General features: G+C 58.8%; 107 protein-coding genes, 1 tRNA gene and 3 pseudogenes (2 of these 111 cut by a window edge). 79 read left to right on the top strand and 32 right to left on the bottom strand.

The window, feature by feature from the left end:
- From DBR00_RS13670 to DBR00_RS13605, 14 genes are all read left to right on the top strand, one after another.
- On the top strand, positions 1-296 hold the final stretch of the coding sequence (locus tag DBR00_RS13670; protein WP_146180692.1) for a hypothetical protein. The gene continues 1,051 nt to the left of window position 1, outside the view; 296 of the gene's 1,347 nt are visible here — the last part of the coding sequence; its start codon lies beyond the left edge, outside the window; it ends in the stop codon at positions 294-296.
- Between the two features lie 8 nt (positions 297-304).
- A complete protein-coding gene (locus DBR00_RS13665; RefSeq protein ID WP_108487400.1) occupies positions 305-1,774 on the top strand; it encodes an oligosaccharide flippase family protein in 1,470 nt (489 codons plus the stop codon).
- Positions 1,775-1,797: 23 nt separating this feature from the next.
- Positions 1,798-2,658: an SDR family oxidoreductase gene (locus tag DBR00_RS13660; protein WP_108487439.1), complete on the top strand. Its 861-nt coding sequence runs from the start codon at positions 1,798-1,800 to the stop codon at positions 2,656-2,658.
- Between the two features lie 69 nt (positions 2,659-2,727).
- Complete coding sequence (locus tag DBR00_RS13655; RefSeq protein WP_108487401.1) at positions 2,728-3,738, top strand: polysaccharide biosynthesis protein; 1,011 nt, start codon at positions 2,728-2,730, stop codon at positions 3,736-3,738.
- The gene (wecB, locus tag DBR00_RS13650) at positions 3,731-4,858 is read left to right on the top strand and encodes a non-hydrolyzing UDP-N-acetylglucosamine 2-epimerase (RefSeq protein WP_108487402.1); all 1,128 of its coding nucleotides are present in this window, start codon (positions 3,731-3,733) and stop codon (positions 4,856-4,858) included. The genes DBR00_RS13655 and wecB overlap by 8 nt, the downstream gene beginning before the upstream one ends.
- A gap of 4 nt (positions 4,859-4,862) precedes the next feature.
- Positions 4,863-5,825: an SDR family oxidoreductase gene (locus DBR00_RS13645; protein WP_108487403.1), complete on the top strand. Its 963-nt coding sequence runs from the start codon at positions 4,863-4,865 to the stop codon at positions 5,823-5,825.
- Positions 5,822-6,832, top strand: a complete 1,011-nt coding sequence (locus DBR00_RS13640) for a glycosyltransferase family 4 protein (RefSeq protein ID WP_108487404.1) — start codon at positions 5,822-5,824, stop codon at positions 6,830-6,832. Before DBR00_RS13645 ends, DBR00_RS13640 begins: the two co-directional genes overlap by 4 nt.
- A 2-nt stretch (positions 6,833-6,834) precedes the next feature.
- Entirely contained in the window at positions 6,835-6,954 is a 120-nt protein-coding gene (locus DBR00_RS21510; protein ID WP_158271568.1) for a hypothetical protein, read from the top strand.
- Between the two features lie 440 nt (positions 6,955-7,394).
- Positions 7,395-9,398: a nucleoside-diphosphate sugar epimerase/dehydratase gene (locus tag DBR00_RS13630; protein WP_108487405.1), complete on the top strand. Its 2,004-nt coding sequence runs from the start codon at positions 7,395-7,397 to the stop codon at positions 9,396-9,398.
- 124 nt (positions 9,399-9,522) lie between these two features.
- Positions 9,523-9,846, top strand: coding sequence for a helix-hairpin-helix domain-containing protein (locus DBR00_RS13625; protein ID WP_108487406.1), 324 nt, complete (start codon positions 9,523-9,525; stop codon positions 9,844-9,846).
- Positions 9,847-9,936: 90 nt separating this feature from the next.
- Positions 9,937-10,308: a DUF2784 domain-containing protein gene (locus DBR00_RS13620; RefSeq protein WP_108487407.1), complete on the top strand. Its 372-nt coding sequence runs from the start codon at positions 9,937-9,939 to the stop codon at positions 10,306-10,308.
- Between the two features lie 105 nt (positions 10,309-10,413).
- A complete protein-coding gene (locus DBR00_RS13615) occupies positions 10,414-11,220 on the top strand; it encodes an SDR family oxidoreductase (RefSeq protein WP_108487408.1) in 807 nt (268 codons plus the stop codon).
- 126 nt (positions 11,221-11,346) lie between these two features.
- Positions 11,347-12,513 (top strand): CynX/NimT family MFS transporter, encoded by a 1,167-nt coding sequence (locus DBR00_RS13610; RefSeq protein ID WP_108487409.1) that lies wholly within the window; start codon positions 11,347-11,349, stop codon positions 12,511-12,513.
- Between the two features lie 98 nt (positions 12,514-12,611).
- Positions 12,612-13,040 (top strand): hypothetical protein, encoded by a 429-nt coding sequence (locus tag DBR00_RS13605; protein ID WP_108487410.1) that lies wholly within the window; start codon positions 12,612-12,614, stop codon positions 13,038-13,040.
- A 104-nt stretch (positions 13,041-13,144) separates the two neighbouring features.
- On the opposite strand, the gene DBR00_RS13600 is transcribed toward DBR00_RS13605, so the two are convergent.
- From DBR00_RS13600 to dacB, 3 genes are all read right to left on the bottom strand, one after another.
- Positions 13,145-13,384 (bottom strand): YheU family protein, encoded by a 240-nt coding sequence (locus DBR00_RS13600; protein WP_108487411.1) that lies wholly within the window; start codon positions 13,382-13,384, stop codon positions 13,145-13,147.
- Between the two features lie 69 nt (positions 13,385-13,453).
- The gene (locus tag DBR00_RS13595) at positions 13,454-16,207 is read right to left on the bottom strand and encodes a hybrid sensor histidine kinase/response regulator (protein WP_108487412.1); all 2,754 of its coding nucleotides are present in this window, start codon (positions 16,205-16,207) and stop codon (positions 13,454-13,456) included.
- A 221-nt stretch (positions 16,208-16,428) separates the two neighbouring features.
- Positions 16,429-17,877 (bottom strand): D-alanyl-D-alanine carboxypeptidase/D-alanyl-D-alanine-endopeptidase, encoded by a 1,449-nt coding sequence (gene dacB / locus DBR00_RS13590; protein WP_108487413.1) that lies wholly within the window; start codon positions 17,875-17,877, stop codon positions 16,429-16,431.
- 237 nt (positions 17,878-18,114) lie between these two features.
- Between dacB and DBR00_RS13585 the strand changes: the two genes are divergently transcribed.
- On the top strand, positions 18,115-18,456 hold the full coding sequence (locus tag DBR00_RS13585; protein ID WP_108487414.1) for a YggL family protein: 342 nt from the start codon (positions 18,115-18,117) through the stop codon (positions 18,454-18,456).
- A 61-nt stretch (positions 18,457-18,517) separates the two neighbouring features.
- Here the strand turns inward: DBR00_RS13585 and DBR00_RS13580 are convergent, their stop codons facing one another.
- The 7 genes from DBR00_RS13580 to DBR00_RS13550 form a co-directional block, all read right to left on the bottom strand.
- Positions 18,518-21,475 carry an HD domain-containing phosphohydrolase gene (locus DBR00_RS13580; protein WP_108487415.1) on the bottom strand — a complete coding sequence of 986 codons (2,958 nt, stop codon included), beginning with the start codon at positions 21,473-21,475 and terminating at the stop codon, positions 18,518-18,520.
- Positions 21,476-21,619: 144 nt separating this feature from the next.
- Entirely contained in the window at positions 21,620-22,696 is a 1,077-nt protein-coding gene (locus DBR00_RS13575; protein WP_108487416.1) for an FUSC family protein, read from the bottom strand.
- A gap of 3 nt (positions 22,697-22,699) precedes the next feature.
- Entirely contained in the window at positions 22,700-24,031 is a 1,332-nt protein-coding gene (locus DBR00_RS13570; RefSeq protein ID WP_108487417.1) for a deoxyguanosinetriphosphate triphosphohydrolase, read from the bottom strand.
- Between the two features lie 75 nt (positions 24,032-24,106).
- On the bottom strand, positions 24,107-25,270 hold the full coding sequence (locus DBR00_RS13565; protein WP_108487418.1) for an EAL domain-containing protein: 1,164 nt from the start codon (positions 25,268-25,270) through the stop codon (positions 24,107-24,109).
- Positions 25,271-25,343: 73 nt separating this feature from the next.
- A complete protein-coding gene (locus DBR00_RS13560) occupies positions 25,344-25,703 on the bottom strand; it encodes a hypothetical protein (protein ID WP_108487419.1) in 360 nt (119 codons plus the stop codon).
- Positions 25,700-26,083 carry a phage holin family protein gene (locus tag DBR00_RS13555; RefSeq protein WP_108487420.1) on the bottom strand — a complete coding sequence of 128 codons (384 nt, stop codon included), beginning with the start codon at positions 26,081-26,083 and terminating at the stop codon, positions 25,700-25,702. The genes DBR00_RS13560 and DBR00_RS13555 overlap by 4 nt, the downstream gene beginning before the upstream one ends.
- Positions 26,084-26,095: 12 nt before the next feature.
- Positions 26,096-26,413 carry a YqjD family protein gene (locus DBR00_RS13550; protein ID WP_108487421.1) on the bottom strand — a complete coding sequence of 106 codons (318 nt, stop codon included), beginning with the start codon at positions 26,411-26,413 and terminating at the stop codon, positions 26,096-26,098.
- Positions 26,414-26,790: 377 nt separating this feature from the next.
- Here DBR00_RS13550 and DBR00_RS13540 point away from each other — a divergent pair, with 377 nt between their 5' ends.
- The gene (locus DBR00_RS13540; RefSeq protein WP_108487423.1) at positions 26,791-27,999 is read left to right on the top strand and encodes an ammonium transporter; all 1,209 of its coding nucleotides are present in this window, start codon (positions 26,791-26,793) and stop codon (positions 27,997-27,999) included.
- A gap of 74 nt (positions 28,000-28,073) precedes the next feature.
- On the opposite strand, the pseudogene DBR00_RS13535 reads toward DBR00_RS13540, so the two are convergent.
- Positions 28,074-28,544, bottom strand: a pseudogene (locus DBR00_RS13535) (OprD family outer membrane porin); the annotation flags it as partial.
- A gap of 395 nt (positions 28,545-28,939) precedes the next feature.
- Here DBR00_RS13535 and DBR00_RS13530 point away from each other — a divergent pair.
- Together DBR00_RS13530 and DBR00_RS13525 are read left to right on the top strand one after the other, a co-directional pair.
- Positions 28,940-30,097, top strand: a complete 1,158-nt coding sequence (locus tag DBR00_RS13530) for a DUF5610 domain-containing protein (RefSeq protein WP_108487424.1) — start codon at positions 28,940-28,942, stop codon at positions 30,095-30,097.
- Positions 30,098-30,146: 49 nt separating this feature from the next.
- A complete protein-coding gene (locus DBR00_RS13525) occupies positions 30,147-30,389 on the top strand; it encodes a glutaredoxin family protein (RefSeq protein WP_108487425.1) in 243 nt (80 codons plus the stop codon).
- Between the two features lie 97 nt (positions 30,390-30,486).
- Here the strand turns inward: DBR00_RS13525 and DBR00_RS13520 are convergent.
- From DBR00_RS13520 to mobA, 3 genes are all read right to left on the bottom strand, one after another.
- Positions 30,487-30,563, bottom strand: a tRNA-Pro gene (locus tag DBR00_RS13520).
- 130 nt (positions 30,564-30,693) lie between these two features.
- On the bottom strand, positions 30,694-30,915 hold the full coding sequence (locus DBR00_RS13515) for a YgdI/YgdR family lipoprotein (RefSeq protein ID WP_108487426.1): 222 nt from the start codon (positions 30,913-30,915) through the stop codon (positions 30,694-30,696).
- A 26-nt stretch (positions 30,916-30,941) separates the two neighbouring features.
- Positions 30,942-31,571 (bottom strand): molybdenum cofactor guanylyltransferase MobA, encoded by a 630-nt coding sequence (gene mobA / locus DBR00_RS13510; protein ID WP_108487427.1) that lies wholly within the window; start codon positions 31,569-31,571, stop codon positions 30,942-30,944.
- A 68-nt stretch (positions 31,572-31,639) separates the two neighbouring features.
- Between mobA and moaB the strand changes: the two genes are divergently transcribed.
- Both moaB and glp read left to right on the top strand, forming a co-directional pair.
- Entirely contained in the window at positions 31,640-32,179 is a 540-nt protein-coding gene (gene moaB, locus DBR00_RS13505; RefSeq protein WP_090248092.1) for a molybdenum cofactor biosynthesis protein B, read from the top strand.
- Positions 32,176-33,390, top strand: coding sequence for a gephyrin-like molybdotransferase Glp (gene glp / locus DBR00_RS13500; protein ID WP_108487428.1), 1,215 nt, complete (start codon positions 32,176-32,178; stop codon positions 33,388-33,390). The genes moaB and glp overlap by 4 nt, the downstream gene beginning before the upstream one ends.
- Before the next feature lie 107 nt (positions 33,391-33,497).
- On the opposite strand, the gene DBR00_RS13495 is transcribed toward glp, so the two are convergent.
- Positions 33,498-34,520 carry an AraC family transcriptional regulator gene (locus tag DBR00_RS13495; protein ID WP_108487429.1) on the bottom strand — a complete coding sequence of 341 codons (1,023 nt, stop codon included), beginning with the start codon at positions 34,518-34,520 and terminating at the stop codon, positions 33,498-33,500.
- Between the two features lie 337 nt (positions 34,521-34,857).
- Here DBR00_RS13495 and DBR00_RS13490 point away from each other — a divergent pair, with 337 nt between their 5' ends.
- From DBR00_RS13490 to DBR00_RS13480, 3 genes are read left to right on the top strand one after another with little or no spacing between them, the layout of a single operon-like run.
- Positions 34,858-36,453, top strand: coding sequence for an FAD-binding oxidoreductase (locus DBR00_RS13490; RefSeq protein ID WP_108487430.1), 1,596 nt, complete (start codon positions 34,858-34,860; stop codon positions 36,451-36,453).
- A gap of 2 nt (positions 36,454-36,455) precedes the next feature.
- A complete protein-coding gene (locus tag DBR00_RS13485) occupies positions 36,456-38,063 on the top strand; it encodes a glycerol-3-phosphate dehydrogenase/oxidase (RefSeq protein ID WP_108487431.1) in 1,608 nt (535 codons plus the stop codon).
- Entirely contained in the window at positions 38,060-39,619 is a 1,560-nt protein-coding gene (locus DBR00_RS13480; RefSeq protein WP_108487432.1) for an FGGY-family carbohydrate kinase, read from the top strand. Before DBR00_RS13485 ends, DBR00_RS13480 begins: the two co-directional genes overlap by 4 nt.
- A 166-nt stretch (positions 39,620-39,785) precedes the next feature.
- Here DBR00_RS13480 and DBR00_RS13475 read toward each other — a convergent pair whose 3' ends face one another.
- Positions 39,786-40,484: a pirin family protein gene (locus DBR00_RS13475; RefSeq protein ID WP_108487440.1), complete on the bottom strand. Its 699-nt coding sequence runs from the start codon at positions 40,482-40,484 to the stop codon at positions 39,786-39,788.
- A gap of 224 nt (positions 40,485-40,708) precedes the next feature.
- Between DBR00_RS13475 and yegS the strand changes: the two are divergent.
- Both yegS and DBR00_RS13465 read left to right on the top strand, forming a co-directional pair.
- A pseudogene (gene yegS / locus DBR00_RS13470) lies at positions 40,709-41,549 on the top strand (lipid kinase YegS).
- A 150-nt stretch (positions 41,550-41,699) separates the two neighbouring features.
- Entirely contained in the window at positions 41,700-42,635 is a 936-nt protein-coding gene (locus tag DBR00_RS13465; protein WP_108487842.1) for a chemotaxis protein CheV, read from the top strand.
- Between the two features lie 17 nt (positions 42,636-42,652).
- Here DBR00_RS13465 and DBR00_RS13460 read toward each other — a convergent pair whose 3' ends face one another.
- Positions 42,653-43,132, bottom strand: coding sequence for a DUF1499 domain-containing protein (locus DBR00_RS13460; protein WP_108487843.1), 480 nt, complete (start codon positions 43,130-43,132; stop codon positions 42,653-42,655).
- Between DBR00_RS13460 and DBR00_RS13455 the strand changes: the two genes are divergently transcribed.
- Positions 43,131-43,937, top strand: coding sequence for an MOSC domain-containing protein (locus DBR00_RS13455; RefSeq protein WP_108487844.1), 807 nt, complete (start codon positions 43,131-43,133; stop codon positions 43,935-43,937). The two genes, DBR00_RS13460 and DBR00_RS13455, sit on opposite strands and share 2 nt — an antisense overlap.
- A 38-nt stretch (positions 43,938-43,975) precedes the next feature.
- On the opposite strand, the gene DBR00_RS13450 is transcribed toward DBR00_RS13455, so the two are convergent.
- Complete coding sequence (locus tag DBR00_RS13450; protein WP_108487845.1) at positions 43,976-45,901, bottom strand: transglycosylase SLT domain-containing protein; 1,926 nt, start codon at positions 45,899-45,901, stop codon at positions 43,976-43,978.
- Between the two features lie 358 nt (positions 45,902-46,259).
- Between DBR00_RS13450 and DBR00_RS13445 the strand changes: the two genes are divergently transcribed.
- Complete coding sequence (locus DBR00_RS13445; RefSeq protein ID WP_108487846.1) at positions 46,260-48,176, top strand: ATP-binding cassette domain-containing protein; 1,917 nt, start codon at positions 46,260-46,262, stop codon at positions 48,174-48,176.
- 45 nt (positions 48,177-48,221) lie between these two features.
- Positions 48,222-48,908 carry a hypothetical protein gene (locus DBR00_RS13440; RefSeq protein ID WP_108487847.1) on the top strand — a complete coding sequence of 229 codons (687 nt, stop codon included), beginning with the start codon at positions 48,222-48,224 and terminating at the stop codon, positions 48,906-48,908.
- A 28-nt stretch (positions 48,909-48,936) separates the two neighbouring features.
- On the opposite strand, the gene DBR00_RS13435 is transcribed toward DBR00_RS13440, so the two are convergent.
- A complete protein-coding gene (locus tag DBR00_RS13435) occupies positions 48,937-49,377 on the bottom strand; it encodes a universal stress protein (protein ID WP_108487848.1) in 441 nt (146 codons plus the stop codon).
- Between the two features lie 86 nt (positions 49,378-49,463).
- On the opposite strand from DBR00_RS13435, the gene DBR00_RS13430 reads away from it, so the two are divergent.
- Complete coding sequence (locus DBR00_RS13430) at positions 49,464-49,901, top strand: hypothetical protein (RefSeq protein WP_108487886.1); 438 nt, start codon at positions 49,464-49,466, stop codon at positions 49,899-49,901.
- A 120-nt stretch (positions 49,902-50,021) separates the two neighbouring features.
- Here DBR00_RS13430 and DBR00_RS13425 read toward each other — a convergent pair whose 3' ends face one another.
- Positions 50,022-50,834, bottom strand: coding sequence for a hypothetical protein (locus tag DBR00_RS13425; RefSeq protein ID WP_108487849.1), 813 nt, complete (start codon positions 50,832-50,834; stop codon positions 50,022-50,024).
- A 481-nt stretch (positions 50,835-51,315) separates the two neighbouring features.
- Between DBR00_RS13425 and fadB the strand changes: the two genes are divergently transcribed.
- The 6 genes from fadB to DBR00_RS13395 all read left to right on the top strand — a co-directional run bounded on the left by fadB (position 51,316) and on the right by DBR00_RS13395 (position 58,628).
- Complete coding sequence (gene fadB, locus DBR00_RS13420; RefSeq protein ID WP_108487850.1) at positions 51,316-53,463, top strand: fatty acid oxidation complex subunit alpha FadB; 2,148 nt, start codon at positions 51,316-51,318, stop codon at positions 53,461-53,463.
- A gap of 30 nt (positions 53,464-53,493) precedes the next feature.
- The gene (fadA, locus tag DBR00_RS13415) at positions 53,494-54,669 is read left to right on the top strand and encodes an acetyl-CoA C-acyltransferase FadA (RefSeq protein ID WP_108487851.1); all 1,176 of its coding nucleotides are present in this window, start codon (positions 53,494-53,496) and stop codon (positions 54,667-54,669) included.
- Between the two features lie 85 nt (positions 54,670-54,754).
- The gene (locus DBR00_RS13410) at positions 54,755-54,991 is read left to right on the top strand and encodes a DUF1653 domain-containing protein (protein WP_108487852.1); all 237 of its coding nucleotides are present in this window, start codon (positions 54,755-54,757) and stop codon (positions 54,989-54,991) included.
- 125 nt (positions 54,992-55,116) lie between these two features.
- Positions 55,117-57,726, top strand: a complete 2,610-nt coding sequence (gene topA, locus DBR00_RS13405) for a type I DNA topoisomerase (protein WP_108487853.1) — start codon at positions 55,117-55,119, stop codon at positions 57,724-57,726.
- Between the two features lie 71 nt (positions 57,727-57,797).
- Entirely contained in the window at positions 57,798-58,316 is a 519-nt protein-coding gene (locus DBR00_RS13400; RefSeq protein WP_108487854.1) for a DUF6586 family protein, read from the top strand.
- A gap of 78 nt (positions 58,317-58,394) precedes the next feature.
- Positions 58,395-58,628 carry a hypothetical protein gene (locus tag DBR00_RS13395; RefSeq protein ID WP_108487855.1) on the top strand — a complete coding sequence of 78 codons (234 nt, stop codon included), beginning with the start codon at positions 58,395-58,397 and terminating at the stop codon, positions 58,626-58,628.
- Between the two features lie 134 nt (positions 58,629-58,762).
- Here the strand turns inward: DBR00_RS13395 and sulA are convergent, their stop codons facing one another.
- Together sulA and lexA are read right to left on the bottom strand one after the other, a co-directional pair.
- Positions 58,763-59,239 (bottom strand): SOS-induced cell division inhibitor SulA, encoded by a 477-nt coding sequence (gene sulA, locus DBR00_RS13390; RefSeq protein WP_108487856.1) that lies wholly within the window; start codon positions 59,237-59,239, stop codon positions 58,763-58,765.
- Positions 59,240-59,333: 94 nt separating this feature from the next.
- On the bottom strand, positions 59,334-59,945 hold the full coding sequence (gene lexA, locus DBR00_RS13385; RefSeq protein ID WP_108487857.1) for a transcriptional repressor LexA: 612 nt from the start codon (positions 59,943-59,945) through the stop codon (positions 59,334-59,336).
- A gap of 271 nt (positions 59,946-60,216) precedes the next feature.
- Between lexA and DBR00_RS13380 the strand changes: the two genes are divergently transcribed.
- From DBR00_RS13380 to DBR00_RS13365, 4 genes are read left to right on the top strand one after another with little or no spacing between them, the layout of a single operon-like run.
- Positions 60,217-60,924 (top strand): TetR/AcrR family transcriptional regulator, encoded by a 708-nt coding sequence (locus tag DBR00_RS13380; protein ID WP_108487858.1) that lies wholly within the window; start codon positions 60,217-60,219, stop codon positions 60,922-60,924.
- A gap of 47 nt (positions 60,925-60,971) precedes the next feature.
- Complete coding sequence (locus DBR00_RS13375; RefSeq protein WP_108487859.1) at positions 60,972-61,496, top strand: L,D-transpeptidase; 525 nt, start codon at positions 60,972-60,974, stop codon at positions 61,494-61,496.
- A 21-nt stretch (positions 61,497-61,517) separates the two neighbouring features.
- On the top strand, positions 61,518-62,516 hold the full coding sequence (gene nagZ, locus DBR00_RS13370; protein ID WP_177480000.1) for a beta-N-acetylhexosaminidase: 999 nt from the start codon (positions 61,518-61,520) through the stop codon (positions 62,514-62,516).
- A 9-nt stretch (positions 62,517-62,525) separates the two neighbouring features.
- The gene (locus DBR00_RS13365) at positions 62,526-63,263 is read left to right on the top strand and encodes an S-methyl-5'-thioinosine phosphorylase (RefSeq protein WP_108487861.1); all 738 of its coding nucleotides are present in this window, start codon (positions 62,526-62,528) and stop codon (positions 63,261-63,263) included.
- Positions 63,264-63,456: 193 nt separating this feature from the next.
- Here the strand turns inward: DBR00_RS13365 and DBR00_RS13360 are convergent, their stop codons facing one another.
- Together DBR00_RS13360 and mfd are read right to left on the bottom strand one after the other, a co-directional pair.
- Entirely contained in the window at positions 63,457-63,996 is a 540-nt protein-coding gene (locus DBR00_RS13360) for a CsiV family protein (RefSeq protein WP_108487862.1), read from the bottom strand.
- 3 nt (positions 63,997-63,999) lie between these two features.
- Positions 64,000-67,455: a transcription-repair coupling factor gene (gene mfd, locus DBR00_RS13355; protein ID WP_108487887.1), complete on the bottom strand. Its 3,456-nt coding sequence runs from the start codon at positions 67,453-67,455 to the stop codon at positions 64,000-64,002.
- 137 nt (positions 67,456-67,592) lie between these two features.
- Here mfd and DBR00_RS13350 point away from each other — a divergent pair, with 137 nt between their 5' ends.
- Positions 67,593-69,059 (top strand): glyceraldehyde-3-phosphate dehydrogenase, encoded by a 1,467-nt coding sequence (locus tag DBR00_RS13350; protein ID WP_108487863.1) that lies wholly within the window; start codon positions 67,593-67,595, stop codon positions 69,057-69,059.
- Positions 69,060-69,100: 41 nt separating this feature from the next.
- Here DBR00_RS13350 and DBR00_RS13345 read toward each other — a convergent pair whose 3' ends face one another.
- Complete coding sequence (locus tag DBR00_RS13345) at positions 69,101-69,682, bottom strand: chalcone isomerase family protein (RefSeq protein WP_108487864.1); 582 nt, start codon at positions 69,680-69,682, stop codon at positions 69,101-69,103.
- A gap of 270 nt (positions 69,683-69,952) precedes the next feature.
- Between DBR00_RS13345 and DBR00_RS13340 the strand changes: the two genes are divergently transcribed.
- From DBR00_RS13340 to sthA, 9 genes are all read left to right on the top strand, one after another.
- On the top strand, positions 69,953-71,290 hold the full coding sequence (locus DBR00_RS13340) for a Na(+)-translocating NADH-quinone reductase subunit A (RefSeq protein WP_108487865.1): 1,338 nt from the start codon (positions 69,953-69,955) through the stop codon (positions 71,288-71,290).
- Positions 71,291-71,293: 3 nt separating this feature from the next.
- A complete protein-coding gene (locus DBR00_RS13335; RefSeq protein WP_108487866.1) occupies positions 71,294-72,505 on the top strand; it encodes an NADH:ubiquinone reductase (Na(+)-transporting) subunit B in 1,212 nt (403 codons plus the stop codon).
- A complete protein-coding gene (locus DBR00_RS13330; protein WP_108487867.1) occupies positions 72,498-73,286 on the top strand; it encodes a Na(+)-translocating NADH-quinone reductase subunit C in 789 nt (262 codons plus the stop codon). The genes DBR00_RS13335 and DBR00_RS13330 overlap by 8 nt, the downstream gene beginning before the upstream one ends.
- Complete coding sequence (locus tag DBR00_RS13325; RefSeq protein WP_177479990.1) at positions 73,283-73,957, top strand: NADH:ubiquinone reductase (Na(+)-transporting) subunit D; 675 nt, start codon at positions 73,283-73,285, stop codon at positions 73,955-73,957. Before DBR00_RS13330 ends, DBR00_RS13325 begins: the two co-directional genes overlap by 4 nt.
- The gene (nqrE, locus tag DBR00_RS13320) at positions 73,957-74,565 is read left to right on the top strand and encodes an NADH:ubiquinone reductase (Na(+)-transporting) subunit E (RefSeq protein WP_108487869.1); all 609 of its coding nucleotides are present in this window, start codon (positions 73,957-73,959) and stop codon (positions 74,563-74,565) included. Before DBR00_RS13325 ends, nqrE begins: the two co-directional genes overlap by 1 nt.
- A gap of 14 nt (positions 74,566-74,579) precedes the next feature.
- On the top strand, positions 74,580-75,806 hold the full coding sequence (gene nqrF / locus DBR00_RS13315; protein WP_108487870.1) for an NADH:ubiquinone reductase (Na(+)-transporting) subunit F: 1,227 nt from the start codon (positions 74,580-74,582) through the stop codon (positions 75,804-75,806).
- A 2-nt stretch (positions 75,807-75,808) separates the two neighbouring features.
- A complete protein-coding gene (locus tag DBR00_RS13310) occupies positions 75,809-76,834 on the top strand; it encodes an FAD:protein FMN transferase (protein ID WP_108487871.1) in 1,026 nt (341 codons plus the stop codon).
- Entirely contained in the window at positions 76,831-77,058 is a 228-nt protein-coding gene (gene nqrM, locus DBR00_RS13305) for a (Na+)-NQR maturation NqrM (RefSeq protein WP_108487872.1), read from the top strand. The genes DBR00_RS13310 and nqrM overlap by 4 nt, the downstream gene beginning before the upstream one ends.
- A 266-nt stretch (positions 77,059-77,324) precedes the next feature.
- Positions 77,325-78,719 carry a Si-specific NAD(P)(+) transhydrogenase gene (gene sthA / locus DBR00_RS13300; RefSeq protein ID WP_108487873.1) on the top strand — a complete coding sequence of 465 codons (1,395 nt, stop codon included), beginning with the start codon at positions 77,325-77,327 and terminating at the stop codon, positions 78,717-78,719.
- Between the two features lie 158 nt (positions 78,720-78,877).
- Here the strand turns inward: sthA and DBR00_RS13295 are convergent, their stop codons facing one another.
- From DBR00_RS13295 to DBR00_RS13285, 3 genes are read right to left on the bottom strand one after another with little or no spacing between them, the layout of a single operon-like run.
- Positions 78,878-79,597: a glycerophosphodiester phosphodiesterase gene (locus DBR00_RS13295; protein WP_108487874.1), complete on the bottom strand. Its 720-nt coding sequence runs from the start codon at positions 79,595-79,597 to the stop codon at positions 78,878-78,880.
- On the bottom strand, positions 79,594-79,896 hold the full coding sequence (locus tag DBR00_RS13290) for a phosphodiesterase (protein ID WP_108487875.1): 303 nt from the start codon (positions 79,894-79,896) through the stop codon (positions 79,594-79,596). Before DBR00_RS13290 ends, DBR00_RS13295 begins: the two co-directional genes overlap by 4 nt.
- A 12-nt stretch (positions 79,897-79,908) precedes the next feature.
- Positions 79,909-80,490 carry a PilZ domain-containing protein gene (locus DBR00_RS13285; protein ID WP_108487876.1) on the bottom strand — a complete coding sequence of 194 codons (582 nt, stop codon included), beginning with the start codon at positions 80,488-80,490 and terminating at the stop codon, positions 79,909-79,911.
- A 233-nt stretch (positions 80,491-80,723) separates the two neighbouring features.
- Here DBR00_RS13285 and DBR00_RS13280 point away from each other — a divergent pair, with 233 nt between their 5' ends.
- Genes DBR00_RS13280 through DBR00_RS13270 form a run of 3 tightly spaced genes read left to right on the top strand, consistent with a single transcriptional unit; the run spans position 80,724 to position 83,939 of the window.
- On the top strand, positions 80,724-81,989 hold the full coding sequence (locus DBR00_RS13280) for a lipoprotein-releasing ABC transporter permease subunit (RefSeq protein ID WP_108487877.1): 1,266 nt from the start codon (positions 80,724-80,726) through the stop codon (positions 81,987-81,989).
- A gap of 22 nt (positions 81,990-82,011) precedes the next feature.
- Positions 82,012-82,695 (top strand): lipoprotein-releasing ABC transporter ATP-binding protein LolD, encoded by a 684-nt coding sequence (gene lolD, locus DBR00_RS13275; protein ID WP_177479998.1) that lies wholly within the window; start codon positions 82,012-82,014, stop codon positions 82,693-82,695.
- Positions 82,695-83,939, top strand: a complete 1,245-nt coding sequence (locus tag DBR00_RS13270) for a lipoprotein-releasing ABC transporter permease subunit (protein WP_108487879.1) — start codon at positions 82,695-82,697, stop codon at positions 83,937-83,939. The genes lolD and DBR00_RS13270 overlap by 1 nt, the downstream gene beginning before the upstream one ends.
- A 66-nt stretch (positions 83,940-84,005) precedes the next feature.
- Here DBR00_RS13270 and DBR00_RS13265 read toward each other — a convergent pair whose 3' ends face one another.
- On the bottom strand, positions 84,006-84,530 hold the full coding sequence (locus DBR00_RS13265) for a DUF2062 domain-containing protein (RefSeq protein ID WP_108487880.1): 525 nt from the start codon (positions 84,528-84,530) through the stop codon (positions 84,006-84,008).
- A gap of 134 nt (positions 84,531-84,664) precedes the next feature.
- Between DBR00_RS13265 and DBR00_RS13260 the strand changes: the two genes are divergently transcribed.
- The 8 genes from DBR00_RS13260 to murB all read left to right on the top strand — a co-directional run bounded on the left by DBR00_RS13260 (position 84,665) and on the right by murB (position 91,527).
- Entirely contained in the window at positions 84,665-86,890 is a 2,226-nt protein-coding gene (locus tag DBR00_RS13260) for a DNA internalization-related competence protein ComEC/Rec2 (RefSeq protein WP_177479988.1), read from the top strand.
- Between the two features lie 72 nt (positions 86,891-86,962).
- Positions 86,963-87,595 carry a MotA/TolQ/ExbB proton channel family protein gene (locus DBR00_RS13255; protein WP_108487881.1) on the top strand — a complete coding sequence of 211 codons (633 nt, stop codon included), beginning with the start codon at positions 86,963-86,965 and terminating at the stop codon, positions 87,593-87,595.
- Positions 87,592-88,020: a biopolymer transporter ExbD gene (locus DBR00_RS13250; protein WP_090248015.1), complete on the top strand. Its 429-nt coding sequence runs from the start codon at positions 87,592-87,594 to the stop codon at positions 88,018-88,020. Before DBR00_RS13255 ends, DBR00_RS13250 begins: the two co-directional genes overlap by 4 nt.
- A gap of 13 nt (positions 88,021-88,033) precedes the next feature.
- Positions 88,034-89,035: a tetraacyldisaccharide 4'-kinase gene (gene lpxK / locus DBR00_RS13245; RefSeq protein ID WP_108487882.1), complete on the top strand. Its 1,002-nt coding sequence runs from the start codon at positions 88,034-88,036 to the stop codon at positions 89,033-89,035.
- Positions 89,036-89,096: 61 nt separating this feature from the next.
- Positions 89,097-89,282 (top strand): Trm112 family protein, encoded by a 186-nt coding sequence (locus tag DBR00_RS13240; protein ID WP_090387286.1) that lies wholly within the window; start codon positions 89,097-89,099, stop codon positions 89,280-89,282.
- Entirely contained in the window at positions 89,283-90,047 is a 765-nt protein-coding gene (gene kdsB / locus DBR00_RS13235; RefSeq protein WP_108487883.1) for a 3-deoxy-manno-octulosonate cytidylyltransferase, read from the top strand.
- On the top strand, positions 90,047-90,511 hold the full coding sequence (locus tag DBR00_RS13230; protein WP_108487884.1) for a low molecular weight protein-tyrosine-phosphatase: 465 nt from the start codon (positions 90,047-90,049) through the stop codon (positions 90,509-90,511). The genes kdsB and DBR00_RS13230 overlap by 1 nt, the downstream gene beginning before the upstream one ends.
- On the top strand, positions 90,508-91,527 hold the full coding sequence (murB, locus tag DBR00_RS13225; RefSeq protein WP_108487885.1) for a UDP-N-acetylmuramate dehydrogenase: 1,020 nt from the start codon (positions 90,508-90,510) through the stop codon (positions 91,525-91,527). Before DBR00_RS13230 ends, murB begins: the two co-directional genes overlap by 4 nt.
- Before the next feature lie 102 nt (positions 91,528-91,629).
- Here the strand turns inward: murB and rne are convergent, their stop codons facing one another.
- Positions 91,630-94,713 (bottom strand): ribonuclease E, encoded by a 3,084-nt coding sequence (gene rne / locus DBR00_RS13220; RefSeq protein WP_177479986.1) that lies wholly within the window; start codon positions 94,711-94,713, stop codon positions 91,630-91,632.
- 579 nt (positions 94,714-95,292) lie between these two features.
- Between rne and rluC the strand changes: the two genes are divergently transcribed.
- From rluC to sppA, 3 genes are read left to right on the top strand one after another with little or no spacing between them, the layout of a single operon-like run.
- Entirely contained in the window at positions 95,293-96,246 is a 954-nt protein-coding gene (gene rluC, locus DBR00_RS13215) for a 23S rRNA pseudouridine(955/2504/2580) synthase RluC (protein WP_108486334.1), read from the top strand.
- Positions 96,239-96,913 (top strand): HAD-IA family hydrolase, encoded by a 675-nt coding sequence (locus tag DBR00_RS13210; RefSeq protein ID WP_108486333.1) that lies wholly within the window; start codon positions 96,239-96,241, stop codon positions 96,911-96,913. Before rluC ends, DBR00_RS13210 begins: the two co-directional genes overlap by 8 nt.
- Before the next feature lie 11 nt (positions 96,914-96,924).
- Positions 96,925-97,905 carry a signal peptide peptidase SppA gene (sppA, locus tag DBR00_RS13205; RefSeq protein WP_108486332.1) on the top strand — a complete coding sequence of 327 codons (981 nt, stop codon included), beginning with the start codon at positions 96,925-96,927 and terminating at the stop codon, positions 97,903-97,905.
- A 49-nt stretch (positions 97,906-97,954) separates the two neighbouring features.
- Here sppA and DBR00_RS13200 read toward each other — a convergent pair whose 3' ends face one another.
- The gene (locus tag DBR00_RS13200; protein ID WP_108486331.1) at positions 97,955-98,533 is read right to left on the bottom strand and encodes a nucleoside triphosphate pyrophosphatase; all 579 of its coding nucleotides are present in this window, start codon (positions 98,531-98,533) and stop codon (positions 97,955-97,957) included.
- Positions 98,534-98,655: 122 nt separating this feature from the next.
- Between DBR00_RS13200 and DBR00_RS13195 the strand changes: the two genes are divergently transcribed.
- From DBR00_RS13195 to DBR00_RS13135, 13 genes are all read left to right on the top strand, one after another.
- Complete coding sequence (locus DBR00_RS13195; RefSeq protein WP_108486330.1) at positions 98,656-99,183, top strand: YceD family protein; 528 nt, start codon at positions 98,656-98,658, stop codon at positions 99,181-99,183.
- Positions 99,184-99,196: 13 nt separating this feature from the next.
- Positions 99,197-99,379, top strand: a complete 183-nt coding sequence (gene rpmF / locus DBR00_RS13190) for a 50S ribosomal protein L32 (RefSeq protein WP_003245185.1) — start codon at positions 99,197-99,199, stop codon at positions 99,377-99,379.
- Between the two features lie 3 nt (positions 99,380-99,382).
- Entirely contained in the window at positions 99,383-100,393 is a 1,011-nt protein-coding gene (plsX, locus tag DBR00_RS13185; RefSeq protein WP_108486329.1) for a phosphate acyltransferase PlsX, read from the top strand.
- A 104-nt stretch (positions 100,394-100,497) separates the two neighbouring features.
- Positions 100,498-101,436 (top strand): ACP S-malonyltransferase, encoded by a 939-nt coding sequence (gene fabD / locus DBR00_RS13180; RefSeq protein WP_108486328.1) that lies wholly within the window; start codon positions 100,498-100,500, stop codon positions 101,434-101,436.
- Positions 101,437-101,452: 16 nt separating this feature from the next.
- On the top strand, positions 101,453-102,196 hold the full coding sequence (gene fabG, locus DBR00_RS13175; RefSeq protein WP_108486327.1) for a 3-oxoacyl-ACP reductase FabG: 744 nt from the start codon (positions 101,453-101,455) through the stop codon (positions 102,194-102,196).
- A gap of 195 nt (positions 102,197-102,391) precedes the next feature.
- Complete coding sequence (acpP, locus tag DBR00_RS13170) at positions 102,392-102,625, top strand: acyl carrier protein (RefSeq protein ID WP_058066290.1); 234 nt, start codon at positions 102,392-102,394, stop codon at positions 102,623-102,625.
- A 106-nt stretch (positions 102,626-102,731) separates the two neighbouring features.
- On the top strand, positions 102,732-103,976 hold the full coding sequence (gene fabF / locus DBR00_RS13165) for a beta-ketoacyl-ACP synthase II (protein ID WP_108486326.1): 1,245 nt from the start codon (positions 102,732-102,734) through the stop codon (positions 103,974-103,976).
- The gene (gene pabC, locus DBR00_RS13160) at positions 103,976-104,791 is read left to right on the top strand and encodes an aminodeoxychorismate lyase (protein WP_108486325.1); all 816 of its coding nucleotides are present in this window, start codon (positions 103,976-103,978) and stop codon (positions 104,789-104,791) included. Before fabF ends, pabC begins: the two co-directional genes overlap by 1 nt.
- 3 nt (positions 104,792-104,794) lie before the next feature.
- A complete protein-coding gene (mltG, locus tag DBR00_RS13155) occupies positions 104,795-105,847 on the top strand; it encodes an endolytic transglycosylase MltG (RefSeq protein ID WP_108486324.1) in 1,053 nt (350 codons plus the stop codon).
- Between the two features lie 9 nt (positions 105,848-105,856).
- Positions 105,857-106,489, top strand: a complete 633-nt coding sequence (gene tmk, locus DBR00_RS13150) for a dTMP kinase (protein WP_108486323.1) — start codon at positions 105,857-105,859, stop codon at positions 106,487-106,489.
- Positions 106,482-107,468, top strand: coding sequence for a DNA polymerase III subunit delta' (locus DBR00_RS13145; protein ID WP_108486322.1), 987 nt, complete (start codon positions 106,482-106,484; stop codon positions 107,466-107,468). Before tmk ends, DBR00_RS13145 begins: the two co-directional genes overlap by 8 nt.
- A 36-nt stretch (positions 107,469-107,504) precedes the next feature.
- Complete coding sequence (locus DBR00_RS13140) at positions 107,505-107,861, top strand: PilZ domain-containing protein (protein ID WP_090238100.1); 357 nt, start codon at positions 107,505-107,507, stop codon at positions 107,859-107,861.
- Between the two features lie 62 nt (positions 107,862-107,923).
- Complete coding sequence (locus DBR00_RS13135; protein WP_108486321.1) at positions 107,924-108,706, top strand: TatD family hydrolase; 783 nt, start codon at positions 107,924-107,926, stop codon at positions 108,704-108,706.
- Between the two features lie 236 nt (positions 108,707-108,942).
- Here the strand turns inward: DBR00_RS13135 and DBR00_RS13130 are convergent, their stop codons facing one another.
- Positions 108,943-110,076, bottom strand: coding sequence for an aminotransferase class V-fold PLP-dependent enzyme (locus DBR00_RS13130; RefSeq protein WP_108486320.1), 1,134 nt, complete (start codon positions 110,074-110,076; stop codon positions 108,943-108,945).
- Positions 110,077-110,152: 76 nt separating this feature from the next.
- Between DBR00_RS13130 and DBR00_RS13125 the strand changes: the two genes are divergently transcribed.
- From DBR00_RS13125 to DBR00_RS13115, 3 genes and pseudogenes are all read left to right on the top strand, one after another.
- On the top strand, positions 110,153-110,791 hold the full coding sequence (locus tag DBR00_RS13125) for a TetR/AcrR family transcriptional regulator (RefSeq protein WP_090247979.1): 639 nt from the start codon (positions 110,153-110,155) through the stop codon (positions 110,789-110,791).
- A gap of 79 nt (positions 110,792-110,870) precedes the next feature.
- A complete protein-coding gene (locus tag DBR00_RS13120) occupies positions 110,871-111,839 on the top strand; it encodes a GTP 3',8-cyclase MoaA (protein WP_108486319.1) in 969 nt (322 codons plus the stop codon).
- A 27-nt stretch (positions 111,840-111,866) separates the two neighbouring features.
- Positions 111,867-111,889 (top strand): annotated as a pseudogene (locus tag DBR00_RS13115) (radical SAM protein); it runs 869 nt beyond the window's last position.

Below are 111,889 nucleotides of genomic sequence, written 5' to 3'. Positions count from 1 at the left end.
CCTCGCCGGGCGGGCAAGGTGCTTCAAATACCGTGTTTTTTGTCGACGCTAAGTTAGCCTTTGGTTGGGTGGGTGTGATTATTTATTGTCTCATTTTTACCTTTTGCGCTGCATGTATTTTTACATCGGGCAGTCAGGTGCTTATCGTGTCTAGTATTGTTTGCTTTATTATTGCGTCGGTTAGTTCTCTCACTGCGACGCTCCTTAGTGGTGGGTTGTTCATTTATTTTTTGTTGTCACTATTGCTTGGTGAGGATGATGGGGCTGCACTGCTGCGTAAAGGTTTCCCTAAGTGAAGCCAGGAATGGCTGTATCTACATTCAAGACAGCCTTTGGTCAGTTCTTCGGGTTGTTCTTTGGTGCAATTGCCATCAAGCTTTTGGCCGTTATCACTGGGCCGGCAGGGGTTGGTCTATACTCAGTTTTGCGACAGTTGCAGCAAATGCTCTCATCGATGGCTTCGATAGGTGGTCAGAACGCTGTTGTGCAGGGGCTTAGTAGCCAGTTGGGCGCAGTTCGAGAACGTTTATTTACTTCTACCTTGTACTTGTTCATGGTAATGAACCTGCTTGTGTGCGGTGTCGTTCTAGCAGGTGCCGATCTTATTGCTGCTTTAGCTCTCGCCGGGAATCATGCATCGGCAGTGCGCTGGTTGGTAATACCTATTACGTTCGGAACGCTGCTGTTTTTTCTCCGCGGAGTATTAACCGCAGACATGCAATATGGATCTGTTGCATTAATTACCATGCTTACCGGTCTTGGTGCTGCTTTAGCAGCGTTGCCTGCCGGGCTTGCTTTTTCTCGTGGCTACCCGGATGTTTTGGTTTTTGCTGTTAGCGGAGGAATTGTGCCTGCCGTGGTGGTCGCATTTGTTCATGTGCGACGCCTAGGTTATCTGGTAAGTCTGAGAGCGCTGGCTCCAAGTCTTGTAGATAGAGATGCAGTGAGACGCTTCCTGAGTGTGGCTCTACCATCGTTGCTGTCTTTGATGTTTACGCTGGGTTGCGTGCTGGTTGTTCGTGCTCGAGCTGTTCACCTGTATGGGTTGGAAGGTGCGGGGCAATTTGATGCCGCATGGAGTATCAGTGCCATGTATTTGGCTCTTTTTCTAGCGTCTTTGCAGAGTTATTTACTGCCCGAACTTAGCAAGATTGAGGGAGGCGCTGCGTTGCATTCGGCCTTATCAAGGGCCTTCCACTTCGCTTTGATGTTATCTTTACCGCTGGTTGTAGTCTTGGTTGTATTCAAGCCGCTTGTCATGAACTTGCTTTTCAGTAAGGAATTCATGCCTGCTTTGGATGTGCTGAGATGGGTTTTGCTAGGTGATTTTGTTCGTGTGCTTGGCTGGATAATATCTACCACGTTAATTGCGCGAGCCGATATGAGAGGCTTCGTTCTGGGGGAGGCTCTTTGGAGCACGTTTTTTGTATCGCTCGCTTGGGTTCTGCTGCCTTTAGGAATAGAGTGGGTCGGCATAGCTTACTTGGTTGGTTATATAGCTTATCTGGTTTCATTGAGTCTTCGTTTGTGGCTAGTGCATGGTGCGCGTTTCGATGCATTTCTTATAGGGCAGTGGCTGGTAGGTTTTTCGATAGTTTTTTTGGCTTCATGGTTATGTTGGGATGAACATAGGCTTTTATCATGGACAGCGATTATGGTGGTTCCAGCATTATTTTTTAGCGTTTACATCATGCGATCAGATGAACGTCAATTCGCGCTGCATTTGGTTAATAGTAGTTTGGGATCGCTAAAACGGTATTTTGGTCGGCGCTGATTGGTCGAAGTTTGGGGTATATGATGAAAGTTCTGGTTCTGGGCGTTACCGGCATGTTGGGTAATGCAGTTTTTCGTGTATTTGGCGCTGATTCGGAGCATGAAGTTTGGGGTACGCTGCGCAGCGTTTCGGCAAAGCGGAACTTCCCGCAGCAGAGTCACGAGCGTCTGCTCTGTGGTGTTGATGTGCTTGATCAGGATGCCTTGGCGGCGGCCATTGCCAGAGTGAAACCGGATGTGGTGATCAACTGCGTCGGGCTTATTAAGCAGCTGGCAGATGCCAAAGATCCGCTCACTGCCCTGCCGATCAATGCCATGCTACCGCACAGGCTGGCGCGTCTCTGCGAGTTGGCCGGTGCGAGGCTCATTCATATCAGTACTGACTGCGTGTTCTCTGGGCGCAAGGGCTTGTACCTGGAGAGCGATCTGTCGGACGCCGAAGACCTCTACGGCAAGTCCAAGTACATTGGTGAACTGCATGATCTGCCACATGCGATCACTCTGCGTACCTCAATCATCGGCCACGAGCTGGGCTCAAACTTCGCTCTAGTAGATTGGTTTCTATCTCAGGAAGGAGGGGTCAAAGGTTTCACCAAGGCGATTTTCTCTGGACTGCCGACGGTCGAGCTGGCGAGGGTGATGAAGGATTTCGTTGTCCCGCACCCACAGCTCAATGGCCTGTATCATGTCGCCGCTAAGCCGATCGATAAGTTCCGACTGCTTAGTCTGGTTGCAGCGCAGTATGGTAAGGCTATCGACATCCGGCCGGATCATGCACTGGCAATCGATCGTTCGCTGGACGGCTCGCGTTTCCGCAACGCGACCGGTTATGTGGCACCCGAGTGGCCGGAGCTGATCCGGCGTATGTACGAGCAGCGCCGTTAAGCACTCCGGCTTGCTGGTGATAAGGAATCCACGCAGCCTCCGGGCTGCGTTCACGTTCTGGAAGGTTATATGTTTGATAACAAGGTATTGATGATCACCGGTGGCACCGGTTCCTTTGGCCATACGGTGTTGCGGCGTTTCCTCGATACCAATGTGCGCGAGATCCGCATCTTCTCCCGTGACGAGAAGAAGCAGGAGGATATGCGCATCGCTCTGGCCAACGACAAGGTCAAGTTCTACATCGGTGATGTACGTGACTACGACAGCCTCAAGCAGGCTATGGTTGGCGTCGATTACATCTTCCACGCAGCGGCGCTCAAACAGGTGCCTTCGTGTGAGTTCTACCCGATGGAGGCCGTGCGCACCAACGTCAATGGCACAGAGAACGTACTCAATGCTGCCATTGCCAGTGGCGTGAAACGCGTGGTGGTGCTCTCTACTGATAAAGCGGTGTATCCAATCAACGCCATGGGCATCTCCAAGGCTATGTCCGAGAAGTTGATGGTGGCCAAGTCGAGGATGATTCCGGCCGGCGGCACCGTGGTTTGTGCCACTCGCTATGGCAACGTGATGGCATCGCGCGGTTCGGTGATCCCGTTGTTCATCGAGCAACTACGCAGCGGCGAGCCGCTGACCGTCACTGATCCCAATATGACGCGTTTCCTGATGTCGTTGGAAGACTCGGTTGACCTGGTGCTGCACGCTTTCGAGCATGGTGAGCAGGGGGATCTTTTCGTGCAGAAGGCGCCAGCCTCAACCGTTGGTGATCTGGCCCTGGCGCTCAAGGCGTTGTTCGGTCGCGATAACCCGGTGCGGGTGATCGGCACTCGTCATGGCGAGAAGCTTTACGAGTCGTTGGTTTCACGCGAAGAGATGGCTAAAGCCGAGGACATGGGCCGTTACTACCGCATTCCTGCGGACAACCGCGATCTCAACTACAAGAAGTACTTCGTTGAGGGCGAGGAGAAGATCGCCGAGTTCGATGATTACACCTCGCACAACACCGAGCGCCTGGACATCGAGGGCATCAAGCAACTGCTACTCAAGCTCGACTACATCAAGGAGCAACTCGATGCTTAAGGTTATGACTCTGGTCGGGACGCGTCCTGAGCTGATCAAAATGAGTCGGGTGATTGCCGAACTCGACCGCCAGGTTAATCACGTGCTGGTGCACTCCGGTCAGAATTACGACTATGAGCTGAACCAGGTTTTCTTCGATGACCTGGAAATCCGCAAACCGGATCACTTTCTTGGCGCTGCCGGTGAGACTGCTGCACAAACTATCGCTGAGGTAATCGCCAAGGCCGATGCGGCGTTCGAGTTAGAAAAGCCTGATGCGTTGTTGCTTTACGGCGACACCAATACTTGTCTTGCGGTCATTGCGGCCAAGCGGCGCAAGATTCCGGTGTTCCATATGGAGGCGGGTAACCGCTGCTTTGACCAGCGGGTGCCGGAGGAGCTCAACCGCAAAGTGCTCGATCACCTCTCCGATATCAATATGGTGCTTACCGAACATGCACGTCGATACTTGATTGCTGAGGGCATTCGCCCTGAGACCATCATCAAGACCGGTTCGCACATGCATGAGGTGCTGGACTATTACCGGCCGAAGATCGAGGCCTCTGACGTGCTTGCTCGTGAGGGGCTGGAGACTGGCAAGTTCTTTATTGTCAGTGCCCATCGTGAGGAGAACGTCGACACTCCGGACAACCTGCGCGATCTGCTTACCACCTTGCGTGCACTGGCCGATGAGTACGGTTATCCGCTGATCGTTTCGACGCACCCACGTACCCGTAAGCGTCTGGAGGCACTGGGCGAATCACTGGAGCACCCGCTGATTCGCTTCTCCAAGCCATTCGGTCTTTTGGATTACATCAAGCTGCAGATGAATGCGTTCTGTGTGCTATCCGACAGCGGCACCATTACTGAAGAAGCTTCTTTACTCAACCTGCCGGCAGTGACCCTGCGCAATGCTCACGAGCGTCCGGAAGGCATGGACCAGGGCACTCTGATAATGAGTGGATTAAAGAAGGATTCGGTGTTGTCGGCGGTCAAGGTCATTACGAGTCAGCATCAACCCGGCTCGCGCCGTATTCCGCTGGTTCCTGATTATGAAGGTGGCCCGGTTTCGTTGCAGGTCGTGCGAGTCGTGCTCAGCTACACGGACTATGTAAATCGTACTGTCTGGCACAAGGGCTAAAATCATGCGTGTTTTGCTTACGGGTGCCAGCGGTTTCGTTGGGCGCGCAGTGCAGGCACGCCTGCTAGTCGATGGTGCACATGAATTGCGCTGCGCCATGCGTCAGCTGCCGCCGACTTCCTCGGTTAATTGCGAAGTTTGCCTGTCTCCAGAGTTGTCTCCGGATGCGGATTGGTCGACGGCATTGGCCAATGTTGATGCTGTCATCCATTGTGCTGCTCGGGTGCATGTGATGAACGAGCAATCCATTGACCCGCTTGCCGAGTTTCGTCAGGTCAATGTCGAGGGCACGCTGCGGCTGGCTCGTCAGGCCGTGGAGGCTGGTGTGCGCCGCTTTATCTTCGTCAGCTCAATCAAGGTCAATGGTGAGCAGACTTTGCCGGGGCATTCCTACAGTGCCGATGACTTGCCTGAGGCCGTAGACCCATATGGCATATCCAAACATGAGGCCGAAGAAGGGTTGAAGGCATTGGCTGCCGAGAGTGGGCTGGAGGTGGTTATTGTTCGTCCACCACTGATCTATGGCCCGGGGGTGAAGGCTAATTTCCACAGCATGCTGCGTTGGCTGCATCGCGGCATACCACTTCCCTTGGGTGCCATCAATAATCATCGTAGTTTTGTGGCGCTGGATAATCTGGTGGATTTACTGGTGTTATGTCTTACACATCCGGCGGCAATTGGGCAGCGTTTTCTTGTGAGCGATGGTGAGGATCTGTCCACTACTGAGTTGTTGCGCCGCTTGAGTAGTGCCTTGGGGCGCCCGGCCAGGCTAGTTGCTGTCCCTCAGTCTTGGATTGAGTATGGTGCGGTGTTATTGGGGCAGCGCGCACTGAGCCAGAGATTATGTGGCTCCTTACAGGTGAATATAGATAAAACTCGCGAGTGTCTAGGCTGGGCGCCACCACTTACAGTGGAGCAGGCGTTGGCCAAAACCGTTGCACACTTTCTAGAAGACGCCCATTCATGACTGTTCTGATCTTTAGCTGTTTAGTGGCTGCCTTGTCGTGGATATTGACCGCTTGGTTACGGCGCTATGCGTTGTCCCGCAGCTTGATGGATGTTCCTAATGCACGTAGTTCCCATAGCCAACCCACGCCGCGGGGCGGTGGGATGGCGATTGTTGTGGCATTTCTGTTTGCGTTGTTTATAGCTTTCTCCATGGGCATGGGAGTTCAAACTGAGTACTTTTATGCATTGAGCGGTGCTGGTGCGCTTATCGCAGTGCTTGGATTTCTTGATGATCATGGGCATATCGCAGCCCGCTGGCGTTTGCTTGGGCATTTCACGGCTGCTGCTTGGGTGCTGTTCTGGCTCAATGGTTTGCCACCTGTACAAGTACTCGACCATGTGATTGACCTGGGTTGGTTCGGTTATTTGTTGGCCTCCCTCTATTTGGTATGGCTGCTCAATCTTTATAACTTTATGGATGGTATTGACGGTATTGCCAGTGTCGAGGCTATCTGTGTTTGCCTTGGTGGCGCGTTGATGTACGGCTTTCTCGGGCATTTAAATATGCTGCTCTTGCCATTGTTGTTGGCTGCGGCGGTTGCGGGCTTTTTGATTTGGAACTTTCCTCCCGCGCGTATTTTTATGGGGGATGCAGGAAGTGGTTTCCTCGGCGTCGTATTGGGCATTCTCTCTCTGCAAGCCGCCTGGACCGACGCATCATTACTTTTGGGGTGGTTGATTCTGCTGGGGGTCTTTATTGTCGATGCAACCTTTACTCTTTTCCGGCGGTTGTTGCGTGGGGATAAGGTTTATGAAGCCCACCGTAGCCATGCCTATCAATATGCCTCACGTTACTTCGGGCGCCATTTACCGGTGACTTTGGCAGTCCTTGTGATCAATTTTTTATGGCTATTACCAATTGCGCTCTGGGTTGTGTCAGGCGGTGAAGGCTTGTTTGGACTGTTGTTGGCCTATACACCTCTAGTGATATTGGCTATCAGGTTTCGAGCTGGAGCGCTGGAGTGAGTATGAGCCAGTTACGAACATTGTTAGTGCTAGGCGCAGGCGGACATGGCCAGGCTGTTGCGGAAGCGGCACTGCTAGCTGGTGAGTGGCAACGCGTCTGTTTTCTCGATGACCGCAATTAGAGGCGGCCTTTGGAATAGACGTGATTGGTAACCTCTACAGTTTGCTGGAGCCAGGCTGCTAGGGGCCGCTGCGGGTAAAAACTCTTTGCGTGAAGCGTGGTGCCGGTATCGAGTTGGTCAGCATCGTGCATCCGCGCGCATGGGTTAGTCCGTCGGCTCACATCGGGCAGGGATCTGCTGTACTTGCGATGGCGGTGATTGGAACTAAGGCGAGGCTGGGGCAAGGGGCAATTGTAAATGCCGGTGCTGTGGTGGATCACGATGTGTGCATCGGTGACTTTGGCCCGCTCTGAGTCGGTGTCAATTTGGCTGGTGGTGTTCAGGTGGGCGCTTCAGCATGGCTTCAGGTCGGTTGTAATGCAGGCTATGGTGTTAGCGTGTCATCAGGTGATGTGGTTGCTCCTGGCACCGTATTGCAAGCCAATTATTAAGGGATAAATATGGTTCGCCAGTGGGTAGACGCTTTACGTCAGAACCTCTTGCAATTATCGCGTCGAAAGAAACGTTTCTTGCAGGTAGTCACTGATATTGCACTAATCTGGCTGGCGCTCTGGCTTTCATTTGCTTTGCGTTTGGGGGAGTGGGATGCAGCCCAGCCGTTTGACGGTCATGGTTGGCTATTCCTCTTGGCACCTATTATTGCTTTGCCAATTTTTATCCGTTTGGGTATGTATCGTGCGGTGATGCGTTATGTGGGTAATGATGCACTGATCGCTATTGCCAAGGCTGTTACGGTATCTGCCCTGGTGTTGGCTTTGGCAGTCTACTGGTATCGGGGGCCTACGGCTCTGGTACCACGTTCGATGGTATTCAATTATTGGTGGTTGAGCCTTTTACTTTTAGGCGGTTTGCGTCTCGCCATGCGCCAGTATTTTGCAGGTAATTGGTTTGAGTTAAATCCAAGACGAACAGCAGCATTAGCTCCGCTCTTGCCTAGGGTTGCTGTTTACGGTGCTGGTTCCGCTGGAAATCAATTGGTTGCTGCTTTGCGTATGGGACGTGCCATGCGTCCTGTGGCTTTTATTGATGATGAGCCAAGTATTGCCAATCGCACTATTGCTGGATTGCGCGTATACACCCCTAAGCACATTTCGCAAATGATTGATGAAACAGGCGCTGATGAAATTCTATTGGCCATGCCTTCTGCTTCTCGTGGACGGCGACGTGAAATTCTTGAAACGCTGGAGAAATTTCCTCTGCATGTGCGCAGCATCCCAGGCTTTATGGATTTGGCCAGTGGTCGCGTAAAAGTCGAGGATGTGCAGGAAGTCGATATTGCTGATTTGCTGGGCCGTGATGCAGTACCGCCGCAGCAAGCATTGTTTGAGCGTTGCATTCGTAATCAGGTGGTCATGGTTACCGGTGCCGGTGGCTCGATTGGCTCGGAACTGTGCCGCCAGATTCTGCTGACAGGTCCAGCAACACTGCTGCTGTTTGAGCATAGTGAGTTCAACCTGTACAGCATTCACAGTGAACTTGAAGCGCGGGTCAAGCGCGAGTCTTTACCACTTCGCCTGGTACCTATTCTCGGTTCTATTCGCAATGCATCACGTTTGTTTGATGTGATGCGCACTTGGAAAGTCGACACGGTTTACCATGCGGCGGCTTATAAGCATGTACCTATGGTCGAGCACAATATTGCCGAAGGTGTGCTCAATAATCTAATGGGCACGCTTAATACCGCGCAGGCAGCGATCAAGTCAGGTGTGACTAGTTTTGTTCTGATTTCCACTGACAAGGCCGTACGTCCGACTAATGTCATGGGTAGTACCAAGCGTTTGGCTGAGATGGTACTCCAGGCGCTCAGTCGTGAGTCTGCGCCGGTGTTGTTTGCTGATGATGACACTGTGCATCAACTCAACAAAACGCGTTTTACCATGGTGCGTTTTGGCAATGTCCTGGGCTCATCTGGCTCCGTTATCCCACTGTTCCATGAGCAGATTCGCAAGGGCGGGCCGGTGACGGTTACTCATCCGAATATTACACGTTACTTTATGACCATCCCTGAGGCGGCACAGTTGGTTATCCAGGCCGGAGCCATGGGGGAGGGCGGTGACGTATTTGTGCTGGATATGGGCCAGCCGGTGAAAATTGCTGTACTGGCCGAGAAGATGATTCATCTCAGCGGATTAAGTGTGCGCTCCGACAAGACGCCCCAGGGTGATATAGCAATAGAGTTCACCGGTTTAAGACCGGGTGAAAAGCTTTATGAAGAGCTGCTGATCGGTGACAACGTAAGCCCGACCGAGCATCCGATGATCATGCGAGCCAGTGAAGAACATCTGCCTTGGGAGACGTTCAAGGGCATGCTTCAACAGTTATTGTTGGCAGTGGACAAGGATGACTATGAGCGCGTTCGACAGTTGTTGCGCGAGACGGTGAGCGGTTATAAACCTGAGGGTGAGATTGTTGACTGGCTTCACCTGCAGCGCCGTAGTGAGTAACAGGGTTTATCCGCTGAAATTTGCTACTGGTTGTTTGACAGTGCTGCTGCAGCGTCTAGGTTTGAGTTAGGTGTGGAGATGGATGTCCCATGCCTCGATAAAAACCAACGTAAGGATACGAATGATGCTGAAATCAACGTTTAACGCCCTTCTGTTCGCTGTTATTACCTCGCTTTCGCTGACTGTTAGTGCCGCTGAAGTTGCGCCATCCGCAGAAACCACTACCCAGTCAGCTGAAGTCGCTGTTACCAACAAGGTCAATCTCAACACCGCTGATGCCGTCACTTTGCAGCGCGAGCTGATAGGTATTGGTGAGGTCAAGGCGCAGGCGATTGTTGCTTATCGTGATGAGCACGGCGACTTTGCGTCGGTGGATGAATTGCTGGAGGTCAAGGGCATTGGTGAGGCGACGCTGGAGAAAAATCGCGACAAGTTGAGTATCAACTGACGCATTGAGTTGTTGTGTTGAATAAGGCCGGTTATCAACCGGCCTTTTTGTTTTCTGCATCAACTGCAAGGTGCTAACAGCGAGGCGCTTATGGTGTGGTCTGCAGTCGCGGCCGATGCGGTGCTGGTATTTCATCTGCTGTTTATTCTGTTTGCATTGCTGGGCGGCCTGTTGGTGTGGCGGTGGCGCAGCTTGGTCTGCTTGCATGTACCTGCGGCTGTGTGGGGTGTGCTGGTTGAGTTGATGCACTGGCCCTGTCCGCTCACGCCGCTGGAGCAGCGTTTGCGGCTTACTGCCGGGCAGGCGGGGTATCGCGATAGTTTTGTCGAACACTACGTGTTGCCGATTATCTATCCAGCGGGTTTGACGCCGCAGATTCAGGTGCTGTTAGGGCTGATCGTACTGCTGCTCAATGGCCTGATTTATGGGGTGTTGCTTTGGCAGCGTTGGCGGCGGTCGTGAGTGGGGCTTAGGCTGGCTTATTCAGATGAATGATGGTGTACAGGCTAGATAATATTCCCGGCTACACTGGCCTTATCAACCACGGCATCATAAGGCAGCTTTCCTATGCAAAATCGCATGATGATCACTGGCGCAGGTTCAGGTTTAGGGCGTGAAATTGCGTTGCGCTGGGCGCGAGAGGGCTTGCAGTTGGCGCTCTCGGATGTCAATGAACCAGGCCTTGCGGAGACACTGCAACTGGTGCGTGAGGCGGGCGGTGATGGTTTTACCCAGCGCTGCGATGTGCGTGATTACAGCCAGCTGACGGCGTTTGCCCAGGCCTGTGAAGAGAAGTTGGGTGGCATTGATGTGATCGTCAACAACGCCGGTGTGGCTTCTGGTGGGTTCTTCAGTGAGCTGTCACTGGAGGATTGGGATTGGCAGATCGCGATCAACCTGATGGGCGTGGTCAAGGGCTGCAAGGCCTTCCTGCCACTGCTGGAAAAAAGCAAAGGCAAAATCGTCAATATTGCCTCCATGGCGGCCCTGATGCAGGGGCCGGCGATGAGTAACTACAACGTGGCCAAGGCTGGTGTCGTAGCGTTGTCGGAAAGTCTGTTGATTGAATTGAAACTGCATGAAATCAGCGTGCATGTCGTGTGTCCATCGTTCTTCCAGACCAACCTGCTGGACTCTTTCCGCGGTCCGACCCCGGCGATGAAGGCCCAGGTTGGCAAATTGCTGGAAAGCTCGCCGATCAGTGCTGCGGATATTGCAGATTACATTTACCAGGAAGTCGGCAAAGGTGAATTCATGATTCTGCCTCATGAACAGGGCCGAATGGCCTGGGCCGTGAAGCAGAAAAACCCACAGCTGCTGTACAACGAAATGACTGCCATGGCTGACAAGATGCGTGCTCCGCGCAACAGGTGATGGGGCCTACGATCGATTTTGTTGATCGCACGATCAGCTTAATCGGTCGGCGGACTTGCCTGGGCCTGGCTCTGGCGTTAGGGTTTGCGGCCATGTCGGCATGGCCGCGAAACTGATGGTATTTCTGTGAAACCTTTCCCGCAGGCCTTGCTGTTGCTGGCCCTTGTTCTGGCTGCAATCAATCTGCGCCCTGGTATCACCTCCCTGGCACCGCTGATCGAGCGGATTGCTGAAGAATTAGCCTTGAGCCGCGGTTTGATCAGTCTGACCACCGCTTTGCCGGTACTGTGCATGGGGCTACTCGCACCGTTTGCGCCGCGCTTGGCTCTGCGTCTGGGGCTTGAACGGACTATCGCCCTGTGCATGGCCTTGATTGCCGTTGCGTTGCTGGTTCGTCTGTTTGGACATTCCAGCAGTATCTTGATTGGCAGTGCGGTGCTGCTGGGGGCAGCCATCGCGGTTGCCGGGCCCTTGCTCTCTGGGTTTATCAAGCGCCATTTCGCGGGACGCATGGGCAGCGTTGTGGGCTGGTATTCGCTGAGCATGGCAATTGGCGGAGCCGGTGGCGCAGTGCTGACAGTGCCGGCTACCCAGTGGCTGGATGATGACTGGACTCATGGTCTGGCCGTATGGGCCCTGCCGGCGTTGGTGGGGGGGCTGCTCTGGCTGTGCTTGCCCAATCGAGCTGAGTGTGAGGCGGATGCTGCAGGCGCGGGCTTGCCTTGGCGCAACCCGCGGGCTTGGCTGATCAGTGCATTTTTTGCCATTCAGGCTGGGCTGTTCTATGCCTTGGCTACCTGGGCGGTGGCGCGCTATCACGAGGCCGGGCTGAGTTTACTGCACAGTAACAGCTTGTTCAGCGTGTCGATGTTGATGGGCTTGCCCAGTTCATTCCTACTGCCTTGGCTGGCGCAGCGATTGCATAATCGCTATGTGCTGCTTATGGGCTGTGGCTTGCTGACCTCGATCAGCCTGATGATGATCACGTTCCAGCCGACCCTGCTGCCTGAGCTCTGGGCGGTCACCATTGGCTTTGGCCTCGGTGGCTCGTTTGCCTTGTCGCTGGTGTTGCCATTGTATGAAGCAGGCTCGCCGCTGGCGGTTAGTCGCTGGACGGCGATGATGCTGTGCATGGGCTACAGCCTGGCGTGCCTGACCCCAGTGCTGACCGGTCTGGCGCGTGATCTGGCGGGCAGTTATCAGCTGCCATTCATGGTTCTCACGGCGTTGGCGTTGCTGATGACGCTGTTGGCCTGGCTGATGCGCCGTGGCCCATTACGCCACCCTGCCTGATAGGCAGTTAAATCCTCATAGCGCTTATTTGGCAGCAGTTCCTTCCTTGGCCTTGGAGGCTGTGATAGAAGGCAGCCTTGATTTGCTGGAGTGCCTGCGTGGAGTCCGAATCCATCGTTTATGGTTGCATCCGTGACTGGCCGTCGGACAGTCCGGCGGAAAGCCGTCTGCGTCGTGAAATCAATCGGCAAGTGCTTGATGAACTGCCGACGGGCGATGCCTGGAGCTTTCTCGGTCGGGAGATGTTTGCCTGTTGCGAGCAGCCGGGCGATGGCCTGTACCAGACCCAGGTGATCCACTTCGGTGCCAGCTATCGTACGGTGGAGTACGAGTGGGGCCTGTGGATCAAGCAATTCGAGGCGTTGCTCAAACGTCTGTACTGGGCCAGCGCGGTGGTGCATCTGGAAACCGAGCTGAACGGTACGCACACCTTTCGCTGGGAGTCGGATAGTGGCTTTCACAGTCCGCAGGAGGGCGAGCTGCGTGTGCGTTGTGCGTGGGAGCGCGAGGGGGGGCTGCGCGGCTAGGTTGGGTTGAGGCGCGCAGCGACGAAGCCCAACGAGCATGCCGCTTTGTTGGGCTTCGCTGTGCTCAGCACCAACCTATGAGGATGAGGTTGCCTTTACGGTGTTTATTCCTCAAGCGCATCCAGCCACTCTTTCGGCACATCGCGCTTCAGCGCCAGCTGGCACTGCTGGCTCTCCGCATCAAACACAATCACCGCCTGGCCTTTGCTCAGGGCGTGGCGTACCCGTTCGATCCGCGTCTCCAGCGGGGTTTCATCGCCGTTATCGGTGCCGTCACGGGTGACGAAGTCTTCGATCAGGCGGGTCAGGGTGTCAGCTTCGAGCAGGTGATAGGGGATCAGCACAGTATTGCCTCCAGAGCGCAGCCCGGATGCTAACGCGCATGGCGCTGCCTGGCCATGGCTGCCGTGCTGTTACTGGGCGGACGGTTCTGCTGGTCGCAGGTAGATTTCCAGGGTGCTGTAGAGCTTGGCACTGTCCAGGGGCTTGCCGATGAAATCATTCATTCCAGACTCGACCCCGTGCTGGCGGTGCTCATCGAGGATGTGTGCGGTCAGGGCGATGATCGGCACGGCCGGCAGGTTGTGCAGGCGTTCAAGGCGGCGGATCTGCCGGGTGGCTTCGAAGCCATCCATCTCCGGCATTTCGCAGTCCATCAGGATCAGTTGCGTAGCGCTCGGGTCGCGCTGGTATTCGTTGAGGGCGGCCAGGCCGTTGGTTACCAGACGCACGTTGTAGCCGCGTTTTTTCAGAAAGCCTTGTACGACCAGCTGATTCACCGGGTTGTCTTCCGCCACCAGGATGCAGGGCGTGCTGCCTATATTGGTATGAGTGTTGGGTTGTGTTTTGATTTCCACGATACGCGGTTCTTCGTACAGTTCGAGTAGGGCGCTGCGCAGGGCGTTGATCGCCAGCGGCTGGGGCAGGCCGAGCAGGCGCAGGCCGGCGGCGTTGGGCAGCTGTTGGCATTGTTCCGGTGCGCAGAGTAGCAGTACCCGTTGCCCGGGTTGCAGCAGCGGGCGCAGCGAATCCAGCCAGTGCTGAATGCTGCCCGGCCAGGGCGCCATCAGTACCAGCAGCGGCGGTGCGGCGAAGTCTTCCAGGTAGCCGTGCAGGGTCTCCGGGTTCTGACAGCGTTCGGTGCGCATGCCCCAGCGCCCCAGCAGGCGGCTCAAGGCATCCAGGCCCAGGCCATCGAGTGAGGTGAGCAGCGCGGTACGGCCCTTGAGCAGCTCGTGCAGCGGGTCGACGGACAGCGGTTCATCCTCCTGCGGAATATCGAAGGCGAAGCGCGTGCCTTGGCCCGGCGTGCTTTGCACTTCAATACGGCCTCCCATCATTTCCACCAGCTCCTTGCTGATCGCCAGGCCCAGGCCGCTGCCGCCGTAACGGCGGGTCGTGCTGGAGTCGCCCTGGGCAAAAGATTCAAACAGCTGGGTCAGGGCCTGGTCACTGATGCCGATTCCGCTGTCGCTGATGGCGAACACCAGATGCGGTTTGCCCTGGGAGTCATTGCGCAGGCAGACATTCAGCGCCACGTGACCTTCGGCGGTGAATTTCAGGGCGTTGCTGAGCAGGTTCATCAGCACCTGCTTGAGCCGCGTCGGATCGCCCAGAGCGCGGCGCGGTACGCCGCTTTCCAGGCTGACGTAGAGGCGCAGGCGTTTGTCCAGAGCTTGCCCGGTAAACAGGCTGAGGGTGTCGGAAATCAGCTCTTCCAGATCGAACTCGATATGTTCCAGGCTGAGCTTGCCGGACTCGATGCGCGCGTAATCGAGGATGTCGTTGATCACCGCCATTAGCGAGCTGCCTGAGCTGGAAATGGTGTCGACGTAGAAGCGCTGGCTGCGGTCCAGTGGGGTTTCTTTGAGCAGCTGCAGCATGCCCAGTACGCCGTTGAGTGGCGTGCGGATTTCGTGGCTCATCTTGGCCAGAAAGCGGCTCTTGGCCTGGTTTTCGATTTCCGCCTGCTCGGCGGCGCGGCGTGACTGGAAGCCTTCTTCCTTGAGCAGGTTGATGCGGTCGGCCAGACCGATGGACAGGGTAATCAGCTCGATGGTCACGCCGATTTTCACGGCCGTGGCGCCGAATACCCCAAAGACTTCCACGCCCAGCGAACCCGTGGTGGCCTGGATAAAGGCGAACAGCAGGATGGCCCAGGCCAGGGTGTAGTAAGAGCCGTAACGTACACCCCGGCGCCAGATATACAGGCCGGTGAGCAGCAGGGTTAGCGAGACCAGCGAAACGGTGACACTGGCAAGGATATTCCAGGCGTTGAAGCCAATCAGAGGTAGCGACAGCAGGCAGCCGGCGCAGGCCAGCATCAACAGGCGCAGGCCGGTATCCAGGCGTGGAAAGTACTGCGGGGCATGCAGGAAGTGGCGGCTGAACTGAATGGCGGTCAGGCAGTGCAGGTACATCAGGATGTAGATGCTCACCGACTGGAACGCCACATGCTCGGGCAGCAGTTTGAACAGCATGCCGTCGAAACAGGCGGCTAGCAGGCCGACGTTGAGGTTGTAGGCCAGGTACCAGAGGTAGGCGGATTCGCGTAGTGAGATAAACAGGAACAGGTTGTAGCAGAACATCGCAAACAGCACGCCGTAGAACGCGCCATTGAAACCCATGAGGGTTTCCTGAGCGGCGGCGCTGGCCTGGTAGGTGCTGAAGAACAGCGGCATAAAGATCGTGCTGGTGGTCTCGACCCGCACCAGCAGGGTGCTTTCACCGGGTGTCAGCTCAAGTGGAAACCAGAAGTTGCGCACCTGCACCGGGCGCTGGGAGAAGGCATAGCGATCACCGCTTTCCTGCATCTGCCACTGGCCATTGGCGCTGGCCAGAAACACCTGCAGATGGTCGAGCAGGGGGTAGTTAACCTCCAGGTATCCGGCCAGATTTTGCGTCAGGCTGTTGTTTAGACGTACCTTGAACCACCAGACAGAATCATTCTTGCCGAGGTTGGCATGTTCGCCCAAGGCGGGTGTAAAGCGCTCATCGGCCAGGGCTCCGACCTGTTCGACGTTCAGCTCGCCCTGCGGGTCTTCAAGGTAGGCCATAGACGGGCCGAGTGACAGGCGCAGGTCGGTGTTGTTCAGCGTTGCAGGCAGCAGCGCCCACGCCGGCCCGCACAGCCAGAACAGCACCACCGCCAGACAAATCCGAGGCATTCACCGACCTCAATATTATTATCTGAGGCCTGATCCGGCCCCGCGTCATGCCGTCACTTTGCCCGGATGCGCGCGCCCCTTCAAGCGTCCTGATCGAAGGGGCGCAGCAGTCTGACCGCTGCGTTGTGACGTACAGCGCAGCAGTGTGGGGCAATGGAGTAAAACGCCGCGCCTTGGGAGTAGGCGCGGCCTGGTGTTGCCGCTGTTTAGCCGCCGCTGTCTTAGCGTTGGGCGCTGAGCTTAGGCTGCTTGTACAAATCGATCAGCACCTGATCGAGAATCGACGAGGCACCCCAAGGGCGTGGATCGTTGAGGATCGCCACCACGGCCCAGCTGTTGCCGTTGCTGTCGCGGCTGAAGCCGGCGATGGCGCGCACGTTGTTCAGCGTACCGGTCTTGATCCGCGCCTCGCCTACCAGTGGCGTACGGTGCAGGCGTTTGCGCATGGTGCCGTCCATGGCTACCAACGGCAGTGAAGCCATGAATTCGGCGGAGTAAGGACTCTTCCAGGCGGCCTGCAGCAGGGTCGCCATTTCCCGCGCACTGACCCGCTCGGCACGTGACAGCCCGGAGCCATTCTCCATCACCAGGTGCGGTGCGGTGATGCCTTTACGTGCCAGCCAGCTGCGGATCACCCGTTGTGCTGCCTTGCTGTCGTCCTGGTCGGCGGAGGTGCGAAACTCTGCGCCGAGGCTGAGGAACAGCTGCCGGGCCATGGTGTTGTTACTGTACTTGTTGATGTCGCGGATGATCTCGGTCAGGTCCGGGGAGTAGGCGCGGGCCAGCAGGCGGGCTTTCTCTGGAACTGGAGCGAGTCGGTCCTTGCCCATGATGCTGCCGCCCAGTTCCTGCCAGATGGCGCGGATGGCGCCGGCAGCGTAGCTCGGGTGATCCAGCAGCGACAGGTAGGTCTGCGAGCTGCAGCCTTCGGCCAGCTTGCCGGTGACGATGACCGTGGTGCCGTCGAATTCGGTGACCGGGTTGTAGCGCACATCCGGCCAGCCCGGGCATTTGGCTGCCGGCAGGGCTTTGACGCGGTTGTCGATGCGGATATTGGCAATCGGCGGCTCGGCGGCGATATGCACCTTGCCACCTTCGGTGCGGGCGATAAAGCGCAGTGCCTTGAGGTTGACCAGCAGCGAGTCGGGGGCGACCAGGAACGGCTTGTTGGCGTCGCCGCCGTCGTCATTGAAGCTGGGCAGCTGCGGCTGTACGAAGTGGCTGCGGTCGAGCACCAGGTCGCCTGTCACTTGCAGCACGCCGTTGGCACGCAGGTCGCGCATCATCAGCCAGAGCTTTTCCATGTTCAGCTTGGGGTCGCCGCCGCCCTTGAGGTACAGATTGCCGTTGAGCACGCCATTCTTCAGTTGGCCATCGGTGAAGAATTCGGTTTTCCACTGGTGGGTCGGGCCGAGCAGTTCAAGTGCTGCGTAGGTGGTGACCAGCTTCATGGTGGAGGCCGGGTTGACCGAGATGTCGGCATTGAAAAAGGTGCTGCTGCCGGGGCCGTTGAGCGGCACGGTGACCACCGACAGCGACTGGCTGCTGATCTTGTTGGCTTTCAGCGATTGTTGAACCTTGTTCGACAGGCCGCCATTCGCGGCGGCCAGCGGCAGGCAAATAGGCAGCAACAGGCTGGCAATGGCCAGGCGACGCAGGGATGTGATCATGGGCGGCAACCCTCCAGCTGAGGGACAACAACGATGGGGCGAGGCATGAATTGAGAGCTCGTCGCGGCTTGGAATGATGGGCGTGATTATGCCCCATTCCAGTGCTGGCGGCGTGTCTGCCGGTGCCTTTGGTGGGGTATTTGCGGAAGGGGGCGGCTACCTGCCGTCTTTTGAAGCAGGCACGTAGGCCGCGAAACTGCTAGAGTGCCGCGCGATATCACTTTTGAGGATTGTTCCATGGCTACTAACCGTTCCCGCCGTCTGCGCAAAAAACTCTGCGTGGATGAATTTCAGGAGCTGGGTTTTGAGCTGAACCTGAACTTCAAGGAAGACCTGGCTGATGCAGCCATCGATACCTTCCTGGAAGACTTTCTGCGTGACGCCATGACCGTCAATGGCCTGGGTTATGTCGGCGGCGACGACTTCGGCCTGGTGTGCCTGGGCAAGCGCGGCTCGGTCAGCGAAGAGCAGCGCGCTGCCGTTGAAGCCTGGCTTAAAGGCCGTAACGAGCTGGTGGATTTCACTGCTAGCCCGCTGATCGACGTCTGGTACCCGGACAACACGATCAATCAGGCTTAAAACCTGTAAGCAGGGCATGCATCGCGCATGCCCTGCTGCTTTTCCCTTCTGTAATTTCTCGTCAGTCGCTCAGGCCAGCCTTGGCCAGCAGCGCAGCGTTATCGACCTGATCAATCTGCTCGCGACGTAGAAAACGTTCGGCGTAGCTGAGGTAGATCTTTTCCCGCACAAACAGCCCGAACAGTTCAGGGTCGATATGCGCGCCTCTGCACATACCCGCCATGATGTTGAGTGATTCGGACAATAGCTTGCCTTTTTTGTAGGGGCGGTCCACGGCGGTTAGCGCTTCAAAGATATCGGCAATCGCCATCATCCTGGCCGGCAGGCTCATTTCTTCACGCTTAAGGCGTTTGGGGTAGCCAGTGCCGTCCATCTTTTCATGGTGGCCGCCGGCAATCTCGGCGACGTTGGCCAGGTGCGGTGGGAAGGGCAGGTGGCTGAGCATGCGGATGGTCTGCACCATATGGCCGTTGATGATAAAGCGCTCTTCGTTGGTCAGGGTGCCGCGGGTAATGCCCAGGTTGTACAGCTCGCCACGGTTGTGTTTGTAGCGTGGCACATCGAGCTTGAAGCCCCAGGGGTTGTCTTCGGCGATCAGCTCGCTTTCGGGACGTTCAATCAGGTGTTCGGCTTTGTCGCTGAGCAGTGTTTCCTGCACCGGCAACGGTTGTGTCGGGGTGCGCGACTGGCGCAGGTTCTCCTCCCAGGAAACTCCCAGGCGATCGTCCAGGGTGCGTGTCCAGGTGCGCGCAGCAATGCTGCGCAGGCGTTCGAGGTCAGCTTCGGCCATGGCCTCGCCACCCAGATTGCAACGGGCGATAAAGGCGAACTCATCATCCAGGGTGGCGAGCAGTTCGTCACGTAGCTGGCCGAGGCTACTGGCGTCGCCGCCCTGGCTGAGATGTTCCCAGTAACTGATCCAGGCGTCGCGCTTGAGCACCTCGAAGCGCATGCGTACTTCATGGATGCGGTCGCAGAGGGTTTCCAGCTTGGTGGCCTTGTCCACCACGTATTCGGGCACGGTGACCTTGCCGCAGTCATGCAGCCAGGCAGCGATATGCAAAGCCTCCCATTCTTCCTCGCTGGGCTGGTAGGTGTTGAATGCAGGGTCTTCGCTGTCGGCCGCAGCGCGGGCCAGCATCAGGGTCAGTTCAGGCACGCGCTGGCAGTGGCCACCGGTGTAGGGGCTCTTGGCGTCAATGGCGCCAGCGATCAGTTGGATAAAGGCATCCAGCAGTTTCTTCTGCTGGTCGAGCAGGCGCTGGCTTTCAATACACAGCGCCGCTACGCCGGAAACTGCTTCGACAAAAGCAATCCGCTCTGGACGCAGCATGGCCAGTTCGGTGTCATCTGAGTTGTCACGGTGCAGCAATAGCAAGACACCCAAGGTCTGTCCCTGGCGGTTGTGCAGGCCGGTGCAGACCAGGTGCACATGTGGGCTGCCGAGGGTGTGCAGCAGGCTTTGAAAACCCAGCGCCTGCTCAAAACCAAGCGCTACGGTGATGCTGTTACCGCCTTCAGCAGTCTGTACCAGCCAGTGAGGCGTGTTGGGGTCAGTGCGGTCGAAACTGGGGATGCGGTGCTCTTCCAGATTGTGCTCTTGTTCGTTGATAAACAGGCCGTGAGGCTCCAGGCGCCCGCTGTTGACATCGCGCAGATAGAGTAAGCCGCCACTGGCTTCGCTGAGGTCGACGGTTTCCCGCAGTACCCGTCGCAGCAGGGCATCAAAGCGGGTTTCTGCCGATAAGCTGGCGGCGATGTCGAGAAAGCTGGCGATCGTGTCTTTCATGTGTTGCATCGACACGGCTAACTGGTCGACTTCCATGACGAAAGAGCGCCCGCTGGCCGGGTAGTCGAAGTTGAAACTACGGATGGCCTCGGCTTCTGCAACCAGCAGGCGCAGTGGCTTCACCAGGATGTTGGAAAGCAGCCAGCCGATTGGAATACACAACAGCAGGATACTCAGGGTCAGCACTGCACCTTGCCAGCGAATACGATAAGCATCGGCCAGCAGCTCATGCTCCGGGGCCATTACGGCCAAATACAGACCTTCCGGGCCGCCTTCATTGAGCCGGGTGTAGGAAACCTGCCAGCGCTGCTGATTGAGCATGACTGCACCCTGGCGATCCTTTTCCAGACCCAGGTCGAGAAAACTGGCCAGCACCGGACTCAGCGTTCTGACCTGCGCCAGTTGCAGGGTTTTACCGGGAATCACCAGGCGCGAGCTATCCGGGTACGCCACGGCACTGCCATCGGGGCTGTATAGAACCAACTCTGTGGTAGGGGTCAGGCGATGATTTGCCAGGGTGGCGGAGAGATCATCAAGGGTCAGATCGGCGGCCACCACGGTGGCTTCCGCACTTTTGCGAGCAATTGTGGTGCCGATTTCGCCAGTGGAAAAAAATGCATAGGGCGCTGTGGTGAAGTGCTCCAGGCTCTGCTGAGCGCCGCGGTACCAGGGACGCTTGCGTGGGTCGTAGGTCTCTTTGAGGTTCTGCCGGCGGCTGATGGGCTTCAGGTGGGTATCGAAGAACAGGTATTCCGAGTCCAGGCGCTGACCACTGATGCGGTCGATGCTCCAGACCTGATAGGCGGCGTTGTCCGGGGCAAAAAAGATTTGTCGCAGCTTTATGCTGCGCAGTGGGCGCACCATAAAGAAACTGCCATCGCCATAACCCACATATATCGAGGCGAGCTTGGGGTTGTCGCGCAGGGCCTGGGCGAAGATTGGCAACATCACCATGCGTTCGTGGCGGTCACGGCCGTTGATCTGCTCGTTACGTGCCAGCAGGTTGATCATGTAGCGAATCGGTTGGTAGGTATTACGCAGATCCGCCTGCACGTCCTTGCGCATTTGGGTGAAAAGCTGGTCGCTGCTACTCAGAATGATGTTGCTGGTCTGCTGATAGTTGAATAGGCCCAGCACGATGCCTGAGCCGAGCAGTAACAGGGTAAACAGCACACTGATGTGGATATGAAGCGGAAAACGCCGTTCGCTTGATCCAGATTTCTGCTGCATTGCGCCCTTCCTTAAGTGCTCTGACCAAGCGCCAAGCATAGTGAAGCCTGAATCGCTTTGCCCGGGCGCATAAGCGCTTTTTCACGACCTCGGTGCGTCTGCCAAGGGCTTTGTGGGGGAGGTGGGTTGTGTACAGCTGAGTGTTCAGGCTGGTGTGTCAGAACGAGGCATGTGGCGTGTCGAGGGCGGATTTCGCCTTTGCAGCCAGCGCTCCAGGCCATGCACCAGCAGTGCCACCAGCAAGGCCAGGGCGACGCCTATGAGGCTGTTGAAGAGGCGTACCTGGGGCAACTGCCAATCATGCGCCAGGCTTTCGGCGAGGAGTACGAAACACACGGTGGTCTGCAGCACAAAAAGCCCATAGTGGTTGGCCTGCAAGGCGCGACTCAGGGCAATCAATGGCAGCAGCGTGGCGACCATCAGTGCCGGGTTCTGCAGGCTGTGGCCGAGCAGGATCAGCAGTGCTGCAGCACCCAGGCTGGCGAGCACTGACTGCACCGCACGCACCAGGCTGCCCTGAAAATCCAGCTGCAAGGTGGTCACGACTGTCAGCGTCAACCAGTAGCCGCGGTGAAGTTCGGCCAGATTGACAATCAGTCCGGAGAGGGCGAATGCCAAGGTGCAGCCCAGCGCATGCAGCCGCCACTTCTGCTGCGGCAGGCGCTTGGCGTGATGCCTGAGCACCTTGAAGATGCTGATAAAGCGCGGCATGTACGGCCACATGCGCAGGCCATGCATGCCTCGTAGGCCGAAGGCCAGCAGCATCACCCAGAGTCCACCGAGGATAAACAGCATGGCGATGGCGTAGGGGTTGTTCAGTGAACCCAGGCCTTGCTGGCCTTGGCCCAGGCACAGGCAGATGGCCAGGCCGATACCCAGTTTGCCGGCTTCGCTGCCAAAGCGCTGCAACCAGGCCAGTAGAAAACCGAACAGGGCAAAGATCAACAAGCTGGCATAGGGATGGCTGGCCGACCAGAAGCCCAGTCCAGCGCTGCAGGCGCCCAGGCCGCATAGCATCAGCATGCGCAACATGCCCAGGCGGTGCAGTGGATTGGCCTGGGCAGCCTGGAAGGCGCCCGCCGAGGCCCAGAGAAAACCGGGGTGGGCACTGAACAAGCCGAGGAGCAAAGGCAGGGCACAGCCCAGGCCAGCGACCATGGCCGGGCCCCAGGCAGGAGGCCCGGCATGCCAGCTGAAGGTTTGTCGCAGCACGCTACTCATGACTTACACCGGACTCGAGCGGCCCGTCATTTCACGGGCCATTTCAGTAGCGTAGCTGTCGGTCATGCCTGCGATAAAGTCGATCATGCGCAGGAATGAGCGGTACAGCGGCCAGCTTGGATCAGGTGCGTTGTTGCCGAGCAAGTCGAGAATACGCCGGTTCTTGAAGGACGGCGTGCGCCCACCATGCTGCTCCAGTGCAGCGCCACAGAAGGCGTTGAGCAGAATTTCCAGGGTGGTGTAGGCGCCGATCTCGTGCAGGGTTTTGCGCTTGTCCTGGAAGATTTTCTGCCGGGCCATGTCCTTTGCGCTCTGCACGCAACGCTTGGCGGTGCCGTGCATATGTTCGACCAAATCCCCCTGCAAGGTGCCGGCAAGCAGGGCGTCCTGCTGCTCGACAAAGGCCTCGGCGGCGGCATTGGTCAGGTGTTCAATGGCCTTGCCGCGCAGGATCGCCAGTTTGCGACGCTTGGAGTCGTCCGGGCCAAGCTGGCGGTAGGTTTCCGGCAGGTCATCGCCGACCAGGTCGAGCAGCAGCGCCTCGACTTCGCTGTAATCGAGCAGCTCCATTTCCAGGCCGTCTTCCAGGTCGATCAGGCCGTAGCAGATGTCGTCTGCCGCCTCCATCAGATAGACCAGCGGATGGCGCGCCCAGCGTTGTTCTTCCAGTTGCGGTAGACCGAGTTTGCTGGCGATCTGCTCAAGCAGCGGCAACTCACTCTGGTAGCAGCCGAATTTATGCTTCTTGTAGCCCAGCGCCTCGGCGTGGCGTGCGGTCCAGGGGTACTTGAGGTAGGTGCCGAGGGTTGCGTAGGTCAGTCGGGTACCGCCGTCGAACTGGTGGTATTCCAGCTGGGTGAGCACGCGAAAGCCCTGAGCATTGCCCTCGAAACTGAGAAAGTCACTGCGCTCGGTGCTGCTCATCGAATCCAGCCAGCCGCGTCCGGCGGCCTGCTGAAACCAGTGGCGGATGGCGTCTTCACCGGAATGGCCAAAGGGTGGATTACCAATGTCGTGAGCCAGGCAGGCCGACTGCACGACCATGCCCAGATCGCTCGGCTCGCACCAATCCGGCAGGGCATCGCGGATCATCTCGCCAACGCGCATACCCAGGGAGCGGCCAACGCAGCTGACTTCCAGTGAATGGGTCAGACGGGTGTGAATATGGTCGTTGCTGGATACCGGGTGTACCTGGGTTTTGCGTCCCAGGCGGCGGAAGGCGCCGGAGAAGATGATGCGGTCATGGTCTTTGTGAAACGGGGTGCGGCCCAGTTCGGCGACGCTGTGCGTCGGCTTGCCGAGTCGTTCACGGTTGAGCAGGGTTTGCCAATCCAAGATAGATCCTCGCCGTTACCTGGCTGTGGCAGCTAGCTTCGGGGTTCTATGCCGATGATGCAAGGCGAGGTGGTGCTAAAAACCGGCAGCGTCGATGTCAATCAGCAACAAGCGTTTACCGTTGTCGATGAATTGTCCGGCCGTCATGCAGTACTGGTTGGTGGTGGCATCACGGTAGGTGCTGGAGAGAATCAGCCGGCGTTCCTCCCAGCCCTCGGCCAGCAGTTGATAGAAGTACGGCCGCCAGGACCAGTTATGCCCGACGTAACGCGCATCGCTGTGCCAGCTGTGCTCGCGCCACTCCAGGTTGGCGGTCAGTTGGGTGCCGTGGCGGTCGCATTGGTAGATGCGCAGCAGCCAGGGGGAGGTGTGCGGTTGCGGTAGCTGATCAGGCTCTGAGCCGCTTTCGATCCAGGTCTTGAAACTGTTCATCAGCTCACCGAGCTGCTGGCGCAGGGTCATCAGTCGTGCGCGTTCGGCGAGTTTTTGCTGCACATAGTGGTCGCGCAGCTGGGCAAAACGTTTGACGAATGCGCTGCTGCTGAAAAAGGCCTCTTCGGGTTTGGCAAACAGATAGCCCTGCACATAACGCGCGCCGCACTCCAGGGCGAAATCCAGCTCGGCCTCAGTCTCCACGCCTTCGGCAATGATCCAGCAGCCGGTCTTTTCCGCCATCTGCGCCAGCGCCTTGACGATCTCGCTGCTCGGGCCGCCGCGTGCGGCCTGCTGAAACAGGCGCATGTCCAGCTTGAGGATGTCCGGCTGCAGGGCCAGCACGCGGTCTAGTTGCGAGTAGCCGGCACCGAAGTCGTCGATGGCGATGCGTGCGCCGGCTTCTCGATAGCGTTCCACCACACCCGGTAGGCGTGAGCTGGCGCCGCCCAGTTCGGTGATTTCAAAGACGATACGTGCAGGGTCGATGCCACTGCGTTGCAACTGTTTGAGGCTGGGCAAGGCTTGTTCGGGGCGCAGCCGACTTATCCAGCGTGGCGAGATATTCAGGCTGAGAAACCAGTCTTGCGGGGCTTCATGAAAGCGCGTCAGGGCTTGTTCGCGCACTGCGCGGTCGAGGCGGCGCAGGGCCGTCGGCGGGGTTTTCGGGTCACTGAACAGCGGGCCTGCCGAGTGCAGCCGGCCATCAGCGCTGCGCAGGCGCGCGAGTGCCTCAACACCGGCAATGCGTCCGGTGGCGGTATCAATAAAAGGTTGGAAAACAGCAAGCGGTTGACCGTTGAACACTGCGCAGTTCCTTAGCCAGGCAGACGCCCCGGTGGGCGGCGTAGCCGGGTGACTAAGCAAGATCGTGGCCAGTTTAATCCCCTGCGCGGGTATCTTTAGTCGTGTCGGGAGATGGCTCCGGGGGGCGTCGTGGCGGATTGCGCCGCAGCAGCGGGAAGGCGATCAGGGCGATGCGCAGCCAGCGGCGCCAGTGGCCACGGCGGATGCCGATGGTAGCGAGCAGCAGTGCGCCGCCAGCGACCCAAAGTGGGGCGTTGCTGTTGCCCAGTTCTTCACGCCAGTGGTGGCGCCAGTACTGTGCCTGCCGCAGTGGCTGCAGCATGACCAGGGTTTCGTGGCGCAACTCCTGGCGGTGCATTTGCAAACGCATGCGCAGCAGGGTTTTACGCAGCTCGCGGCGCGAGGCCTTGGCGGGTAGCTCGGGCATCGTCATGGCAGTAGTTGCTCACGGTCGCGGGCCAGTTCTTCAAGGCTGGCGCTGAAAGGCGCAGGGGCATTGCGTACACGCTGCAACAGCGTGATCAGGGCGCCCAGCAGGCCCAATGCATAGAAGGCGCACAGAGCGCTGATAACCAGTAGACGATGCGTCTCCCAGAAGGCAATCAGAAGCGCAGCCGACAGGCCGATGATCAGCAGCAGACCGAACAGCACGCTCAGACTGGTCAGCACCAGCAGGCTGAGGGTGTGGCTTTGCTGCTCTTTAAGCTCTTCGCCAAACAGCGCGATATGGCCCTGCAATAACCCCAGCAAGGCGCTGGCAAATCGCCGTGGCGAACTGCCCCGACTTGGCGGGGTGGGCGGTGTTGCATCCATTAAGGTTTCTCTTTAGCGCCGAGTAATCAGCATGCCCAATAGCAGGCCAATGGCGGCAGCAATACCGAGGGTCTGCCATGGGTGAGTCTGCACATAGCCCTCGGTGGCTTCAAGAGCCGCCTTGCCGCGAGCATGCAGTGCGTCTTCGGCGTTGTGCAGGGTGCTGCGCGCGCGGCCAAGGCTGCTGCGGATCTGCTCGCGCAGCTCCTCGGCCTGCTCGCCGGCGAGGCTGGCGGAATGCTGCAACAAGCTTTCGGTGTCGCGCACCAGCGCTTGGAATTCGTCGAGTAACTGATCCGAACTGGACGATACGGGGGTATTACGAGCCATGGTGTCTCTCCTTATGACGGGGCAGTGTAGGGGGTTCGAGTCTTCTGCGGGGCAGTGGTTCCTTTTTTCTTCGGTGCAGGACGGGTGCGGCCTACTGATCGGCTGGTACAGCGCTTGCATTGTGCTGGTGCGCGCCCTTGCAGATGCGCTCCTTTATGGGGCTGCGAGGGTTCTGGCCAGGACGCCGTGGTGCACCAATAACTTATTAATAACTATGGAATAAGTACTTCGAGGTAAGGTTCAGTCAGCACCGGCTTGGTGCTGTACAGGCTTAACCTCGGCAAGCTGGATCATGATGAATGCCGCCATATGGTGCGTCTTTATTGGCTTGTGATCCGCTTTGGTGCTTTTTCCCCGCGACGGAGTTTTCTTCGCAGATGGAAAACATCAACAGTGCTGTGGAAACCCTGATTCACGGCTCCAATACCTTGTTTATCCTCCTCGGCGCCGTGATGGTGCTGGCTATGCATGCCGGCTTTGCCTTTCTTGAAGTGGGGACGGTCAGGCAGAAGAACCAGGTCAACGCCTTGTCGAAGATCATCTCCGACTTTGCCGTGTCCGCCCTGGCCTATTTCTTTGTTGGCTACTGGATTGCCTACGGCGTGACCTTCCTAGAGCCTGCCAGCGTGCTGACGGAAGGCAACGGCTATGCGCTGGTGAAGTTCTTCTTTCTGCTGACTTTTGCGGCGGCCATCCCGGCGATTATTTCCGGCGGCATCGCCGAGCGCGCCAAGTTCGGCCCGCAGTTGTGTGCCACGGTGCTGATCGTGGCCTTTATCTACCCCTTCTTCGAGGGGATGATCTGGAATGGCAACTACGGTGTACAGGCCTGGCTGGAGGCGCAGTTTGGCGCCACCTTCCATGACTTTGCCGGCTCGGTGGTGGTGCATGCGATGGGTGGCTGGCTGGCCTTTGGCGCGGTGATCCTGCTGGGGCGCCGTAACGGGCGTTACCGTGATGGCCGCTTGGTTGCTTTTGCCCCGTCAAATATTCCGTTCCTGGCGCTGGGTTCGTGGATTCTGATCATCGGCTGGTTCGGCTTCAACGTGATGAGCGCACAGACCCTGGGCAGCGTCAGTGGTCTGGTGGCGGTCAACACCCTGATGGCGATGGTAGGCGGTACGGTGGCGGCGTTGCTTGTTGGCCGTAACGACCCAGGCTTCCTGCACAACGGTCCGCTCGCTGGCCTGGTGGCGGTGTGTGCCGGGTCTGACTTGATGCACCCGGTTGGCGCTCTGGTTACAGGCGCGATTGCCGGTGCGTTGTTCGTCTGGGCGTTTACCGCGACCCAGGTGAAATGGAAGATCGACGACGTGCTCGGTGTTTGGCCGCTGCACGGTCTGTGCGGCGTGTGGGGCGGTATTGCCTGCGGCATCTTCGGCCAAGAGATGTTGGGCGGCCTGGGCGGCGTCAGCCTGGCCAGCCAGTTTGTCGGCACCGCGCTGGGCGTAGTGGTGGCCTTGATTGGCGGCGTACTGGTTTATGGTGTGCTGAAGGCTACCGTGGGTATTCGCCTGAGCCAGGAGGAGGAGTACTACGGTGCTGACCTCTCGGTGCACAAGATTGGCGCCGTCAGCCAGGATTGATCGCATTAGCGTTAATGCAAAAGGCCCGGACAGTGTCCGGGCCTTTTTTATGACAACCGCTTAAGTGTTGAGGCTTAAAACAGCGGCAGGGTGTAGCTGACGATCAGGCGGTTTTCATCGAGGTCGTTGGCAACGTTCGAGCGTACAGTCGCGTTGCGCCAGCGAACGCCCAGATTTTTCAAGGCGCCTTCTTGGAACACATACATCAGCTCGGTGTTGCGTCCCCACTCTTTGCCTTCGGAGCGGTTGGCGGCCAGTTCGACGTTGTCACCAGTCAGGTAACGGGTCATAAACGTCAGCCCCGGAATGCCGACGCCGGCGGAGTTGAAGTCATACCGCACCTGCCAGGACTTTTCGTTCTTGTTGGCAAAGTCGCTGATCTGCACATAGTTGATCAGGAACGGGTCGGTGCTGTTGATGTAGGCAAAGCCGGTGTCACCGCTCATTTTCTGGTAGCCCAGGTCAAAGCTGTGGCCCTGAATGCCTTAGGTGACCATCGGCCCAAACGCTTTGATATCGATGTTGCTGCGGCTTTCATCGGTTGAAGTAGACGTTACGCGCTTCGACTGTGGCTTTACTGTCCTTGATAAATTCTGCTTGGGCCAGCGATGGCAGGGTGAGGCAGGTACCCAGTGTGTGTGGCGAGCGCCGCAGCACGGGCGAGGGGAGATTGAGTCATGATTGTTAGCTCCTCGTGTGTGCGGGTCGGCTTTATGGCCGATCTGTTACGGCGAGGCGCAATAAAACATGGGGTGACAGCCCGTGGCTCTTAGGCTTTGCTCGGCCCGTCGGCCGATATCTCAGCGAGAGCAGCGCAGGCGCGTGTGAGCAACCGCTCTAGTAGGCGAACTATGCCGTTGATCGGTTGGGTGAGGCTGGCGCTAAAGTTTCCCCCTTGGCGGCCGCCAACCAGTCAGATACACCGCCCAGGTACTTTGCCATGAATCCGCTGGCCTCGCTTTCATCCTCCCCATCCCGTTCTGCTGCGGCCACTGCCCAGCCGTCCGTTCGCAATTCGGCTGCCGATGCACAGGCCACCTTGGCCAATCGTCTTGCCGAACGCCTTGGTCTTGAACCCGGCGCCCTGGCGGGTAAAGCCAATGACTACACCCCGGAGAAAGTTGCCGGGCGGATTCTCGGCTTTATCGAGCAGCGCTTGCAGAGTGAACAAGCGGCTGGAGCGGATCCGAGCAAGCTGCAGGGTTTGCTGGAGCAGGCGCGCAGTGGTGTGGAAAAGGGCTTTGCCGAAGCCCGCAAGATTCTCGACGGCATGGGTGTGCTGCAAGGCAAGGTGGCGAGCGATATCGACGACACCTACCAGAAAATCCAGGATGGTTTCAGTGCCCTGGATAACCGCTTCAAACCGTCCACGCCCGCCGGCTCTGGCACTGTTGCTGCGGCCGCTTACCGCGAGCGCTTTGCTGCGCAGGCAGAAACCTTCGATATGGAGGTGACGACTCGTGACGGTGATCGTTTGCGTATATCCATTGCCCAGGCTTCAGCCAATTGGTCGCAGAGTGCAGTGGCCGCTAGTAGCAATGGCGCGAGCAGTGCACTGGTCGCCAGCAGCCAGTCCGGCAGCCTGCAGATCGGTGCCTGGCAGGTCAGTGTGGAAGGCGAGTTGGACGATGAGGAGCGCGGTGCACTGGAAAAACTGTTCGGTCAGGTGCAGGAACTCTCCGACAAATTCTACGCTGGCGATTTGTCAGGTGCCTTTGATCGTGCGATGGCACTGGACATGGATGGCGAACAGCTGGCATCGATGTCCTTACGCCTGACTCAAACCACAGTTCGCCAGGCCACTGATGCATACAGTGCGGTGGCTCAGGATGGCGGTCAGGCGGCCAGCGCAGTCAATGCTTCACTGATGGATTACGCCCAGGGTCTGCTTGAAGCGTTGCGCAGTGCCAGTCAGTTGACCGAAGAAGGTGGTGCCAAAGGCAGTTTACTCGATCTGCTCAAAGGCGGTTTCTCGCTGGATGAACGCTTCGACAGCGGTCGTCTTGATAAGGCTGAGCAGCTCAACAGCCGTTTGTTGGATGGCCTGCAAAACCTTCTCCCCCAGGCATTGGATGGCAGCAAGTCACTGAGTGCCTAGCCCGAGGCAATGTTAAACTGCCCTTCCGATCATGATTGGAGGGAGGCAGATGCTTCCGGAATGTCAGTTACTCGGCACACTCGGCTGCCATCTCTGTGAAGTGGCTGAGGCACTGCTGATGCCCTTTGTCGAACAGGGGCTGCTGGTCGAGCTGATCGATATTGCTGATAAGGAGCACTGGGTTGCTGACTACGGTCTGCGCATCCCTGTGTTGCGCCGCGTTGATACGGGTGCCGAGCTCAGTTGGCCATTTGAGGCTGAGCAGATTGTCGATTTTTTGCGTGTTTTCTGAACGCTGGACGCAGTCTTTCTGGAGTAGGTGCAGGGCGTAACGTGTTTTCTGATGTGCATAAAAAAACCCGCTTTAAAGCGGGTTTTTTTATGCGGTTTGGTCGGAGAGACAGGATTCGAACCTGCGACCTTCTCGTCCCGAACGAGACGCGCTACCAAGCTGCGCTACACTCCGAATGCGTCGAGATTGTACTGAAAAAGTTTTACTGCACAAGGGGTTAGCGCTTAATTTTTCTATCGAAATGCCGTCTGGAGAGGCCGTGATAGACCCAGACGCCACTTGTGCAAGCGTCTGGGAGCTGAGCTTAGAGTTCCTTGACGGTACGTACCTGGTCTTTGTTGACCTTGGCGCGTTTACCATCAAGTTGTTCGAATTCGTAGAAGCCCGAATGCTTGTCGAAATGCGGCTCGTCGATGGTCTGGATTTCGCGGCCGTCATTGAGGGTTATGACCGCTGGTGATGCGCAGCCTGTCAGCGCGAGCAGGCCCAGGGTTAGCAGCAATGCCGGAATAATCCGCTGAGTCATAGGGTTCTCCTTGATTGATAGAATTTTTACCCTGCGTGTGACGAAACTTTTCCAGCCAAGTTCCCTGGCGGTGGCTGATCAGCCGCTGCAAGCAGCTCCGGGGTGTTCAGATTGGCCAGGCGCTGATCACCGGGTAGGCAGTCGATGGTCAGGGGGGCCAGGCTGCGCAACCAGCGTTGCGGGCTGCGTTCTCCGGCCTGCCAGGCGCGCTCCAGATCCGCTCGCAACGTACAGGGGATGATGCTGAACAGCGGCTCGAGAAACTCGCCCTGGCGGATCACCACCGCGCGCTCACCGGCCTGGCTCAGCAGGGCCTGAAGCAGTGCGTTGTCCAGCTGTGGCGCATCGCACGGCAGGATCAGCAGGTTGGCATGTCGGGCCACACGCAGACCAGCACGAATGCCTGCCAACGGGCCTTGATAATCCGCGGCCTCATCACTGACCAGACGATCAGCAAAGGGCGCATAACGCTCGGCGTTGCGGTTGCAGGAGATAAGCAGGTCGTCGGTCAACGGCCGTACTCGCTCATGCAGCCAGGCAATCAGTGGGCGGCCCTGCCAGTCGAGCAAACCCTTGTCGGCACCGCCCATGCGTTGGCCGCGACCACCCGCCAGGAGCAATACGGAACAGCCGGGCAGGTTATCGGGGGCGGGCATGGCGGAGCCTCCAGCGGCGGGCCTGTGATATAACGGCGGGCATTATCGCCCATAACCGGAAGCCTGCCATGAACCACAAGGCCGAGGCACATTTCGTGCCCTTGAATATTGCGGTGTTGACCGTCAGTGACACCCGCAGCCTAGAGACTGACACCTCCGGCCAGCTGTTTGTTGATCGCCTGCAGGCGGCCGGCCATCAGCTCGCCGCTCGGGTTTTGCTCAAGGATGATCTGTACAAGATTCGCGCCCAGGTCGCCACCTGGATTGCCGAGGATCAGGTGCAGGTGGTGCTGATTACCGGCGGTACCGGCTTTACCGGCCGCGACAGCACCCCGGAAGCGGTGAGCTGTTTGCTGGACAAACAGGTCGATGGTTTTGGTGAGCTGTTCCGGCAGATTTCCGTGCCTGATATCGGCACTTCCACGATTCAATCCCGCGCTCTGGCCGGCTTGGCCAACGGCACGCTGGTGTGCTGCCTGCCGGGTTCGACCAACGCCTGCCGCACCGCCTGGGACGGTATTCTTGGCGAACAGCTGGATAACCGTCATCGCCCGTGCAATTTCGTTCCGCACCTCAAGTCGGTGGCCGCCTGCGAGAGCCGTGGATGAGCTGCTGTGACAAACCCGGATTGATGCCCGTCGAGGCGGCGCTGGCGCGTTTGCTGGCGCAGGCCGAGGCCAGTGCGATTGTTGAGACCGAACCAGTTGCCTTGAGCGATGCCGCGGGCAGGGTTTTGGCTGCGCCGCTGGTGGCCGGCTTGGCTCTGCCGCCTTGGGACAACAGCGCCATGGACGGTTACGCCCTGCGCCTGGCCGATTGGAAGGGTGAGCCGCTGGTCGTCAGCCAACGCATTCAGGCCGGCATTGCGCCGCAGCCGTTGCTGCCCGGCACCTGTGCGCGGATCTTTACCGGCGCGCCGCTGCCAGCCGGCGCTGATACGGTGGAAATGCAGGAAAACGCCGTGCTCGATGAAGATGGCCGAGTCGCCTTTAGCGAGCCGCTTAAGCGCGGGCAGAACGTGCGTGCCCAGGGTCAGGAAACCCGTCTTGGCGATTCCGTCTTGCCGGCCGGTACTCGTTTAGGCCCGATCGAACTGGGCTTGGCGGCTTCCCTGGGTTGCGCCGAATTGACGGTGCGCCGGCGGCCGCGGGTGGCTGTGTTGTCCACCGGCGATGAGCTGGTCGAGCCTGGTCAGTCGCTGGGGCCAGGACAGATCTACAACAGTAACCGCCGTTTACTGATCGCCTGGCTACAGCGTCTGGGCTGTGAGGTGGTGGATGGCGGCATTCTGCTTGATGACCTGCAACAGACCCGTGCGGCGCTGGCTGCGTTGAGTGATGTTGACCTGATTCTCTCCACTGGTGGCGTGTCTGTGGGCGAGGCGGATTTCCTCGGTATGGCCCTGCGTGAAGAGGGTGAGCTGGCGCTGTGGAAGCTGGCGATCAAACCGGGCAAGCCGCTGACCTGTGGGCAATTTCGCGGTGTGCCAGTGATCGGTCTGCCGGGCAATCCGGCCTCGACCCTGGTGACGTTCGGCCTGCTGGCGCGGCCTTATCTGTTGCGCCGTCTAGGTGTGCAGCGGGTCGAACCGTTGGGCTTTCCGATGCCCGCGGGTTTCACCTGGAGCAAACCGGGCAACCGCCGTGAATACCTGCGCGCGCGCCTGGAAAATGGCCGGGTGGTGCCTTACCCGAACCAGAGCTCCGGGGTGCTGCGCAGCGCGGCCTGGGCTGAGGGGCTTGCCGAAGTGTTGGAAAATACCACCTTGGCCGAGGGCGATAGTCTGCGCTTTATTCCGTTGAGTGAAATCCTCGGGTAGGGCGGCGCACCTGCTGTCTCCTTGTGGTGGATGAAAACAGCGTCATCCACCCTACGCTTGGCGCGTGGCACTAAGCTGGATGGCGTTTCAACCATCAACCAAGCGGGTTAACCCGTACGCCGGCTTTCGCGAAACTCGCCCGGCGTCTGCCCCGTCCAAGTCTTGAAGCTGCGGTGGAAGGAGCGTGATTCGGTAAAGCCCAGGTAGCTGGCGATGTCCTGTATCGCCAGGTCGCTGCGCAGCAGGTAGTGCTCGGCCAGTTCCTGGCGCAATTCATCGAGAATCTGCTGGTAACTGGTGCCGGCCAGTTGCAGGTGGCGCTGCAGGGTGCGCACCGTCATGTTGAATTTCTCTGCCACCCGTTCCTTGCGCGGCAATCCATGCTTGAGCAGGAGGCGCAGGGCGTTCTTTACCCGGTGTGGCAGCGGCTCGTTGTCGTCCAGCCCGGCCATCAGCGTGAGGGCATGTTCTTCCAAGGTGCGCAGCAAGTTGGCATCGGCCTGGCGCAGCGGCACGGCGAGGTATTCCAGCGGCACGATCAGCGCATTGCAGCTTTGCTCGAAGCGGATCGGGCAGCCGAAAATCGCTTGATACTCCGCCAAATCCGCCCCCTCAGGCAGGGCGTGCTCGAACCACACCTCCCGCGGCGAGCTGTCTGAGTCGGAGATCCAGCGCGCATAGAGCAGCCAGGAGGCCAGTACGTTCTCCACCATGTGCCGGCGAATTGGCTCAGCCTGATGACGACAGGTCCAGATCAGGCGAACGTGATCTGTGCCGGCTTCGACTCGGCTGACCCCCATATCGCCCACCAGTTTCTCGTAAGGCACGATGCGGCTCATGGCCTCACCGAGGGTGGCGCAGTTCATGGTGATATAGCCCAACACACTCCATGAGCCTGGCTGCACAAAGCGCGCGCAGTGCAGGCCAAACAGCGGGTCATCGGAGACCTGCAACAGGTGGCCGAGCAGGCGCTCGTGGGTTTCACTGGGGAGGCGCTTGCTGTTGTCGGTCAACTCGTCGGCCTTGATACCGGCGGCGGCCAAGGCTTGGTCGATGTCCACACCCAATTGCTCGGCATGGCGCAGGTATTTGAGCAGGGAGGGGACGGAGGTATAGCCGAGGTTTTCCATGAGCTGTTCTTATTCTGAGTTCCTAGAGCCTGTTTCGGATCGCGCGAGCTAGAGCGAGACAAGGAAAAATGGCCGAGGAAGCGGAGTTTACGAGCTGTAAATGAGCATTACTCGTTTCACTCGCTCCTTCGAAGCCGCACTAAAGTGCGTTAGCCGCTAGCGGCTTCCGAGGTCATTTTTAACGCAGTATCGCCGACGCGCAGCAGATCCGAGACAGGTTCTTATTTTGATTGTCTTGATTGGCGATAACGCCTGGCTCGATCAGACAGTGACGCCCTGCAACGGCTCGCTAGTATAGGCAGCCATCAAGGGTGACTGAAATATCCGGGAGACACAGATGCGACGTTGGAATGGCTGGGGTGATGAAGCAACCGTGGTGGAGCTGCCGGCTCATGGCGAGGCATTTCTGGCCGAACTGGTCGGACCGGGCCAGGTGCTTGCTGATGCTAGCCTGGAACAGGTGCTGGCGCAGGTGCCGGCTTCGCGTCTGCAGGCCCATCCGCTGATCAGCCTGAATGCCGAAGACCGTGTGCGTCACGCCCGTGGCCAGAGCCTGCCGGACTGGCTGGCGATGCGTTCCGGCGATTTCGGGGTGTTCCCCGATGGCGTAGCCTATCCGGAAAGCGCCGCGCAGATCCGCGAGTTGCTGGCCTGGGCCAGCCAGCATGACCTGATCGTGATTCCCTACGGCGGCGGTACCTCGGTGGCCGGGCATATCAACCCGCAGGCCGGCAGCAAACCGGTGCTGACCCTGTCGCTGGCACGCATGAGCAAGCTGATCGAGATCGACCACGACAGCCTGATCGCCACCTTCGGCCCTGGCGCCAATGGTCCGCAAGTGGAAAGCCAGCTGCGCGCGCAGGGCTATACACTCGGCCATTTCCCGCAGTCGTGGGAGCTGTCGACTTTGGGTGGCTGGGTCGCCAGCCGTTCCAGTGGCCAGCAGTCGCTGCGCTACGGGCGCATCGAGCAATTGTTTGCCGGCGGCAAGGTCGAGACCTTTGCCGGCACCCTGGAGATTCCAACCTTCCCGGCCTCAGCCGCCGGCCCGGACCTGCGCGAAATCCTCATGGGCTCCGAAGGGCGCTTCGGCATCATCTCCGAGGTCAAGGTGCGCATCACCCGCCTGGCCGAGCAGGAGAATTTCTACGCGGTGTTTTTGCCCGACTGGCAGCAAGCGCTGAGCGCCATTCGCAGCTTGGCTCAGGCGCGGGTGCCGCTGTCGATGCTGCGCCTGTCCAACGCCATCGAGACTAAAACTCAACTTGCATTGGCCGGTCATCCGCAGCAGATCGCCTGGTTGGAGAAATACCTGGCACTGCGCGGCGCGCGTGAGGGCAAGTGCATGCTGACCTTCGGCGTAACCGGTAGCCGCACACAGAACGCCGCCTCGCTGAAGCAGGCGAAGAAGTTGCTGAAGCGCTTTGACGGCGTGTTTACCGGCACCTTGCTGGGTAAAAAATGGGCAGAAAACCGCTTCCGTTTCCCCTACCTGCGCCATGGCCTGTGGGCCGCTGGCTATGCGGTGGACACCCTGGAAACCGCCACCGACTGGAGCAATGTCGACAACCTGCTGAACAAGGTCGAAACCAGCCTGCGCAACGGCTTGAGCGAAGAGGGCGAGCAGGTGCATGTGTTTACCCACCTGTCCCACGTCTACAACGAAGGCTCGAGCATCTACACCACCTACGTGTTCCGCCCGGGTGCGAACTACGCCGAGGCCATGGCGCGCTGGCAGAAGCTCAAGCATGCCGCCAGCCTGACCATCGCCGAGAACCGCGGCACCATCAGTCATCAGCATGGTGTCGGCCGCGATCACGCGCCTTACCTGCCGGTGGAGAAGGGCGAGCTGGGTATGGCCACGCTCAAGGCATTGGCCGGGCACTTCGACCCCGAGCAGCGCCTGGCACCTGGCGTGTTGCTGCAGGATTGATGATGAGCCAGTGGAACGCCGCCTGGCGTGAACAGGCACTGCCTGAGCTGGCTGCACGCGACTGGGACCTGATCGTCGTCGGTGGCGGCATCAGCGGTGCCGGGATTCTGCGTGAAGCGGCGCGGCGCGGCTGGAAATGCCTGCTGCTGGAACAGCGCGACTTTGCCTGGGGCACGTCCAGTCGCTCCTCGAAGATGGTGCATGGCGGGTTGCGTTATATCGCCAAGGGCCAGTTCGGCCTGACCCGCGATTCGGTTCGCGAGCGCCAGCGCTTGTTGCAGGAAGCGCCGGGCTTGGTCGATCCCTTGAGTTTTATCATGGCCCACTACCAGGGCGGCTTTCCCGGCCCCAAGGTATTCGGCGGCCTGCTGGCGGTGTATGACGCCTTGGCCGGCAAGCGCAATCATCTGTACTACCCGCTGCAGCAATTGCGCTACCTGGCACCTGGCATCAAGGAAGACGGCCTGCTCGGCGGTACGCGCTTTTTCGATGCGGTGACCGACGATGCACGGCTGGTGCAGCGCGTGCTGGGCGAGGCCCGTACCGAGGGCGGTGAAGCGCTCAACGGCATGCGCGTGGTCGAGTTGCTGCGCGAAGACGGACGCGTCACCGGCCTGCTCGCCGAAGACAGTGAGACGGGGTTGCGCCATGGCTTCAAGACCCGCGCGGTGGCGCAGGCCACAGGTGCTTGGGCCGACCAGCTGCGGCAGAAGACCGGGCTGGAACATATCCGCCCGTTGCGCGGCAGCCACCTGCTGGTGCCGGCCTGGCGCTTTCCGGTGGCCCATGCGTTCAGCTTTATGCATGCGGCGGACAAGCGCCCGGTGTTTGTCTTCCCGTGGGAAGGCGCAACGGTAATTGGCACCACTGATCTGGATCACCCGGCGCCATTGGCCGAAGAAGCGCGAATCAGCCCGGATGAAGTCGATTACCTGTTGGCCGCCTGTGCCCAGCAGTTTCCAGTGGCCGAGATTACGGCGGCGGATGTGCTCTCGACCTGGGCCGGGGTACGCCCGGTGGTCAGCGATGGCGCGTCGGAACGCAAACCCTCGGATGAAAAGCGTGAGCATGCGCTCTGGGTGGAACCCGGTTGCGTAACCCTGGCGGGCGGCAAGCTGACCACCTTCCGCTTGCTGGCGTTGGAAGTGTTGCAGGCCTGTGCACCGATGGTCGGGCGCAGTGTGGATGATCACGGTGCAGCGACCTTTGCCGTTGTACCCCAGCAGCCGATGCCGCAGTTAAGCCCTGCTCAGCAGAAACGCCTGATCGGTCGTTATGGCCGTGCGCTGCCGCAGGTGCTGGCGTTGGTCGATGAGCTGGGTGTCGAGCTGGTGGCCGGCACGGATACGCTGTGGGCCGAACTGGCTTGGGCAGCCGAACAGGAGCTGGTGCTGCATCTGGATGACCTGTTGCTGCGCCGTACCCGTTTGGGTCTGCTGTTGGCACGCGGTGCGGCCGACGAACTGCCACGTATTCGCGCGTTGTGTCAGCACCGTCTGGGGTGGGATGACGCGCGCTGGCAGCAGGAAGAGCAGGCTTATCGGCAACTCTGGCAGCGCTGCTACAGCCTGCCGGCAGAAGATGGATCACGAGGAAGGACGGCGTCTTGAGCGAGAACAGTTATCTGCTGGCCATCGACAATGGCACCCAGAGCATTCGGGCGCTGCTGTTTGATCTTCAGGGCAACCTGCTTGGCAAGGGCAAGGTGGAACTTGAGGCCTATTACTCCAAGCAACCCGGCTGGGCCGAGCAGGACCCGGAATACTACTGGGCCAGCCTCGGTGAAGCCTGCGCGCAGTTGTGGCAGCAGGTGGATATCGACCGCAGCCTGATCACGGGGGTGGCGCTGACTACCCAGCGTGGCACCCTGATCAATGTTGACTCGCAAGGCCAGCCGCTGAGACCCGCGATGCTCTGGCTCGATCAGCGTCAGGCCAAGGTCGAAGGACGGATCACCGGTCCCTGGGGCTGGCTGTTCAAGATCGCTGGGGTACAAGCCACGGTCGACTATTTTCGCGCCCAGGCTGAGGTCAACTGGGTCGCCCAGAACCAGCCTGACATCTGGGCCAAGACGCACAAGGTGCTGCTGCTCTCGGGCTTTCTTACTCACCGCCTGTGCGGCCAGTTTGTCGACTCGCTGACCAGCTGCGTGGCTTACCTGCCGTTCGACTACAAACGCTTGCAGTGGGCCAAGCCCGGCGACTGGAAATGGCAGGCCATGCCGGTGCGGCGCGAACAACTGCCGGAGCTGCGCAAGCCCGGCGAATTGCTTGGGCATATCAGCGCAGCGGCCAGCCGCCATACCGGGATTCCCGAAGGTCTGCCGCTGATTGCGGCGGGCGCTGACAAGGCCTGTGAGGTGCTGGGTGCCGGAGGCGTGGAGCCGAGCATGGCGTGCCTCTCCTATGGCACCACGGCGACCATCAACACCACGCGCAGTCAGTACTTGGAAACCATCCCGCTGATTCCTCCATACCCGTCGGCGATTCCCGATCACTTCAACACCGAGGTGATGATCTATCGCGGCTTCTGGATGGTCAGTTGGTTTAAACAGGAATTCGGTCTGCGCGAAATGCAGCGGGCCAAGGCGCTGGGCGTTGAGCCCGAGGCGCTGTTCGATGAGCTGGTCAACAGCGTACCGGCCGGCTCCATGGGCCTGATGCTGCAGCCCTACTGGTCGCCGGGTATCCGCGAACCGGGGTTGGAGGCCAAGGGTTCGATCATCGGTTTTGGTGACGTACACACCCGCGCACACATCTACCGGGCGATTCTGGAAGGGCTGGCCTACGCACTGCGTCAAGGCAAGGAAAAGATCGAGAAGCGTTCGGGCACGCGAATCACCCGCCTGCGGGTTTCCGGAGGTGGCTCGCAGAGTGATGCGGCCATGCAACTGACGGCCGATATTTTCGGCCTGCCGGCCGAGCGTCCGCATCTGTATGAAACCAGCGGCCTGGGCGCGGCGATCAATTGTGCGGTCGGGCTGGGTTTGTACCCGGACTACCCAACAGCCATTGCTGCGATGACCCGGGTGGGTCAGGTATTCGAGCCTAATGCGGAGGCACAGCGCACTTATCAGCAGCTGTACACGCAGGTTTATCAGCGCATGTACAAGCAGCTGAAGCCGCTGTATCAGACGATTCGCAAAATCACCGGCTATCCAGCGTAAAAGGCTGCTGCGCGTCGGCCCTGCTGCGTTAAAACAGGCTCGGAATGCTCATGTACAACTCGTACACTCCGCTTCCTCGCCTGTTTTGACCAGCCGGAGGCTGTTACTAACGTAGCGCCTTGCAGGGCTCTAGCGCGAGCCTTTGGACAGGCTCCGCAGTGATGGGTCAGGCCACATCCACCAGGATGATTTCGCTGTCTTCGACAGCGGTCACCCGGATCACTTCTACATCGCTGACCGCCACACCATCACGGGCTTGGGCGCTGACGCCGTTGACCTCAATGCTGCCGCTGGCGGCCACCAGATACGCCTTGCGAGAAGCACCAATCGGATACTCGGTGCTTTGGCCCGCTTGCAGGGTGGCCGCGGCCATCCGCGCATGGGTGCGGATCGACAGGGCGTCCTGGTCTTCGGCAAAGCCGCTGGCCAGGGTGACGAAGGTACCGGCACGTTCACCTTTAGGGAACGGCTTGGTGCCCCAGGACGGTGGTAGGCCCGACTGGTTGGGTTGAATCCAGATCTGGAAGATCTTGGTGGTGGTGTCCTCCTGGTTGTATTCGCTGTGGGCAATTCCGGTGCCGGCGCTCATCACCTGCACATCACCGGCTTCGGTACGGCCATGGTTACCCAGGTTGTCCTTATGGGTGATGGCCCCTTGGCGTACATAGGTGATGATTTCCATGTCGCGGTGCGGGTGGGTTGGAAAGCCGGTGTGCGGTGCAATTTCATCATCGTTCCAGACCCGCAGCGGCCCCCAGCTCATGCGCGCCGGGTCATAGTATTCGGCAAAGGAAAAGTGATGACGGGCATTCAGCCAGCCGTGATGGGCACCGCCGAGCTCGGCGAAGGGGCGTACTTCGATCATCTGCATATCCTCATTTAAGGAACACCGGCTTTCAGCAGCGGTGTTCATTGGCGATGAAAGGATGATCCAATAAATCTATGCGATTGAAAATGCGTAAATATTGAGAATATTAATCTAATTATTAGATGTATATCGTCGTTTGCAGGCTGGCGCAGCCTCAGTCCTGCTGCTGAATCTTTATCTTGAAGCGTGAAGGGATGTCTTGAGTGCAATAACGTAAAGCGCTGCTGATTCTGCATGGCAGTAAGTTTTTTATGCCGAGGTACGCGCTGCCGTACAGGCGCGCCGTGAGTCGGGCTGGCAGCTGGATGTGCGGGTGACCTTGGAGGGCGGCGATGTGCAGTGTCTGGTTAAGGAGGCCTTGCAGGTAGGTTATCCGCCCCTGATTGCGGGTGATGGCACGCTGCGCGAAGTGGCTGAAGCCATGGCGCTGTTGCCATTGGGCGCGGCCCATGATTTGCCCGTGCTGCCGGTATACCGCTTGAGCCATGGGCTGCCTTGGCTTTGTTGGACAGACCAGCCGACTCGATAGATCTGGACGAAGTTGAAGACCAGATTTTTAAACAGGGCTACTGGCGGTTTTGGCTCGAATGTCCGCGTCAACACGCCGGAAGCGCTTAAGCGACTGCTTGGCGGCGCGGCATATTTCCTCACCGGACTGGCTCGTTTGGCCGAGGTACGCTCCTCCTTTGGCGGGTTCACAGGGCCTTTCTTTCACTTGAACGATGATTTTCTTGCCCGCGGTATTGGTAATGGCCGTCAGGTCGGTGTTGGGCATATGTTGTGCACTCAGGGCAGGTCAGCGATGGTTTGCCGGATACCTGCATTGTGCCGGTTGCTGCTGATGTGGTCGGCACCCTGGGTACCTTGCTGTCGGCTGGCATCAATGGTTTGCACAGCGTGTCCATTAGTGCTCGGCTGCCTTGGTTGGACGTGGACGCACCGGAAGGTCTTGACCTCAATCTCGACGGCGAATCCATGGAAAGTCGTAAGCTACGCCTTGTGGTCTTGCCCGCGGCGTTAGTCATGCATTTACCTGTGCATTCTCCTCTGTCGGAGGGTTAGGTGGTGTGGCATGGGGCTGGCGAGCGCAGTGCGCTGTGCTTGACGCATGATGGTGCTGCGTTATCCGCCTTCAGATATGCGGTATCTGGTCGATACACCGCTCATGGCTATTTGAGCTAGGCTAGATCAATAAGTAAACAGGAGCGCATGATGGCCGGCATTCTCGACTCAGTGAACCAACGCACCCAGCTGGTGGGCGAGAACCGCCTGGAAATTCTGATGTTTCGCCTCACCGGCCGGCAGTTGTTTGCGATCAACGTGTTCAAAGTGCAGGAAGTCCTGCAGATGCCCAAATTGACCCTGATGCCGCAGCGCCATCGGTTTGTCTGCGGGGTGGTCAACCTGCGCGGGCAGACCTTGCCGGTGATCGACTTATCCCAGGCCATCGGTATGCGCCCAATCGTGCCGGATGAGCGCAGCACCATCATCGTCACCGAATACAACCGCTCGGTGCAGGCCTTTCTGGTGGGTGGAGTTGAGCGCATCCTCAACCTCAATTGGGAATCCATCCTGCCGCCACCGGGCGGAGCAGGGCGGCAGCATTACTTGACCGCGATCACTAAGGTCGAGGATCAGATCGTTGAAGTCATTGACGTGGAGAAGGTGCTGGCGGAAATCAGTCCGATGAGCACCAAGGTGTCCCCTGAAAAACTCGCTGATCCGCTGCTTGAGCATGCACGCGGACGTGAGGTGCTGCTGGTGGATGATTCTAACGTGGCGATGAGCCAACTCAAGGGCACCATGGCGCAACTGGATATCCGTTGCCATGCCGCTAGCGATGGTCTGCGCGCCCTCAACCTGCTGAAAAGTTGGGCTGACGCCGGAGTGGATGTGCACGAGAAGCTGCTGATGGTGATCACCGATGCGGAAATGCCCGAGATGGATGGCTACCGCCTGACTACAGAAATCCGCAATGACTCACGTCTCAAGGACTTGTATGTGGTGCTGCATACCTCGCTGTCCGGCAGTTTCAACGAGGCCATGGTGAAGAAAGTCGGTTGCGACAGCTTTCTGTCGAAGTTCCAGCCGGACAAACTGGTAGATGTGGTGCACGAGCGCTTGGCGCTGATCCACCCGCAGAAGTAACTCTGGTCAGTGCTGTGCTATTCGCTCAGGCGCTGGCGCAGGTGTTCAATGCGTTCGCGGTTGACCTCAAAATCCTTGTAGCCCAGGCGTGACGCTGAGCGTACATCGACAGCTGTTGCGCCGATATTGAACTCTACATCATCGACAAATCTCATCAATCTGCTGCTGAACTCGGCGCGCAGATATCCCGGCGCTTCCTCCACCACACGTACCCGTGGCTCGCTGTCAAGTACGTTCTTTAACTGCGCCTGTGTCTGCTCAGGCGTGCCCTTCAAAGGCAGTGGCGCAATGGCGTGGCGTGGGTCGTTGGCCTGGCTGTTGACGCAGTTCGGTGAGTCCGGGCAGGCAGCCAGACGGCCATTGTGTAGCCCCGGATTTTCAGGGGGTGTGCCGCTGCAGGCGCTCAGCACCACCAGGAGCGGTAAGGTTAAGGCAGGCTTGTGAGCACGGCGGGTTACTCGTATAAGTGCTTTTTGCCAAAGGGAAGCTGGGTTCATGTTGCATCTCTCCGGGTTGTACCGTTATCCACTGAAATCAGCAGCGGGTGAAGCGCTGCATGAAACGATGCTGGACGCATTGGGCGTGCAGGGTGATCGTCGCTGGATGGTAGTCGATGCAGAAACAGGACGCTTCTTTACTCAGCGTCTGCTGGCACAGATGACCCAGTTGCAGGCGCGCTGGCTGGACAGTACGCACCTGCAGTTGAGTGCGCCCGGTATGACTGATCTGCCGGTGGCGATGCCGAACGCCCAGGCACCGCTGCGCGGGGTGACCATCTGGCGTGACAGCCTGCAGGTTCCGGATGCCGGTGATCAGGCGGCTCAGTGGTTGAGCCGGTTTCTCGGTCGCGCCTGCCGCCTGGTGCAGGTCTCGGAGCCGCGCGCGCGGCAGGTCGATACGGCCTATGCCGAAGTGGGCGAGAAGGTCGCGTTCGCTGATGGTTTCCCGCTGCTGCTGATCGGTCAGGCTTCGTTGGATGATCTCTCGGCGCGCGTGGGCAGACCATTGCCGATGCTGCGTTTCCGTCCGAATCTGGTGGTCAGTGGTGCAGCGCCCTATGCCGAAGACAGCTGGACGCGCATCCGTATCGGTGAGCTGGAGTTTCGAGTGGTCAAGGGCTGCTCGCGCTGCATCATGACCACCCTCGACCCGCAGACGGGGGAGCGCAGCGCCGATCGCGAACCGCTGATCACCCTGAAAACCTACCGTGAGCGTGATGGTGAGGTGTATTTCGGGCAGAACCTGATCGCCTGTGGCGAAGGGCCACTGACGCTGGGTATGCCGGTAGAAGTGCTGGCCTAGAAAGGGCGGCTCAACCTCTGCGGTTGAGCCGTATCGGCTTACTGGTCGAAGTAACGCTCGTGCCAGGCCACCAGGGGCTGCGGCGCGTTGAGCTTCTCGCCGTAGATCACCGAGTAGGACAGCACGTTCTGTACATACTGGCGGGTTTCATCAAACGGAATGTTCTCGATCCACACGTCATACGACAGATGGTCCGCCCCCCGCAGCCACTGACGCACACGGCCTGGGCCGGCGTTGTAGGCAGCGGAGGCGAGCACGCGGTTGCCATTGAACTGGCCATAGATCTGGCTCAGGTAAGCGGCGCCCAGCTGGATATTGATTTCCGGGCGGTACGCCAGTTGCGGCGATGACAGCGGAATGCCGAAGCGCTTGGCGGTTTCCTGGGCGGTGGCCGGCATCAACTGCATCAAGCCCATGGCGCCGACATGGGATTTGGCGTCGGCCATAAAGGCGCTTTCCTGGCGGGTAATGGCGAAGACCCAGCTGGAGTGAATGTCGCGGTTACGGGCTTCACGCACCAGTTGGTCGCGGTGGGCCATGGGGAAACGCACATCCAGATCGTCCCAGTACTGCGCCTGGCTGATGGTACGGATGGCCGGGAAGTACCAGCCCATCTCATAGGCCAGGCGCGCTTGGGCGACCATCTCATCACGGCTAAACAGGCGGCTGACGTTGTACCACTCGCGCCGACCATCGGCGACCTGGCCACGGGCGTGGAACTCCAGGGCGCGGCGAATGGCTGCCGAGTTACGCACTTTCTGGATAGTTTGCGGGCTCAGGGCCAGTGGCTTGTTATTCAGCTGATAGGGCGCTTGCACCTGGTCGGCAGCCATAAAGCCATAGAAGTCGCGTTCCTTGGCCAGCGCCTGATACAGGGCCTTGGGTTCCTGGCTGTTGGGCTGTGCCAGTTGCAGGCTGCGCGCCTGCCAATAGCGCCAGCGGTTGGTATTGCCCAGCTCGGCCGGCATTTTGCGGGTCAGCTGATTGGCTTCTTCCCAGCGGCCCAGGCGCAGTAGCAGGCGGGCGCGCCATTCACTGACGGTGTTGTCACGCAGTTCGGGGTCGTACTTGGCCATGACTGGCAGGGCACGAGCATCGAAACGCTTGGCCAGGGTCAGGCCGATCTCGCGTGCTATCGCGACCTGTTCCTCGCTGGAAAATTTCATGCGCTGGGCATAACCGTCCAGCAATTTCAATGCGTTTTCCGGATCCTGGCGGGCCAGGCGGCGTAGGCCGAGGCCTACTACATCGGCCATGGCCGGGTCTGTTTGGGTGAAGCGTGCGGTCTGTTTCAGCAACTCTGGCTTCTGTGCCACCTCCAGCAGGCTTTTGCCGTGGTTGCCCAAGGTGGGCATGGTCTTGATCAGGTGGGTGACCAGGCCATAGTTGCGCGCTTCGGCTGCCAGCTTGGCGCGTTGCCAGCGCTTTTGTTCGGTGAGTTGACCGGTAGCGGCCCAGCGCTCGAACAGCGGATCACAGGCATTGGGCTGGGATTTACCCACCAGCCAGAGTTTCTCCGCGGTCGCGCTGCCTTCTTTCTGCATACCGTGGGTGAGCTGGTATTGGCCATACAGGCAATCGAGTTCGGTGAAGTTCAAGGCCGGGTTGTAGTAGTTGATAAAAGTCTGCCATTCGCCGCGCTCGGCCAGCCAGCGCAACCAGCGCAACTTCATCCAGCTGATCTGCGGCAGGTCGCCATGTTCGGCCAGAAATTTCTCGATTTCGTCATTGCTTGCCCACTTCAGGCGCGCAGTCAGCTCGTCATAGGCCAGATAGGGCTCCAGTGGGTAGTCACGCAAGGCGCTGGCATAGCGCTGATAAGGTCCCTTGTCGCCTTTGGCCAGCGCGGCTTTGGCCTGATCGTAAAATTGACGTTGTTGCGCCAGGGTCGCGGCATGCGCCGCCGAAAAACTCAGAGAGGAAACCAGCAGACAGGACAACAGGCTGAACAAAGGACCGCGCATGATACTTCCAGGCAAATAGTGCATATCGCTCTAGCTTAGTCCTTTGCCTGTAGGCGGTGAAGGCTCATCGCGCATTGTCCGAAGAGCCGCTCCTGATAGCAGGCATCGCTGAGTCACTAGGGGATAGGTGCGTTGATGGGGGTTAACGCCGGGAATGGGTGAAATTAGTGGGCCTGGCGCTGAAATTGCCTGCTCGGCCTGTATGCTTCTCGGTTAGAATGCGCGCCCTGTTTTGTAGGTGCTGCGGCATCCACAAATGATTATCTAGGTGTTTCAGCGGTCGCTGCAGACCTCAGGCGATATTCAATTGCCTGGCTACGGCATTGTGTGAACCCCTGCTGCTTTGTTGAGGCGTGCCATGACCCTGCTCAAATTCACCGAAATTTCCCTGGCCTATGGCGCGATGCCGCTATTGGATAAGGTGTCGTGGCAGATCGCTCGGGGCGAGCGGGTGTGCATCATCGGCCGCAATGGCACGGGCAAATCGAGCATGATGAAGCTGGTCAAGGGGGATCAGAAGGCCGATGACGGTACCGTATGGCGTGCGCCAGGTCTCAAGATCGGCGAGTTGCCGCAGGAATTGCCGGTAGCCGATGACCGTACGGTGTTTGATGTTGTGGCCGAAGGTCTGGATGGTGTGGGGGCGCTGCTGGCTGAGTACCATCACCTTAGTCAGAACATTCACAGCGATGCCGATCTGGATAAGTTGATGCATGTGCAGCAGGACCTCGAGGCACGTGATGGTTGGCGTTTGCAGCAGCTGGTCGACAGCACCCTGAGTCGCCTGCAGTTGCCGGCCGACAAGACCCTGGCCGAGTTGTCTGGCGGCTGGCGGCGGCGTGTACTGTTGGCTCAAGCACTGGTCTCCGAGCCGGATCTGCTGCTGCTCGACGAGCCGACCAACCACCTGGATATTGGCGCTATTGCCTGGTTGGAAGAAGCCTTGGCCGATTTTCAGGGCGCAGTCCTGTTTATTACCCACGACCGTTCTTTTCTGCAAAATCTGGCCACGCGCATCCTCGAACTGGATCGTGGCGGCTTGATCGACTGGAATGGCGACTACGCCAGCTTCCTGGTGCACAAGGAAGCCATGCTCGCGGCGGAAGAAACTGCCAATGCTCTGTTTGATAAGAAATTGGCCCAGGAAGAAGTGTGGATCCGGCAGGGCATCAAGGCTCGTCGTACCCGTAACGAAGGGCGTGTACGCGCTCTGAAAGCCTTGCGTGTTGAACGCAGTGAGCGCCGCGAACGCACCGGCAAGGCCAATATCCAGCTGGATGCTGCAGAAAAGTCTGGCAAGCAGGTCATGGTGCTGGAAAACGTCAGTTTTGCGCATCCGGGTGGGCCGTTCCTGATCAGGGGCTTCTCCATGGTGCTGCAGCGCGGCGACCGCATCGGTCTGCTTGGCGCCAATGGCACCGGCAAGACCACGCTGCTCAAGCTGATGCTCGGCGGACTGCAGCCTACCCAAGGCACGGTGACCGAGGGTACGCGTATCGATGTGGCGTATTTTGACCAATTGCGGCATCAGCTCGATCTGGAAAAAACTGTGATCGACAACGTCGCAGAAGGTCGTGACTTTATCGAGATCGATGGGCAGAACCGCCATGTGCTGAGCTACCTGGGCGACTTCCTGTTCAGCCCGCAGCGTGCGCGCACGCCGGTCAAGGCGCTGTCCGGTGGTGAGCGAGCACGCCTCTTGCTGGCCAAGCTGTTCAGCAAGCCAGCCAACCTGCTGGTGCTGGATGAACCCACCAACGACCTTGACGTGGAAACTCTGGAGTTGCTTGAGGAGGTGCTGCTGACTTTCCCGGGCACTGTGCTGATGGTCAGCCACGACCGGGCTTTCCTCGACAACGTGGTGACCAGCACGCTGGTGTTTGAAGGTGAAGGTCAGGTGCGTGAGTATGTTGGTGGCTATCAGGACTGGCTGCGTCAGGGTGGTTCGCCGCGCTTGCTTGGGGTGGGTGAGAGCAAAGCCGGCAAGCCTGAACTAGCCTCAGCTGTGGTGCCTACACCGATGGTTGCCGAACCCGTAGTGGCCGCCGTCGCAAACAAGAAAAAACTCAGCTACAAACTGCAGCGTGAACTGGAAGCCATTCCTGGGCAGATCGATGCTCTGGAAGTGCGGGTAGCTGAGCTGCAGGAACAGATTGCTGCACCAACCTTTTATCAGCAGTCGGCAGACAAGACGGCTGAAGTGTTGGCGGCTTTGCAGTTGGCTCAGCAGGGGCTTGATCAGTTGGTCGAGCGTTGGGCTGAGCTGGAAGGTTAAGCAATATCCTCAAACAGGACTTTGAGATTTCTGCCGGAGACCGTTATGGCCATCGAGTACCGCATCACTCTCGACGACGATCATCAGTTCAGCTACCGGATTGAGCTGGATCGCGTTTATGACGTTGAGGTGGCGCAGCGCGCACCGGCCTGGACACGGTTGGACTACCAGCAGTGCAGTAATTGCCCGTTGAGCAAAGATAACTTTAGTCACTGTCCTGCAGCAGTTGATCTGCATCGAGTGATTGAGGACTTTCAGGGGTTGCCGGCTTTCAAGAAAGTGTCTGTGTGGGTACGAACCCCTGAGCGCGAGTACACCAAATTGCTCGGCTTAGAAGAGGGCTTGCGTGCACTGCTTGGGGTGATCATGGCCACCAGCGCCTGCCCTGTCTTAGGCAAGTTAAAGCCTATGGCGCAGCACCATCTTCCCTTTGCCAATACTCAGGAATTCACTCTGCGCACAGTGTCGCTGTACCTGACCCAGCAGTATTTCAATTTGCGCGAAGGGCGTGCGGCAGATTGGGAGCTCAAGGGGCTGGTACGTATGTTCCAGCAGTTACAGCTGGTCAATCAGGCTTTCTGGCAGCGCATTCATGCTACTTGTGATGGTGATTCGAACCTTAAGGCGTTTCTGACCTTCTTCTCCATGGCTTCTAGCATGACTTATTCGCTGGAAACCCAGCTGCAGAAGATCCGGCCTCTGGTCATGAGTTCTGGTGATGCCGGCGATTGAGTTTTTGGTGGTGCGCCGGCAGCGAGCCTCAGTCAGTTTTTTTTAGGCGTACAGCAAGCACATCGCAGGGGGCGCCATGCAGCACGTCGTTGGCGGTGGAGCCCAGTAACAAGGCCAATCCATGACGGCCATGGCTGCCAACGATGATCAAGTCACACTGCTGTTCGGTAGCCAGGCGGTGGATTTCCTGGCGGGGTTGGCCGTAGGCTAGGTGGCGATGGTCACTGCTCACATCGGGGTATTTGCCTGCGAACCTGTCCAGGCGTTCGCGGGCCTGGTCGAATTGCTGCTGCTGCAGCATCGACAGGTCCATCGGCACGTCGCCGCCAAAGGCCATGGCCATAGGTTCGACAATGTGCACTACGGATAATGTGGCTCCGCTGCTGGCGGCCAATTTCTGCGCGCGGTGCATGACCGGGTCGCACTCTTCAGTAAGGTCGACAGCGACCAGTATGTGCTGGTAGGGCATGGGGTGACTCTCCGTGCAAGTGGTTCAATGACCTTAGTATGGTCGTCCTGAGCGTTGATGACAGGTTTTGCCTGCGAGATAACGATATGAGTCCCTGGTTTTTGCTGTTACTCCTGGCTTTTCTGCTCAGTCCTCTGGCTTGGCTGGTGCCTTCGCGCCATCAGCGTGGGCAGATGGATGTGCGCCTGCAAGCCCGGCAGATGGGAGTGGCAATGCAGTTATCGCACCAAGAATGGCCGCATTGGTTGTTGCGCCAACCGCCAGGCTCATGCCCGCAATATCACCGGGCGCGCCGACGTGGGCAGATTGATAGTTGGTGTTATTGGCAGTTGGGGCCAGGGCAGTGGGTCAATAGGTGGCGTGAACCCTGCTCGGATGATGCCTTGCTGGCGCAGTTGCAAGACTTGCCCGTAGATGTCTACAAGGTCGAGGCGACCACGCAGATGCTTTCTGTGTGCTGGGGTGAGCGTGGTGCGCGCGAGGCGCTGGAGAGAATAGTAAGTTTTCTCAAGGCTAACGCCTGACGCGTCGGTCTTCTGTTGGTTTCTGTTGGTGGATCTGCGCTGGTGCAGCCAATAAAAGAAAGCCCAATGCGAACACTGGGCTGGAGTGCGGCCAGGCAGGCCGGTTAAGTAAGCCGTTGCTTAGAGGTTGGCGGTCGAGTACTGACCTGCAATCTGTTCAATGCCCTGAATGATAGTGTTGGAATACTTGTTGACTAGGAATGGCACGCTGTTCTCGTTGTAATTGATCAGCGATTTTTCGATATAGCGCCACTTGGTACCTACCCCATCCCAGGCTTGTTTGAGTTGTGGGGTGTTTTTCGGATTTTCTTCCAGTGCTGCCATTTTGTTGGCGAACTCGCTGACTAAATCCTCCATGGGGCGCGCATCTCCGCCGCCCATGAATGTAGCGCCCACTGAAGCGCTACGGGACGCGTAATCGACCGCAATGCCCTGCATCAGCAAGCTTTGCTCGCGGCTGAGTTGGGTCAGCGCGGGCACGCTGTAGCTGCTCTCCTGTTGAATCTTGTTGTACAGCTCCTGGCTCATGTTCATCAGTTGTTGATTGCGCGTGGCCAGGTCGGCTACCGGCTGTAGATCCGTGTAGCCCTGGTTCTTCAGGGCGTTGGTCAGGTTATTCAGGTCACCCTGATAACCCTTCCATTGTTGATCCAGTTGTGCGCGAAGCGCCTTTGAACCTTCTCCCGGCATGTCACCCAGGGCGCTCAAGTGATTATTGGCCTCAGTGAGTGACTCGTTGATCATGCGCGCATAACGTTGATCACCCTCCATGCCGTTGAACATGTAGAAGTCACCCAGGGTTTTTTGCGCAGCCAGACGCAGTTGGTGCAGTTTCAGCAGGTTGGTGGCGGCATCTGCAGCTTGAGTGGTAGCACTGAACAGGGGGAGGGTGAGTAGGGTGCTCAAGACGATGGCAAGCATGCGGCTCGACATGGCGAAACTCCGTGCGCCCTTGATTGGGCTCTAATTGTTTTTGTTTTGATTACGGTCGGTCTAAAACGGCCGTATTGAGACGACTGTACCTGTAGCGAAATCATTTTGCTAGGTATGCGAACTGTCACACTTTGGATGGTTGACTGCTCCTTGTCGGCATATATCGCTGCGGATGTGCGCTCGTTCAAGGCACCGTTGTTAGCGGCGAGTTGTGGGCCCGAACGTAAATTTTTGTACGGCCTACGAGTCACTACAGGCCAATTGACAAGTTCGGGCTTTTCCTTGAAGGTGTGCACACCCAAATCAAACGGGCGTATGAATTGAGCGTTTGCCTTCAGAGGCGCCGCCTTTACAGCCCGATTATCGCGTCGGTGGGTGTGCCAGGCTGATTGGGGCTACTCTTAGACGGCTATGCCGTGGAGTAGCTTGCTGGTTGGCTCCGATGTGTACTGTTCAGCTTCCATACCGTGGAGATCAGTTGATGATTTACGAAGGTAAAGCCATCACGGTTAAGGCTCTTGAGAGTGGCATCGTCGAATTGAATTTCGACCTCAAGGGTGAATCCGTCAACAAATTCAACCGTCTTACCCTCAATGAACTGCGTCAATCCGTTGATGCAATCAAGGCTGATGGTTCGATCAAGGGCGTGATTGTCACCAGTGGCAAAGACGTATTTATCGTCGGTGCCGACATCACCGAGTTCGTCGACAACTTCAAGTTGCCGGACGAAGAGCTGGTGGCTGGCAACCTCGAAGCCAACAAGATCTTCAGTGATTTTGAAGACCTCAATGTTCCGACTGTTGTCGCGATCAATGGCATCGCCCTGGGCGGTGGTTTTGAAATGTGCCTGGCTGCGGATTACCGCGTCATGGCTGACAGTGCCAAGGTTGGTCTGCCAGAAGTCAAATTGGGTATCTACCCAGGCTTCGGCGGCACCGTGCGTCTGCCACGTGTTATCGGTACCGATAACGCCGTTGAGTGGATTGCCGGTGGTAAGGAAAACAAAGCAGCTGACGCCCTCAAGGCAGGCGCCGTTGATGCTGTAGTGACTGCTGACAAGCTGCAAGCAGCAGCCCTGGACCTGATCAAGCGCGCCATCTCCGGTGAGCTGGACTACAAGGCCAAGCGTCAGCCGAAACTGGAAAAACTCAAGCTCAACGCCATTGAGCAGATGATGTGCTTTGAAACCGCCAAAGGTTTCGTTGCAGGCCAGGCTGGCCCGAATTATCCGGCTCCGGTTGAAGCCATCAAGACCATCCAGAAAGCCGCCAATATGGCGCGCGATAAAGCCCTGGAAGTTGAAGCGGCAGGTTTCGTCAAACTGGCCAAGACTCCGGTTGCTGCCAGCCTGATCGGCCTGTTCCTGAACGACCAGGAACTGAAGAAGAAAGCTAAGCAGTACGACGAAATCGCCAAAGACGTGAAACTGGCTGCCGTACTCGGTGCAGGCATCATGGGTGGCGGTATCGCCTACCAGTCTGCTTCCAAGGGCACCCCGATCCTGATGAAGGATATCCGTGAAGAGGGTATTCAGATGGGGCTGGCCGAGGCGTCCAAGCTGCTCGGCGGTCGCGTTGCCAAAGGTCGTATGACCCCGGCGAAGATGGCTGAAGCCCTTACTGCGATTCGTCCAACCATGTCCTACGGCGACTTCGGCGCTGTTGATATCGTGGTTGAAGCCGTGGTTGAGAACCCCAAGGTCAAGCAGATCGTGCTGGCTGAAGTGGAAGGCGTAGTTAAAGAAGACGCCATTCTCGCGTCGAACACCTCGACTATTTCCATCAACTTGCTGGCCAAGGCCCTCAAACGTCCGGAAAACTTCGTCGGCATGCACTTCTTCAACCCGGTGCATATGATGCCGCTGGTTGAAGTGATTCGTGGCGAGAAGTCCAGCGACGTAGCCGTGGCTACCACCGTTGCTTACGCCAAGAAAATGGGCAAGACCCCGGTTGTGGTCAACGACTGCCCAGGCTTCCTGGTTAACCGCGTGCTGTTCCCGTACTTCGGTGGCTTCTCCAAGCTGCTGAGCTTTGGTGTCGACTTCGTGCGTATCGACAAGGTCATGGAGAAGTTCGGCTGGCCGATGGGCCCGGCGTACCTGTCCGACGTGGTCGGTATCGACACCGGTCACCACGGCCGTGACGTCATGGCTGAAGGCTTCCCGGATCGCATGGCGGTTGAAGGTCGTACCGCGGTTGACGTGATGTATGAAGCGGATCGCCTAGGCCAGAAGAACGGCAAAGGCTTCTACGCCTACGAAATGGACAAGCGCGGCAAGCCGAAAAAGGTTTCCGACCCGGTTGCCTACGATCTGCTGAAGTCCATCGTGACTGAGCAGCGTGAAGTGACTGATGAAGACATCATCAACTTCATGATGATTCCTCTGTGCATGGAAACCGTGCGTTGTCTGGAGGACGGCATCGTGGATACCGCAGCTGAGGCCGATATGGGCCTGATCTACGGCATAGGCTTCCCTCCGTTCCGCGGTGGTGCACTGCGTTACATCGATAGCATCGGTGTAGCCGAGTTCGTTGCCCTGGCCGACAAATATGCCGAGTTGGGCGCGCTGTACACCCCGACTGCCAAGCTTCGCGAAATGGCCGCCAAGGGCCAGAAGTTTTTCGGTTAATCGCGCAACGACTAGAGCGAGAGTGAATTTATGAGCCTGAATCCTAGAGATGCAGTCATCGTCGACTTCGGTCGTACCCCGATGGGTCGTTCCAAGGGCGGCATGCATCGCAACACCCGTGCCGAAACCATGTCGGCCAACCTGATCAGTGGCGTACTGGCACGTAACACCAAGGTCGATCCGGCCGAGGTGGAAGACGTGATCTGGGGCTGCGTCAACCAGACCCTGGAGCAGGGCTGGAACATCGCGCGCATGGCGTCGCTGATGACCCAGATTCCGCACACCAGTGCCGGCCAGACCGTGAGCCGCCTGTGCGGTTCGTCCATGAGCGCTCTGCACACTGCTGTGCAGGCGATCCAGACTGGCAACGGTGACGTGTTCGTCATCGGCGGTGTGGAGCATATGGGCCACGTAGGAATGATGCACGGCGTTGATCCAAACCCGCACCTGTCGCTTTACGCGGCCAAGGCCTCGGGCATGATGGGTCTGACTGCTGAAATGCTCGGCAAGATGCATGGCATCAGCCGTGAGCAGCAGGATGCATTCGGTGAGCGTTCGCACCGTCTGGCCCACAAAGCTACCGTCGAAGGCAAGTTCAAGGATGAAATCATCCCGATGCAAGGCTACGACGAGAACGGCTTCCTGAAGGTGTTCGACTACGACGAAACCATTCGTCCGGAAACCACCTTGGCAAGCCTGGCTGCACTGAAGCCTGCGTTCAACCCGAAAGGCGGCACCGTGACTGCAGGTACGTCCTCGCAGATCACTGACGGCGCTTCCTGCATGATCGTCATGAGTGCCCAGCGCGCCCAAGACCTCGGCATTCAGCCAATGGCCGTGGTTCGCGCCATGGCCGTGGCCGGTGTTGATCCGGCGATCATGGGTTACGGTCCTGTACCGTCAACTCAGAAAGCGCTCAAGCGTGCCGGTCTGACCATCAATGACATCGACTTCTTCGAGCTTAACGAAGCCTTCGCGGCCCAGGCCCTGCCTGTGCTGAAGGATCTGAAAGTGCTCGACAAAATGGAAGAGAAGGTCAACCTGCATGGCGGCGCGATCGCTCTGGGTCACCCGTTCGGTTGTTCCGGTGCGCGTATCTCCGGTACCCTGCTGAACGTGATGAAGCAGAACGGTGGCACCTTCGGTGTTTCGACCATGTGTGTAGGTCTCGGCCAAGGCATCACCACCGTCTTCGAACGCCTCTAAGCTTCACTGGCGTCAGAGATGGAAGAACCGGGGCCAAGTGCCCCGGTTTTTGTTTATCAGTTGAAAATCTTCAAGGAATTTACCGATGCAGTTGCAGCCCGGCCTCTATCGTCACTACAAAGGCCCTGAATACCGCGTGTTTGGCGTTGCCCAGCATTCCGAAACGGAGCAGGCGATGGTGGTCTATCAGGCGCTGTACGGCGAGTTTGGCGTGTGGGTGCGACCGTTGGAGATGTTTTGCGAAAGCGTTGAAGTGGACGGCGAGACGGTTCCACGCTTTGCTTTGATTCAGGCTGAAACCGCACTGTTTACTCGGCCTTGAGCTGACATCGGGCCACTGCTGCGCTTGACCTCTGCCGGACCACCACTATATATAGCGGTGCCGCGCTAGCAGGCAGTACAGCGTCTTCCGCATTTTTTTATCGAATTTCAGGAATTTTCCAATCCATGGGCAAATCGCTGGTCATCGTGGAATCCCCGGCCAAGGCCAAGACGATCAACAAGTACTTGGGCAACGAGTACGTGGTGAAGTCGAGCATCGGCCACATCCGTGACCTACCCACCAGTGGTTCGGCAAGTACCGCCAAAGAACCGGTCAAGCGTGGTAAAGCCGCTGCAGGTGAAGTACCGGCGCTGTCGCCCAAGGAAAAAGCCAAGCGTCAGCTATTTGCACGCATGGGGGTTGATCCCGAGCACGGCTGGAAAGCCAAGTACGAGATCCTTCCAGGCAAGGAGAAGGTGGTCGAGGAATTGCGCCGTTTGGCCAAGGACGCCGACACCATCTATCTCGCAACCGACTTGGATCGCGAGGGGGAAGCCATTGCTTGGCACCTGCGTGAATCCATTGGTGGCGATGACAGCCGCTACAAGCGCGTGGTGTTTAACGAAATCACCAAAAAAGCCATCCAGGAAGCGTTCGCCAAGCCCGGCGAGCTGGATATCAATCGGGTTAATGCTCAGCAGGCTCGACGCTTCCTCGACCGCGTGGTGGGTTATATGGTCTCGCCGCTGCTGTGGGCCAAGATTGCGCGTGGCCTGTCGGCTGGCCGTGTACAGTCGGTAGCTGTGAAACTGGTGGTCGAGCGCGAGAAAGAAATCCGCGCCTTCGTGCCGGAAGAATACTGGGAAGTCCATGCCGACCTCGGCACCGCCAAGGGCGCTAACGTGCGCTTTGAAGTGGCGCGGGAAAACGGCAATGCCTTCAAGCCGCTGAATGAGGCCCAGGCCATGGCGGCCCTGGCGACGCTGAAAGCCTCCAGTTACAGCATCAGCAAGCGCGAAGACAAACCGACCAGCAGCAAGCCTTCGGCACCGTTCATTACCTCCACCCTTCAGCAGGCCGCGAGTAACCGCCTGGGCTTTGGGGTGAAAAAGACCATGATGATGGCCCAGCGCTTGTATGAGGCCGGTTACATCACCTATATGCGTACCGACTCGACCAATCTCTCGGCCGATGCCGTGAGCATGGTGCGGGGCTTTATTGAAAGTGAGTTTGGCAAGACGTACCTGCCGGCCAGCCCAATTGCTTACAGCAGTAAAGATGGCGCGCAGGAAGCGCACGAGGCGATTCGTCCTTCCGACGTCAACCTCAAGCCGACTCAGCTGTCGGGCATGGAGCGTGACGCTGAGCGGCTGTACGAGCTGATCTGGCGCCAATTTGTCGCCTGCCAGATGCCGCCGGCTGAATACCTGTCGACCACTGTGACTGTCACGGCGGCGCAGTTCGAGTTGCGTGCCAAGGGCCGTATCCTCAAGTTCGACGGTTATACCCGCGTGTTGCCGCAGCTGAGCAAGCCTGGTGATGACGACGTGTTGCCGGAAATGACTCAGGGCGAAGTACTCAAACTGGTCAAGCTCGACCCCAGCCAGCACTTTACCAAGCCGCCAGCGCGTTACTCGGAAGCTAGCCTCGTCAAGGAAATGGAGAAGCGCGGTATCGGTCGTCCATCTACCTATGCGGCGATTATCGGCACCATCCAAGATCGCGGCTACGTGGCGCTGCACAACCGCCGTTTCTACTCGGAGAAGATGGGCGACATCGTCACCGAGCGTCTGGCAGAAAGCTTCTCCAACCTGATGGACTACGGTTTTACCGCCGGCATGGAAGAGCATCTGGACGATGTAGCTCAGGGCGAGCGCGAGTGGAAGCACGTGCTGGATGAGTTCTATGGTGACTTCAAGAAGAAGCTTGAAGCTGCGGAATCAGGCGAGGGCGGCATGCGTGCCAATCAGCCAACGTTGACCGATATCGCCTGCCGTGATTGTGGTCGGCCGATGACCATTCGAACTGCCTCCACTGGTGTATTCCTTGGCTGTTCTGGCTATGCCCTACCGCCGAAAGAGCGCTGTAAGGCCACCGTCAATCTGGTGCCGGGCGATGAAATCGCTGCGGACGATGAGGGTGAGTCGGAGTCGCGCGTGTTGCTCGGCAAGCACCGCTGTCCGATCTGCTCGACCGCGATGGACGCCTACCTGCTCGACGAAACCCGCAAGTTGCATATCTGTGGCAACAATCCGGATTGCAGCGGTTATGAAGTCGAGCAGGGCCAGTACCGCATCAAGGGCTATGAAGGCCCGAGTCTCGATTGCGACAAGTGCGGCAGTCAGATGCAGTTGAAGACAGGCCGTTTTGGCAAGTTCTTCGGCTGCACCAACAGCGAGTGTAAGAACACCCGCAAACTGCTCAAAAGCGGTGAAGCGGCGCCGCCGAAGATGGATCCGGTGAAGATGCCGGAACTCAAATGCGAGAAGGTCAACGACACCTATATTTTGCGCGACGGTGCTTCGGGTCTGTTTCTCGCTGCCAGTCAATTCCCGAAAAACCGAGAGACGCGCGCGCCGTTGGTGGTCGAGTTGATTCCGCACCGTGATGAGATCGACCCCAAGTACCACTTCCTCTGCGATGCGCCTCAGAAGGACCCGCAAGGGCGCGCCGCCGTGGTGCGTTACAGCCGCAAGACCAAAGAGCAGTACGTACAGACTGAGGTTGATGGCAAGCCTACAGGATGGCGTGCGTTTTTTGATGGCGGCAAGTGGAAAGTCGAAGACAAGAGCTGATCTAGCGGAGCGCGTGTCGGCCATTGACTGGCACGCGTATGCTTATCCAATCCGCTGTGGAGGGTGCCGCAATGGCCAATGAACTCTATACCCGCACCAACCAGAAAATCTTCTATGCCGGTCTGGCGCTGGAGTCCTGGCGTAAGGCTGAACAAAGTCAGAGCATGAATGCCTTGGCTTTGATCCAGGCTGAGCGTGAGGCTGCGTTGTTTCATCTCTATGGTGCCCTGCTCGGTCTGTGCCATGAGATTGCCGGTTACTACCGTTTGCCGGACAGCACTTCGCCACGTGCAGAGCGCTTTCTCACGGAGGACGTGCTGCAGGCGGCGCCAAGCCAGGAGTTGGGCGAGCTGGTTGAACTGGCGCAGTCAGCCGATAGTTGGGTCGCGCAACTGCTCAAAGGCTATGCCGAGTTGTTTCAGCCACCGCAGGCTGGAAAGAAGGCTAAGGTCGATCCCACTACACCGTTGATTACCGCGGTCAGCCTAGATGAAGAAGTCATGCCGTTAACGCAGGAAACGCTGGAGACGTGGCGTCAGCAGCTGAAGGCTCTGGCGCAACGGTTTCGAGAAACCTTGATCGAGTGGTAAGGCGCTGATTGGACCGGCGGACTAGGGCGAGCCCGAGTCGGCTGTTACACTGTTGGCCTATTGTGGAGAGCTAAGCCAATGCCTACATCATTCTTGGAAATTGTAGAATTGCCCGACGGGCGTATTGCCCTGCGTCGTGCAGAGGATGAGGAGTCGCTGGTGGTGCTGGATTTCTCTGCCGATGCCAAGGCCTTTCTGCAGGGGCAGCATGTTGAGGTGGCCAAAGCCATGCTCAATGTGGGTGTGCAGATGGCAGGGCGATTGGCTGAAAATAATTTTCAGCAGGAAGAAAGCCCTCGAGTTCTGCATTGATTACAGAGTTCTTGCGGTCTGAAATTACAACGATCTGCTAGCGTTGTTGTTTTGTTGTTTTGTTGTTTTGTTGTTTTGTTGTCTAGGCTTCTTTCGGCTAATCCGCACTGTCCTTGTGCGCGGCTTTCGGCCAATTATCCAAGGCTGATATTCAAGCTTTGCGCCTTGCCCTGGTGGGCCGCTTGCTCAAGCTGTTGCCGCGCTTGACGTTCCAGTGGGTGCAGCCAGCTGACTACAGTATGGCTACGACCCAGTGTCAGGGCCTGTTGTGCCAGCTCCAGCGCGCTTTGTGCCCCGCGTGGGTGCAGCAGCAGAATGCGTTCGCGGTTCAGGCCCGCTTTGCGTAGCCAAGTTTGGGTAAGGCTCGACGGCGGCGCAATCAGGGTTAGCCAGCGCTCATCGTGGTTATCGCTAAGCTCACGCAGAATTGGTGCTAGAAGGTTCAGGCAGTGCCCGGTCGCGCCACGCAGCGACAGTTCACTGAACTTCTCTGTCTCATTATCCTGCCAGGGTAGCTCAGCGCTATCGGCAAGTAATGGCGTCACCGTCGATGCCAGAAATGCATCGAACAAAGGTAGTTGTGTACGGTTCAGTGAATGTGGGAACTGCATAGATCCTCCACTATCAGGTAGTTGAAAACTACCTGTGTTGTCGATACTGCGTTAAAAATGTCTCGCCTGCCTCGCCTACGTTTTCAACGTCCTGCTAGCGGCGGATAACGCCGACGCTCAAACCTTCAATAATCAGATCCTGTTCTTCCAGGTTTACTTCGATCGGCGCGAACTCCGGATTTTCTGCAATCAGCCAGACCTTGTTGCCTTCACGCTTGAAACGTTTGACTGTAACTTCATCGTCCAGGCGCGCCACTACCACTTGCCCGTTACGGGCTTCACGGGTGGTGTGAACGGCCAGCAGATCACCATCGAAGATGCCGATGTCTTTCATGCTCATACCGCTTACACGTAGCAAGTAATCAGCCTTGGGGTGGAAGAAATCAGGGTTGATCTTGCAGGAGTCTTCGACATGCTGCTGCGCCAGAATCGGCGCACCTGCAGCGACGCGCCCAATCACCGGTAAGCCGTCCTCTTCTTCGGCGTTGGGCTCGAAGCCTGGGATGCGAATACCGCGCGACGCCCCGGGAGTCATTTCGATGGCCCCCTTGCGAGCCAGTGCCTTGAGGTGTTCTTCCGCTGCGTTGGGGGATTTGAAACCCAGTTTCAAGGCGATTTCCGCTCGTGTAGGCGGGTAGCCATTGTCTTCAAGGCATTGCTTGATGAAAGCGAGAATTTCAGCTTGTCGCGGCGTCAGTTTTAGCATGGTCGGCTCTGTTTTTTTGTACAGTGACTGGAATTATATACAGTGATCGACGATTGGCAATCCTTGTGTTGTGATCTCTACTCAATTGACCTTTACATCGTCTGTTCAGTGCACTGTTACTCAGGCCGTTTATGGGGCGTCTAGCTAGGGTTGACCTGTGCCTTTGCCGGATGTCTGTGACCACCCGGCCACAAGATGGTTTGCTCGGCTTGACAAGGCGGGCAGCTGAAACGTATGTTTCAAACAAGTGTTTGTTCAGATGAAAAGAGTCATGGCCCAGTCGGAAACCGTTGAACGCATTCTCGATGCGGCAGAGCAGCTTTTTGCGGAGAAAGGTTTCGCAGAAACTTCTCTGCGTTTGATCACCAGCAAGGCAGGGGTGAACCTGGCGGCGGTGAATTATCACTTCGGCTCGAAAAAGGCCCTGATTCAGGCGGTGTTCTCGCGCTTTCTCGGGCCTTTCTGCGTAAGCCTGGAGCGTGAACTGGATCGTCGTCAGGCCAAGCCGGAAACCAAGGCCAGTCTCGAAGAGCTGCTGGAGTTACTGGTCGAGCAGGCGCTGGCAGTAAAGCCGCGCAGTGGTAACGACCTGTCAATCTTTATGCGTTTGCTGGGCCTGGCTTTTAGCCAGAGCCAGGGACACCTGCGTAAGTACCTCGAAGAGGTGTACGGCAAGGTGTTCCGCCGTTACATGCAGCTGGTGCATGAGGCCGCTCCGCGTATTCCGCCACTGGAACTGTTCTGGCGTGTGCACTTTATGCTCGGCGCTGCGGCGTTCAGCATGTCCGGGATCAAGGCTCTGCGCGCGATGTCGGAAACCGATTTCGGCGTTAATACCTCGATTGAGCAGGTGATGCGCCTGATGGTGCCATTTCTGGCTGCCGGCATGCGTTCGGAAACCGGCCTGACCGATGAAACCCTGGCCAGCGCACAGCTCAAACCACGCACCAAGATGCCAGCCATCCCTAGCAAAGTTTGACCTTGGCGGGTGGGCTTGGTGGATTTGATCCGCTAAGCTAGCCGCCCATGGTTACTCTCGATTTTCTGCATATTTCCCTCGCCGATCAGTGCCTGTATGGTTTTGCCAATGGGCAGTTGCGGCTGCGCCTGAGTGTTTCCACCGCGCTGAATGGTGCCGGTGAGCGTAATGGTTCCGGCTGTACGCCGCGTGGCTTGCACAAGGTGCGGGCGAAGATTGGTGAGGGCTTGCCGAGCGCTGCCGTGCTCCGCGGTAGGCGCTGGACCGGCGAAGTCTGGTCGCCCGAGTTGCATGCGCAATTTCCCGGGCGCGACTGGATTCTTACGCGCATTCTCTGGTTGAGTGGTTGTGAGCCTGGGCGCAATCGTCTGGGCGCTGTTGATACCTTTCGCCGCTATATCTACATACACGGTACGCCGGACAGCGAGCCTATGGGCGTGGCGCTGTCACATGGCTGTGTGCGCCTTCGCAACAGCGACCTGCTGGAACTCTTTGCGCGTGTCCCGGTTCAATGTGCGGTACAAATTGACGAGGCCGCCTGCCCCGACTGGGCAACGGCGCCTCTTATTTAAGGACGGGGTGTGAGTACACGCATGCAAGGTTCATTGATGCTGGATATCGCCGGCACCTGGCTGACCGCTGAGGATCGCCAGATCCTGCGTCAGCCGCAGGTTGCCGGGTTGATTCTGTTTGCCCGCAATATTGAAGACCCGCGCCAAGTGCGTGAGCTGTCCGCTGCGATTCGCGCGGTGCGTCCGGACCTGCTGCTGGCGGTGGATCAGGAGGGCGGGCGCGTACAGCGTCTGCGTCAGGGCTTTGTGCGCTTGCCGGCGATGCGTGCGTTGGCCGATAACGCCAATGCCGAGTATCTGGCTGAGCAGTGCGGCTGGGTCATGGCGACCGAAGTGCTGGCGGCAGGCTTGGACCTGAGTTTCGCCCCGGTGCTGGATCTCGATCATCAGCGCAGCGCCGTGGTCGGCAGCCGTTCCTTTGAGGGCGATGTGCGGCGCGCGACTTTGCTGGCCGGCGCTTTTATCCGTGGGATGAATGCCGCTGGCATGGCCGCTACCGGCAAGCATTTCCCCGGGCATGGCTGGGCGGAAGCGGATTCCCATGTGGCCATCCCAGTGGATGAGCGCAGTCTGGAGCAGATTCGTGCAGTCGATTTGCAGCCCTTTGCACAGTTGAGCCGGCAGTTGGCTGCGGTGATGCCCGCCCATGTGATCTACCCTCAGGTGGACAGTCAGCCGGCGGGTTTCTCCGGGCGCTGGCTGCAAGATATTCTGCGTGGCGAGCTGGCCTTTGATGGGGTGATCTTCAGCGATGATTTGTCCATGGCCGGCGCTCATGTGGTCGGCGATGCGGCCTGCCGTATTGAGGCAGCGCTGACAGCAGGTTGTGATATGGGCCTGGTGTGCAATGACCGGGCAGCGGCGGAGCAGGCCCTGAGCGCCTTGCAACGACTCAAGGTAGAACCACCGCAAGGCCTGGCACGGATGCGCCGACAGGCCTTCCCGGGTATCGAGTATCGGCAGAGCCCGCGTTGGCAGGCAGCACTTGGCAGCCTGCGTGATGCGCAATTAATCGACTAGGGGTAAGGGATGACGGTTTACGCGATTATCGGCGGTACGGGGCTGACCAAGTTGGACGGCCTGACCATCAAGGCCGCGCTGCATATCGATACGCCCTATGGCGCGCCCTCTGCGGCGGTGCTCAAAGGCGACTATGCCGGCCGCGAGGTGCTGTTTCTCGCGCGTCACGGCCATCCGCACCGTATTCCGCCGCATCAGGTCAACTACCGCGCCAACCTCTGGGCGCTGCGTGAGGCGGGGGCCAAGGCTATCATCGCCGTGAACGCCGTAGGCGGTATTCACTCGGCCATGGGCACCGGGCACTTCTGCCTGCCGCATCAGATCATCGATTACACCTACGGGCGTGAGCACACCTTTTTTGAGGGTGAGCTGGAACATGTCACCCATGTCGATTTCAGCCATCCCTATGACGCTGGGCTGCGCACCAAGCTGGCCAATGCACTGGCTGCCGAACACTGTGCGTTCAGCAGTCATGGGCTGTACGGCTGTACCCAGGGCCCGCGCCTGGAAACCGCTGCGGAAATCGCACGAATGGAGCGTGACGGCTGTGACATCGTCGGTATGACCGGTATGCCGGAAGCTGTGCTGGCCCGTGAGCTGGCTTTACCCTATGCCTGCTTGGCACTGGTGGTAAACCCTGCTGCCGGAAAGTCCCGTGCGCTGATCACCATGGCGGAAATCGAGCGCGCTCTGGACGAAGGGATGGGTACGGTCAAGGCCGTATTGGCGCGGGTGCTGGCCAGCTGACTGGGCATGCTGCAATAAAAAAGGGCCGCGCAATGCGGCCTTTTTTGAGTTCTCAGAAGCTAGTTACGCTCTTGCGAGCTAGAGCCATGCAAGGCAAGAACAGGCGAGGAAGCGGAGTCTACTGATGTAAATAAGCATTCCGAGCCTGTTTTTAACGCAGTAGAGCCGACGCGCAGCTGATCGTAAGAAGGTTCTACAGTGGACTGACGCGAATCAGCATGCCAAGGCTGCCATTATCGACAAAGGTCAGCTCGCCGCTTTTCAGACGGCTGCTCTGCTTGATGCGCTCGCTGTCGTTGAGGATGCCGCTTGCGTCGAGCTGGTTGACCCAGATATCACTGTCCAGCTCGATCACGCGGCTGGCTTTAAGGCTGATGGTGCCTTCGACGGGGTAGTGGCCGAACTGCTCAGTGCCGGTGCTGATGGCGACGCGACTGCTCGACTCGCCCAGGCTTTGTGACCAGGCTTTGTGCAGCAAGACCTGATAACCGCTGGCAGGGCTGAGTTTGCCGGCTTCGGCATTCAGGGCGGTGCTGCGGCTGTTGCTGCCGTCCACCGGCAGTGCGTTCTGCGCCCAACTGTCCGGCGGTAGCTGGCCGGCGGAAATCGGTGTGGCGGCCTGGCGGAATACGATGACTTCAACCTGGTACAGGCTTTCAGCCAGGGCAGCAGTGCTGCTGAGCAGTCCCAGCAGAATAAGCGGCAGCAAGGCCAGGGTGCGGAGTGCGCGCATGGGTCAGTCCTTTACAGAGTGCGAAAGTAAACGCTCGAGCAGGGCCTCGAGGGTGTTGAATCGTTCTTCCGGGCGCTCCATCGGCACCGAGAAGCGGAACAGCGTTGCGCCTTCAAACTTATAGCGCGTGGGCTGGCTCTGGATCAGTTTGATCAGGGTCAGCGGGTCAACACAGGTGTCGGCGGCAAATTCGATACGCCCGCCTTGTGGGCCAGCGTCGATTTTTTTGATGCCGAGCTTTTCGGCCTGCAGTTTAAGCAGGGTGATACGCACCAGATTCTTGGTCGGCTCGGGCAGCAAGCCGAAGCGGTCGATCATCTCCACCTGCAACTCTTTGAGCCCGTCCTCGTCGACGGCGTTGGCGATGCGCTTGTACAGAATCAGCCGTGCATGCACATCTGGTAGGTAGTCTTCAGGAATCAAGGCCGGCACGCGCAGGTTGATTTCCGGGCCGCCACCCAGTGGCTGATCCAGGTTGGGTTGCTCGCCTTTGCGGATTGATTTCACCGCGCGTTCAAGCATTTCCATGTAGAGGGTGAAGCCGACGGCCTGGATCTGGCCGCTTTGACCGTCGCCGAGCAATTCACCGGCTCCGCGAATTTCCAAGTCATGGGTGGCCAACACAAAGCCTGCACCGAGGTCTTGTGCATTGCTGATGGCCTCGAGGCGTTTTTGTGCGTCTTCGGTCATCTGCTTGCGCGGTGGTATCAGCAGGTAGGCGTAGGCCTGGTGGTGACTGCGGCCAACACGACCACGCAGTTGGTGCAGTTGGGCCAGGCCGAATTTGTCGGCACGCTCGATGATGATGGTGTTGGCGCTCGGCACGTCGATACCGGTTTCGATGATGGTCGAGGCGATCAGCACATTGAAGCGCTTGTGGTAGAAGTCGCTCATCACCTGTTCCAGCTCGCGCTCGCGCATCTGCCCATGGCCGATGCCGATGCGCGCTTCGGGCACCAATTCGGCGAGGTCGGCGGCACACTTCTCGATGGTCTTCACATCGTTGTGCAGGTAGTACACCTGCCCACCGCGCAGTAACTCGCGCAGCAGGGCTTCCTTGATCGTCGGGTTGTTCTGTTCCATGACGAAGGTGCGCACCGACAGCCGGCGTGCCGGCGGGGTGGCAATAATCGACAGGTCACGCATGCCGGCCACGGCCATGTTCAGGGTGCGCGGAATCGGCGTGGCGGTCAGGGTGAGGATGTCCACTTCGCTACGCAGGGCCTTGAGCTGCTCCTTCTGGCGCACGCCAAAGCGGTGTTCCTCGTCGATGATGCACAGGCCCAAGTCCTTGAAGCGCACATCGTCCTGCAAGAGTTTGTGGGTGCCGATGACAATATCGATCTTGCCTTCAGCCAGTTTGACCACGGCTTCGTTCACTTCCCTGGCGGACTTGAAACGGCTCATGACCTCAACCGTGACGGGCCAATCGGCAAAGCGGTCGCGGAAACTGTTGTAGTGCTGTTGGGCCAGCAAGGTTGTGGGCACCAAGACCGCCACCTGACGGCCGCTGTGCACGGCTATAAAGGCTGCGCGCATGGCCACTTCGGTTTTGCCGAAGCCGACATCGCCGCAGACCAGGCGATCCATGGGCTTGGGCGCGAGCATGTCGGCCAGCACCGCTTCAATGGCGGTCTGTTGGTCCGGGGTTTCCTCGAAGGGGAAGCCGGCGCTGAAGGTGGCGTAGTCGGCCATGGGGTCTTTGAAGGCATAGCCTTCGCGGGCGGCTCGGCGGGCATAGATGTCGAGCAGCTCGGCCGCCACATCGCGTACCTGCTCGGCCGCTTTGCGCTTGGCCTTCTGCCAGGTTTCCGAGCCCAGGCGGTGCAGCGGTGCCAAGGCATCATCACTGCCGGTGTAGCGGGCGATCAGGTGCAGGCTGGCCACCGGCACGTAGAGCTTGGCTTCTTCGGCGTACATCAGGGCGAGAAATTCGGCGGCCTGGCCGTCGATTTCCAGGGTGACCAGGCCCAGGTAACGGCCGACGCCGTGATCAATGTGCACCACCGGTGAGCCTTCGCGCAGTTCGGTGAGGTTCTTGATCACGTTGTCGCCGCCGTCGCGCGACTTCTCGCGGCGACGGCGTTGCATGACGCGCTGGCCGAACAGCGGGCTTTCTGCGATCAGCGCCAGCTCATCGAGCAGCAAACCTTCATCCAGCGGCGCGATGCAGATGCCTAAGCGCTCTTTACTGGCGGCAAACGTTGGCCAGCCGTCGACTTCCTTCGGCTTGAGCTTGAGGCGGGCGAGCAGTTCCAGCAGCACTTCACGGCGGCCGGCCGATTCGGCGCAAAACAGCACGCGGCCCGGGTACTCCTCGATAAAGCGGCGCAGGGCGGCCAGCGGTTCACCGGCCTTGGCCTGAATGGCCAGATCGGGCAGGGCGCGGGCATTGAAGCGGGTGCGGCCGACGCCTTCTTCGATGTCATCCTGGCTGACCACCACGCGCGGCCAGTTTTTCAGGCGGGCAAAGCAGTCTTCTACCGGCAGGAAAATATCACCCGGCGGCAGCAGTGGGCGCTCCGGGTCAACGCGGCGGTCTTCATAGCGGCTGCGTGCGTCTACCCAGAACTGCTCGGCGGCTTTCTCGATGCCCGGCAGGGAAAACACCTGAGTGTCTGCAGGCAGGTAGTCAAAGAGCGTGGCGGTTTCTTCAAAAAACAGCGGCAGGTAGTACTCGATACCGGCCGGGGTGATGCCGGTGCTCAGGTCCTGATAGATCGGGCAGCGGCGAAAGTCCACATCAAAGCGCTCACGAAAGCGTCCGCGAAAATCGGTAACGGCTTTCTTTTCCAGCGGAAACTCGCGCGCCGGCAGCAGCTTGACCGAGTCAACTTTATCGATGGAGCGCTGACTTTCCGGATCAAAGGTGCGCAGTGTTTCGATTTCATCATCGAACAGGTCGATGCGGTAGGGCTGACCGCTGCCCATCGGGAACAGGTCGATCAGTGCGCCGCGCACGGCAAACTCGCCATGTTCATAGACCGTATCGACGCAGCGGTAACCGGCGGCTTCGAGGTTGCCGCGCATCTGATTGACGTCCACCTGCTGGCCTACCTGCAGCACCAGACTGCTGCCCAGCAGAAAGCGCTTGGGCGCCAGACGATGTAGGGCTGTAGTGATCGGGACTACCAGGACGCCGTGTTTCAGCTCAGGCAGGCGATAGAGTGCCGCGATACGCTGGGAAATGATGTCCTGATGCGGTGAAAACAGGTCGTAGGGCAGGGTTTCCCAGTCGGGGAAATGCAGCACGGGCAAATCCGGAGCGAAAAAGCTCAGCTCTTCTTGCAGGCGCTCGGCACTCTGGCTGTCGGCTGTCAGCAGCAGGGTAAAACGCTTGGCATGGCTGGCGGCTTCGGCAATGGCCAGGCTCAGCGCAGCTCCGGGGAGGTTGCCCCAGTGTTGTTTCCCGGCAGTCGCGGGCAGGGACGGTAGGCGCAGTACGGACGCGGTCGGCACAGACACAGGCGGCTCACGGTCAAGACACAAGGTCGGCGATTGTAGCGGGCGTTGATGCTCGGTGTCAGTTACGACAGTCGTGCATTGCTCATGCTTGCGCTCGCCGTCATAATGTAGCCCCTTTTTTCAGCCCCTACATGTGGAAGGTACTGCCCGTGACTCAGAAGCCCGACCAGTGTCTCGGTGAGTGGATCGATCGAGAAGCCCTTGCGGAAGCCATGATTCCGATGATTGGCCAGCTCTACCGTAACAACAACGTGGTCACCTCGATCTACGGCCGCGGTCTGATCAACCGCTCGGTGATCGATATTCTCAAGGCCCACCGCTTCGCGCGCCACCGTCTGGTGGGTGACAGCGAATTGTCGGTGCACGATACCTTCCCGGTCCTCAAAGCCATGACCGAGCTCAAGCTGGGCGCCGCATCCGTGGACCTCGGCAAGATGGTCAGCAAGTTCAAGACCGATGGCCAGAACCGCAGCATCGAACAGTTCGTCAAGGATGAACTGGTTGAAGTGGTGGGCAAGCAGAACGGTGAAGCCCGCGAAGGCACTGACGTGGTGCTGTATGGCTTCGGTCGTATCGGCCGCCTGCTGGCACGCATCCTGATCGAGAAAACCGGTGGCGGCGACGGCCTGCGTCTGCGTGCCATCGTTGTGCGCAAAGGTGCCAGCAATGACCTGGTCAAGCGCGCCAGTCTGCTGCGTCGTGATTCGGTACATGGCAAGTTCGACGGCACCATCACTATCGACGAAGAGAACAACACCCTGACGGCCAATGGCAATCTGATCCAGGTGATCTACGCCAAGGACCCGAAAGAAGTCGACTACACCCAGTACGGCATCAAGAACGCCCTGCTGGTCGACAACACCGGTGTGTGGCGTGATGCCGACGGCCTGGGCCAGCACCTGGCTTGCCCGGGTGTTGACCGCGTAGTGCTGACTGCGCCTGGCAAGGGCGCGCTGAAAAACATCGTGCACGGCATCAACCACGGCGAAATCACCGCAGATGACAAAATCATCTCGGCGGCTTCCTGCACCACCAACGCCATCGTGCCGGTGCTGAAAGCGGTGAATGATCAGTACGGCATCGTCAACGGTCACGTTGAAACCGTGCACTCGTACACCAACGACCAGAACCTGATCGACAACTTCCACAAGGGCGATCGCCGTGGTCGTAGCGCGCCGCTGAACATGGTAATCACCGAGACCGGTGCCGCCACTGCAGCTGCCAAGGCGCTGCCTGTGTTGAAGGGTAAACTGACCGGCAACGCCATTCGTGTGCCGACGCCGAACGTGTCGATGGCCATTCTCAACCTGAACCTTGAGAAAGCCACCACCCGCGAAGAGATCAATGAGTACCTGCGCCAGATGGCCATGCACTCGGATCTGCAGAAGCAGATCGACTTCGTGCAGTCGCAGGAAGTGGTGTCCACCGACTTCGTCGGTTCGCGCCACGCCGGTGTGGTCGATGCTGAAGCCACCATCTGCAATGACAACCGCGTTGTGCTGTACGTGTGGTACGACAATGAATTCGGTTACAGCTGCCAGGTGGTGCGTGTGATGGAAGATATGGCTGGGGTCAACCCGCCGGCTTTCCCGCGCTAAGCGCAGGTCGCATAAAAAACGGGAGCCTCGGCTCCCGTTTTTTATTCGCGAGATTTACCGGGCTCGTCAGCCAGCAGGCTGGTGCGCAGACTGTCGGACAGGCCGTTAGGCGACAGCCAGATGCCCAGGTAGGCCTTGGCCAGCTCCTTGTCCTGGCTAGCGAAGGCGGTCTTACCGTTCACTTCCAGGGTGAGGCCGCTTTCGATGTTGAAGTTCAGGGCGTAACGGTCACCCGGGCGAATGTCGCGGAAGGTGGCGTGCAGGGCATCGAGGCCTGGGCGCAGGCGGTCGAGTGTCTTGGCGTTATGTTGGCGCTCAAGCGTGACCCAGGCAGCTTTGATCACGTCTTGGCTGTCTATATTGCGGAAATAGTACAGCTCCAGACGCTGGTTAAGAGGTTGGGTGAATGCCTGGCTGGCGCTGGCTTGGGCCGGTGCGTAGAAGGCTGCCGCGTAAACATCGGCCCACAGGTAGGTGAGCACGCTCTGGTTCTTGCGTTCCAGGCTGTTTTGCGCGAGTTCGCGGGTGGTGGCGAAGTTGGCCTCCTGCAGGCGTTCGCGGGTATTGGCGAACAGGTCGCCGCTGAGTAGCAGTAGGGTGGTGAGCACCAGTAAAAGGCGCATGGCAGAACTCCAGTGGGGGATGGGTGTTATTTCACCTGTTGATCAGCTTCAGTCAATCTGCGATCTGTTGCCTCCTGTTACGTAAAAAGGTCAAAAGCCGGCGCTCGGGTGGCCAGTGGCGGAGGGTGGGCTCTATAATCGGGCAGATTTTCCCCGCGACTGACATCTTGCCCAGCACCTGATCATGCATCGGTGTTGCGTTGCAGTTTTTGCTGTACTGATGTCTTCCGTATTCTAAAAAAGCTTATAAATCAGTGGTTAGGCAAACCTATGATCAAGATAAAACATGGGCTTGACTTGCCCATAACCGGCGCGCCGGTGCAGCGTATAGAAGCCGCAAGGCCCGTGCGCAGCGTCGCCGTCATAGGCTTCGATTATCACGGCATGAAGCCGACCATGGAGGTCCAGGTCGGTGATCGCGTCAAACTTGGGCAAGTATTGTTCTCCGACAAGAAGTCGCCAGGTGTGCAGTTCACTGCGCCTGCTGCCGGCGTAATCAGCGCCATTCATCGCGGTGAAAAGCGCGTCCTGCAATCGGTGGTAATCGATGTTGAAGGTGATGAGCAAATCACCTTTGAATCCTTTGCTGCCTCTCAGCTGGCAAGTGTTGGTGCGGCAAAAGTGCGCGAAGTTCTGCAGCAGTCCGGTCTATGGACTGCATTGCGCGCGCGCCCTTTCAGCAAAGTACCTGCGGCTGATGCTCAGCCCCGCTCGATTTTTGTTACCGCCATGGATACTCATCCGCTGGCCGCTGATCCGGCGGTGGTGATTGCCGAGTACGCCGCTGATTTTGAACATGGCCTGCAGGTATTGGGCAATTTGGCCAAGGTTTTTCTGTGCAAGGCTGCTGGCAGCAACCTGCCAGGCGAGCAACTGAGCCAGGTGCAGACGCACGCCTTTGCCGGTCCACACCCAGCCGGTCTAGCCGGTACGCACATCCACTTCCTGGACCCAGTGAGTGCCAACAAGAGCGTGTGGTCACTGAATTATCAGGACGTGATCGCCATCGGCAAAGTCTTCACCACCGGGCAGTTGTGGACCGAGCGTGTCGTTGCACTGGCAGGTCCCGTGGTGGAGCAGCCGCGTTTGCTGCGTACCCGCCTGGGTGCCAACCTGAGTGAGCTGACGGCCGGTGAGCTGCAATCTGGGGTCAATCGGGTCATTTCCGGCTCGGTGTTGGGTGGTCGTACGGCCCAGGGCGCATTTGCCTTCCTCGGTCGCTATCACCTGCAGGTCTCCTGCCTGACCGAAGGCAATGACCGCGAGATGCTGCATTACCTGCGTGCCGGGGTGAACAAGCATTCGGTGATGAACATCTTTGTCTCCAAATTGCTGGCGGCGAAGAAGTTTGCTTTCTCCACCACCACCAACGGCAGTCCACGTGCCATGGTTCCGGTGGGTAACTATGAAGCGGTGATGCCGCTGGACATCCTGCCGACGCAATTGCTGCGCTATTTGATTGTCGGCGACACCGAGATGGCCCAGAAACTCGGCTGCCTGGAACTCGACGAAGAAGATCTGGCGCTGTGCACCTATGTGTGTGCCGGCAAGTATGAATACGGCCCGATTCTGCGCGACAACCTCGCCCGTATCGAGAAGGAAGGTTAAGTCATGGGTATCCGTGCATTTCTCGACAAGATCGAGCACAACTTTGAAAAAGGCGGTAAATACGAGAAGTGGTATGCCCTGTATGAGGCGGTCGACACCTTCTTCTATCGTCCCGGCAGTGTGACCAAGACCACGGCACATGTGCGCGACGGCATCGACCTCAAGCGCATGATGATCACCGTGTGGCTATGCACCTTTCCGGCCATGTTCTTTGGCATGTGGAACACCGGTTACCAGGCCAACCTGATTTTCGCCAACAGCCCTGAGCTGCTGGCCGCCCAGGAAGGCTGGCGCTTTGCGCTGATCGGCTCACTGGCCGGTTTTGATCCCAGCAGCCTGTGGGACAACTTTATCCAGGGCGCGGCTTACTTCCTGCCGGTCTACGCGGTGACCTTCATCGTCGGCGGTTTCTGGGAAGTGCTGTTTGCTTCGATCCGCAAGCATGAAGTCAACGAAGGTTTCTTCGTCACCTCCGTGCTGTTTGCCTTGATCCTGCCGCCGAGTATTCCGCTGTGGCAGGTGGCCCTGGGGATCAGCTTCGGCGTGGTGATCGGTAAGGAAGTGTTCGGCGGTACCGGTAAGAACTTCCTCAACCCAGCCCTGACAGGGCGTGCCTTTCTGTTCTTCGCCTACCCGGCGCAGATGTCCGGTGATGCTGTGTGGACCGCGGTTGACGGCTTTGCCGGCGCCACCTCGTTGAGCCTGGCTGCAGCTGGCGGCATCGAGAACGTGGTGAACAATGGCATCACGTGGGTGGATGCCTTTGTCGGCACCATTCACGGCTCCATGGGCGAAACCAGCACCCTGGCGATCCTCATTGGCGGTGGTGTGTTGCTGATCACCAAGATTGCCTCTTGGCGTATTGTGACGGGTGTGATGCTGGGCATGATTGGCTTCAGCCTGCTGCTCAATGTCTTGGGCTCCAATACCAACCCGATGTTTGCCATGCCTTGGTATTGGCACTTGGTTGTGGGCGGTTTCGCCTTCGGTATGTTGTTCATGGCAACCGACCCGGTGTCGTCGTCCATGACCAACACCGGCAAATGGATCTTTGGTGCCTTAATCGGTGTGATGGTGGTGATGATCCGCGTGATCAACCCGGCCTTCCCGGAGGGTATGATGCTGGCGATCCTGTTCGCCAACCTGTTCGCACCGCTGATCGACCACTTCGTCGTTCAAGCCAATATCAAGCGGAGGCTGGCACGCAATGTCTAGTCAAAAAGAATCCACCGTCCGTACCTTGGTGGTGGCCCTGTTGGTCTGCCTGGTGTGTTCGATTTTCGTCGCCGGCGCCGCCGTGGCGCTGAAGCCGACCCAGGTGGAAAACCGTCAGCTGGACAAGCAGCGCAGCATTCTGGCCATTGCCGGGCTGGGCGATTCAGGCATGAGCGCTGCGCAGGTCAAGGCATTGTTTGCTGAGCGGATCAGCGCCCGCGTGGTCGATCTGGACAGCGGTACTTTTAGCGACGCTCAGGACCCGCTGACCTTCGACCCGTTGAAAGCCTCCAAAGACCCGAAACTGTCTGAGGCCCTCAGCAGCGCCGAGGATATTGCCTCGATCAAGCGGCGTGAGCGTTTCACCACCGTCTATCTGGTTGAGCAGGACAGCAAATTGCAGACCGTGATTCTGCCCGTGCGTGGTTACGGCCTGTGGTCGACTCTGCATGGCTTTATGGCGCTGCAGGGCGACCTGAACACCGTGGCAGGCTTCGGCTTCTACCAGCACGCGGAGACACCGGGTCTGGGCGGGGAAGTGGACAACCCGAAGTGGAAGAGCCTGTGGCTGGGCAAGACCCTGTTTGACGACAAGGGCGAGCTGGCCATCCAGATCATCAAAGGTAACGTCGATGCGCAGAGCGCACAGGCCACCCATCAGATCGATGGTCTGGCGGGTGCAACCCTCACCAGCAATGGTGTGAATAACCTGCTGCACTTCTGGCTCGGGGAGAACGGTTTTGCCCAGTTCCTCGCCAATCTGCAAAAAGGGGAGGCTTGATCATGTCGCAGCCGACTATTAAAGAAGTTCTGCTTAACCCGATTTTCAACAACAACCCCATCGGTTTACAGATTCTCGGTATCTGTTCTGCACTGGCAGTCACTTCGAACCTGAAAACCGCGTTGGTGATGTCGATTGCCCTGACCCTGGTAACCGGCTTTTCCAACCTATTCATTTCGATGATTCGCAGCCAGATTCCCAGCTCGATTCGCATGATCGTGCAGATGGTGATCATCGCGTCACTGGTGATCGTGGTCGATCAGGTGCTCAAGGCCTTTGCTTTCAGCCTGTCCAAACAGCTCTCGGTGTTTGTCGGCCTGATCATCACCAACTGCATCGTGATGGGCCGTGCCGAGGCCTTTGCCATGCAGAACCCGCCCGTGCTGTCGTTCTTCGACGGTATTGGTAACGGTCTGGGCTACAGCGCCATGCTGATCGTGTTGGGTATCGTGCGCGAGCTGTTCGGTGCGGGCAAATTGATGGGCTACGAGATCATTCCGGTGATCAACGACGGTGGCTGGTATCAGCCCAATGGCTTGCTGCTGCTGCCGCCTTCGGCATTCTTCCTGATCGGGCTGTTCATCTGGGCCTTGCGTGCCTGGAAGAAAGACCAAGTCGAGAAACCGAGCTTCAAAATGGCGCCTCAGGTATCTAATAAGGAGGCCTACTGATGGAGCATTACCTCAGCTTGCTGGCCAAGGCGGTGTTCGTTGAGAACATGGCCCTGGCATTCTTCCTCGGCATGTGCACCTTCATCGCCATCTCCAAGAAGGTTGAAACGGCGATTGGCCTGGGTATCGCTGTCGTTGTGGTGCAAGTCATCACCGTGCCGGCAAATAACCTGATTTACACCTACCTGCTGAAAGACGGTGCGCTGGCCTGGGCGGGTTTGCCGGAAGTGGACCTGAGCTTCCTTGGGCTGCTCAGCTACATCGGGGTGATCGCGGCGATTGTGCAGATCCTTGAGATGCTCTTGGATAAGTACGTCCCGAGTCTGTACAACGCCCTGGGCGTGTTCCTGCCGCTGATCACTGTGAACTGCGCCATCATGGGCGGTACCCTGTTCATGGTCGAGCGTGACTACAACCTGGCGGAAAGTACCGTGTACGGCTTCGGCTCCGGTCTGTCCTGGGCGCTGGCGATTGCTGCTCTGGCGGGGATTCGTGAGAAGCTCAAGTACAGCGATGTGCCGGAAGGCCTGCAGGGGCTGGGCATCACCTTTATCACCATCGGTCTGATGTCTCTGGGCTTTATGTCCTTCTCTGGTGTGCAGTTGTAAGGACGGATGCCTAGATGATTACTAACGAGATTTTTATCGCAATCGGCATGTTCACCGGCATTGTGCTGGCGTTGGTGCTGGTCATTCTTGCTGCGCGCGCCAAGCTGGTTTCCAGCGGTGACGTGAGCATCGAGATCAATGGCGAGAAGACCATTGTCGTGCCGGCTGGCGGCAAGTTGCTGCAGACCCTGGCGGCCAACAACATCTTCCTGTCGTCGGCCTGTGGTGGTGGCGGTACCTGCGCACAGTGCCGGTGTGTGGTGGAAAGCGGCGGTGGCGAAATGCTGCCGACCGAAGAAGCCGCATTCACCCGTCGTGAAGCCAAGGCTGGCTGGCGCCTGTCCTGCCAGACCCCGGTCAAGCAGGACATGAAGATCGACGTGCCGGAAGAAGTGTTCGGCGTGAAGAAGTGGGAATGCACGGTTGAGTCCAACCCCAACGTGGCCACCTTCATCAAGGAATTGACCCTGAAACTGCCGCCAGGCGAGAACGTTGACTTCCGCGCCGGTGGCTATGTGCAGCTGGAATGCCCACCGCACGAGGTGCATTACAAGGATTTCGACATTCAGCCGGAATATCGTGGCGACTGGGACAAGTTCAACCAGTGGAAGTACGTATCCAAGGTCGAGGAGACCGTGATCCGTGCCTACTCCATGGCCAACTACCCCGAAGAAGTCGGTCTGGTGAAGTTCAATATCCGTATCGCTTCGCCACCTCCGGGCAAGGACGACTTGCCGCCAGGCAAGATGTCTTCCTGGGTGTTCAGTCTCAAACCGGGTGACAAGGTCACCGTGTACGGGCCGTTTGGTGAGTTCTTCGCCAAGGACACCGATGCCGAGATGATCTTTATCGGCGGTGGTGCGGGTATGGCGCCAATGCGTTCGCACATCTTCGACCAGCTCAAACGCCTCAAGTCCAAACGTAAGATCAGCTTCTGGTACGGTGCACGCTCCATGCGCGAGGCGTTCTACGTTGAAGAGTACGATCAGCTGCAAGCGGAAAACCCGAACTTCCAATGGCACCTGGCACTGTCCGACCCGCAGCCGGAAGATAACTGGAGCGGCCTCAAGGGCTTCATCCACAACGTGCTGTACGAGAACTACCTGAAGGACCACCCGGCTCCGGAAGAGTGTGAGTTCTACATGTGTGGCCCGCCCATGATGAACGCCGCTGTGATCAAGATGTTGGTCGAGCTGGGTGTGGAGGAGGAGAACATCCTGCTCGACGACTTCGGAGGCTGATCATGAACAATGCGGTACTACGGCCCGTTATCGCTGTCAGCCTGCTGGCAGCCCTAACGGGCTGCTGGTTTTCAGAGCGAATAGAAGAGTTCGGTGGCCCGACCATGGGGAGCACCTACTCGATCAAGTACGTGCGCAGTGACGGCGCTCCAAGCCTTGACCAGCTCAAACATGAAACCGATGCGATCCTCAGCGAAGTCGATCAGCAGATGTCGACCTACCGTGATGACTCGCTGATCGAACAGTTCAACCAGGCACCTGCAGGCACCTGCCAGACCATGCCAGCACCGGTGCTGGAGTTGGTCGAGGCCGGACGCATCCTCAATGAGCAGAGTCAGGGCGCGTTCGACCTGACCTTGGAGCCCTTGCTCAACCTCTGGGGGTTCGGTCCTCAAGGCCGCGCAGAGCAGGTGCCGACTGCCGAGCAGCTGGCCGCAGCGCGTGCCCGCACGGGGATGCAGTACCTGCGGCGTGACGGGCAGCAACTGTGCAAGGAAATCAACCTGCAGGTCGATTTCAATAGCATCGCTGCCGGCTATACCGTGGACCGGATCGCGCAGCGTCTGACTGAGCTGGGAGTCAAAAGTTACTTGGTTGAAGTCACGGGTGAGCTCAAGGCCGCTGGTATCAAGCCGGATGGGCAGCCCTGGCGCATCGGCCTTGAAGCTCCGCAGGAAGGTGAGCGGGTGGCTCAGCGGATTCTGGCACTGGATGGCTACGGCATTTCCACTTCAGGTGATTACCGCAATTACTTCGAGGAGAATGGCCGGCGCTATTCGCACACCCTTGATCCGTTGACGGCCGCGCCGATCACCCACACCCTGGCAGCTGTCACGGTGGCCGATAAATCGACCCTGCGCGCCGATGGCTTGTCTACATTACTTATGGTGATGGGCACCGAGCGTGGCCTGGTATTTGCTGAACGTATGGGTATCGCCGCGTTTTTCGTGACCCGCGAAGGCGACGCCTTCGTCACACAGGGCACTCAGGCTTTCGAGCAGCTGTTTGCCGCAGGAGAAGAGCAATGACATTCGTGGTGGTTTTTCTGGTCATGGTGCTGGTCGTCGGCATGATGGCGGTGGGTGTGATCATGGGGCGCAAGCCGATTGCCGGTTCCTGCGGCGGCATCGCCAACCTGGGTATCGAGAAAGAATGCTCAATCTGTGGCGGTAGCCGCGAGAAATGCGAAGAAATCAACAGCGATCCGCAGGCCAAGGCAGAGTCCCTGGCGTACGACGCGACCAAACGCTAATCGCCCTGCGGCCGCCGAAGGGCTAGGCTTGCAGCTAAGAACCTGTTCACGATCTGCTGCGCGTCGGCGCTACTGCGTTAAAAACAAGCTCGGAATGCTCATTTACAGCTCGTAAACTCTGCTTCCTTGCTTGTTTTTGCCTTGTAACGCTCTAGCTCGCAAGATCGTGAGTAGCCTCTAACGCATTGATTGTCAGGCTGCGTGCGCAGCACTGGCCCTGCCGAGAGTACGGAACAAGTGCTCCGGTGTGATCTGAAGGAGTAAACATGGCGGTCTACAACTACGACGTGGTGGTGCTGGGTTCCGGCCCCGCGGGTGAAGGCGCGGCGATGAACGCAGCCAAGGCCGGGCGCAAGGTGGCCGTGGTCGACAGCCGCCGCGAAGTCGGCGGCAACTGCACCCACCTGGGCACCATTCCGTCCAAGGCGCTGCGCCACTCGGTGCGGCAGATCATGCAGTTCAACACCAACCCGATGTTCCGCCAGATCGGCGAGCCGCGCTGGTTTTCATTTCCCGATGTGCTGAAAAGCGCCGAGCGGGTGATTGCCAAGCAGGTGAGTTCGCGCACCGGCTACTACGCGCGTAACCGAATAGATGTGTTTTTCGGTACCGGCAGTTTCGCCGACGAGCGTACTGTTGAAGTGGTGTGCGCCAATGGTGTGGTGGAAAAGCTGGTGGCCAAGCAGATCGTTATCGCCACCGGTTCGCGCCCGTATCGCCCGGCTGATGTGGATTTTCGCCATCCGCGGATCTATGACAGTGACACCATCCTCAGCCTGACCCACACGCCGCGCCGCATCATCATTTATGGTGCCGGGGTTATCGGCTCCGAGTACGCCTCGATCTTCAGCGGTCTGGGGGTACTGGTCGACTTGATCGACAACCGTGATCAGCTGCTGAGCTTCCTTGATGCGGAAATCTCCGATGCGTTGAGTTACCACCTGCGCAACAACAACGTGCTGATTCGTCACAACGAAGAATACGAAAGTGTTGAAGGACTGGAGAACGGGGTGATCCTGCACCTCAAGTCCGGCAAGAAGATCAAGGCCGATGCCTTTCTCTGGTGCAACGGCCGTACCGGCAATACCGATCAGCTGGGGTTGGAGAATATTGGCATCAAGGTCAACAGTCGCGGCCAGATTGATGTCGACCAGAACTACCGCACCCCGGTGTCGAATATCTATGCCGCTGGTGATGTGATCGGCTGGCCGAGTTTGGCCAGTGCGGCTGCTGATCAGGGCCGTTCGGCGGCGGGCAGCATTGTCGACAATGGCAGCTGGCGTTTTGTTGATGATGTGCCGACCGGCATTTACACCATTCCGGAGATCAGCTCGATCGGCAAAACCGAGCGCGAGCTGACCCAGGCCAAGATCCCCTATGAAGTAGGCAAGGCGTTCTTCAAGGGCATGGCCCGTGCGCAGATTTCCCATGAGCCGGTGGGCATGCTGAAGCTTCTCTTCCATCGGGAAACCCTGGAAGTACTCGGCGTGCACTGCTTCGGTTACCAGGCCTCGGAGATTGTGCATATCGGCCAGGCGATCATGAACCAGAAGGGGGAGGCCAATACCATCAAGTATTTCGTCAACACCACCTTCAACTACCCAACCATGGCGGAGGCCTATCGGGTGGCGGCGTTCGACGGCCTCAACCGGCTTTTTTGAGCGGCACCGGCCGGCAGCCTGAGCCGGTCGGGGAGGCAGGCTGGGTAGTGGCTTCCGAGTGGCACTGGCCGAATCGGGAGAGCTTCTAGCCTCTCAGGCGGCAGCAACGAAAAACCGGCCCATGGGCCGGTTTTTTCATGCGTGTGGGTGACACGGGGCTACCCGCTTAGCGTGGCCACTGCCAGGCCGGGGAAGTCAGTGATGATGCTGTCCACGCCGAAGTCCGCCAGGCGGCGCATCAATGCCGGTTCATTGACCGTCCATACCGAGACATGCAAGCCCGCTTTCTGGGCTTTGAGCAGGCGCTCCGGGGTGCACAGCGTCCAGTTCAGCGCGAGCAAATGGCAGCCGTAGTGCTTGGCCACCTTGAGTGGGTCGAGCCAGGCGTATTCGGCCACCAGCCCGCGCTGCAGGTGCGGCGTCAGGCGTTGCAGGGCGCTTAGGACTTCACGCGAGCTGGAGGTGACGGTGACCTTGTCGGTCAGGTTGTAGCGCTCAGCCAGCTCGGCAATAGCCTTAACCATGCGCGCCGAACGAACCTTTGAGGCGCTTTTGACTTCCAGCTGCCAGTGCTCGAAATCGCAGTGCTGGAACAGCTCCTCCAGACGCGGGATCGGGCAAGGCGTGACGGCACCGGGGCCACCTCTACGTGCGTCATAGGTCACCAGCTCGGCGGCGTCGTGCTCGACCACTTTGCCGCGGTGGCCGGTGGTGCGTTTGAGCGTTGGGTCGTGAATCACCATCAGCTCGCCATCGCGCGACAGGTGAAGATCCAGCTCGCAGCGGCGCACGCCATGCTGTAGGCACTGCTGGAAACTGGCCAGGGTGTTTTCCGGTGCTTCGCCTTTGGCACCGCGGTGTCCATAAATAACTGTCACTGTTGCTCCTTGTCTGGCAGGGCGGCGCCGGGCTGATGGTGGCGCACGCTGTTGATCACGTGTTTATGCTCGAAGTAGACGCTGAATTCGCGATAGTCCCAGCGGGTGATCGGTGGGTTGCCGACGCTGGGGTGCTCTTCGTCGGCGAGGCCGAATCGCTCCAACACGGCACGCTGTGATTCGCCAAGCTGCGGTACTTGCAGGTTGCTGGTCCCCTGCTGGCCGATGGGTATTTGCAGGCTATCGGCGTGGACGCTGACGGGCATGAGTACGGCGAGAAGCAAAAGCAGGCGGGGCATGATGGCTCGCTATCAGGATTGCAGAGGTTGCTCGCGTGCTTGGCGACGCTCCAGGGCCTGGCGCTGCAGGATATGTCGAGCAAGCAGCTGACGTTGGGCATCGGTCAAGGCTTCGAATTCCGCACCAATTTCAAATTGCTGCGAAGGGAGGCTGCTGCAGTGTACGACCTTGGCGCGCAGCAACAAGCCGAGGGCTTGCGGCATGAGCACCATCTTTACCGCCAAATGCGCGCCAATGACAACCGGCTGGGCATTGTTGAAGCTGACGCCGCCCTCGGACAGGCTGACCTTGCGTGGCGCACCGATGTCGCGCAGCAAGCTCTGCGCCACGGCCTGGCCGAGCAGGTCGATGCGTTTGTTCATGACCTTGAGGTAGCTGGCCAGGGTGCGGTCACGTTCGGTGATGTGTCGCAGCAGGTGCTGCGACTCGAAGTCCATCAAGTGCAGATCGCTGAGCAGGTTGAACAGCGGCGAGCTGTCGTGAAGCTCGTCACTGGCCAGGGCTTCAGCCCCGGAAAGCTGGGTGAATTCCAGTGCGATCGTATCGTCGATACGATAGTATTCGCGGCGATCATCTTCATCTTGAGTCGGCATGGCGAACCCATGGCAGCAGTAGTGGTCGAAGAACCTGTTCAAAGTCTTGCGAGCTAGCGGCATGCAAGGCGAAAAGTGGTTAGGAAGCGCTGTTTACGAATGTAAATGAGCATTCCGAGACAGTTTTCAACGTAGCAGGTCCGACGCGCAGCAGACTTTACCCTGGTTCAGAGTGTAAGGCTGCTCGCCAAGCCCCCACAAGGACGTTTCTTTTTCCCTCGAATCAGCCCAACATGTTCAGACCTCTGTTCGTTTTTATCGGCACGCGCTACACGCGGGCCAAGCGTCGCAACCACTTCGTGTCCTTTATTTCCCTGACCTCGATGATCGGGCTGGCACTTGGCGTGCTGGTGATGATTCTGGTGCTGTCGGTGATGAACGGCTTCGACCATGAAATGCGTACCCGCGTGCTCGGTATGGTGCCGCACGCCACGGTCGAGAGCGCCACGCCGATCAAGGACTGGCGCAGCCTGGCCAACAAGGCGCAGCGCAATCCGCAGGTGTTGGCGGTTGCGCCCTTTAGCCAGATGCAGGGCCTGCTGACCAACGACGGCAAGGTGCAGAAAGTGCTGATCAATGCGGTCGATCCGCTTGAAGAAGCCAAGGTCTCGATCATCGGCAACTTCTTCAAGCTTGAAGACGGTGGCAAGGGTTCGCTGGATGCCCTTAAGCCCGGCGAGTTCGGCATGGTGCTGGGCGACAAGGCCGCCACTAAGCTCGGTGTTGGCTTGGGTGACAAGGTCACCTTTGTTGCCCCGGAAGTCACGGTGACGCCGGCCGGCATGTTTCCGCGCCTCAAGCGTTTTACTGTGGTTGGCATCTTCCATGTTGGCGCCGGCGAGATCGACGGCCACCTGGCCCTGACCCATGTTCAGGATCTGGCGCGTTTGCAGCGCTGGCAGGCCGATCAGGTGCAGGGTATTCGCCTGAAATTCGCTGACCTGTTCGAGGCTCCGCGCACTGCCTGGGCGCTGGCGCAAACTCTCGGCGAAGGTGATTACTATGCCCGCGATTGGACCCGTACCCACGGCAACCTGTACCAGGCGATCCGCATGGAGAAAGCGATGATTGGCCTGCTGCTGCTGCTGATCGTTGCGGTGGCCGCCTTCAACATCATCTCCACCCTGGTCATGGTGGTCACCGACAAGAAGGGCGATATCGCTATCCTGCGCACCCTGGGCGCGACGCCAAGGCAGATCATGGCGATCTTTATGGTTCAGGGCACGGTGATCGGCGTGTTCGGCACGGCGATTGGCGCGGTACTGGGCTGCCTTGCCGCCTTGAACATCAGCAGTGCGATTGCCGCTCTGGAAGGGCTGTTGGGGATCAAATTCCTCAATGCCGATGTGTATTTCATCGACTACCTGCCCTCGCAGCTGATGCTGGCGGACGTGCTGCTGGTCTGCGGTGCGGCATTGATTCTCAGTTTCTTCGCCACCCTGTATCCGGCCTGGCGTGCAGCGCGCACCCAGCCTGCGGAGGCTCTGCGTTATGAATGATCAGGTTATGAGTGATTCGGTTATGCAAGATCGTGCAGTGTTGAGTTGTCGCAACCTCGGTAAAAGCTATGACGAAGGTCCGCAATCGGTTGTAGTGCTGCAGGACCTGCAGCTGGAACTGCACCCTGGCGAGCGTGTGGCGATTGTCGGCAGTTCCGGGTCGGGCAAGAGTACCTTGCTCAATATGCTTGGTGGCCTGGATACGCCGAGCAGCGGCAGCGTCTGGCTGGCGGGCGAGGAGTTGTCGGCGCTGAATGAAAAACAGCGCGGCCTGCTGCGTAACCGCGCGCTGGGTTTCGTTTACCAGTTCCACCACCTGCTGCCGGAATTCACCGCGCTGGAAAACGTGTGTATGCCATTGCTGATTGGCCGTACGCCGATCAGTGAGGCGCGTCAGCGTGCCACTGCGCTGCTGGAGCGTGTTGGCCTGGGCCATCGCCTGGCGCACAAGCCGTCTGAGCTGTCCGGTGGTGAGCGTCAGCGTGTGGCAATTGCCCGCGCTTTGGTCAATCAGCCGGGCCTGGTGCTGCTTGATGAGCCCACCGGCAACCTCGATCATCATACCGCGCAAGGCATTCAGGACCTGATGAAGGAGTTGAGCCGCTCCTCGCAGACCGCCTTTCTGGTGGTGACCCACGACATGGCGCTGGCCCAGCAGATGGACCGCATCCTGCGTCTGGAAGACGGCAAGCTGGTGACCGCCTGATGTTTCGTCCGCTGAGTATCTTTATCGGTATCCGCTATACCGGGGCCAAGCGGCGCAACCACTTTATTTCCTTTATCTCGATGACTTCGATGATCGGCCTGGCCTTGGGTGTGTTGGCCATGATTGTGGTGTTGTCGGTGATGAACGGTTTCCAGAAGGAAATGAGCACGCGCATCCTCGGTATGGTGCCGCATGCCAGCATCGCCGCGGCGCAGCCGCTGGATGACTGGCAGCAGGTTGCCGCCGCTGCGAAGAGCAACCCTCAGGTGGTCGCCGCTGTGCCGTTTGCCGAGCTGGAAGGCATGCTTTCGGTGCGTGGCGCGATGCAGCCGGTGCAGCTTCACGGTATCGATCCGGCGCTGGAGCCGCAGGTGTCGATTATCGACAAGCATATGCAGCAAGGCCGCCTGAGCGATTTGCGCGAAGGCGAGTTCGGTGTGGTGCTCGGTGAGATCACCGCGCGACGCTTCCAACTGCGGGTGGGCGATAAGCTGGCGTTGATCGTGCCGGAACTGAGCAGCGTACCGGGCGGCATTAGCCCACGCATGCAACGCCTCAACGTGGTCGGCATCTTCAAGGTCGGCGCCGAACTGGACAGCTCGTTAGCGTTAATCCACGTCGCCGATGCGGCACATATCCAGCGTATGCAGCCGGGCCAGGTGCAGAGCGTGCGCCTGAAGTTGAAAGACCTCTACCAGGCGCCGCAAGTGGCCGCGCAGATTGTCGGTGAGTTGGGCGCAGGTTACAGCTACGCTGACTGGACCCTGACCCAGGGCAGCCTGTTCAGTGCGATGAAAATGGAAAAGACCATGATCGGTCTGTTGCTGCTGCTGATCGTCGCCGTGGCGGCTTTCAACATCATCGCCACCTTGATCATGGTGGTGGCGGACAAGGGCGCGGATATCGCCATTTTGCGTACCCTGGGTGCGACGCCGGGGCAGATCATGGGCATCTTTATGGTGCAAGGTACGGTGATCGGCGTGATCGGTACGCTGATTGGCGCGGTGCTGGGTATTTTTGCTGCGTTGAATGTCAGTCAACTTGTGGGCTGGATCGAGCGCCTGAGCGGTCAGCAGGTAATGAGCGCGGATGTGTATTTCATCAGTAACCTGCCGTCTGAGTTACTGCTGTCTGATGTTCTGCTGATCTGCGGCGCGGCCTTCAGCCTGAGCTTTCTGGCCACCGTCTACCCGTCCTGGCGAGCCGCGCAGATTCAGCCGGCCGATGCGCTGCGTTACGAATAAGCTACGCTGGCAGAAACCCCAAAGCCGTTACTGAGTAACGGCTTTTTTATGTCAGTGCTGAACGTCTTAGTGAGATTGGCGACGATTTTCCTGACGTTTGCGCCAACTGCGACGCACCCACCAGCGCCAGTAGGCCTGGGTGCCGAAATAGCCCATCAGGGCGAATAGCAAGCCCAGCGCAAGGGCACCGAGATAGAGCGGTTGCCAGTGGGTTTGCAGGACCTGGCCAATCCAGCTGAGGGTGATTTCATCGGGCATTTGCAGGGTTGGGGTGTTGATTAGCCAGGCGCCGAACTTGTAGCTGCAATAAAACACTGGCGGCATGGTAATCGGATTGGTCAGCCAGACCAGCCCGATGGATATTGGCAGGTTACCTCGGGCCGGAATGGCTACGGCTGCGGCCGCGATCATTTGCATCGGCATCGGAATCATTGCCCAGAACAGGCCGATGGCCATGGCGCGTGATACCGAATGGCGGTTGAGGTGCCAGAGATTGGGGTCGTGGATCAGATTACCAAGAAAGCGCAGTGATTTATTGGCCTTGATACTGTCCGGATGGGGCATGTAGCGCTTGAATAGACGACGCGGCATGAAGGCTCTCTGGCGGGTAAACGCGCGAACATTATGCCCCCGTTGATGGCAGCCTGCTTTCACACTTTGTGACAGCAAATAAGCAAAGGCTGATCGATAGGTGAAACGCGGTATTCGACTCATGGAGCGAGTCTATGCGCACAGGAATTTTCGCGCTGGTAGCCGGGCTACTGGTGCTGCGCTTCCTTCCGGCTTTGCCACCCTTGTGGCTGCTGGCTGTTCTGCCGGTCGCCGGCTTGATGTTATTGCCATTTCGCAGTTATCCCATTGCGTTGTTTCTATTTGCCTTCACTTGGGCATGTGTATCGGCGCAATGGGCGCTGGATGATCGTCTGGTGCAGCAAATGGATGCACGAACCCTATGGTTACAGGGGCGGGTAGTTGGTCTGCCTCAATTAGGCGAGGGGGTGGTGCGCTTTGAATTGGAACAGGTGGTTTCCCGTCGTGACAAATTGCCCGCACGTTTGCGCCTGGCTTGGTATGACGGACCGGCTGTGCGTGCGGGTCAAACCTGGCGTCTGGCGCTACGGCTAAAGCGCCCCCATGGTTTGGTCAATCCTCAGACGTTCGATTACGAGGCCTGGCTGCTGGCGCAGCGTATTGGTGGCACGGGTACCGTAAAAAGCGGCGAGTTGATCGCGCCAGCGAGTGGAACAGGGGCCTGGCGTGACCGTTTGCGTCAGCAGCTTTTAGCAACGCCTGCACATGGCCGCGAAGGCGCGTTGGCAGCGCTGGTGTTGGGTGACGATTCGGGGCTTTCGACAGCAGATTGGCAGGTGCTGCAGAACACCGGCACTGTGCACTTGATGGTGATCTCTGGCCAGCATATCGGTCTTTTGGCGGCGCTGTTATATGGCCTGGTTGCCGGCATGGCGCGTCTGGGATTCTGGCCGCGCAGCTGGCCCTGGCTGCCCTGTGCTTGTGCAGTGGCCTTGGCCGGCGCTTTGGCTTATGGGGGGTTGGCAGGTTTTGAGGTGCCGGTACAGCGTGCCTGCGTGATGATCGGTTTGGTGCTGCTCTGGCGCTGGCGTTTCCGCCATCTGGGCGTATGGTTGCCTGTATTACTGGCATTGCTTGCGGTGTTGCTGGGTGAGCCGTTGGCCAGTTTGCAGCCGGGTTTCTGGTTGTCTTTTGGCGCGGTGATGCTGCTGATCCTGACCTTCAGTGGTCGGCTGGGTGCCTGGCCCTGGTGGAACACCTTACTGCGTGCGCAGTGGGCCATGGCCATCGGCTTGTTGCCACTGCTGTTGGCCCTCGGTTTGCCTGTGAGTGCCAGTGCTCCTTTGGCCAACCTGGTAGCGGTTCCCGTGGTTGGATTACTGGTAGTGCCGCTGGCATTAATCGGCACGCTATTGCTGCCCTTGCCTGTGGTCGGTGCTGCACTGCTCTGGGTAGCAGGCTGGGTGCTCGATCTGCTGTTTGAGTTACTCACGCAGTTGGCCCTGTGGCTGCCGGCCTGGTTGCCGAGCGCCTTGCCACTCTGGGCCTGGCTGCTGGTGGCGCTGGGTGCGCTGGTGTTGCTATTGCCGGCCGCCTTGCCGATGCGCAGCCTGGGCGCATTACTGCTGCTGCCCTTGTTGTTCAGCCCGCAGCAGCGTCCTGAATACGGGCGGGCGGAGGTGTGGATGCTGGATGTCGGCCAGGGGCTGGCGGTGTTAGTGCGCACCCAGAAGCATGATTTGCTGTATGACGCTGGACCGCGATTTGGTGAGTTCGATACCGGTGAGCGGGTGGTGCTGCCTTCTCTACGGGCACTGGATGTGCGTGCTCTCGATGTGCTGCTGATCAGTCATGCCGATAACGATCACTCCGGTGGCGCTGCTGCAATCCGGCGCGGTTTACCCGTCAGGCAGGTACTTAGTGGTGAGCCGGATAAGCTGGAACCTGCGTGGCAGGCTGCAGCTTGTGTCAGTGGGCGGCAGTGGCAATGGGACGGGGTGCAACTCAGTACCTGGCGCTGGGAGAGTGCCAGCGATGGCAATCAGTCTTCCTGCGTGTTGCATATTGAAGCCAATGGCGAGCGTCTGTGGTTGGCCGGCGATATTGACGCTAACGCCGAACAGGCACTGCTCAGTAGTGGCCTGGAAATGCCGGCGCAGTGGCTGCTGGCGCCGCACCATGGCAGCCGCAGTTCATCCTCGGCGTCTTTCCTGGCAAAGGTCAGGCCTACAGCTGCGCTGATTTCCCGTGGTGCGCACAATGCTTTTGGCCATCCGCATGCTGAGGTTGTCGAGCGCTACCGGGCGCTGGATGCACAGCTGTATGACACCGCTGTGCACGGTGCGGTGCGGATTCGCCTGGGGGCGTTTGAGCCGGCGCAGGGTTTGCGTAACCATGCACGCTTTTGGCGGGAAAAATGAGAACGGCGGCGGTCGGCGAGGCCGCAGCCCTATGCTAGAGTGGCGCCACTTTTGTGAAGGGGATCTGCCACCGTGTGGGAACTGGTCAAAGCTGGCGGCTGGATGATGCTGCCAATCATTCTGTGTTCTATCGCTGCGGCCGGCATCATTGCCGAGCGCCTGTGGACGTTGCGGCCGAGCCGCATTACCCCACCCAACCTGCTGGGGCAGGTGTGGAAGTGGATCAAAGAGAAAAAACTCAATAATCAGAAGCTCAAGGAACTGCGCGCCAACTCGCCGTTGGGGCAAATCCTTGCGGCTGGCCTGGCCAACTCCAAGCATGGTCGCGAGATCATGAAAGAGTGCATTCAGGAAGCCGCCGCGCGGGTCATCCATGACCTGGAACGTTACCTCAATGCCCTGGGCACCATTGCCGGTATCGCGCCACTGCTGGGGCTGCTTGGTACGGTGCTGGGCATGATCGAAATTTTCAGTTCGTTCATGGGCACCGGTATGGCCAATGCATCCTCGCTGGCCGGCGGTATTTCCAAGGCGCTGATCACCACTGCGGCCGGCTTGATCGTGGCCATTCCTGCGTTGTTCTTCCACCGCTACTTGCAGCGCCGTGTCGATGAACTGGTGGTCGGCATGGAGCAGGAAGCCATCCGCTTGGTGGAAGTGGTGCAGGGTGACCGTGACGTCGATCTGGGCGAGGACAAGGCGTGAAATTCCGGCGTAAACCGCGGGAAAACGTCGAGATCAACCTGGCCTCGCTGATCGACGTGGTGTTTATCCTGCTGCTGTTCTTCGTGGTCACCACCACTTTTACCCGTGAGACCCAGCTCAAGGTTGATCTACCGGAGGCCGCCACTGGCACGCCACCTGAGCAGACTGAACTCAAGCAGCTGGAAATCCTGATTGCCGCTGACGGTAGCTACTCGCTGAATGCCAAGCAGTTGCTGAAAAGTGATCTGGAAAGCCTGATGGCTGCGCTGCAGAAGGAGTCGGAAGGCGATAACAGCCTTCCGCTGATCATCAGCGCCGATGCCAAGGCGCAGCATCAGGCGGTGATCACTGCCATGGATGCGGCCGGCAAGTTGGGTTTTGCCCATCTGCGTATGACCACTATCGAGGCGCAAGCTGCGCCTTGAGGGTTGCCCACTGATGAGCCTGTCCGCACGCCTTACTGCTGCCTGGTACGCCGGTCATCCGGCGCTGGGCCTGCTGCGTCCGCTGGAGTGGTTGTATCGCGCGGTGGTGCTGCGCAAGCGCGCACGTTTTCTGGCGGGTGAGGGTGAGATCTACCGTGCTCCCGTGCCGGTGGTGGTGGTCGGCAATATCACTGTCGGCGGCACCGGCAAGACCCCGATGATTCTCTGGCTGATCGAGCATTGCCGCCGTCAGGGGCTGCGCGTCGGCGTGGTCAGTCGCGGTTATGGCGCTCAGCCGCCGCAGCTGCCCTGGCGCGTGCAGGCTGATCAGGCTGCCAGCGTGGCCGGTGATGAGCCGCTGCTGATCGTGCAGCGTAGCGGCGTGCCGCTGATGATTGATCCTGATCGCAGTCGCGCGGTGGCTGCCTTGCTGGCGGCCGAGCCGCTGGACCTGATCCTCAGTGATGACGGCTTGCAGCACTACCGCCTGGCCCGCGATCTCGAACTGGTGCTGATCGATGCCGTGCGCGGCCTGGGCAATCGCCGTTGTCTGCCCGCAGGTCCGTTGCGTGAGCCGGTCGAGCGTCTCTTAAGCGTGGATGCACGGCTTTATAACGGCGCGAATGCGGACTCGTCGGATGGCTACGCCTTTACCTTGCAGCCACGCAATCTGATCAACCTGCGCAGTGGCGAAGTGCGTCCCTTGACGCATTTTCCTGCGGGTCAGGCGCTGCATGCCGTGGCCGGTATTGGCAATCCGCAGCGTTTCTTCAACACCCTCGAAGGGCTACACTGGCGGTCTGTCGCGCATGCCTTTGCCGACCACGCGCCGTACAGTGCCGAGTTGCTGAACTTCAGCCCGGCGCTACCGGTGCTGATGACGGAAAAGGATGCGGTCAAGTGCCGTGCCTTTGCGGCTGACGATTGGTGGTACCTGGCGGTGGATGCCGAGCCTTCGGCCGCGTTTGTCGCCTGGTTTGATCAGCAATTGCAGCGTCTTGTGCCGCGCGCCTGACTGTTCTGATCATTCGGCGGCCTCGTCCGCCTCAGCAGTTGCTTCCTATCAAGGATCTCCCATGGACCCGAAACTACTCGACATTCTCGCCTGCCCACTGTGCAAGGGCCCGCTGAAGCTTGCTGCTGACAAGAGTGAGCTGATCTGCAAGGCCGACGCACTGGCATTCCCGGTTCGCGATGGCATCCCCGTGATGCTGGAAACCGAAGCCCGCACCCTCAACGTCGACGAGCGTCTGGATAAGTAAATGAGCACTGCCTTTACCGTTGTGATTCCGGCACGCTTCGCTTCCAGCCGCCTGCCGGGCAAGCCGCTGCAGGATATTGCCGGCAAACCGATGATTCAGCATGTCTGGGAGCAGGCGTGCAAAAGCAGCGCCCAGCAGGTGGTAGTTGCCACCGACGATGCGCGTATTGTGGAGGCCTGTCAGGGCTTTGGTGCGCAGGTGGTGTTGACCCGTGTCGATCACAACTCAGGCACCGACCGCTTGGCTGAAGTGGCTACGGCTTTGGGCCTGGCGGCTGACGCCATCGTGGTCAACGTGCAGGGCGATGAGCCGCTGATTCCGCCGGCGATCATCGATCAGGTGGCCGCCAATCTGGCCGCCAATCCACAGGCCGCCATCGCCACCCTGGCCGAGCCGATTGAAGAGGTTCAGGCGCTGTTCAACCCCAATGTGGTCAAGGTGGTCAGCGACAAGACCGGCCTGGCTCTGACCTTCAGCCGCGCGCCGCTGGCCTGGGCGCGGGATGCCTTTGCCAAAAGCCGTGACGAGTTGCCGGCCGGCGTGCCGTACCGTCGTCACATCGGCATCTACGCCTACCGTGCGCAGTTTCTGCATGACTTCGTCGCCTGGGGCCCGTGCTGGCTGGAAGACACCGAGTGCCTGGAGCAGCTGCGCGCGCTCTGGCATGGCGTGCGTATCCATGTCGCCGATGCTCTGCAAGCGCCGCCTGCGGGTGTCGACACACCGGAAGACCTGGAGCGGGTTCGTCGCCTGCTGGGGGCCTGATGCGCGTTCTGTTTGTCTGTTTGGGCAATATCTGCCGCTCGCCCACGGCCGAAGGTGTGTTGCGCCATAAGCTGCGTGAAGCGGGGTTGGAAGGGCGCGTCGAAGTGGATTCGGCGGGCACGGGCGACTGGCACGTGGGTAAGGCAGCGGATCTGCGCACGCGTCAGGCGGCGCAGCAGCGCGGCTATGACCTGTCTGCGTTGCGCGGCCGGCAGGTCAAGGCGGCGGATTTTCATGCTTTCGACCTGATTCTGGCGATGGATAACAGCAATCTGCGCGACCTGCAGCAGCTGCGTTCGGGCAATGATGCGGCCGAGCTGGATCTGTTTTTACGCCGTTATCAGCTGGGACTGGATGAAGTGCCGGATCCTTATTACGGCGGCGCAGCCGGTTTCGAGCAGGTGCTGGACCTGATCGAGCAGGCCTGTGATGCCTTGGTGCTCGAACTCAAGGGGCGCTTATGAGCGTGCAGGTGCGCACTCAGGTATCGCTGAAACCCTATAACAGCTTTGCCGTCGAGGCTCAGGCCAGGCATTTTGCCGAAGCCGAGAACGATCAGCAGGTGCGCGAAGCGCTGAGCTATGCGCAAGCGCGGCAGTTGCCGCTGTTATTGCTCGGGGGTGGCAGCAATCTGCTGCTCACCACTGACGTTGAGGCGCTGGTGCTGCGCATGGCCAGTCGTGGCATTCGCGTACTCAGCGATAACGGCGAGCGTGTGGTGATTGAGGCGGAGGCGGGGGAGCCCTGGCATCCATTTGTGCAGTGGACGCTGGCGCAAGGTTTTGCCGGTTTGGAAAACCTCAGCCTGATTCCTGGCACAGTGGGTGCGGCACCGGTACAAAATATTGGTGCCTACGGTGTTGAGCTAAAGGATCTGTTTGCCGGGTTGACTGCCCTGGATCGTTATAGCGGCGAGTTGCGTGAGTTTTCTCTGCAGGATTGCGCCTTTGCCTACCGCGATAGCCTTTTCAAACGAGAAAGCGGGCGCTGGGTCATCCTGCGGGTGCGCTTTGCCTTGAGTCGCACGGCAGCGTTGCATCTGGATTATGGTCCGGTGCGTCAGCGTCTGGCAGAGCAGGGGATCGGTGCTCCGACGGCGCTGGATGTCAGTCAGGCCATCTGTGCCATTCGCAGTGAAAAGCTGCCTGATCCTGCTGTGCTGGGCAATGCCGGAAGCTTCTTCAAGAACCCGTTGGTATCGAGTGAGCTGGCGCAACGCTTGCGTGCTGAGCATGCCGATCTGGTGGCGTATGCTCAGGCAGATGGACAGGTCAAGCTGGCCGCCGGCTGGTTGATCGAACGGGCGGGCTGGAAGGGCTTTCGTGAGGGTGATGCGGGCGTGCATCGTTTGCAGGCGCTGGTACTGGTGAATTACGGCGCAGCCACCGGGGCGCAACTATTGGCACTGGCGCAGCGTATCCAGGCGGATATTGCCCAGCGTTTTGCGGTGGAGTTGGAGATTGAGCCAAACGTGCTGTAAGGCGTTTGGCGGCAGGCTGCGACCAGCGTATTGATCGCGCTGTAATAAAAGCCAGAACGCAAAAGGGGATGCCTAAGCATCCCCTTTTTATTGCCTGGCGGATCAGACCTGTGGTTTGACCGCTTCTTTATCCTGCTCGTCAGCTTCTACTTCAGTAAACAGTGAGCTTTGCGGCTCCTGGCTTACTTCTGCTTCTACTTGCGCGGCGGTTTCGGCCTTGGGCTCGACGGCTTCGATGCTCGCAGGTGCTTCGGCTGCAGTTTCAACGACGGCTTCTGCAGTCACTTCTACTACTGGTGCAGCCGCTTCAACCTGAACGGCGGCAGCTGGCGTTTCAGCTGCTTCGCGAGCCAGGCGCTCGGCTTCACGCTGACGACGACGCACTTCGCGCGGATCGTTAGGGGCGCGACCGTTGCTGGTCAGCGCGACGGCGGGTGTGGCTTCAGCGGCTACCACCTCAGCCACTACAACTTCGGCAACTGGCTCTGGCGTTGCAACCACAGCTGGTGTTTCCACCGCTTCTGCAGCTGGGGCAGGTGCTACAACTGCGGCAGGTGCTGATGCGCTGTCGCTGACTTCGGCGGCCTGTGCAGGTGTTTCGCTGGCCTCGAAAGCCGGGGTAGCTACTGCTTCTGCTGTTGTGGTTTCAACAACGGCTTGTGCTACTTCAACGGCAGTGGCTTCACGTGGCTGCTCCTGCTCGACAGCTACCGGTGCGGCTGCTGTGGTTGCTGGGACGGCTTCGTCTGCGCCCGTCATAACTGCGGCGGTTACCGCTGCGGCGACGACTGTGTTACCGGCATCGGCCGAAGCCTCTGCGGTTTCTTCGCTGCCTTCGATTGGGTTGCCGTTGGCATCATTCTGGCGTTCGCGACGATTGCTGCGACGACGCTGGCCACGGGAGCGACGGCGTGGGCGATCGCCACCTTCATTGCTGTCTTGGCCATCATCCAGTTGAGCGTCATCGGCGTTCAGTGCCTCTTCGTCAGTGGCGGCTGCAGCTTGTTCGGCACGCGGCTGGCGCTCTTCACGCGGTGGGCGTGGCTGGCGCGGTTCACGTTGCGGGCGTTCGCTGCGGGCTTCGTCGCTGGCGGTGGCGCTGTCGCCCTGAGCCGCATCAAGCGGCTCGCGCAGTTCGCGGGGCTGGCGCTCTTCGCGCGGCTTGCGGTCCCGAGGCTGACGTTCTTCGCGCGGTGGGCGTGATTGACGCACTTCCTGCGGCTCACGAACTTCAACCAGATCACGCGGGCTGCGCTCTTCACGCGGTGCGCGTTCTTCACGCCCGGCACGCGGTGCACGCTCCTCACGAGGTGCGCGTTCTTCCCGCGGGGCACGGTCTTCACGCGGCGCACGGTCTTCGCGTGGTTTGCGTTCGTCACTGCGGCCACCGCGGTTGCGATTCTGCTGTCGACCGTTGCGGCGCTCATCGCCACGCTGTGGACGCTCGTTGGTCTTCTTCTCGATGACGACAGGTTTTTCTTCTTCTTTGCCGGCGAACAAGCTGACCAGTGATTTGACCAGGCCCTTGAACAGACTCGGCTCAGCAGCGGCTACAGGTTGTGCTACGGCGGTTTCTACCGGAGTAGGCGCCGTACGCTGTGGCGCAGTCTTGATGGCTGCTTCCTGGCGAACCAGAGTGCGGGTCGCGGACGCCTGCTTTTCTTCTTCAACTTCCGTTACAGCCATTTCATAGCTGGACTGGCCTGATTGAGCTTCCGGGCTGTCGTCACGGATACGCTGTACTTCGAAGTGTGGCGTTTCCAGGTGATCGTTCGGAATGATCACGATGCGTGCGCGGGTGCGCAGCTCGGTTTTGGTGATCGAGTTGCGTTTTTCGTTGAGCAGGAACGCAGCAACCGGAATTGGCACTTGCGCACGGACTTCGGCGGTGCGGTCTTTCAGCGCTTCTTCTTCGATCAGGCGCAGAATTGCCAGCGACAGCGATTCGACGTCACGGATGATGCCTTGACCGTTGCAGCGTGGGCAGACAATGCCGCTGGTTTCACCCAAGGAGGGACGCAGGCGTTGACGCGACATTTCCAGCAGGCCGAAGCGCGAGATGCGGCCCACTTGCACGCGGGCACGGTCGGCTTCCAGGCTTTCGCGGACTTTTTCTTCTACGGCGCGTTGGTTCTTCGCCGGGGTCATGTCGATGAAGTCGATGACGATCAGGCCGCCGATATCACGCAGGCGCAGTTGACGAGCGATTTCTTCAGCCGCTTCCAGGTTGGTCTGCAGGGCCGTTTCTTCAATGTCGCTGCCTTTAGTGGCGCGCGCCGAGTTGATGTCGATGGACACCAGGGCTTCGGTCGGGTCGATGACAATGGAACCGCCGGATGGCAGTTTCACTTCGCGCTGGAAGGCGGTTTCGATCTGGCTTTCGATCTGGAAACGGTTGAACAGCGGTACGCTGTCTTCGTACAGCTTGATCTTGCTGGCGTACTGCGGCATCACCTGGTTGATGAAACTCAGGGCTTCTTGCTGCGCTTCAATGCTGTCGACCAGCACTTCGCCGATGTCTTGGCGCAGGTAGTCGCGGATGGCGCGGATGATGACGTTGCTTTCCTGATAGATCAGGAAGGGTGCGGTGCGGTCTTGCGAGGCTTCTTTGATGGCGGTCCAGAGTTGCAGCAGGTAATCCAGGTCCCACTGCATTTCTTCGCTAGAGCGGCCAAGGCCTGCGGTGCGTACGATCAAGCCCATGTCGCTTGGCGCAACCAGGCCGTTCAGCGCTTCACGCAGTTCATTACGCTCTTCGCCTTCGATGCGGCGCGAGATGCCACCGGCACGCGGGTTGTTCGGCATCAGCACCAGGTAGCGGCCGGCGAGGCTGATAAAGGTGGTCAGGGCTGCGCCCTTGTTGCCACGCTCTTCTTTCTCGACCTGAACGATAACTTCCTGGCCTTCCTTGAGCACGTCTTTGATATTGACGCGGCCTTCTGGAGCCTTGCTGAAGTATTCGCGGGAGATTTCTTTGAGCGGGAGGAAACCGTGACGCTCAGAACCGAAATCGACGAAAGCGGCTTCGAGACTCGGCTCTACGCGGGTGATTTTACCCTTGTAGATGTTGGATTTTTTTTGCTCGCGGGCACCGGACTCAATGTCCAGGTCGTAGAGTTTTTGCCCATCTACGAGGGCAACACGCAACTCTTCGGGCTGAGTGGCGTTAATCAGCATTCTTTTCATGTAGTACCGTCGGTTTCCGGTGCTGGCGGAAGCGGCGTTCGGCACACACGACTTCAGGGGTCGGTGTCAGGTGCGTCAGGAACGGTCGTAAAGCGTTCCAGTGTCTAGCGGCGATCAGCCAATTGTGCTGGGCCGCGACGGACGTCTCCTGCTCGCTGTGATAACAGAAAGCACTAAGTTCAGGAGGAGGAATCAGCTGTTGGTAGCGGACGAGATAAGGCGTCTTGGTAAAGCGAGCAGCTACGCGGACCAACAGTTGTACATCTCCACCCTACACGTATCGCTGAAACTCGGGTGCCGCTCGCGAAAATCCGCAGCGGGTTAACTATTACCGCAACCGTCCAAAGGGGCTGGTTGCGCATCATGGCTTAAAGGCTTTATTTCCGAGTTATTCACAGCCTTGCAGGCTTTTCATTCGCTGAATAACCCGTCGGACGGCCTCACGTCCCGAATGGATTGCGTTGGTTGGGGATGGCAGTTTTGGCGATCATCCGCTAACCAGGCCGCTTTTGGCGGCTCTGCGACTATAGCAGCAATGATTAAGTGCTTCAATTCCATAAAAATTGTTATGATTGCGCGATGACTAATCCTTCCCCTCCAACCTCCGGCGTTCAGCTGCTCGAGGTTGCGCCGGAACTTGCCGGCCAACGCATTGATAATTTTCTCCGCACGCAGCTCAAGGGTGTGCCGAAAACGCTTATTTACCGGATCTTGCGCAAAGGCGAGGTGCGGGTAAACAAGGGGCGCATCAAGCCTGAGTACAAGTTGCAAGCCGGTGACATTGTGCGTGTGCCGCCGTTGCGGCTCGCTGAGCGCGATGAGCCTGAGCCCTTGGCGCAAGGGCTGTTGCAGCGCCTTGAGGCGGCGATAGTCTACGAAGACAAGGCGCTGATTGTGCTGAATAAGCCGGCCGGCATTGCCGTGCATGGTGGCAGTGGTCTGAATTACGGTGTCATTGAGGCCTTTCGTCAATTGCGTCCCGATGCCAAGGATCTGGAGTTGGTGCATCGTCTGGACCGTGATACGTCGGGTCTTCTGATGATTGCCAAAAAGCGCAGCATGCTGCGTCACCTGCACGAAGCCTTGCGTGGCGATGGCGTGGATAAGCGCTATATGGCGCTGGTTCGCGGTCATTGGGCGACGGCGAAAAAGCAGGTTAATGCGCCGCTGCTTAAGAGCAATCTGCGTTCCGGTGAGCGGATGGTTGAGGTCAATCCTGAAGGTAAGGAGGCTTTAACCGTATTCCGAGTGCTTCGGCGTTTTGGTGAGTTTGCCACGTTGATTGAAGCCAAACCGGTGACTGGGCGTACTCACCAGATCCGTGTGCATGCTCAGTACGCGGGGCACTCGATTGCCGGTGACAGCAAATACGGCGACGATGACTTCACCAAAGAGATTCGTGAGCTGGGCGGTAAGCGCCTGTTCCTGCACGCCTATGAATTGGTTGTGCCGCTGCCTGAAGGTGGCACGATCAAACTCGAAGCGCCTGTGGATGAGGTGTGGGCGAAGACCCTGGAGCGTCTGGGTGCGTGATTACCAGCTGCTGATTTTCGACTGGGATGGCACGCTGGTCGATTCGATTGGTCGGATTGTCACGGCCATGCACTTGGCTGCAGATGTATGCGGTCTTGCGCGCTGCACCGATGATCAGGTGCGCGGGATTATCGGTCTGGGTTTGCCGGAGGCGATTCGCAGCTTGTATCCGTTGCTGGATGATGTGGGTCTTGTTCAGCGTATGCGGCAAAGTTACAGCGAAAATTATCTGGCGCTCGAGTCCGAACCTTCGGCCTTGTTTCATGGTGTGGCGGAGGGGTTGCAGGCTTTTCGTGCTGAGGGTTATCGCTTGGCGGTGGCGACCGGTAAGGGGCGTCATGGTTTACAGCGTGTGTTGGCTGATCGTGGTTGGCTGGATTTTTTCGATTACAGTCGCTGTGCCGATGAAACAGCAAGTAAGCCTGATCCGTTGATGTTGCATGAGATTCTTGAGCAAAGCGGTGTGTCAGTGCATCAGGCGTTGATGGTGGGGGATTCGTCCTTTGATCTGTTGATGGCGCAGCGTGCGGGCATGGATTGTGTGGCCGTGGGTTATGGTGCGCAGTCGTTGCAGGCGTTGCGCGAGTGTCAGCCAACGTTGGCAATAGAATGTTTTACCGAATTGCGCGCCTGGCTGGGTCGGCGTGCGTCTAATTCAGTCAGTTGAGGTGGTTTTGCATGGCAGATGAATGGAAGGCGTCGGCAGCAGCGGCTGATGGCGACGGTAAAAGCTGGCAGTTGCTTGAAAAAACCCTGTTGGCTGGCGTGCAGGAACAGCGTCGTGCGCGGCGCTGGGGGATTTTCTTCAAGTTGTTGACCTTTATTTATATCTTCGGTGCGCTGGCGTTGTTCTCGCCCATGCTGGCGATGAAGAAGGGTGCGACCACTGGCAGTCATACTGCGGTGATTGAGGTGCGTGGCATGATTGCAGATCAAGAGTCTGCCAGTGCCGACAATATTGTCAGCAGTCTGCGCGCAGCCTTTGAGGACGCCAGCACCAAGGGTGTAATCCTGCGGATCAATAGCCCGGGTGGTAGTCCGGTGCAGTCGGGCTATATCTATGACGAGATTCGCCGCCTGCGCGCCGAATACCCGGCGATCAAGCTATATGCGGTGATTACCGACCTGGGTGCGTCGGGTGCCTATTACATCGCCAGTGCGGCGGATGAGATCTATGCCGACAAGGCCAGTCTGGTTGGCTCTATTGGTGTGACGGCGGCTACCTTCGGTTTTGTAGGCGTGATGGAGAAGTTGGGTGTCGATCGTCGCGTGTATACCTCCGGCGAGCACAAGGCGTTTCTCGATCCGTTTCAGCCGCAAAAGGCCGAAGAGACCAAATTTTGGCAGGGTGTGCTGGAAACCACCCATCGTCAGTTTATTGCCAGTGTTAAACAGGGGCGTGGTGAGCGCTTGAAGGATGCTGAGCATCCCGAGTTGTTCTCGGGCTTGGTCTGGTCGGGTGAGCAGGCTTTAAAGCTGGGATTGGTCGATGCGTTGGGCAATACCAGCTATGTGGCGCGGGAAGTGATTGGCGAGAAGGAAGTCGTCGACTTCACGGTGCAGGAATCGCCTTTCGATCGTTTCGCGAAAACCCTGGGTGCCAGTATGGCTGAGCGCATTGCCTTGTGGATGGGGTTCCAGGGCCCGGCCTTGCGCTAGGGTTTAGGTCTGTTGCAAACGGGCCCGGTCATTGATCGGGCTTGTTGCTTTAGGGGATGTCGATACCGTTGGCTTGCAGCATGTCAACCAGGCGAATCAGTGGTAGGCCGATCAGGCTGTTGCTGTCGCTGCCTTCGGTGCTGCTGAATAGACTGATGCCCAGGCCTTCGGCTTTGAAGCTACCGGCACAGTCGAAGGGTTGCTCGGTGCTCAGGTAGCGCACGATTTGCGCTTCGCTGAGTGGGCGGAAATGCACAGTGAATGGCACGCAGTCGGTTTGTTGTTGGCCGGTTGCGCTGTTGAGCAGGGAGAGCCCGGTCAAAAAGGTGACGCTATTGCCGCTGGCGGCCAGTAACTGCTCGCAAGCGCGTTCCAGGGTATGCGGCTTGCCGAGTATTTGTGAGCCGAGTACCGCCACCTGATCTGAACCGATGATCAGATGTTGCGGATGTGTGCCGCTCAGGGCTTGGGCTTTTTCCTGTGACAGGCGGCGTACCAGGGCTTCGGCGCCTTCATTCGCGTGCTGTGTTTCGTTGATTTGCGGAGCGCTCCAAGTAAACGGTAGGCGCAGGCGGTTAAGCAGTTCGCGGCGATAGGGGGAGCTGGACGCTAGCACCAGAGGCAGCACGGCGTTTTCCTTCTTCTATATAGGTTTGCGGGCAGTGAGTGATTCTAGCCGTCGCATCCAGATGCTGGACAGGCCGAATTTCCTTTGACAGCGGCGGGTTGCATCCCTAAAATGCGCCGCCTATGTCAAATGGCCCGATTCCACCTCACGTTGATCCGCGCAAATTAGCCGATCGCAGCGCCACCCTTGAGGGTGACCTGCAGCTTGCAGATTTGCAGCGTCTCTGCGGCCCGCTTGCCGATAACCAAGGCATGGTGCGTACGAAGTTTTCTTTCGAGCGCGACGAGCGTAACGCTGTGGTTTTTCACAGTGAGCTTGAGGTTGAAGTCAAGATGGTTTGCCAGCGTTGTCTGGAGCTGGTCACTTTGCCGATCTATAGCGCGTGTGATTACGCTGTGGTGAAAGAGGGTGCGAATACCCAGTCCGTGCCGCAAGGCTATGACGTGATTGAGTTGGGTGAAGACCCATTGGATCTGCTGGCGCTGGTTGAGGAGGAGCTTCTGCTCGCCTTGCCCATTGTCCCGGCTCATGACCCTAAAGATTGCCAGCAGCCGGCCGGCCTCGAAGAGCCCGAGTCGAGCGAGGACGAGGTAACGCGGTCCAACCCGTTCAGTGTATTGGCGCAGTTAAAGCGTGACCCAAACGTTTAGGAGTTAATTAGTTATGGCTGTTCAGCAGAACAAAAAATCCCGTTCCGCCCGTGACATGCGCCGTTCGCACGACGCTCTCGAGGCCAGCACTCTGTCGGTCGAGAAAAGCACCGGTGAAGTTCACCTGCGTCACCACGTATCGCCAGAAGGCGTTTACCGTGGTCGTAAAGTGATCGACAAGGGCGCTGACGAGTAATCCTTGTCCGCTCCGGTTATAGCGATTGATGCAATGGGTGGGGACTTCGGTCCCCACTGCATTGTTCCGGCCAGCATTGCCTGTTTGGCTGAATCCCCTTCGTTGCACCTGGTCCTCGTTGGCCAATCTTCTCTTCTTGAATCCTTGATTGCTCGCCACCCCGGTGTCGATCGTGCTCGCCTGCGTGTTGCCCATGCCGGTGAAGTCGTGGGTATGGGCGAGCGCCCGGCCCAGGCTTTGCGTAGCAAGCCGGATTCCTCGATGCGTGTCAGCCTTGAATTGCTGCGCAGTGGTGCGGCGCAGGCCTGTGTCAGCGCCGGGAATACCGGGGCGCTGATGGCGTTGTCACGCTATGTGCTGAAAACCCTGCCGGGAATTGACCGTCCGGCCATGGTCACGGCTATTCCGACACAGACGGGTTTCTGTCATCTGCTGGATCTAGGCGCGAATGTTGATTGCAGTGCCGAGCATCTGCACCAGTTCGCCGTGATGGGTTCAGTGGCAGCCGAGGTTCTGGGTATGCAGCGTCCGCGTGTGGCGCTGTTGAATGTCGGTACTGAGGACATCAAGGGCAACCAGCAGGTCAAGCTGGCAGCCAGTCTGCTGCAGCAGGCCGAGGGGTTGAACTACATCGGTTTTATCGAGGGCGATGGGCTCTACCGCGGCGAGGCTGACGTGGTGGTGTGTGATGGTTTTGTCGGCAACATCCTGCTCAAATCCAGTGAAGGTCTGGCGGCGATGATTGCCGGGCGTATCGATGCCCTGTTCAAGTCAAGCCTTGCAGCGCGCGCGGTTGGTGCGCTGGCATTGCCGCTGCTGCGGCGCTTGCAGGGTGAACTGGCGCCAGCCCAGCACAACGGCGCCAGTTTCGTGGGGCTGCAGGGGATTGTGGTGAAAAGCCATGGTGCGGCCGGGCCTGAGGGCTTCAAGAGTGCGATTCGCCGAGCTTTGCGGGAGATTGAAGAAAATCTGCCACAACGTTTGCATGGTCGTCTCGGCGAACACCTGCTTTAGAATGTGACTGCGGCGGGGAGCCCGTCATCCAACTGTCAGTTTGTTGCGCCTGGCTGAGCCTGGCGCGTATTACCGACGATCCCGATCATTAGGAACAGGTTTCCATGTCTGCATCTCTCGCATTCGTCTTTCCGGGCCAGGGTTCCCAGTCTCTGGCGATGCTCGCCGAGCACGGTGCACAACGGCCGCTGATTATTGACACCTTCGCCGAAGCTTCCGAAGCGCTCGGTTATGACCTATGGGCGCTGACCCAGCAGGGCCCTGAAGAACAACTGAACCAGACTGACAGGACGCAGCCAGCGATTCTGACTGCTTCGGTTGCTCTGTGGCGTGCCTGGTTGGCCGAAAGCGCTGCACGTCCTGCATTTGTTGCCGGGCACAGCCTGGGTGAGTACTCGGCGCTGGTTGCTGCTGGCAGTCTTTCGCTGCCTGCAGCGGTCAAGCTGGTCGAGCACCGCGGTCAGCTGATGCAGCAGGCAGTGCCGGCCGGGCAGGGCGGCATGGCGGCGATTCTGGGTCTGGAAGATGCCGATGTGCTGACGGCTTGCGCCGAAGCTGCACAGGGTGAAGTGGTCAGTGCGGTGAATTTCAATGCACCGGGCCAGGTGGTGATTGCTGGGGGCACCGCTGCTGTCGAGCGCGCCATTGAGGCCTGCAAGGCACGTGGCGCCAAGCGCGCGATGCCGTTGCCGGTTAGCGTGCCGTCGCACTGCGCGTTGATGCGGCCTGCGGCCGAGCGTTTTGCTGAAGCGGTAGCGGCAATTGACTGGCAGGCTCCGCAGATTGCTCTGGTGCAGAACGTCAGCGCTGCGGTGGTGACGGATCTGGAAGGGCTCAAGCGCGACCTGTTGGCTCAGTTGTACAGCCCGGTGCGTTGGGTGGAGTCGATCGTCTGCCTGTCTGCACAGGGTGTGACGGATCTGGTTGAGTGTGGTCCTGGCAGGGTGTTGTCGGGTCTGAACAAGCGCTGCGTCAAGGGTATCAACACCCATAACCTGGACACCCCGGACGCCTTTGCTGCTACGAACGCGGCCCTGGTCTGATTTAAGGAGAAACGATATGAGCCTGCAAGGTAAGGTTGCATTGGTTACTGGCGCGAGCCGCGGCATTGGCCAGGCGATTGCCCTGGAGTTGGGGCGTCAGGGGGCTGTGGTCATCGGTACGGCCACTTCGGCCTCGGGTGCCGAGCGTATTGCGGAAACCCTGAAGGCCAATGGCATCGAAGGTGCTGGTCTGGTGCTGGATGTCAGCAATGACGAGTCGGTTGCTAGCACCCTTGAACATATCCAGCAACACCTTGGCCAGCCGTTGATCTTGGTCAATAACGCCGGTATCACCCGCGATAACCTGATGCTGCGCATGAAAGATGATGAGTGGTTCGATGTCATCAATACCAACCTGAGCAGCCTGTATCGCCTGACCAAGGCGGTGCTGCGTGGTATGACCAAGGCGCGTTACGGGCGCATCATCAATATTGGTTCGGTGGTGGGTGCCATGGGTAACGCCGGGCAGGTCAACTATGCCGCTGCCAAGGCTGGGCTTGAAGGTTTTGGCCGTGCATTGGCGCGTGAAGTGGGTTCGCGGGCGATTACCGTAAACGCAGTAGCGCCGGGTTTTATTGACACCGATATGACCCGTGAACTGCCAGATGCGCAGCGTGATGCGCTGCTGACACAGATTCCGTTGGGCCGTCTGGGGCAGGCCGAAGAGATCGCGAAAGTGGTCGCTTTCCTCGCTTCTGATGGCGCAGCTTACGTCACAGGCGCTACTATCCCTGTGAACGGCGGGATGTACATGAGCTGAATGTGACGGATGGCTTCAGAAAACTGTCATAGATGCTGTCTAAAATCCGTTATAAAGCTGCAACAGGTTTATAGACAGATCGTTGAAGTGTTCCTGGGGCACCCCGGCATTCAGCTTGAAATGCTAAAAACCCTTTCTATACACTTGGCCGCAGACCAGCTGCCTGGATTTGTCCAATAGGAGTGAAAACAAGGTATGAGCACCATCGAAGAACGCGTCAAGAAAATCGTTGCTGAGCAACTTGGCGTCAAAGAAGAGGAAGTAACCAACAGCGCTTCCTTCGTCGAAGACCTGGGTGCCGACTCTCTTGACACCGTTGAGCTGGTGATGGCTCTCGAGGAAGAATTCGAGACCGAAATCCCGGACGAACAAGCTGAGAAGATCACCACCGTTCAGGAAGCGATCGACTACGTTACCGCTCACGCGTAAGACGTATTTGTCGGTTCCCGACTCGGAAAAGCCGCACTCCCTAATCAGGCGTGCGGCTTTTCTTTAAGCGCATTCCAAGCGTTGAAAACTAGAAAAGGAGATTGCTGTGTCGCGTAGACGCGTCGTGGTTACCGGTATGGGTATGCTGTCACCATTGGGTAACGATGTGCCGAGTAGCTGGCAGGGCATTTTGGCTGGTCGTAGTGGCATCGGCCTGCTTGAGCATGTAGACCTTTCCGCTTTTTCCACGCGCTTTGGTGGTGCGGTCAAAGGTTTCAATGTTGAGGAATACTTGTCGGCCAAAGAAGCCCGCAAGCTCGACTTGTTTATTCAGTACGGCCTGGCTGCAAGTTTTCAGGCCATGCGCAGCTCCGGTCTGGAAGTCACTGATGCCAACCGCGAACGTATTGGCGTGGCCATGGGTTCCGGTATCGGCGGCCTGACCAATATCGAAAACAACTGCAAGTCGCTGCATGAGCAGGGGCCGCGGCGGATTTCGCCGTTCTTCGTGCCTGGTTCGATTATCAACATGATTTCCGGTTTCCTGTCGATCCACCTCGGTCTACAGGGCCCCAACTACGCCATCGCCACGGCCTGTACCACGGGTACTCATTGCATTGGCATGGCGGCGCGCAACATCGCTTACGGCGAAGCCGATGTAATGGTTGCCGGTGGCGCCGAAATGGCCGCCTGCGGCCTGGGAATGGGCGGCTTCGGCGCTGCGCGGGCGCTGTCGACGCGAAACGATGAACCGACCAAGGCCAGCCGGCCTTGGGACAAGGATCGTGACGGCTTCGTGCTGTCCGATGGCGCGGGGGCTTTGGTGCTGGAAGAGCTGGAGCATGCCAAGGCTCGTGGCGCGACTATCCATGCCGAGCTGATCGGCTTTGGCATGAGCGGCGATGCCTATCACATGACTTCGCCACCTGAAGACGGCGCCGGTGCAGCGCGCTGCATGGCCAACGCGCTGCGTGATGCCGGCCTGAATGCCGATCAGGTGCAGTACATCAACGCCCATGGCACTTCGACTTCGGCGGGTGACAAGGCTGAAGTGGCGGCAGTGAAATCGGTGTTTGGTGAGCATGCCTACAAATTGGCAGTGAGCTCGACCAAGTCCATGACCGGTCACCTGCTGGGTGCAGCCGGTGCGGTGGAGGCGATCTTCAGCATCCTCGCGCTGCGTGATCAGGTGGCGCCGCCGACCATCAACCTGGATAGCCCGGACGAAGGCTGCGATCTCGACTTCGTTGCGCATCAGGCCAAGGCCATGGCATTGGATGTGGTGCTGTCCAACTCCTTTGGCTTTGGCGGCACCAACGGCTCGCTGGTGTTCCGCCGGTTTGCCGGTTGATGCTGAGCTGGGTTGATGGCCAGCCGGCTGAGCTGCTGTCCATAACGGATCGCGGCCTGGCCTACGGCGACGGGCTCTTCGAGACCATCGCCGTGAGTGCTGGACAACCCTCGCTGCTGGAGCGCCACCTGGCGCGACTGGCTGAAGGCTGTACCCGGCTGTACATTCCAGTCGATCTGCCATTGGTGCGCGCTCACCTGCTGGCATTCAGCCAGCAGGTGGGTGAGGGTGTGGTCAAGCTTATGCTCACGCGTGGTGATGGACAGCGTGGTTATGCGCTGCCACAGCCGGTGCGGCCGCGCCTGATTCTGCAGGCTGCGGCCAAACCGGTTTATCCCTCCGCTCATGCCGAGCAGGGTGTACGCCTTTTCCCCTGCGCCACACGTTTGGCGGAGCAGCCTTTGCTTGCCGGTCTGAAGCACCTCAATCGTCTTGAGCAGGTGCTGGCTCGCAGCGAGTGGCAGGACACCGAGCATGCCGAAGGGCTTATGCAGGATGGCAGCGGGCGGGTGATCGAGGGGGTTTACAGCAACCTGATGTTGGTCAGTGCAGGTGTGCTGATGACGGCCGATCTGTCGCGCTGTGGCGTAGCCGGCGTAATGCGCGCGGAGTTGCTGGCGCAGGCGGCTGCGCTGGGTGTTGAGTGTCAGGTACGCGATATCAGCTACGCCGAGTTACTGGCGGCTGATGAGGTCATGCTGTGTAACAGCCTCTATGGCGTGTGGCCAGTTCGCGCTTTGCTTGTTCACGACTGGCCGGTCGGCCCGCTCACCCGTAAACTGCAGGCCATTGCCCGCGATCTACTGGACTGCTGATTCGTGATACGGAAAATCTTGCTGCTGCTGGAAGGTGGCGTGGTGCTGGCTACTTTGCTGGTTGCCTTTGCTGCCTGGCAGCAGCATTCGGCGCTGCATCAGCCCCTGAAGCTGACTGAAGCGTACCTGGTGGATGTGCCGGCAGGTGCTACGCCGGGCGGTGTGCTCAATCGTCTGGAAACCGACGGCATTCTCGAGCAAGCGTTCTGGTTACGCCTGTACTGGCGCTTCAATTTGCGCAATCAACCGCTGCACAGTGGCGAGTATCGCCTGGTTCCCGGCGCTACGGCGCTGGACATGCTCGGTCAGTGGCGGCGTGGTGACGTCTTGCAATACAGCCTGACCCTGGTTGAAGGCTGGAACTTCCGGCAGGTGCGTGCGGCCCTGGCGCGTGAAACGCGTCTTGAATTGACCTTGGGCGAGCTGAGCGATGCTGAGCTGATGAAACAGCTTGGCCTGTCTGGGTTAAACCCGGAAGGGCGTTTCTTCCCCGATACCTACAGCTTTGTGCGTGGCATGAGTGACCTTGAACTGCTCAAACAGGCGCATGCACGGCTGGAACAGGTGCTGGCCGAGGAGTGGGCGCAGCGAGCCAAGGACCTGCCGTACAAAGAACCTTATGACGCGCTGATCATGGCCTCGATGATCGAAAAGGAAACCGGTGTGCCCGAAGAGCGCGGTGAGATTGCCGGGGTGTTCGTACGGCGCCTGCGCATCGGCATGCGTCTGCAGACCGATCCGACGGTGATCTATGGCATGGGTGAGCGCTATAACGGGCGTATTACCCGCAATGACCTGCGTGAGCCAACGCCTTATAACACCTACACCATCGATGGAATGCCGCCGACGCCCATCGCATTGGTCGGTCGCGAGGCGATTCATGCCGCGCTGAACCCGGTGGCGGGAAGCAGTCTGTATTTCGTTGCCCGTGGCGATGGCAGCCATGTATTTTCCAATACCCTTGAGCAGCACAACCGAGCTGTACGTGAGTATCAGCTCAAGCGCCGCGCAGATTATCGTTCGAGCCCGGCCCCTGTAGCGCCCATTAATCAGTAAGGACAGTCTGTGAGCGGTTTGTTTATCACCCTGGAAGGCCCAGAGGGTGCTGGTAAAAGCACCAATCGCGACTACCTGGCCGAGCGTCTGCGTGAGCAGGGTATTGATGTGCTGCTGACCCGTGAGCCGGGGGGGACGCCACTGGCTGAGCGGGTGCGCGAGCTGCTACTGGCACCCAGCGATGAGCCAATGGCTGCTGACACCGAACTGTTGCTGGTATTCGCGGCCCGCGCTCAGCACCTTGCACAGGTCGTCCGTCCGGCGCTGGCCCGCGGCAGCGTGGTGCTATGCGACCGTTTCACTGATGCCACCTACGCTTATCAGGGCGGTGGTCGTGGTCTCTCCGAAGCGCGTATTGCGCAGCTTGAAGCCTTCGTTCAAGGCGCTTTACGGCCTGATCTGACGTTGGTCTTTGATCTGCCGGTGGAAGTCGGTCTGGCCCGTGCGGCGGCGCGCGGTCGCCTGGATCGTTTCGAGCAGGAAGGGCGGCAGTTCTTTGAAGCAGTGCGTCAGACCTACCTACGTCGCGCGGCTGAACAACCGCAGCGCTATCACATTCTTGATGCCGCTCAATCGTTGAGCCAAGTGCAGCAGGCGCTGGATGCACTGCTGCCACAGTTGCTGGAGCTGCAACGTGGCTGAAGCCTACCCCTGGCAGGATGCACTCTGGCAGCAATTGGCGGGTCGTACGCAGCATGCCCATGCCTATCTGCTGCACGGCCCAGCGGGGATCGGCAAGCGCGCGCTGGCCGAGCGCCTGATGGCGCGTCTGCTCTGCCAGAAACCCGATGGCCTGGACGCCTGCGGCCAATGCAAGTCCTGTCACCTGCTGGCAGCCGGCACCCACCCGGATAACTACATCCTGGAGCCGGAAGAGGCTGATAAGGCGATCAAGGTTGATCAGGTGCGCGATCTGGTCAGTTTCGTGGTGCAGACCGCACAACTGGCCGGACGCAAGGTGGTGCTGGTCGAGCCGACCGAATCGATGAACATTAATGCGGCCAACGCGCTGTTGAAAAGCCTCGAGGAACCCTCTGGCAATACCGTGTTGTTGCTGATCAGCCATCAGCCCAGTCGCCTGTTGCCTACGGTGAAGAGCCGCTGCGTACAGCAGGCCTGCCCGTTGCCGAGTGAGGCCATGAGCCTGGCCTGGTTAGCCCAGGCGTTACCGGCGTGCAGCGCTGAGGAACACCGCGAGCTGCTGTTCCTGGCCGCCGGCTCGCCCCTGTTGGCGGTGCAGATGCACGAGCAAGGCGTCAGCGCTCAGCGCGCACAGGTGGTTGAGGGCGTGAAGAAGCTGCTCAAACAGCAGATCGCCCCCAGCCAGTTGGCCGAAAGTTGGAATGCGGTGTCCCTGCAGTTGCTGTTCGACTGGTTCTGCCAGTGGTCGCAGCTGATGCTGCGCTATCAGTTGACCCACGATGAAGAGGGGTTGGGACATGCCGACATGCGTAAGGTGGTGCAGTATCTGGCGCAGAAAACTGCGCAACCGAAAGTGCTGAATATGCAGGATTGGTTACTGGCGCAGCGTCAGAAAGTCATTGGTAAGGCGAACCTCAACCGTGTCTTGCTTCTCGAAGCCTTGCTGGTGCAGTGGGCAAGCTTGCCCGGGCCGGGCTAGAATCGGCCATTAAGTGAATAAAATCAGGAATGCCGCATGAGTCTGCCTCCTAACTTGGGCCCGCGTAACGGAATTTTGTCGCTGACAATCAAGGACAAATCCGTGCTCTATGCCGCTTACATGCCCTTTATCAAGAATGGCGGCCTGTTTATTCCAACCAACAAGAGCTACAAACTCGGCGATGAAGTGTTCATGCTGCTCAACCTGATGGATGAGCCGGAAAAGATCCCGGTTGCCGGCAAGGTGGTCTGGATCACGCCGAAGGGCGCGCAAGGCAACCGCGCCGCAGGTGTGGGCGTGCAGTTCAATGATGGTGACAACACCGCGCGCAACAAGATCGAAACCTACTTGGCCGGTGCGCTGACTTCGGATCGTCCGACGCACACCATGTAACCGGTTTTCCTCCGTATCACGGTGCCCGCTTTGTGGCACCGCTTCTCAAGTGATTGTTACCCATGCTGGTTGATTCCCACTGTCACCTTGACCGCCTCGATCTGGCTGCCCACGGCGGTTCGCTCGATGCGGCGCTGGATGCTGCGCGGGCGCGCGGTGTTGGTCATTTTCTGTGCATCGGCGTCAGTGCCGATAATGCTGCGGCCGTCAAAGGCCTGGCTGAGCGTTATACCGATGTCGATTGCTCGGTCGGTGTGCACCCGCTGGATCTTGAGCCCGGTGCAGCGCCAGCGCTGGACTGGCTGCTCGGTGAGTTGAATCACCCGCAGGTGGTGGCCATCGGCGAAACCGGTCTGGATTATCACTACGAGCCGGAGTCTGCGGCGCTGCAGCAGGCATCCTTCCGCTTGCACCTGGATGCCGCGCGGATTACCGGCAAGCCGGTGATCGTGCACACCCGCGCGGCGCGGGCCGACACCCTGGCGCTGCTGCGTGAGGCGGCGCTGCCGCAGGCCGGCGTGCTGCACTGTTTTACCGAAGATTGGGACATGGCCAGGGCCGCGTTGGATGTCGGCTTCTACATCTCGCTGTCCGGTATCGTCACCTTCCGCAATGCCGAAGCGCTGCGTGAAGTGGCGCGCCAGGTGCCAGCTGATCGCTTGCTGGTGGAAACCGACTCACCTTATCTGGCGCCCATCCCGCATCGCGGCAAGCCGAACCTGCCGGAATATGTGCGTGATGTGGCCGAGTACCTGGCGGTTTTGCGCGGTGTCAGCTACGAGCAATTAGCTGAGCAGACCACGGCCAACTTCAAGCGTCTATTCCCTTTGGCTCGTGTTGTTTAATCACAATGGCTTGATAGAACTGGGCACAAAAAAAACCCGGCCTCTGGGGGATGAGACCGGGTTAAGACCATTAGGAGTAAATCAAGGTACGCGGTCCACGGTACCTTGCCTGGCGGGGCGCTTGGGGGATACGCCGCACACCAGTACTCATCAGTATTGGTGAAGATTGCTGATCGTCCAGGCCGTTTCCCGGCATTCTTAAACGGATTTGGAATACAGGGCGCGCTGCTGAGTCCTCAAGCAGCCGCCAGCTGTTGCAACAGCGCCAGCGTCTCTTCAATAACCCGGGGTTCTGTGTAGAAGTGTGGCGACAGGCGAATGCCCGCACCGCGTTGTACGCAGATCACCTGCTGTTCCTTCAGGTGTTCAAACAAGGCTTGGTGTTGCCAGCCATCCAGGCTGAAAGTCAGAATTCCCGCACGTTGCTGACGTTCAACCGTGCTGTGCAGGCGTGCACCGGGCACCTTGTGCAGCCCATCAATCAACCATTGCATACGTTCCTGCAGAGCCTTCTCGACCTGCGCCATGCCAACCTCTTCCAGCAGTGACAGGCTGGCCTCAAGGGCCATGGCGCCGAGCATGTTCGGGCTGCCGCACTCAAAGCGCCGGGCACTGCGTGCGGGCTCCCAGGTGCTGCGCTGGTAATCGCCGGCATGTTCGAGCATGTGCCAGCCGTATTCATGCAGCTTGAGCTGCGCGCGCAGGTCGCTGCGGCAATAGAACACCCCGAGGCCTTCCGGACCGAGCAACCATTTATGGCCGTCGGCCATGGCAAAGGCGCACTGGCTGGCCTGCACGTCGAAGGGCAGGGCACCGAGCTGTTGGATCGCATCGATGCACAGCAACACGCCGCGCGCCTCGCAGCCCAGACCTAAACGCGGCAGATCCAAACGCAGACCGCTGGCGTACTGCACGGCGCTGATCGCCATCAGTCGGGTGCGCGGGCCACAGGCGGCGAGCAGGGCTGCCTCGGCATCACCCAGATGCAGATTGACCTGTACGACTTCGACGCCCTGCGGGACGAGTGCCTCCCAGACAATTCGGTTGGAGGGGAATTCTTCATCGCTAATCACCACCTGGTCACCGGCCCGCCAGTCCAGGCCAAAGGCAACGAAAGACAGGGCCTCGGAGGTATTTTTCACCAGCGCGATATCCGCGCGCGACGGCGCATTGAGCAGGCGCTGCAGGCGCTCACGCAGGCGGCGCTCGACCTGCAGCCAGTTTGCATAGTCGCGCGCGCCAGTTTGCGCGTTCTCGATGGCAAAGCGGCTGACTGCATCGACTGCCCGTCGCGGCCAGGGTGAAACGGCCGCGTGGTTGAGATAACGCAGGCCGGGAAGTTGTGGAAACTCGTCATGAACGGCGTACATGGTCGGATGATCCGTGCAATTTGTTGGTAGTTAGGCATAATACGCGCCTTCGATTTTTTGACCCCGTAGTCCTTTTATGCATAAAGAACCCCGCAAGGTCCGTGAGTTTCGCCGCCGCGAACAGGAAATTCTCGACACAGCACTGAAACTCTTCCTCGACCAGGGTGAAGACAGCGTGACTGTGGAAATGATTGCCGACACGGTTGGTATCGGTAAAGGCACCATCTACAAACACTTCAAATCCAAGGCGGAGATTTATCTGCGTCTGATGCTCGACTACGAGCGTGACCTCAATGAGTTGTTGCACTCGGCCGATGTCGATCGTGACAAGGAAGCGCTGTCGCGTGCTTATTTTGAATTCCGCATGCGTGATCCGCAGCGTTATCGCCTGTTTGACCGCCTGGAAGAAAAAGTGGTCAAGGGTAATCAAGTGCCGGAGATGGTCGAGCAACTGCACAAGATCCGCGCCTCCAACTTCGAGCGCCTGACTCAGCTGATCAAGGGCCGCATCGCTGAAGGCAAGCTGGAAGATGTGCCGCCGTACTTCCACTACTGCGCGGCCTGGGCGCTGGTGCATGGCGCGGTGGCGCTGTACCACTCGCCATTCTGGAGCAACGTGCTGGAGGATCAGGAAGGCTTCTTCCAGTTCCTTATGGACATCGGCGTGCGCATGGGCAACAAGCGCAAGCGTGAGGGCGATACTCCGGCTAGCTGAGGTATTCAGCGCGTGGATATGCAATCTGCTGCGCTGGCGGCGCCCGTATACTCGGCGCCTACCTTTGCTGGAGACGCGCATGATCGTTGACCATCAGGGCCGGCGCTTTCGCAATCTGCGCGTCAGCCTGACCGCCGCCTGCAACTATGCCTGCACCTACTGCGTGCCCGATGGCAAGCGCCTGGTGGCCGCTCAGGACGAACTCTCGGCCGAGACCATGCTGCGTGGCGTGGCCTACCTGATCGAAGCCGCCGGTATCGAGCGCTTGCGCATAACTGGTGGCGAACCGCTGGTCAGCCCCAAGCTCGAGGCTTTTTTGCGCGGCGTCAGCCAGCTCGGTTTGGCCGATATCAGCCTGACCAGCAACGGCCAGTTGCTGGCGCGCAAACTGCCGCTGCTACTGGAATGTGGCATCCGCCGCTTGAATATTTCCCTGGACACCCTCGATGGTGCGGCATTTCGCACCATTGCCCGTGGCGGCGATCTGGCGACAGTACTCGATGGCCTGCAGCAGGCGCGGGCGGCGGGGATGCAGATCAAGGTCAATATGGTGCCGTTGCGCGGGCAGAATCTCGATCAGGTGTTGCCGCTGCTCGACTACTGCCTGGCCAATGGCTTCGAGCTGCGCTTTATCGAGCTGATGCGCATGGGCCATCTGGCCCGTGACGGCAATGGTTTTCAGCGCCAGTTTGTCGGCATGCCCGAACTGCTGGCGCTGATCGGCAGTCGCTACGACTATGTCCAGGCCCACGCTGCGCTGGACGCCACCGCGCTGCGTTACGCCATCCCCGGCGTCGGCCACTTCGGCGTAATCGCCAATGAAAGCGTGCCGTTCTGCCGCACCTGCTCGCGGCTGCGCCTGTCCTCGACCGGATGGCTGCATGGTTGCCTGTCATCGAGTAATCGCCACTATGTGGGCGATTTGCTCGAAAAACCGCGCCACCAGGCGTTGCCTGCGTTGCAAGGCCTGTTAGTCAAGGCGCTGGGCGACAAACAGGACCTGGCATTCTCTGGCGGTGCGACTGTGATGAAGATTATTGGCGGCTAAGACCGCCACCTGCCTTGAGTGAAGACCATGCAAGATTTCCCCATCAGCTA

Origin of the sequence: Pseudomonas sp. HMWF032 (genome assembly GCF_003060885.1) — a bacterium.
Classification (GTDB): Bacteria; Pseudomonadota; Gammaproteobacteria; order Pseudomonadales; family Pseudomonadaceae; genus Aquipseudomonas.
The sequence above is the reverse complement of the archived record's forward strand: the minus strand, read 5'-3'. Positions and strand labels throughout refer to the sequence as shown.

Excerpts from the sequence above, each read along its gene's own strand:
- lolD (WP_177479998.1), top strand. The coding sequence starts at position 82,012 with ATGCAAGATCGTGCAGTGTTGAGTTGTCGCAACCTCGGTAAAAGCTAT.
- pabC (WP_108486325.1), top strand. The coding sequence starts at position 103,976 with ATGCTGAGCTGGGTTGATGGCCAGCCGGCTGAGCTGCTGTCCATAACG.
- DBR00_RS13430 (WP_108487886.1), top strand. The coding sequence starts at position 49,464 with ATGAGTCCCTGGTTTTTGCTGTTACTCCTGGCTTTTCTGCTCAGTCCT.
- DBR00_RS13380 (WP_108487858.1), top strand. The coding sequence starts at position 60,217 with ATGGCCCAGTCGGAAACCGTTGAACGCATTCTCGATGCGGCAGAGCAG.
- DBR00_RS13595 (WP_108487412.1), bottom strand. The coding sequence starts at position 16,207 with ATGCCTCGGATTTGTCTGGCGGTGGTGCTGTTCTGGCTGTGCGGGCCG.
- DBR00_RS13555 (WP_108487420.1), bottom strand. The coding sequence starts at position 26,083 with ATGGATGCAACACCGCCCACCCCGCCAAGTCGGGGCAGTTCGCCACGG.
- DBR00_RS13515 (WP_108487426.1), bottom strand. The coding sequence starts at position 30,915 with ATGACTCAGCGGATTATTCCGGCATTGCTGCTAACCCTGGGCCTGCTC.
- DBR00_RS13645 (WP_108487403.1), top strand. The coding sequence starts at position 4,863 with ATGCGTGTTTTGCTTACGGGTGCCAGCGGTTTCGTTGGGCGCGCAGTG.
- DBR00_RS13360 (WP_108487862.1), bottom strand. The coding sequence starts at position 63,996 with ATGCGCGCACTCCGCACCCTGGCCTTGCTGCCGCTTATTCTGCTGGGA.
- lexA (WP_108487857.1), bottom strand. The coding sequence starts at position 59,945 with ATGCTAAAACTGACGCCGCGACAAGCTGAAATTCTCGCTTTCATCAAG.
- DBR00_RS21510 (WP_158271568.1), top strand. The coding sequence starts at position 6,835 with ATGAGCCAGTTACGAACATTGTTAGTGCTAGGCGCAGGCGGACATGGC.
- kdsB (WP_108487883.1), top strand. The coding sequence starts at position 89,283 with ATGAGCACTGCCTTTACCGTTGTGATTCCGGCACGCTTCGCTTCCAGC.
- DBR00_RS13630 (WP_108487405.1), top strand. The coding sequence starts at position 7,395 with ATGGTTCGCCAGTGGGTAGACGCTTTACGTCAGAACCTCTTGCAATTA.
- DBR00_RS13440 (WP_108487847.1), top strand. The coding sequence starts at position 48,222 with ATGGCCATCGAGTACCGCATCACTCTCGACGACGATCATCAGTTCAGC.
- DBR00_RS13450 (WP_108487845.1), bottom strand. The coding sequence starts at position 45,901 with ATGCGCGGTCCTTTGTTCAGCCTGTTGTCCTGTCTGCTGGTTTCCTCT.
- DBR00_RS13490 (WP_108487430.1), top strand. The coding sequence starts at position 34,858 with ATGCGACGTTGGAATGGCTGGGGTGATGAAGCAACCGTGGTGGAGCTG.
- mobA (WP_108487427.1), bottom strand. The coding sequence starts at position 31,571 with ATGCCCGCCCCCGATAACCTGCCCGGCTGTTCCGTATTGCTCCTGGCG.
- DBR00_RS13330 (WP_108487867.1), top strand. The coding sequence starts at position 72,498 with ATGTCTAGTCAAAAAGAATCCACCGTCCGTACCTTGGTGGTGGCCCTG.
- glp (WP_108487428.1), top strand. The coding sequence starts at position 32,176 with ATGAGCTGCTGTGACAAACCCGGATTGATGCCCGTCGAGGCGGCGCTG.
- DBR00_RS13460 (WP_108487843.1), bottom strand. The coding sequence starts at position 43,132 with ATGAACCCAGCTTCCCTTTGGCAAAAAGCACTTATACGAGTAACCCGC.
- DBR00_RS13240 (WP_090387286.1), top strand. The coding sequence starts at position 89,097 with ATGGACCCGAAACTACTCGACATTCTCGCCTGCCCACTGTGCAAGGGC.
- lpxK (WP_108487882.1), top strand. The coding sequence starts at position 88,034 with ATGAGCCTGTCCGCACGCCTTACTGCTGCCTGGTACGCCGGTCATCCG.
- moaB (WP_090248092.1), top strand. The coding sequence starts at position 31,640 with ATGAACCACAAGGCCGAGGCACATTTCGTGCCCTTGAATATTGCGGTG.
- nqrE (WP_108487869.1), top strand. The coding sequence starts at position 73,957 with ATGGAGCATTACCTCAGCTTGCTGGCCAAGGCGGTGTTCGTTGAGAAC.
- DBR00_RS13120 (WP_108486319.1), top strand. The coding sequence starts at position 110,871 with ATGATCGTTGACCATCAGGGCCGGCGCTTTCGCAATCTGCGCGTCAGC.
- DBR00_RS13340 (WP_108487865.1), top strand. The coding sequence starts at position 69,953 with ATGATCAAGATAAAACATGGGCTTGACTTGCCCATAACCGGCGCGCCG.
- DBR00_RS13640 (WP_108487404.1), top strand. The coding sequence starts at position 5,822 with ATGACTGTTCTGATCTTTAGCTGTTTAGTGGCTGCCTTGTCGTGGATA.
- DBR00_RS13550 (WP_108487421.1), bottom strand. The coding sequence starts at position 26,413 with ATGGCTCGTAATACCCCCGTATCGTCCAGTTCGGATCAGTTACTCGAC.
- DBR00_RS13265 (WP_108487880.1), bottom strand. The coding sequence starts at position 84,530 with ATGCCGCGTCGTCTATTCAAGCGCTACATGCCCCATCCGGACAGTATC.
- wecB (WP_108487402.1), top strand. The coding sequence starts at position 3,731 with ATGCTTAAGGTTATGACTCTGGTCGGGACGCGTCCTGAGCTGATCAAA.
- acpP (WP_058066290.1), top strand. The coding sequence starts at position 102,392 with ATGAGCACCATCGAAGAACGCGTCAAGAAAATCGTTGCTGAGCAACTT.
- DBR00_RS13230 (WP_108487884.1), top strand. The coding sequence starts at position 90,047 with ATGCGCGTTCTGTTTGTCTGTTTGGGCAATATCTGCCGCTCGCCCACG.
- sulA (WP_108487856.1), bottom strand. The coding sequence starts at position 59,239 with ATGCAGTTCCCACATTCACTGAACCGTACACAACTACCTTTGTTCGAT.
- DBR00_RS13495 (WP_108487429.1), bottom strand. The coding sequence starts at position 34,520 with ATGGAAAACCTCGGCTATACCTCCGTCCCCTCCCTGCTCAAATACCTG.
- DBR00_RS13585 (WP_108487414.1), top strand. The coding sequence starts at position 18,115 with ATGGCTACTAACCGTTCCCGCCGTCTGCGCAAAAAACTCTGCGTGGAT.
- fadA (WP_108487851.1), top strand. The coding sequence starts at position 53,494 with ATGAGCCTGAATCCTAGAGATGCAGTCATCGTCGACTTCGGTCGTACC.
- rpmF (WP_003245185.1), top strand. The coding sequence starts at position 99,197 with ATGGCTGTTCAGCAGAACAAAAAATCCCGTTCCGCCCGTGACATGCGC.
- DBR00_RS13465 (WP_108487842.1), top strand. The coding sequence starts at position 41,700 with ATGGCCGGCATTCTCGACTCAGTGAACCAACGCACCCAGCTGGTGGGC.
- DBR00_RS13350 (WP_108487863.1), top strand. The coding sequence starts at position 67,593 with ATGTGGAAGGTACTGCCCGTGACTCAGAAGCCCGACCAGTGTCTCGGT.
- rne (WP_177479986.1), bottom strand. The coding sequence starts at position 94,713 with ATGAAAAGAATGCTGATTAACGCCACTCAGCCCGAAGAGTTGCGTGTT.
- DBR00_RS13395 (WP_108487855.1), top strand. The coding sequence starts at position 58,395 with ATGCCTACATCATTCTTGGAAATTGTAGAATTGCCCGACGGGCGTATT.
- DBR00_RS13485 (WP_108487431.1), top strand. The coding sequence starts at position 36,456 with ATGAGCCAGTGGAACGCCGCCTGGCGTGAACAGGCACTGCCTGAGCTG.
- DBR00_RS13580 (WP_108487415.1), bottom strand. The coding sequence starts at position 21,475 with ATGCAGCAGAAATCTGGATCAAGCGAACGGCGTTTTCCGCTTCATATC.
- DBR00_RS13425 (WP_108487849.1), bottom strand. The coding sequence starts at position 50,834 with ATGTCGAGCCGCATGCTTGCCATCGTCTTGAGCACCCTACTCACCCTC.
- DBR00_RS13270 (WP_108487879.1), top strand. The coding sequence starts at position 82,695 with ATGTTTCGTCCGCTGAGTATCTTTATCGGTATCCGCTATACCGGGGCC.
- rluC (WP_108486334.1), top strand. The coding sequence starts at position 95,293 with ATGACTAATCCTTCCCCTCCAACCTCCGGCGTTCAGCTGCTCGAGGTT.
- DBR00_RS13125 (WP_090247979.1), top strand. The coding sequence starts at position 110,153 with ATGCATAAAGAACCCCGCAAGGTCCGTGAGTTTCGCCGCCGCGAACAG.
- DBR00_RS13660 (WP_108487439.1), top strand. The coding sequence starts at position 1,798 with ATGAAAGTTCTGGTTCTGGGCGTTACCGGCATGTTGGGTAATGCAGTT.
- DBR00_RS13310 (WP_108487871.1), top strand. The coding sequence starts at position 75,809 with ATGAACAATGCGGTACTACGGCCCGTTATCGCTGTCAGCCTGCTGGCA.
- DBR00_RS13195 (WP_108486330.1), top strand. The coding sequence starts at position 98,656 with ATGTCAAATGGCCCGATTCCACCTCACGTTGATCCGCGCAAATTAGCC.
- sppA (WP_108486332.1), top strand. The coding sequence starts at position 96,925 with ATGGCAGATGAATGGAAGGCGTCGGCAGCAGCGGCTGATGGCGACGGT.
- DBR00_RS13475 (WP_108487440.1), bottom strand. The coding sequence starts at position 40,484 with ATGATCGAAGTACGCCCCTTCGCCGAGCTCGGCGGTGCCCATCACGGC.
- sthA (WP_108487873.1), top strand. The coding sequence starts at position 77,325 with ATGGCGGTCTACAACTACGACGTGGTGGTGCTGGGTTCCGGCCCCGCG.
- DBR00_RS13560 (WP_108487419.1), bottom strand. The coding sequence starts at position 25,703 with ATGACGATGCCCGAGCTACCCGCCAAGGCCTCGCGCCGCGAGCTGCGT.
- DBR00_RS13655 (WP_108487401.1), top strand. The coding sequence starts at position 2,728 with ATGTTTGATAACAAGGTATTGATGATCACCGGTGGCACCGGTTCCTTT.
- DBR00_RS13260 (WP_177479988.1), top strand. The coding sequence starts at position 84,665 with ATGCGCACAGGAATTTTCGCGCTGGTAGCCGGGCTACTGGTGCTGCGC.
- DBR00_RS13280 (WP_108487877.1), top strand. The coding sequence starts at position 80,724 with ATGTTCAGACCTCTGTTCGTTTTTATCGGCACGCGCTACACGCGGGCC.
- DBR00_RS13435 (WP_108487848.1), bottom strand. The coding sequence starts at position 49,377 with ATGCCCTACCAGCACATACTGGTCGCTGTCGACCTTACTGAAGAGTGC.
- fadB (WP_108487850.1), top strand. The coding sequence starts at position 51,316 with ATGATTTACGAAGGTAAAGCCATCACGGTTAAGGCTCTTGAGAGTGGC.
- DBR00_RS13615 (WP_108487408.1), top strand. The coding sequence starts at position 10,414 with ATGCAAAATCGCATGATGATCACTGGCGCAGGTTCAGGTTTAGGGCGT.
- topA (WP_108487853.1), top strand. The coding sequence starts at position 55,117 with ATGGGCAAATCGCTGGTCATCGTGGAATCCCCGGCCAAGGCCAAGACG.
- murB (WP_108487885.1), top strand. The coding sequence starts at position 90,508 with ATGAGCGTGCAGGTGCGCACTCAGGTATCGCTGAAACCCTATAACAGC.
- DBR00_RS13135 (WP_108486321.1), top strand. The coding sequence starts at position 107,924 with ATGCTGGTTGATTCCCACTGTCACCTTGACCGCCTCGATCTGGCTGCC.
- DBR00_RS13375 (WP_108487859.1), top strand. The coding sequence starts at position 60,972 with ATGGTTACTCTCGATTTTCTGCATATTTCCCTCGCCGATCAGTGCCTG.
- nagZ (WP_177480000.1), top strand. The coding sequence starts at position 61,518 with ATGCAAGGTTCATTGATGCTGGATATCGCCGGCACCTGGCTGACCGCT.
- DBR00_RS13525 (WP_108487425.1), top strand. The coding sequence starts at position 30,147 with ATGCTTCCGGAATGTCAGTTACTCGGCACACTCGGCTGCCATCTCTGT.
- fabD (WP_108486328.1), top strand. The coding sequence starts at position 100,498 with ATGTCTGCATCTCTCGCATTCGTCTTTCCGGGCCAGGGTTCCCAGTCT.
- DBR00_RS13530 (WP_108487424.1), top strand. The coding sequence starts at position 28,940 with ATGAATCCGCTGGCCTCGCTTTCATCCTCCCCATCCCGTTCTGCTGCG.
- DBR00_RS13540 (WP_108487423.1), top strand. The coding sequence starts at position 26,791 with ATGGAAAACATCAACAGTGCTGTGGAAACCCTGATTCACGGCTCCAAT.
- DBR00_RS13290 (WP_108487875.1), bottom strand. The coding sequence starts at position 79,896 with ATGCCCCGCCTGCTTTTGCTTCTCGCCGTACTCATGCCCGTCAGCGTC.
- DBR00_RS13445 (WP_108487846.1), top strand. The coding sequence starts at position 46,260 with ATGACCCTGCTCAAATTCACCGAAATTTCCCTGGCCTATGGCGCGATG.
- DBR00_RS13335 (WP_108487866.1), top strand. The coding sequence starts at position 71,294 with ATGGGTATCCGTGCATTTCTCGACAAGATCGAGCACAACTTTGAAAAA.
- DBR00_RS13575 (WP_108487416.1), bottom strand. The coding sequence starts at position 22,696 with ATGAGTAGCGTGCTGCGACAAACCTTCAGCTGGCATGCCGGGCCTCCT.
- DBR00_RS13410 (WP_108487852.1), top strand. The coding sequence starts at position 54,755 with ATGCAGTTGCAGCCCGGCCTCTATCGTCACTACAAAGGCCCTGAATAC.
- DBR00_RS13455 (WP_108487844.1), top strand. The coding sequence starts at position 43,131 with ATGTTGCATCTCTCCGGGTTGTACCGTTATCCACTGAAATCAGCAGCG.
- DBR00_RS13365 (WP_108487861.1), top strand. The coding sequence starts at position 62,526 with ATGACGGTTTACGCGATTATCGGCGGTACGGGGCTGACCAAGTTGGAC.
- DBR00_RS13285 (WP_108487876.1), bottom strand. The coding sequence starts at position 80,490 with ATGCCGACTCAAGATGAAGATGATCGCCGCGAATACTATCGTATCGAC.
- DBR00_RS13620 (WP_108487407.1), top strand. The coding sequence starts at position 9,937 with ATGGTGTGGTCTGCAGTCGCGGCCGATGCGGTGCTGGTATTTCATCTG.
- nqrF (WP_108487870.1), top strand. The coding sequence starts at position 74,580 with ATGATTACTAACGAGATTTTTATCGCAATCGGCATGTTCACCGGCATT.
- fabG (WP_108486327.1), top strand. The coding sequence starts at position 101,453 with ATGAGCCTGCAAGGTAAGGTTGCATTGGTTACTGGCGCGAGCCGCGGC.
- DBR00_RS13400 (WP_108487854.1), top strand. The coding sequence starts at position 57,798 with ATGGCCAATGAACTCTATACCCGCACCAACCAGAAAATCTTCTATGCC.
- DBR00_RS13665 (WP_108487400.1), top strand. The coding sequence starts at position 305 with ATGGCTGTATCTACATTCAAGACAGCCTTTGGTCAGTTCTTCGGGTTG.
- DBR00_RS13345 (WP_108487864.1), bottom strand. The coding sequence starts at position 69,682 with ATGCGCCTTTTACTGGTGCTCACCACCCTACTGCTACTCAGCGGCGAC.
- DBR00_RS13625 (WP_108487406.1), top strand. The coding sequence starts at position 9,523 with ATGCTGAAATCAACGTTTAACGCCCTTCTGTTCGCTGTTATTACCTCG.
- nqrM (WP_108487872.1), top strand. The coding sequence starts at position 76,831 with ATGACATTCGTGGTGGTTTTTCTGGTCATGGTGCTGGTCGTCGGCATG.
- dacB (WP_108487413.1), bottom strand. The coding sequence starts at position 17,877 with ATGATCACATCCCTGCGTCGCCTGGCCATTGCCAGCCTGTTGCTGCCT.
- DBR00_RS13140 (WP_090238100.1), top strand. The coding sequence starts at position 107,505 with ATGAGTCTGCCTCCTAACTTGGGCCCGCGTAACGGAATTTTGTCGCTG.
- DBR00_RS13130 (WP_108486320.1), bottom strand. The coding sequence starts at position 110,076 with ATGTACGCCGTTCATGACGAGTTTCCACAACTTCCCGGCCTGCGTTAT.